The sequence below is a fragment of the Brevundimonas sp. ALps5 genome (assembly GCF_058681645.1).
In genome coordinates this window covers 57,672-173,014 of the sequence record NZ_CM178744.1, presented here as the reverse complement: position 1 = coordinate 173,014, position 115,343 = coordinate 57,672, and the positions used below count along the sequence as shown (strand labels likewise).

Annotated in this window: 95 protein-coding genes and 1 tRNA gene (2 of these 96 cut by a window edge); 54 read left to right on the top strand and 42 right to left on the bottom strand. The window is 68.3% G+C overall.

The window, feature by feature from the left end:
* Together ACW172_RS00655 and ACW172_RS00650 are read left to right on the top strand one after the other, a co-directional pair.
* Positions 1-233, top strand: partial view of a TonB-dependent receptor gene (locus tag ACW172_RS00655; protein ID WP_492033276.1) — the final stretch only. 2,089 nt of this gene lie to the left of the window's left edge; the window shows 233 of its 2,322 coding nt (coding positions 2,090-2,322); the start codon falls outside the window, past its left edge; the stop codon is at positions 231-233.
* Positions 234-476: 243 nt separating this feature from the next.
* Positions 477-920, top strand: a complete 444-nt coding sequence (locus tag ACW172_RS00650) for a hypothetical protein (protein ID WP_492033275.1) — start codon at positions 477-479, stop codon at positions 918-920.
* A gap of 15 nt (positions 921-935) precedes the next feature.
* On the opposite strand, the gene ACW172_RS00645 is transcribed toward ACW172_RS00650, so the two are convergent.
* Positions 936-1,011, bottom strand: a tRNA-Thr gene (locus ACW172_RS00645).
* Positions 1,012-1,058: 47 nt separating this feature from the next.
* Between ACW172_RS00645 and ACW172_RS00640 the strand changes: the two genes are divergently transcribed.
* On the top strand, positions 1,059-1,451 hold the full coding sequence (locus ACW172_RS00640) for a DMT family protein (protein ID WP_492033274.1): 393 nt from the start codon (positions 1,059-1,061) through the stop codon (positions 1,449-1,451).
* Here ACW172_RS00640 and ACW172_RS00635 read toward each other — a convergent pair whose 3' ends face one another.
* Positions 1,452-2,216 (bottom strand): hypothetical protein, encoded by a 765-nt coding sequence (locus ACW172_RS00635; protein WP_492033273.1) that lies wholly within the window; start codon positions 2,214-2,216, stop codon positions 1,452-1,454.
* 208 nt (positions 2,217-2,424) lie between these two features.
* Here ACW172_RS00635 and ACW172_RS00630 point away from each other — a divergent pair, with 208 nt between their 5' ends.
* The 4 genes from ACW172_RS00630 to ACW172_RS00615 all read left to right on the top strand — a co-directional run bounded on the left by ACW172_RS00630 (position 2,425) and on the right by ACW172_RS00615 (position 5,101).
* The gene (locus tag ACW172_RS00630; protein ID WP_492033272.1) at positions 2,425-2,724 is read left to right on the top strand and encodes a hypothetical protein; all 300 of its coding nucleotides are present in this window, start codon (positions 2,425-2,427) and stop codon (positions 2,722-2,724) included.
* Between the two features lie 23 nt (positions 2,725-2,747).
* Positions 2,748-3,074 (top strand): hypothetical protein, encoded by a 327-nt coding sequence (locus ACW172_RS00625; protein WP_492033271.1) that lies wholly within the window; start codon positions 2,748-2,750, stop codon positions 3,072-3,074.
* 141 nt (positions 3,075-3,215) lie between these two features.
* Complete coding sequence (locus ACW172_RS00620; protein WP_492033270.1) at positions 3,216-4,277, top strand: helix-turn-helix transcriptional regulator; 1,062 nt, start codon at positions 3,216-3,218, stop codon at positions 4,275-4,277.
* 107 nt (positions 4,278-4,384) lie between these two features.
* Entirely contained in the window at positions 4,385-5,101 is a 717-nt protein-coding gene (locus tag ACW172_RS00615) for a CPBP family intramembrane glutamic endopeptidase, BDIM_20840 family (RefSeq protein ID WP_492033269.1), read from the top strand.
* A 9-nt stretch (positions 5,102-5,110) separates the two neighbouring features.
* Here ACW172_RS00615 and ACW172_RS00610 read toward each other — a convergent pair whose 3' ends face one another.
* The gene (locus ACW172_RS00610) at positions 5,111-5,548 is read right to left on the bottom strand and encodes an HIT family protein (RefSeq protein WP_492033268.1); all 438 of its coding nucleotides are present in this window, start codon (positions 5,546-5,548) and stop codon (positions 5,111-5,113) included.
* A 144-nt stretch (positions 5,549-5,692) separates the two neighbouring features.
* Between ACW172_RS00610 and ACW172_RS00605 the strand changes: the two genes are divergently transcribed.
* From ACW172_RS00605 to ACW172_RS00585, 5 genes are all read left to right on the top strand, one after another.
* Entirely contained in the window at positions 5,693-6,595 is a 903-nt protein-coding gene (locus tag ACW172_RS00605; RefSeq protein ID WP_492033267.1) for an enoyl-CoA hydratase-related protein, read from the top strand.
* Between the two features lie 21 nt (positions 6,596-6,616).
* Entirely contained in the window at positions 6,617-7,858 is a 1,242-nt protein-coding gene (locus ACW172_RS00600) for a DUF3667 domain-containing protein (protein ID WP_492033266.1), read from the top strand.
* Positions 7,859-7,860: 2 nt separating this feature from the next.
* On the top strand, positions 7,861-8,274 hold the full coding sequence (locus ACW172_RS00595) for a hypothetical protein (protein ID WP_492033265.1): 414 nt from the start codon (positions 7,861-7,863) through the stop codon (positions 8,272-8,274).
* A gap of 63 nt (positions 8,275-8,337) precedes the next feature.
* Positions 8,338-10,149, top strand: a complete 1,812-nt coding sequence (locus tag ACW172_RS00590) for an aminopeptidase P family protein (RefSeq protein ID WP_492033264.1) — start codon at positions 8,338-8,340, stop codon at positions 10,147-10,149.
* Between the two features lie 62 nt (positions 10,150-10,211).
* On the top strand, positions 10,212-11,201 hold the full coding sequence (locus tag ACW172_RS00585) for an aldo/keto reductase (RefSeq protein ID WP_492033263.1): 990 nt from the start codon (positions 10,212-10,214) through the stop codon (positions 11,199-11,201).
* A gap of 142 nt (positions 11,202-11,343) precedes the next feature.
* Here the strand turns inward: ACW172_RS00585 and ACW172_RS00580 are convergent, their stop codons facing one another.
* Both ACW172_RS00580 and ligA read right to left on the bottom strand, forming a co-directional pair.
* On the bottom strand, positions 11,344-11,778 hold the full coding sequence (locus tag ACW172_RS00580; protein WP_492033262.1) for a DUF2147 domain-containing protein: 435 nt from the start codon (positions 11,776-11,778) through the stop codon (positions 11,344-11,346).
* Positions 11,779-11,911: 133 nt separating this feature from the next.
* Positions 11,912-14,227 carry an NAD-dependent DNA ligase LigA gene (ligA, locus tag ACW172_RS00575; protein WP_492035030.1) on the bottom strand — a complete coding sequence of 772 codons (2,316 nt, stop codon included), beginning with the start codon at positions 14,225-14,227 and terminating at the stop codon, positions 11,912-11,914.
* A 340-nt stretch (positions 14,228-14,567) separates the two neighbouring features.
* Here ligA and ACW172_RS00570 point away from each other — a divergent pair, with 340 nt between their 5' ends.
* From ACW172_RS00570 to ACW172_RS00560, 3 genes are all read left to right on the top strand, one after another.
* On the top strand, positions 14,568-15,521 hold the full coding sequence (locus ACW172_RS00570; protein ID WP_492033261.1) for a M28 family peptidase: 954 nt from the start codon (positions 14,568-14,570) through the stop codon (positions 15,519-15,521).
* Between the two features lie 81 nt (positions 15,522-15,602).
* Positions 15,603-16,226 carry a methyltransferase family protein gene (locus tag ACW172_RS00565; RefSeq protein WP_492033260.1) on the top strand — a complete coding sequence of 208 codons (624 nt, stop codon included), beginning with the start codon at positions 15,603-15,605 and terminating at the stop codon, positions 16,224-16,226.
* An 8-nt stretch (positions 16,227-16,234) separates the two neighbouring features.
* Positions 16,235-16,759: a hypothetical protein gene (locus tag ACW172_RS00560; protein WP_492033259.1), complete on the top strand. Its 525-nt coding sequence runs from the start codon at positions 16,235-16,237 to the stop codon at positions 16,757-16,759.
* Positions 16,760-16,796: 37 nt separating this feature from the next.
* On the opposite strand, the gene ACW172_RS00555 is transcribed toward ACW172_RS00560, so the two are convergent.
* Complete coding sequence (locus tag ACW172_RS00555; RefSeq protein WP_492033258.1) at positions 16,797-17,246, bottom strand: peptidylprolyl isomerase; 450 nt, start codon at positions 17,244-17,246, stop codon at positions 16,797-16,799.
* Positions 17,247-17,331: 85 nt separating this feature from the next.
* Between ACW172_RS00555 and ACW172_RS00550 the strand changes: the two genes are divergently transcribed.
* Positions 17,332-18,063 (top strand): RlmE family RNA methyltransferase, encoded by a 732-nt coding sequence (locus ACW172_RS00550; RefSeq protein WP_492033257.1) that lies wholly within the window; start codon positions 17,332-17,334, stop codon positions 18,061-18,063.
* A 4-nt stretch (positions 18,064-18,067) separates the two neighbouring features.
* Complete coding sequence (locus tag ACW172_RS00545) at positions 18,068-19,129, top strand: DUF2332 domain-containing protein (protein WP_492033256.1); 1,062 nt, start codon at positions 18,068-18,070, stop codon at positions 19,127-19,129.
* Positions 19,130-19,141: 12 nt separating this feature from the next.
* Here the strand turns inward: ACW172_RS00545 and ACW172_RS00540 are convergent, their stop codons facing one another.
* Both ACW172_RS00540 and ACW172_RS00535 read right to left on the bottom strand, forming a co-directional pair.
* Positions 19,142-20,689, bottom strand: a complete 1,548-nt coding sequence (locus ACW172_RS00540) for a cation:proton antiporter (protein ID WP_492033255.1) — start codon at positions 20,687-20,689, stop codon at positions 19,142-19,144.
* A gap of 58 nt (positions 20,690-20,747) precedes the next feature.
* A complete protein-coding gene (locus ACW172_RS00535; RefSeq protein WP_492033254.1) occupies positions 20,748-21,293 on the bottom strand; it encodes a DUF2061 domain-containing protein in 546 nt (181 codons plus the stop codon).
* Between the two features lie 148 nt (positions 21,294-21,441).
* Here ACW172_RS00535 and guaB point away from each other — a divergent pair, with 148 nt between their 5' ends.
* The 5 genes from guaB to guaA are packed head-to-tail and all read left to right on the top strand — an operon-like array spanning position 21,442 to position 26,994.
* Positions 21,442-22,902 carry an IMP dehydrogenase gene (guaB, locus tag ACW172_RS00530; RefSeq protein WP_492033253.1) on the top strand — a complete coding sequence of 487 codons (1,461 nt, stop codon included), beginning with the start codon at positions 21,442-21,444 and terminating at the stop codon, positions 22,900-22,902.
* A gap of 17 nt (positions 22,903-22,919) precedes the next feature.
* A complete protein-coding gene (locus ACW172_RS00525) occupies positions 22,920-23,321 on the top strand; it encodes an MAPEG family protein (protein WP_492033252.1) in 402 nt (133 codons plus the stop codon).
* Positions 23,322-23,330: 9 nt separating this feature from the next.
* Complete coding sequence (locus ACW172_RS00520) at positions 23,331-24,734, top strand: RsmB/NOP family class I SAM-dependent RNA methyltransferase (RefSeq protein WP_492033251.1); 1,404 nt, start codon at positions 23,331-23,333, stop codon at positions 24,732-24,734.
* On the top strand, positions 24,731-25,435 hold the full coding sequence (locus tag ACW172_RS00515) for a 5'-methylthioadenosine/S-adenosylhomocysteine nucleosidase (RefSeq protein ID WP_492033250.1): 705 nt from the start codon (positions 24,731-24,733) through the stop codon (positions 25,433-25,435). The genes ACW172_RS00520 and ACW172_RS00515 overlap by 4 nt, the downstream gene beginning before the upstream one ends.
* Positions 25,432-26,994 (top strand): glutamine-hydrolyzing GMP synthase, encoded by a 1,563-nt coding sequence (gene guaA, locus ACW172_RS00510; RefSeq protein ID WP_492033249.1) that lies wholly within the window; start codon positions 25,432-25,434, stop codon positions 26,992-26,994. The genes ACW172_RS00515 and guaA overlap by 4 nt, the downstream gene beginning before the upstream one ends.
* Before the next feature lie 34 nt (positions 26,995-27,028).
* Here guaA and ACW172_RS00505 read toward each other — a convergent pair whose 3' ends face one another.
* Genes ACW172_RS00505 through ACW172_RS00490 form a run of 4 tightly spaced genes read right to left on the bottom strand, consistent with a single transcriptional unit; the run spans position 27,029 to position 31,912 of the window.
* Positions 27,029-28,846, bottom strand: a complete 1,818-nt coding sequence (locus tag ACW172_RS00505) for an acyl-CoA synthetase (RefSeq protein ID WP_492033248.1) — start codon at positions 28,844-28,846, stop codon at positions 27,029-27,031.
* A 17-nt stretch (positions 28,847-28,863) separates the two neighbouring features.
* Positions 28,864-30,180, bottom strand: a complete 1,317-nt coding sequence (locus ACW172_RS00500; RefSeq protein WP_492033247.1) for a CitMHS family transporter — start codon at positions 30,178-30,180, stop codon at positions 28,864-28,866.
* Complete coding sequence (locus ACW172_RS00495) at positions 30,177-30,512, bottom strand: DUF4387 domain-containing protein (protein ID WP_492033246.1); 336 nt, start codon at positions 30,510-30,512, stop codon at positions 30,177-30,179. The genes ACW172_RS00500 and ACW172_RS00495 overlap by 4 nt, the downstream gene beginning before the upstream one ends.
* Positions 30,512-31,912, bottom strand: coding sequence for an acyclic terpene utilization AtuA family protein (locus ACW172_RS00490; protein WP_492033245.1), 1,401 nt, complete (start codon positions 31,910-31,912; stop codon positions 30,512-30,514). Before ACW172_RS00490 ends, ACW172_RS00495 begins: the two co-directional genes overlap by 1 nt.
* A gap of 197 nt (positions 31,913-32,109) precedes the next feature.
* Between ACW172_RS00490 and ACW172_RS00485 the strand changes: the two genes are divergently transcribed.
* Both ACW172_RS00485 and ACW172_RS00480 read left to right on the top strand, forming a co-directional pair.
* Positions 32,110-34,275, top strand: coding sequence for a TonB-dependent receptor (locus ACW172_RS00485; protein WP_492033244.1), 2,166 nt, complete (start codon positions 32,110-32,112; stop codon positions 34,273-34,275).
* Positions 34,276-34,376: 101 nt separating this feature from the next.
* Positions 34,377-35,084 carry a GntR family transcriptional regulator gene (locus ACW172_RS00480; RefSeq protein ID WP_492033243.1) on the top strand — a complete coding sequence of 236 codons (708 nt, stop codon included), beginning with the start codon at positions 34,377-34,379 and terminating at the stop codon, positions 35,082-35,084.
* Here the strand turns inward: ACW172_RS00480 and ACW172_RS00475 are convergent.
* The 4 genes from ACW172_RS00475 to ACW172_RS00460 form a co-directional block, all read right to left on the bottom strand.
* Positions 35,081-37,276 (bottom strand): TonB-dependent receptor domain-containing protein, encoded by a 2,196-nt coding sequence (locus ACW172_RS00475; protein WP_492033242.1) that lies wholly within the window; start codon positions 37,274-37,276, stop codon positions 35,081-35,083. The genes ACW172_RS00480 and ACW172_RS00475 overlap by 4 nt on opposite strands.
* Positions 37,277-37,389: 113 nt before the next feature.
* Positions 37,390-38,613: a CehA/McbA family metallohydrolase domain-containing protein gene (locus ACW172_RS00470; protein ID WP_492033241.1), complete on the bottom strand. Its 1,224-nt coding sequence runs from the start codon at positions 38,611-38,613 to the stop codon at positions 37,390-37,392.
* A 391-nt stretch (positions 38,614-39,004) separates the two neighbouring features.
* Entirely contained in the window at positions 39,005-39,727 is a 723-nt protein-coding gene (locus ACW172_RS00465) for a tetratricopeptide repeat protein (RefSeq protein WP_492033240.1), read from the bottom strand.
* 69 nt (positions 39,728-39,796) lie between these two features.
* Positions 39,797-42,085, bottom strand: a complete 2,289-nt coding sequence (locus ACW172_RS00460; RefSeq protein WP_492033239.1) for a TonB-dependent receptor — start codon at positions 42,083-42,085, stop codon at positions 39,797-39,799.
* A 148-nt stretch (positions 42,086-42,233) separates the two neighbouring features.
* Between ACW172_RS00460 and ACW172_RS00455 the strand changes: the two genes are divergently transcribed.
* Together ACW172_RS00455 and ACW172_RS00450 are read left to right on the top strand one after the other, a co-directional pair.
* Complete coding sequence (locus ACW172_RS00455; RefSeq protein ID WP_492033238.1) at positions 42,234-42,917, top strand: Fe2+-dependent dioxygenase; 684 nt, start codon at positions 42,234-42,236, stop codon at positions 42,915-42,917.
* A 171-nt stretch (positions 42,918-43,088) separates the two neighbouring features.
* Entirely contained in the window at positions 43,089-43,427 is a 339-nt protein-coding gene (locus ACW172_RS00450; RefSeq protein WP_492033237.1) for a hypothetical protein, read from the top strand.
* 15 nt (positions 43,428-43,442) lie between these two features.
* Here ACW172_RS00450 and ACW172_RS00445 read toward each other — a convergent pair whose 3' ends face one another.
* Positions 43,443-44,066 (bottom strand): methyltransferase family protein, encoded by a 624-nt coding sequence (locus ACW172_RS00445; RefSeq protein ID WP_492033236.1) that lies wholly within the window; start codon positions 44,064-44,066, stop codon positions 43,443-43,445.
* A gap of 189 nt (positions 44,067-44,255) precedes the next feature.
* Here ACW172_RS00445 and ACW172_RS00440 point away from each other — a divergent pair, with 189 nt between their 5' ends.
* Complete coding sequence (locus ACW172_RS00440) at positions 44,256-44,606, top strand: PepSY domain-containing protein (RefSeq protein WP_492033235.1); 351 nt, start codon at positions 44,256-44,258, stop codon at positions 44,604-44,606.
* A 75-nt stretch (positions 44,607-44,681) separates the two neighbouring features.
* Here the strand turns inward: ACW172_RS00440 and ACW172_RS00435 are convergent, their stop codons facing one another.
* Genes ACW172_RS00435 through ACW172_RS00420 form a run of 4 tightly spaced genes read right to left on the bottom strand, consistent with a single transcriptional unit; the run spans position 44,682 to position 50,691 of the window.
* A complete protein-coding gene (locus ACW172_RS00435) occupies positions 44,682-45,302 on the bottom strand; it encodes a DedA family protein (RefSeq protein ID WP_492033234.1) in 621 nt (206 codons plus the stop codon).
* Positions 45,302-48,412, bottom strand: a complete 3,111-nt coding sequence (locus ACW172_RS00430) for an efflux RND transporter permease subunit (RefSeq protein WP_492033233.1) — start codon at positions 48,410-48,412, stop codon at positions 45,302-45,304. The genes ACW172_RS00435 and ACW172_RS00430 overlap by 1 nt, the downstream gene beginning before the upstream one ends.
* Positions 48,413-48,415: 3 nt before the next feature.
* The gene (locus tag ACW172_RS00425) at positions 48,416-49,318 is read right to left on the bottom strand and encodes an efflux RND transporter periplasmic adaptor subunit (protein ID WP_492033232.1); all 903 of its coding nucleotides are present in this window, start codon (positions 49,316-49,318) and stop codon (positions 48,416-48,418) included.
* On the bottom strand, positions 49,315-50,691 hold the full coding sequence (locus tag ACW172_RS00420) for a TolC family protein (protein ID WP_492033231.1): 1,377 nt from the start codon (positions 50,689-50,691) through the stop codon (positions 49,315-49,317). Before ACW172_RS00420 ends, ACW172_RS00425 begins: the two co-directional genes overlap by 4 nt.
* Before the next feature lie 168 nt (positions 50,692-50,859).
* Here ACW172_RS00420 and ACW172_RS00415 point away from each other — a divergent pair, with 168 nt between their 5' ends.
* The 3 genes from ACW172_RS00415 to ACW172_RS00405 are packed head-to-tail and all read left to right on the top strand — an operon-like array spanning position 50,860 to position 53,952.
* The gene (locus tag ACW172_RS00415; protein WP_492033230.1) at positions 50,860-51,537 is read left to right on the top strand and encodes a winged helix-turn-helix domain-containing protein; all 678 of its coding nucleotides are present in this window, start codon (positions 50,860-50,862) and stop codon (positions 51,535-51,537) included.
* Complete coding sequence (locus ACW172_RS00410; protein ID WP_492033229.1) at positions 51,524-52,924, top strand: sensor histidine kinase; 1,401 nt, start codon at positions 51,524-51,526, stop codon at positions 52,922-52,924. The genes ACW172_RS00415 and ACW172_RS00410 overlap by 14 nt, the downstream gene beginning before the upstream one ends.
* A gap of 14 nt (positions 52,925-52,938) precedes the next feature.
* Positions 52,939-53,952 (top strand): YncE family protein, encoded by a 1,014-nt coding sequence (locus ACW172_RS00405; RefSeq protein WP_492033228.1) that lies wholly within the window; start codon positions 52,939-52,941, stop codon positions 53,950-53,952.
* Between the two features lie 21 nt (positions 53,953-53,973).
* On the opposite strand, the gene ACW172_RS00400 is transcribed toward ACW172_RS00405, so the two are convergent.
* Positions 53,974-55,212 carry a hypothetical protein gene (locus ACW172_RS00400; protein WP_492033227.1) on the bottom strand — a complete coding sequence of 413 codons (1,239 nt, stop codon included), beginning with the start codon at positions 55,210-55,212 and terminating at the stop codon, positions 53,974-53,976.
* Between the two features lie 395 nt (positions 55,213-55,607).
* On the opposite strand from ACW172_RS00400, the gene ACW172_RS00395 reads away from it, so the two are divergent.
* The 7 genes from ACW172_RS00395 (at position 55,608) to ACW172_RS00365 (ending at position 63,768) form a co-directional block, all read left to right on the top strand.
* A complete protein-coding gene (locus ACW172_RS00395) occupies positions 55,608-55,856 on the top strand; it encodes a potassium-transporting ATPase subunit F (protein ID WP_492033226.1) in 249 nt (82 codons plus the stop codon).
* Positions 55,857-55,872: 16 nt separating this feature from the next.
* A complete protein-coding gene (gene kdpA / locus ACW172_RS00390) occupies positions 55,873-57,576 on the top strand; it encodes a potassium-transporting ATPase subunit KdpA (RefSeq protein ID WP_492035029.1) in 1,704 nt (567 codons plus the stop codon).
* Between the two features lie 13 nt (positions 57,577-57,589).
* On the top strand, positions 57,590-59,650 hold the full coding sequence (gene kdpB, locus ACW172_RS00385; RefSeq protein ID WP_492033225.1) for a potassium-transporting ATPase subunit KdpB: 2,061 nt from the start codon (positions 57,590-57,592) through the stop codon (positions 59,648-59,650).
* Between the two features lie 11 nt (positions 59,651-59,661).
* Positions 59,662-59,820: a hypothetical protein gene (locus tag ACW172_RS00380; protein WP_492033224.1), complete on the top strand. Its 159-nt coding sequence runs from the start codon at positions 59,662-59,664 to the stop codon at positions 59,818-59,820.
* Positions 59,821-59,824: 4 nt separating this feature from the next.
* The gene (kdpC, locus tag ACW172_RS00375) at positions 59,825-60,400 is read left to right on the top strand and encodes a potassium-transporting ATPase subunit KdpC (RefSeq protein ID WP_492033223.1); all 576 of its coding nucleotides are present in this window, start codon (positions 59,825-59,827) and stop codon (positions 60,398-60,400) included.
* Positions 60,401-60,476: 76 nt separating this feature from the next.
* Positions 60,477-63,071 carry a DUF4118 domain-containing protein gene (locus ACW172_RS00370; protein ID WP_492033222.1) on the top strand — a complete coding sequence of 865 codons (2,595 nt, stop codon included), beginning with the start codon at positions 60,477-60,479 and terminating at the stop codon, positions 63,069-63,071.
* Between the two features lie 7 nt (positions 63,072-63,078).
* Positions 63,079-63,768: a response regulator gene (locus ACW172_RS00365; protein ID WP_492033221.1), complete on the top strand. Its 690-nt coding sequence runs from the start codon at positions 63,079-63,081 to the stop codon at positions 63,766-63,768.
* A 286-nt stretch (positions 63,769-64,054) separates the two neighbouring features.
* Here the strand turns inward: ACW172_RS00365 and ACW172_RS00360 are convergent, their stop codons facing one another.
* Positions 64,055-64,426: a DUF1622 domain-containing protein gene (locus tag ACW172_RS00360; RefSeq protein ID WP_492033220.1), complete on the bottom strand. Its 372-nt coding sequence runs from the start codon at positions 64,424-64,426 to the stop codon at positions 64,055-64,057.
* A 172-nt stretch (positions 64,427-64,598) separates the two neighbouring features.
* Between ACW172_RS00360 and ACW172_RS00355 the strand changes: the two genes are divergently transcribed.
* Positions 64,599-65,075: a YidH family protein gene (locus ACW172_RS00355; protein ID WP_492033219.1), complete on the top strand. Its 477-nt coding sequence runs from the start codon at positions 64,599-64,601 to the stop codon at positions 65,073-65,075.
* A 122-nt stretch (positions 65,076-65,197) separates the two neighbouring features.
* On the opposite strand, the gene ACW172_RS00350 is transcribed toward ACW172_RS00355, so the two are convergent.
* Positions 65,198-65,410 carry an SHOCT domain-containing protein gene (locus ACW172_RS00350; RefSeq protein ID WP_492033218.1) on the bottom strand — a complete coding sequence of 71 codons (213 nt, stop codon included), beginning with the start codon at positions 65,408-65,410 and terminating at the stop codon, positions 65,198-65,200.
* Positions 65,411-65,598: 188 nt separating this feature from the next.
* Between ACW172_RS00350 and ACW172_RS00345 the strand changes: the two genes are divergently transcribed.
* Complete coding sequence (locus ACW172_RS00345; RefSeq protein ID WP_492033217.1) at positions 65,599-66,456, top strand: bestrophin-like domain; 858 nt, start codon at positions 65,599-65,601, stop codon at positions 66,454-66,456.
* A 3-nt stretch (positions 66,457-66,459) separates the two neighbouring features.
* Here the strand turns inward: ACW172_RS00345 and ACW172_RS00340 are convergent, their stop codons facing one another.
* Both ACW172_RS00340 and ACW172_RS00335 read right to left on the bottom strand, forming a co-directional pair.
* Positions 66,460-67,377: an HAD family hydrolase gene (locus tag ACW172_RS00340; protein ID WP_492033216.1), complete on the bottom strand. Its 918-nt coding sequence runs from the start codon at positions 67,375-67,377 to the stop codon at positions 66,460-66,462.
* Positions 67,378-67,475: 98 nt separating this feature from the next.
* The gene (locus ACW172_RS00335; protein ID WP_492033215.1) at positions 67,476-68,576 is read right to left on the bottom strand and encodes a sensor histidine kinase; all 1,101 of its coding nucleotides are present in this window, start codon (positions 68,574-68,576) and stop codon (positions 67,476-67,478) included.
* 171 nt (positions 68,577-68,747) lie between these two features.
* Here ACW172_RS00335 and ACW172_RS00330 point away from each other — a divergent pair, with 171 nt between their 5' ends.
* Positions 68,748-69,335, top strand: coding sequence for a response regulator (locus ACW172_RS00330; protein ID WP_492033214.1), 588 nt, complete (start codon positions 68,748-68,750; stop codon positions 69,333-69,335).
* 193 nt (positions 69,336-69,528) lie between these two features.
* Positions 69,529-70,476 (top strand): formylglycine-generating enzyme family protein, encoded by a 948-nt coding sequence (locus ACW172_RS00325; protein WP_492033213.1) that lies wholly within the window; start codon positions 69,529-69,531, stop codon positions 70,474-70,476.
* Between the two features lie 306 nt (positions 70,477-70,782).
* On the opposite strand, the gene ACW172_RS00320 is transcribed toward ACW172_RS00325, so the two are convergent.
* The 3 genes from ACW172_RS00320 to ACW172_RS00310 are packed head-to-tail and all read right to left on the bottom strand — an operon-like array spanning position 70,783 to position 71,729.
* Positions 70,783-70,989 carry a hypothetical protein gene (locus ACW172_RS00320; RefSeq protein WP_492033212.1) on the bottom strand — a complete coding sequence of 69 codons (207 nt, stop codon included), beginning with the start codon at positions 70,987-70,989 and terminating at the stop codon, positions 70,783-70,785.
* A gap of 3 nt (positions 70,990-70,992) precedes the next feature.
* Positions 70,993-71,406, bottom strand: coding sequence for an SRPBCC family protein (locus ACW172_RS00315; protein ID WP_492033211.1), 414 nt, complete (start codon positions 71,404-71,406; stop codon positions 70,993-70,995).
* The gene (locus tag ACW172_RS00310; RefSeq protein WP_492033210.1) at positions 71,403-71,729 is read right to left on the bottom strand and encodes an ArsR/SmtB family transcription factor; all 327 of its coding nucleotides are present in this window, start codon (positions 71,727-71,729) and stop codon (positions 71,403-71,405) included. Before ACW172_RS00310 ends, ACW172_RS00315 begins: the two co-directional genes overlap by 4 nt.
* A 137-nt stretch (positions 71,730-71,866) precedes the next feature.
* Here ACW172_RS00310 and ACW172_RS00305 point away from each other — a divergent pair, with 137 nt between their 5' ends.
* Positions 71,867-75,145, top strand: coding sequence for a S41 family peptidase (locus ACW172_RS00305; protein WP_492033209.1), 3,279 nt, complete (start codon positions 71,867-71,869; stop codon positions 75,143-75,145).
* 21 nt (positions 75,146-75,166) lie between these two features.
* Here ACW172_RS00305 and ACW172_RS00300 read toward each other — a convergent pair whose 3' ends face one another.
* The 6 genes from ACW172_RS00300 to ACW172_RS00275 form a co-directional block, all read right to left on the bottom strand.
* A complete protein-coding gene (locus tag ACW172_RS00300) occupies positions 75,167-75,532 on the bottom strand; it encodes a YdbL family probable chaperone protein (protein ID WP_492033208.1) in 366 nt (121 codons plus the stop codon).
* A gap of 17 nt (positions 75,533-75,549) precedes the next feature.
* Positions 75,550-75,741: a YnbE family lipoprotein gene (locus ACW172_RS00295; protein ID WP_492033207.1), complete on the bottom strand. Its 192-nt coding sequence runs from the start codon at positions 75,739-75,741 to the stop codon at positions 75,550-75,552.
* Between the two features lie 70 nt (positions 75,742-75,811).
* Entirely contained in the window at positions 75,812-78,892 is a 3,081-nt protein-coding gene (locus ACW172_RS00290) for an intermembrane phospholipid transport protein YdbH family protein (RefSeq protein ID WP_492033206.1), read from the bottom strand.
* Positions 78,893-78,944: 52 nt separating this feature from the next.
* On the bottom strand, positions 78,945-81,344 hold the full coding sequence (locus tag ACW172_RS00285; RefSeq protein WP_492033205.1) for a TonB-dependent receptor: 2,400 nt from the start codon (positions 81,342-81,344) through the stop codon (positions 78,945-78,947).
* A 46-nt stretch (positions 81,345-81,390) separates the two neighbouring features.
* The gene (locus ACW172_RS00280) at positions 81,391-82,380 is read right to left on the bottom strand and encodes a FecR family protein (RefSeq protein WP_492033204.1); all 990 of its coding nucleotides are present in this window, start codon (positions 82,378-82,380) and stop codon (positions 81,391-81,393) included.
* Positions 82,381-82,480: 100 nt separating this feature from the next.
* A complete protein-coding gene (locus ACW172_RS00275; protein ID WP_492033203.1) occupies positions 82,481-83,005 on the bottom strand; it encodes an RNA polymerase sigma factor in 525 nt (174 codons plus the stop codon).
* A 307-nt stretch (positions 83,006-83,312) separates the two neighbouring features.
* Between ACW172_RS00275 and ACW172_RS00270 the strand changes: the two genes are divergently transcribed.
* The 3 genes from ACW172_RS00270 to ACW172_RS00260 all read left to right on the top strand — a co-directional run bounded on the left by ACW172_RS00270 (position 83,313) and on the right by ACW172_RS00260 (position 86,103).
* The gene (locus ACW172_RS00270; protein WP_492033202.1) at positions 83,313-84,233 is read left to right on the top strand and encodes a glucosamine inositolphosphorylceramide transferase family protein; all 921 of its coding nucleotides are present in this window, start codon (positions 83,313-83,315) and stop codon (positions 84,231-84,233) included.
* A 2-nt stretch (positions 84,234-84,235) separates the two neighbouring features.
* Positions 84,236-85,408 (top strand): glycosyltransferase family 4 protein, encoded by a 1,173-nt coding sequence (locus ACW172_RS00265; protein ID WP_492033201.1) that lies wholly within the window; start codon positions 84,236-84,238, stop codon positions 85,406-85,408.
* 107 nt (positions 85,409-85,515) lie between these two features.
* Positions 85,516-86,103, top strand: a complete 588-nt coding sequence (locus ACW172_RS00260) for a class I SAM-dependent methyltransferase (RefSeq protein ID WP_492033200.1) — start codon at positions 85,516-85,518, stop codon at positions 86,101-86,103.
* Positions 86,104-86,107: 4 nt separating this feature from the next.
* Here the strand turns inward: ACW172_RS00260 and ACW172_RS00255 are convergent, their stop codons facing one another.
* The 5 genes from ACW172_RS00255 to ACW172_RS00235 form a co-directional block, all read right to left on the bottom strand.
* Positions 86,108-87,814 carry an MFS transporter gene (locus ACW172_RS00255; protein WP_492033199.1) on the bottom strand — a complete coding sequence of 569 codons (1,707 nt, stop codon included), beginning with the start codon at positions 87,812-87,814 and terminating at the stop codon, positions 86,108-86,110.
* Between the two features lie 112 nt (positions 87,815-87,926).
* Complete coding sequence (locus tag ACW172_RS00250) at positions 87,927-90,272, bottom strand: glucan 1,4-alpha-glucosidase (RefSeq protein WP_492035028.1); 2,346 nt, start codon at positions 90,270-90,272, stop codon at positions 87,927-87,929.
* An 83-nt stretch (positions 90,273-90,355) separates the two neighbouring features.
* A complete protein-coding gene (locus ACW172_RS00245) occupies positions 90,356-91,312 on the bottom strand; it encodes an alpha/beta hydrolase (RefSeq protein ID WP_492033198.1) in 957 nt (318 codons plus the stop codon).
* On the bottom strand, positions 91,312-92,832 hold the full coding sequence (locus tag ACW172_RS00240) for an MFS transporter (protein ID WP_492033197.1): 1,521 nt from the start codon (positions 92,830-92,832) through the stop codon (positions 91,312-91,314). Before ACW172_RS00240 ends, ACW172_RS00245 begins: the two co-directional genes overlap by 1 nt.
* Positions 92,829-94,904, bottom strand: coding sequence for a glycoside hydrolase family 97 protein (locus tag ACW172_RS00235; protein ID WP_492033196.1), 2,076 nt, complete (start codon positions 94,902-94,904; stop codon positions 92,829-92,831). The genes ACW172_RS00240 and ACW172_RS00235 overlap by 4 nt, the downstream gene beginning before the upstream one ends.
* 146 nt (positions 94,905-95,050) lie before the next feature.
* Between ACW172_RS00235 and ACW172_RS00230 the strand changes: the two genes are divergently transcribed.
* Positions 95,051-96,025, top strand: a complete 975-nt coding sequence (locus ACW172_RS00230; protein ID WP_492035027.1) for a LacI family DNA-binding transcriptional regulator — start codon at positions 95,051-95,053, stop codon at positions 96,023-96,025.
* 5 nt (positions 96,026-96,030) lie between these two features.
* Here ACW172_RS00230 and ACW172_RS00225 read toward each other — a convergent pair whose 3' ends face one another.
* Together ACW172_RS00225 and ACW172_RS00220 are read right to left on the bottom strand one after the other, a co-directional pair.
* Positions 96,031-97,641: an alpha-glucosidase gene (locus ACW172_RS00225; RefSeq protein ID WP_492035026.1), complete on the bottom strand. Its 1,611-nt coding sequence runs from the start codon at positions 97,639-97,641 to the stop codon at positions 96,031-96,033.
* A 32-nt stretch (positions 97,642-97,673) separates the two neighbouring features.
* A complete protein-coding gene (locus ACW172_RS00220) occupies positions 97,674-99,461 on the bottom strand; it encodes an alpha-amylase family glycosyl hydrolase (protein WP_492033195.1) in 1,788 nt (595 codons plus the stop codon).
* A gap of 351 nt (positions 99,462-99,812) precedes the next feature.
* Between ACW172_RS00220 and ACW172_RS00215 the strand changes: the two genes are divergently transcribed.
* From ACW172_RS00215 to ACW172_RS00180, 8 genes are all read left to right on the top strand, one after another.
* Positions 99,813-102,599 (top strand): TonB-dependent receptor, encoded by a 2,787-nt coding sequence (locus ACW172_RS00215; protein ID WP_492033194.1) that lies wholly within the window; start codon positions 99,813-99,815, stop codon positions 102,597-102,599.
* 130 nt (positions 102,600-102,729) lie between these two features.
* Positions 102,730-104,244 (top strand): tryptophan halogenase family protein, encoded by a 1,515-nt coding sequence (locus ACW172_RS00210; protein ID WP_492033193.1) that lies wholly within the window; start codon positions 102,730-102,732, stop codon positions 104,242-104,244.
* Positions 104,241-105,245, top strand: a complete 1,005-nt coding sequence (locus ACW172_RS00205; protein ID WP_492033192.1) for a cupin-like domain-containing protein — start codon at positions 104,241-104,243, stop codon at positions 105,243-105,245. The genes ACW172_RS00210 and ACW172_RS00205 overlap by 4 nt, the downstream gene beginning before the upstream one ends.
* 126 nt (positions 105,246-105,371) lie before the next feature.
* Entirely contained in the window at positions 105,372-107,918 is a 2,547-nt protein-coding gene (locus tag ACW172_RS00200) for a glycoside hydrolase family 3 protein (RefSeq protein WP_492033191.1), read from the top strand.
* A gap of 70 nt (positions 107,919-107,988) precedes the next feature.
* Positions 107,989-109,266 carry a cation:proton antiporter gene (locus ACW172_RS00195; RefSeq protein WP_492033190.1) on the top strand — a complete coding sequence of 426 codons (1,278 nt, stop codon included), beginning with the start codon at positions 107,989-107,991 and terminating at the stop codon, positions 109,264-109,266.
* A 102-nt stretch (positions 109,267-109,368) separates the two neighbouring features.
* Positions 109,369-110,610, top strand: a complete 1,242-nt coding sequence (locus ACW172_RS00190) for an MFS transporter (RefSeq protein WP_492033189.1) — start codon at positions 109,369-109,371, stop codon at positions 110,608-110,610.
* A 416-nt stretch (positions 110,611-111,026) separates the two neighbouring features.
* Entirely contained in the window at positions 111,027-113,327 is a 2,301-nt protein-coding gene (locus ACW172_RS00185; RefSeq protein ID WP_492033188.1) for a beta-glucosidase family protein, read from the top strand.
* A 62-nt stretch (positions 113,328-113,389) separates the two neighbouring features.
* A protein-coding gene (locus ACW172_RS00180; RefSeq protein WP_492033187.1) for a TonB-dependent receptor crosses the window boundary here: on the top strand, positions 113,390-115,343 show its 5' portion. Its footprint extends 1,130 nt past the window's final position; 1,954 of the gene's 3,084 nt are visible here — the first part of the coding sequence; its start codon is at positions 113,390-113,392; the stop codon falls past the right edge of the window.

Genomic DNA, 115,343 nt, shown 5'->3' with positions numbered 1-115,343 from the left:
ACCAGTTCGCGATCAAGAACGACCAGTCCCTGATCGTGAACGGCCGCGTCGCCATCACCGACATCCAGACGGCGCCCGGCGCGCCCTCGCTGGAAATCTCGGTCTGGTCGCGCAACCTGCTGGACGAGCAGTATGTCTACCGTCGTGACCCGTCCAACCGGAACACCCTCGGCGACTACGGCAACTTCAACACGCCGCGCACCTTCGGCATCCAGCTGACGGCCAAGTACTAAAGCCGGTTCGGCGTCCCTGACGCCGACATCGTCAAGTCTCTGTGAGCCTCCCCGTCGCACCGCGGCGGGGAGGTTTGCGTTTGTGGCAAGGCCCGCGTGTCAGGGTTGAGACGTTTGTTCCGTGCGCGGCCCTTGCGGTCCGGGCGCGACGGAGCGACTGTCCGCCCCTTCGTTTCGCGGCGCCGGGGGCAGGGTCGCGAACTTCTCGACCCGCTGGCTTCGACGCCGATGATCGTGCTTCTGATGGCTGTGGCCGTTCAGACCGCCGCGCCCGCCGAGGGCTGGGCCGGGGCGCCGACGTCTGACCAGTGCTATGTCGAACTGGCCGCCGGATTGAACGATCCGGGCATCGTCTCCGACCCCCAGGTCCGGCTGCGGCTGCAGGCGGCCGGCGAACGCTTCGCGACCCTGGCCGCCGGCGAGTTCCGCGCCATTCAGGCCCTGCCGCATGACCGCGAGGCGGATCTTCTCGAGCTGAAGGCGATGGCCGCGCGCGGAGCCGTCAAGCCGTCCGAGGTCGAGCGGGCCGCCGCCGACTGGGACCGGGCGATGCAGGGACACCGCTATCTGATCAACCAGATGCTGAGCCGCTATCCGTCGTGCGACTTCCTCGGCCCCCTGCGCGCCTCGCCCGATTATCAGACCATCGTCACCGCCGCCGCGCGGGTGACGGAACGGCCGGGGTGAGCGGAGGAGGGCGGCTGGTGCCGGCTGCAGGAATCGAACCCGCGACATCCAGTTTACAAAACTGGCGCTCTACCAACTGAGCTAAGCCGGCCCTTCAGCGGGCGCGAGGATGCGGTCGGCCCGCGTCCGGCGCGGGTTATGCTGGCGGAAAGCGTCGCGGGCAAGCATCTTGCGCCGATGCGGCTGTCGTTTCCCTACATCGCCCCGATTCTGATGCTGGTGCTGTCGAATGTCTTCATGACCTTCGCCTGGTACGGGCACCTGAAGTTCGGCTCGAAGCCGCTGTGGATCGTGGTCGGGGTCAGCTGGGCCATCGCCTTCTTCGAATACTGCCTGGCCGTGCCCGCCAACCGCATCGGCCATACGGTCTATTCGGCGGCCGAGCTGAAGACGATGCAGGAGGTGATCACCCTTCTGGTCTTCGCCGTCTTCTCGGTGACGGTGCTGGGCGAGAGGCTGACGATGAACCATGCGGTCGGCTTCGCCATGATCTTCGGCGGCGCATGGTTCATCTTCCGCGGGCCGTTCTGATCAGCCCGCGTGTCGGGCGAAGAAGGTCTCCAGCTCATCGACCTGGTCCAGTTCGGCGCGGTTGAATTGCGCCGCGAGGCCGGCGTCCTCGGCGTCGGCGGCCGCCTTCATCCCGGCCAGTGTCACCGCGAACCTGCTCTTCAGCGCGGCGTCAGTGACCCGGCTCTGGATCGCGGCCCACCGGGTTTCGGCGAAGGCTGACGCCGCCCGGGCGTCGTCCCAGCGCGTGGGCGTGGCGGCCAGATCGGCGCCGTAACGGAAGCCGGAATAGTCGAGCAGAGCGACCTCGACCGGCGCCGATCCGACATTGATCCCCGCCGAGACGAAGAGGCGATAGCCCTCGATCGAGGCGATGGCGAGGTCGGCGCGATTGTCGGCAGCCCGGGCCTGCCGGATCTGCTCGAGTCGGTGGACCAGTTCGGCCTGCGCCGGCGCCGGGAGGCGTTTGCCGTCCCGCGACGACGCGGCGCGGGCGCTGGCGATGGCCGCATCCAGCTGGGCGGGCGTGTCGGTGAAGGCGGCCTCGGTCAGGGTCTCGAAATATTCGGACGCGACCATCGGCGCGATCCGCTGGATTTCCGCGTCGGCGACGAGGGGCAGGGCAGGCGTCCCCGCAGGGGCCGTCGAGGCGGGCGCCGCTGGGGCGGGCGGGGCGGAAGGCGTTTCGGCCGCCTTCTGACAGCCGGCGGCGGTGAGGACGATGGCGACGAGGGCGGTGATCGCCGAAGGCGCCGCGATGGCGTTCAGGCGAGGGTTCGGGTGCATGACGTCAGGTCTCCGAAGGGCGGAATGGGCCCCGTCGGGATCATAGGGCCCGCCATGATGCGCTGGGTCTGACGGCGAGATTAAAAACGGTCCGATCGCCTGCCGGGACCGGGGGCGGCGGGCCCACGGAAAATCCTTGGAACCTCCACATGCCTTGTCGGCGGCGAAGCAGCATAGGGGGAAGGACAGACGAACAGGGACGGACGCCATGACCCACATCTCCTCGCACGACGCCCCCAAGCCCTTTCTCAATCCGGTCCGGGTGATCGGTTGGGGTCTGATCGCGGCGCTGCTCAGCGTTCCGGCGGTCGCCATGCGCTTCACCCATGAGGTCGCCTGGACCCCCTCCGATTTCGTCTTCGCCGCCGTCCTGCTCGGCGGCGCGGGACTGGCCTTCGAACTGGTCTTCTGGCGCGCGCGCGGGCTTCAGGTCCGGCTGGCGCTGGGCCTGGCCATCCTCGCCCTCGTCCTGTTCGTCTGGGCCCAGGGAGCGGTGGGGATTTTCTAGGGCGGAATCTGAGGACGCCGACCATGACGCTGAGTTCGGCGCGCCGATACCTGCCGTTGATCGCTGCTGTGGCCTCCTTCGCGACGATGTGGGTCTTTGCGGAGCACCCGCTGGTATGGAAGTGGATGGGGCGTCCAAATGAGGTCTATCCGGAATTTATCTTCCTGATTTTTGGACTACCCGCCGGTATCGTGGCGGTCGCTTCCGGCTTGTGGATTGCTTGCGCGCCTCACCGATCCGGCGGACGACCCCGGTCCACCAAGATCGCACAAGTCATCAACGCCCTAGCGGTGGCGATCTGCGCAGGGCTGATGGCGTTTGCTCTTTGGGCCTTCCTGAACCGAGCATAACCTCAATCTAACTCGCGATCCGGTCCGCTTGCCGGTCGGCGCTACCGCATCGGTCATCGAGGCATGGCCATCATCCTGCTCGTCAGAAGCCTTGGTGCGGTGGGGATTTTCTGATCCCGCTGTGAACGATAGGGTCCAGCCATGCCGCTGGACCAGCTCGACGTCATCGTCCGTGTCGCCGGGGCGACCCTTCTGGTGGTCGCCGCGATCGGCAAATGGCGCCGGGCGGATCGGGCGGACGACCGCTGGTTCGCGCCGCTGGCCCTGTGCCTGTGCGGCTTTCTGGCGGGCAATACCCCGGTGTCGGCGCTGCAGTTGGGCGGCCCGGTCGGTCATCTGGCGGTTCTGCTCAGCGGCCTGACGGTCGCCTTCCTCTGGTGGTTCTGCCTGTCGGTTTTCGACTGGACCTTCCGGCCGCGCGGCGCGGTGCTGGTCGTCGGCCTGATCTGGATGGTCGTGGCCTGTGCCGACCGGGGCGTCTTCGGCGAGGTCCTCGCCCAGCGCGGCCTGTCCTTCGTCCTGATCGCCATGGGGCTGGGGATGATGGCCTGGCTGGCCTGGCGGCTGATCCGCGACCGGGAGGGCGATCTGATCGACGGCCGCCGCCGCTCGAGACTGTGGGTCGCCGTCCTGCCCGCCGCCCAGCTTGTGGCCGACATGGGCGCCGATCTGGCTTTCGGTCTGGACTGGCAGCCGCAGCTCTTCTCCATCGCCCAGAACGCGGCGGTGCTGGGCTTCACCGGCTGGCTGCTGGCGCTGGGCGGAGAGCGGGTCCTCGCGTCGCCCGCCGCCGTCCGGACACCGACTTCCGATCCCGAAGAGACCGCGCTGGAGGCCCGGCTGCGGCGTCTGATGGAGGTCGAGCAGGTCTGGCTGGATCCCGATCTCGACCTCGCCGCCTTCGTGGGCCGGATGGGGGCCTCGGAGCGGGCGGTGCGGCGGCTGATCCTCGACCGGCTGGGCTATGACCACTTCCGCACCTTCGTGAACGCCGCCCGCATGGCCGAGGCGCGGCGGCTGCTGGCCGATCCGGTGCGGCGTGAGGAGAAGCTGATCGTCATCGCCATGGACAGCGGCTTCGCCTCCCTGCCGTCGTTCAACCGGGTGTTCCAGCAGGCCGAGGGCGTCAGTCCCGGCGCCTGGCGACAGGCGCGGCTCGCGCGGACCGGCGCCGAGGCCCGCCAGACGGCGCCCGCCGCGTAAATCGCACCGTCGCAAGGTTTTGAGATGCGGTTGGCCGGGTTCTGAGAAGCCCGGACGCCGTCGACCGTCCTATCCGTCGTGCTCTCGCAGCCAGTGGAGTGAACGGCGTGGACGGCATTATCGGTATTCTGGGCGTGGTCGCCCTTTTGCTCGGGATCGGCGGGGGCCTCGGCCTGCTGTTTCCGGGCAGGACCTCATGGATGTGGCTGCTGGCGGCGGCGGGGCTGGTGTTCGTCAATGACGCCATGCTGACCCGGGTTTGGGGGCTGATCCCCGACGTGATTCCGCACAGCGACTGGAACTGGCAGGGGAAGATCATGGCCCTGGCCGTCACGCTGGCCGTCGCATCGCTGCCGATGTTCGGGTGGAAGCGGTCCGGCCTGACCCTGACGCAGGCGCCCGGAAGCTGGAAGACGGCCCTGCCGGTCACGGCGGCCTATGCGGGGCTGTTCCTGGTCATGGCCCTGATCTTCCCCAATGAGAGCGCCTCGAAGGAGACCGTCGCCTTCCAGCTGACCATGCCGGGCTTCGAGGAGGAGCCCTTCTATCGCGGCGTCCTGCTGCTGGCGCTGGAGCGCGCCTTCTCGGGGCGGCTGCGGTTCCTCGGCGTGGACTGGAGCCTTGGGGCCGTCCTGTCCTGCGCCCTGTTCGGCCTCGCCCACGCCTTCGGCTTTTCGGACGGTCAGTTCTCGTTCGATCCGATGACCATGGCCCTGACGGGCCTGCCGTCCCTGATCGGGGTCTGGCTGGTGTTGAGGACCCGCAGCCTGCTGCTGCCGGTGCTGATGCACAATTTCGGCAATGCGATCATGCTGCTGGTCTGAGGGCCGTCCTCAGTCCAGCGCGGCCGCGATCCGGTCGGCCAGTCCTCGCAGCACCGCCGCGTCGGCCATCGGCGCGTGACCGTGGCCCTTCATCTGACGGTCGGACCAGCGGGGGATGATGTGGAAATGCAGGTGATAGACGGTCTGGCCGCCGGCCTCGCCGTTGAACTGCATGATGGAGAAGCCTTCGGGCTCCAGAGCCTTTGTGACCGCCTTGGCGGTGCGCTGCACGGCGGCGGTCAGCTTCGACAGGACCTCGGGCTCCACCTCCAGCAGGTTGCGCGCCTGGGAGGTCTTCGAGATCACCAGCACATGGCCCTCGGACTGGGGGAAGACGTCCATGAAGGCGAGGACGTCCTCGTCCTCCCAGACCTTCACCGAGGGAATGCCGCCCGACAGGATCTTCGCGAAGATGTTCTCGGGGTCATAGGCGCCCGTCAGGCTCATGGTCGTCTCCGTCGGCGGATTGCGTGTGCCGCCCGTGATAGCAGACGGGTGCGGCGCCTGAGGAGCTTTGCCGTCAGCTTCTTTCGGCCTAAGGCGGACCAAAGCCGCGCCCGGGCGTTCAGACCGGGAGAACGAGGACCTGCAATGACCGACGCCAACTCCCCCCAGACCGACCTCAACGCCAGCGACGCGGCCAATGCCGTCGCGGATTCCAACCCCATCGCCCAGCCCCTGGTCATCGATCCGGCGCCCGATGCGGACAATGATCTGGTGCTGATCGAGTCGACGACCGACGGGGTGGTCTTCCTGACCATCAACCGGCCGGCGAAGAAGAACGCCTTCAACGCCGAGACCATCGCCGCCCTGCACGAGGCCTTCCTGACCCTGCACGGCGCGGACACCGTGCGGGTGGTCTTCATCCGCGGCGCGGGCGGGACGTTCAGCGCGGGCGCTGACCTGTCGTGGATGCGTTCGGCCGCCGACTGGTCCGAGAGCGATAACCGCGACGATGCCATGGGTCTGGCGAAGATGCTGAAGGCCCTGCATGACGTTCCGGCCCTGACGGTCGCCGTCGTCGAGGGCGCGGCCATGGGCGGCGGGGCGGGCATCGTCGCCGCCTGTGACATGGCCGTGGGCGTGGACGGCGCCAAGTTCGCCTTCTCCGAGGTCAAGCTGGGCCTGATCCCCGCGACCATCGCCCCCTATGTGGTCGAGGCGGTCGGCGCGCGCCGGGCCCGGGCCTTGTTCCTGACCGGAAACACCTTCGACGCCGACTATGCCGCCCATCTGGGGTTGATCGACATGGTCCTGCCCGACGCCGAATCCATCGACGCCTTCGTCTCGATGCTGACCGACAGTCTGTCGGGCAGCGCGCCCGGAGCCATGGGCGACGCCAAGGCCCTGGTGCACCATGTGACCACCCACAAGCTTGACAACAGTCTCATGGAAGACACGGCGAAGCGCATCGCACGCGCTCGTGTTTCCGAAGAGGGGCAGGAGGGGGTGCGCGCCTTCCTCGAAAAACGTAAACCCGTCTGGAGTGTGTAGATTCTAGACGCGGGGGCGTTGATGTCAGGGGAACTCGAAGTCGCGGCGCTGGCGTCGACAGGCGGTTGGCTGCGCTGGAAGCGCAAGCACGCCGATATTCCGGTCGGCACGCCGTGCGCCAACTGCGAGACCCCGCTGCAGGGCACCTACTGCCATAACTGCGGCCAGCTGGCCGAGGATTTCCACCGCAACTCCTGGCACCTGCTGGTCGAGGCGGTGGAAAGCCTGCTTCACCTCGACGGCCGGCTGTTCAAGACCCTGCCCAACCTTCTGCGCCGCCCGGGGCAGCTGACCCGCGACTTCCTCGAGGGCAAACGCGCCTCGCAGGTGCAGCCGTTCCGGATGTTCCTGGTCATCCTGCTGGTCGTGCTGTTCGTCAGCCACCTGGCGGCGAAGTCGGCCGAGCATCGCGAGGCGGCGGAGGACGGCGGCCACAACAACGTCCACACCAACATCACCGTGCCCGGAGAACCCGGTCAGCCGCGCACCGTCATCCCTTTGACGGGTACTCCCGAGACCGGGGACCAGTCCGGCCCTGCCGCCCATGGAACCTCTGAAGGCGAGCACGCGGGGGTGGCGGACAAGCCCACCGGTCTGGTTCCCCTGCCGAACACGCCTCACACCCGCGCCGCGCTCGATCAGGCCCGGGCCGAGATCGAGATGGACCCGACCATGACGGCCGCCGAGAAGCGGACGGCGCTTCTGGCGGTGAACGGTGACTGGGCCAGGTTCGGCAAGGCGATCGCGGACCAGAAGACCGCCGAGGCCGAGGCCGACGGGCATGCGATCGACACCAACCCGAACGACAGCGCCCGGATGAAATCGTTCAAGCATTGGGCCGACGTTCGGGTGAAGGCCATCCGCGAGGACCCGGAACGCTTCTCCCTGATCATGGAGATCTGGCTGCACCGGGTGGCCATCCTGGCCCTGCCGGTCTCGGCCCTGATGCTGACCCTGCTGTTCATCTTCAACCGGCGCTTCTACGTCTTCGACCACCTGGTCTTCTCGATGCACTCCCTGTCGTTCCAGATGCTGCTGGTGACGGTGATCCTGCTGCTGTCGATGGTCATCGGCGGCTGGGCCTGGTGGCTGATCCTGCTCATGCCCGTGCACCTCTACAAGCATATGAAGGGGGCCTATCAGCGCAGTCGTTTCGGCACGATTTGCCGGATGACCGCCCTGTTCATGATGACCACCTTCACCTTCAGCATGCTGGCCCTGCTGTGGCTCTATCTCGCCTTCAACGAGATGGCGGGGCATTGAGGATGAAGCGTCTGTGGCGTTCGCTGCCTTTGCTTTCCGGCGTCTTCCTGCTGGCCTCGGCCGGCGCCGTCTGCGCGCAATCCGCCGATCCGGTCCGGGATTCGGTCAATCGGGCGGACCTGACCTGTATGGCCGTCACCGCCGTGCTGGGCGATCAGATGGAAGAGGGCAGTGACGAGCAAGTCGGCCTGATCGCCGTCATGACCTGGTATCTCGGCCGCCTTGAAGCCCGGGCGCCGGGGGTCGACTGGCTCGAGCAGGTGCTGCCCTATCTGGACGGCGACCCGGCGGAAATGCTCAAGACACACGGCGAGCGCTGTGCGGCGGAAATCATGACCTTCGGCGACAAGCTTGCGGACTGGAGTGCGCGGGCCGAGGCTCTGGCCGCCAAGCATGACAGCGCGGGCAAACGCTGATCCCTGTCCAAAGAGACCAGAGCGAGCCTTGAGCCGAGAGCGGTCTGGTCTTAGGTCTGCGCCATGCGCCAGTCCTTCGATGAAACCACCGATCCGTCCTTCGGGGCCAAACACCTTCCGCTCGTTCGCGCCCGTCTGGCCGAACAGGGCCTCGACGGCCTGCTGGTCCCGCACGAGGACGAGCACCAGAACGAATATCTGCCCGAGGCCAATGACCGCCTCGCCTGGCTGACCGGCTTCACCGGTTCGGCGGGCGCCGCCGTGGTGCTCAAGGACCGGGCCGCCGTCTTTGCCGACGGCCGCTATACGGTGCAGGTCCGCGCCCAGGTCGATCCGGGCCAGTTCGAGATCCTGGACCTCGTCGAGGGCGGGGTGCCCGCCTATCTGGCCGGCGCGCCCAAGGGCGCCGTCATCGGCTATGACGCCCGGCTGCACAGCCCCGACGCCCTGGCGAGCCTTAGCCGCGCGGCCGCCCGCGCGGGCGCCGAACTCAAGCCGGTCGACGTCAATCCGCTGGATCAGGCCTGGGGCGACGCCCGTCCGGGCCAGCCGCAGGCCCCGGTGGTTCCGCATGAGGACCGCTATTCCGGCGAGAGCAGCGCCTCCAAGCGCGCCCGCATCGGCCGGGCCGTCGCCGACGCCGGCGCCGACGTCGCCGTCCTCACCGCCCCGTCCTCCATCGCCTGGCTGTTCAATGTGCGCGGCGGCGACGTGATCCGCTCGCCCCTGCCTCTGGGGCAGGCCATCGTCGCCGCGGACGGCACGGCCCAGCTGTTCCTCGACCCGGCCAAGGTCACCAACGAACTGCCCGGTTGGCTGGGCGACGACGTGGCCCTGAAGCCGACTGCCCACCTCGACGAAGCCCTGGGCGATCTGTCGGGCAGCAAGGTGCTGATCGATCCGGCCCAGTCCTCGGCCTGGTATTTCGACCGGCTGGAAGGGGCGGGGGCGACGATCGTGCGCGCCATGGACCCCTGCGCCCTGCCGCGCGCCGCCAAGAATCCGGTCGAGATCGAGGGCACGCGTCAGGCCCATATCCGCGACGGCGCGGCCCTGACCCGCTTCCTGCACTGGGTCGGCACCACGGCCCAGGAAACCCTGCCGGACGAGCGCGAGATCGCGGGCGTGCTGGAGGGCTTCCGCGAGGCCACGGGCGCGCTCAAGGACCTGTCGTTCGACACCATCGCCGGCGCCGGCCCCAACGGCGCCCTGCCGCACTACAAGCCGGTCGGCGACAAGATCCGCCGCATCGAGAAGGGCTCCCTGCTGCTGGTCGACGGCGGCGGCCAGTATCTGGACGGCACCACCGACGTGACCCGGACCATGGCCATCGGCGAGCCGACGGCGGACCAGATCCGCATGTTCACCCTGGTGCTCAAGGCCCATATCGCCATGGCCGTGATCCGCTTCCCGGTGGGCACCACGGGACACCAGCTGGACGCCGTCGCCCGCGCCCCGATGTGGATGGCCGGCCTCGACTACGACCACGGCACCGGCCACGGCGTCGGCAGCTATCTCGGCGTCCATGAAGGCCCGCAGCGCATCGCCAAGGCGGTGAACACCCAACCGCTGCTGACCGGCATGATCCTGTCCAACGAGCCCGGCTATTACCGCGAGGGTCACTGGGGCATCCGCATCGAGACCCTGCAGGTCGTCACCGCGCCCGAGCCCATCCCCGGCGGCGAGCGGCCGATGCACGGCTTCGAACAGCTGACCTTCGCCCCGCTGGACCGCCGTCTGATCGACGTGACGATGCTGACGGACGCCGAACGCGCCTATGTCGACGCCTATCACGCCGAGACCCTGGCCAAGGTCGGGCCGCTGCTGGATGGCGAAGCTCTCGACTGGCTGAAAATTCAGGCGGCGCCGCTCTGATCCAGCCTTGCGGTTCGGCGGCGGCATGACGACCTGAGCCTCTCACCGAAAAGGAGCGCCCCATGAAGACCCGTACGCTTGGACAATCCGGCCCGGAGGTCGGCGCCGTCGGCCTCGGCTGCATGGGGATGGCCGCCTTCTACGGTCAGGGCCTGGACGAGGATCAGGCCACGACCGTGATCCATCGCGCGCTCGATCTCGGCGTCACCCTGTTCGACACGGCCGAGATGTACGGCCCGCACACCAACGAGATCCAGGTCGGCAAGGCGCTGGCGGATAAACGCGACAAGGCCTTCGTCGCCACCAAGTTCGGCATCAACTGGAACGAGGACCGCACGGCGCTGAAGATCGACGGCTCGCCCGCCAATGTCCGCCGCGCCATCGAGGGCAGCCTGAAGCGGCTGAACATGGACCACGTCGACCTCTACTACCTGCACCGGGTCGATCCGGACACGCCGATCGAGGAGACGGTCGGGGCCATGGCCGAGCTGGTCAAGGAGGGGAAGGTCCGCTTCCTCGGCCTGTCGGAAGCCGCGCCGGCGACCATCCGCAAGGCCCACGCCACCCATCCGATCACCGCGCTGCAAACCGAATACTCCCTGTGGAGCCGCGAGCCTGAGGCGGAGATTCTGCCGACGGTCCGGGAGCTGGGCATCGGCTTCGTGCCCTACAGCCCGCTCGGCCGGGGCTTCCTGTCGGGAGAGATCAAGTCGATCGACGACCTGGCGCCCGACGACTTTCGCCGCTCGAACCCGCGCTTCCTCGGCGACAATTTCCAGAAGAACCTCGATCTGGTCGAGGCGGTGAAGACGCTGGCGACGACCAAGGGTCTGACGGCCGCGCAACTGGCCCTGGCCTGGGTGCTGGCGCAAGGCGAGGATCTGGTTCCGATCCCGGGCACGCGTCGCATCGGCGCGCTGGAGGACAATACGGCGGCGGCCGATGTGGTTCTGACGCAGGAAGATCTCGCCGCCATCGAGGCGGTCTTCCCGAAGGATGCGGCGTCGGGCGACCGCTATGCCCCGGCGGGGCAGGCGGCGTTGAATCGATAGAAATGTCTCCTCCCCCTCTTGGGGGAGGGGGACCCCGAAGGGGTGGAGGGGGCGAACCAGACGCCGTCTGGATTTCCCCCTCCGTCACGGCGCGAAGGGCGCCGCGCCACCTCCCCCGGAAGGGGGAGGAGACTCACGCTGACTACTGAATCCGCGTCCAGGTCTGCGTCTTGCACAGGGGCGCAACGATGCAGCCGCGCAGGCGCAGGGTGTTGGGGTTCACCATGGTGATGGTGCCGTGATAGGTGCCGCCGTCGTCGGGGTTGTAGACCGAGCCGTTGCGCCATTCGGTCGGCCCGCCGGTGAAACCGTTCAGCATCGGCAGGTTGCGCAGCGTCCGGCCGCGCTGGGCGCGGTCGCGGTTGTGGTCGTCGGTCATGCCCGGATTGGCGCGGATGTGGTCCGAGGTCACCAGCACGCCGCACAGGGCCTGGCCGCAATGGCTGATGCGCACCTGACCGCCGTTGGTCGGGGTCTGCCACAGGCCGGTCGGATCGCCCGGAGGCGGTGCGGCGACGGCGGAGGCGGCGATGGCTGCGACCGAGAGGGCGGCGGCGGCGAACAGAGAGGCTTTCATGGTCGTTTCCTTGGTTCGGGACGCTTCGTCCCGTTGAGAGCCAGACTGGCGCGCGTTTCCGTTCGAAACAAGGCCGATCCGCCGATCACGGTTCCTTGATTGTCGATAAAAAACCGGACCTTAGGTCAAGTTTTCAGCCGATCATTTCCAGCCAGTCGTCCTCGCTGAGGACCGTAACCCCGTGCTTTTCCGCGTCTTTCAGCTTTGACCCGGCGCCGGGACCGGCGACGACATAGTCGGTCTTCTTCGACACCGATCCTGAGACCTTGGCGCCCAGGCTCTCCGCGCGGGCCTTGGCCTCGTCGCGTGTGAACTTCTCCAGCGAGCCGGTGAAGACGACGGTCTTGCCGGCGACCGGGCTGTCGGTCTTCGGCTTTTCGGCATCCACGACCTCGGTCAGTTCCGCGATCAGGGCGTCCACGACCGTGCGGTTGTGGACCTCGTGGAAGAACTCGGCGACGGCGCGGGCGGCGACGGGACCGACCCCGGCGATCCCGGCGATCTGGCCGAGAGTCTCCGACGGTCCGTCCTCGCGCGCGATCCGGGCCAGTTCCAGCACAGCCGGCCAGTCGGGCGCGAGTACGGCAAGGGCGCGGCGGGCGGGTGTAGCGACGCCGGGGAAGGCGAGGGCCAGCTTCTGGTCGATGGGGGCCTCGGGCCAGGGATCGGCGGGTGAGAGTTCCGCTGCGGCCATCACCGACAGGGTCCGCTGGGAGACGCCGTGGCCCTCGGCCAGTCGGGTCCATTCGGGCGACGGAATGCCGGAGGCGGCTTCCAGACCAGCCGCGTAAAAGTCTGCCCAGCTGCCGAAATGCCTGGCGAGCAACAGTGAGGTCTGGTCGCCGATATCGCGGATGCCCAGACCGAAGATCAGCCGTTCGAGCGCTATGGTCCGCCGAGCGTCGATGCCCGCGACCAGGTTCTTCACGCTGGTGTCGCCATAGCCGTCCTCGGCGCGCAGCAGGTCCAGCTTTTCGGTGTCGCGGGCGAGGCGGAAGATGTCGGCCGGCTCATGGATCCAGCCGCGCTCATGGAAGGCGATCAACTGCTTCTCGCCCAGACCCTCGATGTCGAAGGCGCGGCGCGAGACAAAATGCTTCAGCCGTTCGACCAGCTGGGCGTTGCAGATCAGGCCGCCGGTGCAGCGCCGCCGCACCTCGCCCTCGGGCCGCACCGCCTCCGATCCGCAGACCGGGCAGTGGGTCGGGAAGACGTAAGGGACCGCCTCGGCCGGGCGGCGCTCGATGACCACCTCGACGATCTGGGGGATGACGTCGCCGGCGCGCTGCAGGACGACGGTGTCGCCGATGCGGACGTCCTTGCGGGCGATCTCGTCCTCATTGTGCAGGGTGGCGTTGCTGACGACCACGCCGCCGACGGTGACGGGCTCCAGCCGCGCCACGGGGGTCAGGGAGCCGGTGCGGCCCACCTGGATGTCGATGCCCTTGAGCACCGTCGTCGCCTGCTGGGCCGGGAATTTGTGGGCGATGGCCCAGCGCGGGCTGCGCGAGACGAAACCCAGCCGCTCCTGCCAGTCCAGCCGGTCGACCTTGTAGACCACCCCGTCGATGTCATAGCCGAGGCCCGCGCGGTCGGTCTCCAGCCCGCGATAGACGTCCATCAGTCCGTCGACGCCCTCGACCCGGACCGAGCGCGGATTGACCTTGAAGCCCCAGGATTTGAGCGCCGCCAGCGCGCCTTCCTGGGTCTCCGCGAAGGGCGCGGAAGTCTCGCCCCAGGCATAGGCGAAGAAGGCGAGGGGGCGGCCCGCCGTGACCTTGGGATCGATCTGGCGCAGGGAGCCGGCGGCGAAGTTGCGCGGGTTGGCGTAGGTGCGGCGCCCTTCCGCTTCCGCCGCCGCGTTGAAGGCCGCGAAGCCTTCGTTGGGGGCATAGACTTCGCCCCGGATCTCGATCAGGTCGGGCCAGCCCGAGCCCGAGAGCTTCACCGGAATGTCGGAAATGGTCTTCAGATTGGCGGTGATGTCCTCGCCCGTGCGGCCATCGCCGCGCGTGGCGCCCTGGACCAGGATGCCCTTCTCATAGCGGATATTGGCCGACAGCCCGTCGATCTTGGGCTCTGCCACGAAGGCGACCGGATCGGCATGCGGCAGCTTCAGGAAGCGCTGGATCCGGGCCACGAAGTCGGCGACGTCGCCCTCGTCGAAGGCGTTGTCGAGCGACAGCATGGGCACGCCGTGGCGCACCTCGGAGAACTGGCTGGAGGCGGGCGAGCCCACCTTCAGCGACGGCGAATCCGCGCGGATCAGGGCCGGGAAGCGCGTCTCGATGGCCAGGTTGCGGGCCTTCAGCGCGTCGTATTCGGCGTCGCTCAGTTCGGGCGCCGCCTCGTTGTAGAGGAAGTCGGCGCGGCGCATCTCCGCCGCCAGCCGGCTCAGCTCGGCTGCGGCCTGATCTTCGCTCAGGGTCTCGACCGCGATGTCGGACAGGCTGTCTGAGGAAGGTTTGGCCATGGGAATCGCACGCTCCGGATCGTGGCGGACACCCTTAGCATCCTCCGACGGTCCGGTGAGCCGGGGCAAATCGAAATCGAGGCTCGACCTCGCATTCCAGCGCTGACCTTCGCCTTGAGGATCAAGGAGTTGGCGAAAACTGGCGGCAATCGGGCGCCCATCCCTCGCCAAGGCCCTAGAATGGTCTCCGGATCGCGGCGATCATGCCCGGGATCTGGCGCGATTTGGCACGGTTTGGCACGGTTTGGCGCCCCATTTTCGTGTCTGCGCGCCGGACGGTCCTTGTTTTATAAGCGATTTTCAAATGAAGCCTGCCTTGCGACTGCCAATCGTCTCCGCCCTCGCCGGAATCGCCGCGACGCTTGCCGCCTGCGGCACGACGGCCGAGAAGCCGACGCCGACCGCGCCGACGATTCCCGCCGCCTCGCAGCAACTGCTGGACGATGTCCGCATCCTGTCGGCCGACGACATGGAGGGGCGCGACACGGGCTCGCCCGGCGGCGAGCGGGCTCGGGCCTATATCGTCTCGCGGCTGGAGGCGATGGGCATCGAGGCCCCGCCGGTCGGCCGGCTGCAGCCGTTCGAGGCCGAGGTTCCCAGTCGTTCGGGTCTGGTCCGTTACAAGGGGACCAACATCATCGGCCTGATCCCCGGGACGCGGGCGACCGACCGCTACATCGTCGTCACCGCCCATTATGACCACGTCGGCGTCTCGAGCGGACTGATCTACAACGGCGCCGACGACAACGCCTCGGGCGTGGCGACCATGCTGGAGCTGGCGCGTCGGCTGAAGGCCCAGGCCCCCGAGCACTCCGTCCTGATCGTGGCCTTCGACGGAGAGGAGCGGGGGCTGATCGGGGCCAAACACTTCGTCCAGGCGCCGCCCGTGCCCCTGTCGTCCATCGCCCTGAATCTCAACTTCGACATGACCTCGCGGGCGGAGACCGACGGCCATCTGTGGGTCTCGGGGACGTACCAGAACCCCGCCTTCCGCCCGATCCTGGAGACGCTCGCCCCCAACGGCGCCATCTCGCTCGCCTTCGGCCATGACACGCCCCAGGACACGGGTTCGGACAACTGGGTCGACGCCTCGGACCATGGGCCCTTCTTCAAGGCGGGCCTGCCGTTCATCTACATGGGCGTCGTCGACCACCCCGACTATCACCGCCCGTCCGACGATTTCGACAAGATCACCCCCTCGGCCTTCATCTCATCCACGGAGCTCGCCATCGCGGCGTTCCGGGCCCTGGACCAGTCGCTGGACCGCTAACTTTCGACCGTGAACGAACATTCCTGCTTGCGCCCGGGCGGCCACAGGCGTTCACGTCGCAAAAAACCGGGAGGAGTGGGCATGACGGTTACGACGGGATTCGATCTTCAGCATATCCAGCGGTTGCGGAAATGGGCGATCGGGGTCTGCCTGCTGGGTGCTGTCGGCCTGTCCATGGTCACCGTCACCCAGTGGGGCGACGGCGTCTTCCACAAGGGTATGGAGAGCGTGGGCCTGGGCGCCATCGTGGTGGCCATCGTCGGCCGCGCCTGGTGTTCGCTCTACATCGGCGGCCGCAAGAAGGCCGAGATCGTCGACACCGGTCCCTATTCGATCAGCCGCAATCCGCTTTATCTGTTCAGCCATCTGGCCGCCTTCGGCATCGGCGCCCAGACGGGCAGCCTGATCCTGGCCCTGGTCTTTACGGCGATCTCGGTGCTGGTGTTCCACTTCACCGTCCGAAGGGAAGAGGCCTGGCTGCTGAACGAATTCGGCGCGCCTTATGCCGATTATATGCGCCGGGTGCCCCGCAACGGCCCGGACTTCTCTCGCTGGCGGGACAATCCCTCGCTTGAGATCCGACCCCAGTTCTTCCTGACCACCCTGCGGGACGGTCTGGTCTTCCTGCTGGCGATTCCGATCTTCGAGGGCATCGAGCACCTGCAGGAGATCGGCTGGCTCGCTCCCCTTCTGCATCTGCCGTGAGAGACATGATGAAGCGATCCGGCGCGATCCTGCTGGCGGTGCTCGCGCTCGCCGCCTGCGACGACTTCAAGCCCGCCCCGGCGGCGAAGGGACCGGCCTCGGCCCCGGCCGCGACGACCTTCAAGCATGAGATCAGCGGAGATCTGTCGGGCTACTACATCCCGGCGGCGCCGATCTCGGTCGACGGATATCGGGTCAAGGCCCTGTTCCTCGGCCAGTCCGCCGACTTCGCGGCCTGGGAAAGCGGGTCGAAGTCCGGGACCTTCGCTCCGGTCATGATCGAGTTCGAGAAGGACGGCGCCGAGACCATCCGCGTCCTGCCCAAGACCTATGAGGTCACCGACGGCCGCGTCCGCTTCGAGGGGACCGATCCGCGTCTCGGCAATGTCGCCTTCAACGGGACGCTGGATCAGGGCGCTCTGGCCACGGCCCGCCGCAACCTGGGCGAGGAGGCCCCGGTCCTGACCGGAACCGTCCGCGCCGGCGGCTCCGCCTTCGGCGGCCAGAAGTTCCGCTGGTACGGCGGAGACTGAAGCAAAAAGGGCGGACCTTTCGGCCCGCCCTTCGAAATCAGGCCACGGTGGCCTTGAGAATCTTGCCCGGCTCGCGGGGCGGCTCGCCCTTGGGCAGGGCGTCGACGTTTTCCATGCCTTCGATCACCTGGCCCCAGACGGTGTACTGGCGATCCAGGAAGGTGGCGTCGTCGAAGCAGATGAAGAACTGCGAGTTGGCGCTGTTCGGGTCCGAGGTGCGGGCCATGGAGCAGACACCGCGAACGTGGGGCTCGGAGGAGAATTCCTGCTTCAGGTTCGGCTTCTTGGAGCCCGAGGTGCCGGTGCCGGTCGGATCACCGCCCTGGGCCATGAAGCCCGGGATCACGCGGTGGAAGACGACGCCGTCGTAGAAGCCTTCGTTGGCCAGTTCGGTGATGCGGGCCACGTGGCCGGGCGCCAGATCAGGCCGCAGCTTGATGACGACATCGCCGGTGTCGAGGGAAAGGGTCAGGGTTTCGTCGGCCATGGGCGCGCTCCTTTATTCTGGTCCGGTTCTTCTAATCCGGTCGGGGGTCATAGCCCGGGAAGTCCGTCGGGGCTATGTGGGAAGCATGAGTAAGGACGAAAAGACCCCCGACAAGGCCGAAGCCGCGCCCGCACGCCGCAAGATGGTGCGCCCGCCGACCGGCGGCACGGCCCAGGGCCGCGGCATGGGGACCCAGATCAAGACGGCGGACAAGAAGTCGATGTCCTCCATCCAGTGGATCAAGCGCCAGCTGGCCGATCCCTGGTCCGAGAAGGCGCGCGCCGAGGGCTGGCGCAGCCGCGCCGCCTTCAAGTTCGCCGAGATCGACGACCGCTTCCGGCTGGTCAAGAAGGGCTCGCGGGTCATCGACCTGGGCGCCGCGCCGGGCGGCTGGGTGCAGGTCTGCGTCAATCGCGGGGCCGGGGCTGTGGTCGGCGTCGACCTCCTGCCCATCGAGCCGATCCCGGGCTCGACCCTGATCCAGGCCGATTTCACCGAGCCCGGTGTAGACCAGCAGCTGATCGACGCGCTGGGCGGCCCGCCGGACCTCGTGCTTTCGGACATGGCTCACAACACCGTCGGCCACCGCCAGACCGACCATCTGAAGATCATCGCCCTGATCGAGATCGCCGCCGACTTCGCCATCCGGACCCTGCGTCCGGGCGGGGCCTTCGTGACCAAGAATTTCCAGGGCGGCGACGCGGGCCATGTGCTGGCGGACCTGCGCGCCAACTTCCAGGACGTGAAATACGTCAAGCCCGAGGCCAGCCGGAAGGGCTCCTCGGAGGTCTATCTGGTCGCGCTGAACAAGCGGTAGGGCGATGGGCGAGGGCGCTGTCAGAGAGGCCTTCGCCAAACAGGCGGCGATCTGCACCGCCGCCGGGGCGCCGTTCACGGGGCGGGTCTGCGGACTGGTCGGGGCGCGGCTGGATCGGTCGGGATCCATCGGTCGCCGCGTGCTGGACTGGCCCGGCAATCCTTCGCACGAGGGCGACGCCCTGCCGCTCAGGTTCTGCGGCGGCCTGCATGATCTGGCGAGGTCGGGCATCGATCAGGCCCTGACGGCGATCTATCCGCCGAATATCGCGCCCGAAGACGATGACGCGGTCTGGGCCGTGCTGGGCGAGGCCATCGCGGCCCATGCGGCGGCGCTCGATCCGTGGCTGGATGGGCCACCCCAGACCAATGAGGTGGGCCGCTCGGCGGGGCTGATGGCCGGGCTGCTGGTGCTGGCCGACCGGTTTGGCCTGCCGTTCGACCTCTATGAGCTGGGGGCCAGCGCCGGGCTGAACAGCCTGCTGGATCGCTACGGCTACGACCTCGGCGGGGTGAAGGCAGGCGACCCGGCCTCGCCGGTGCAGTTGAAGCCGGTCTGGACGGGTGCGCCGCCGCCGTCGGCCGAGGTGAGGGTCGTCTCGCGACAGGCCGTGGACCGCCATCCGCTGGACGTCACCGGCCCCGCGACCCGGCGGACCCTGTCGGCCTATGTCTGGACCGACCAGCGCGACCGGCTGGCCCGGCTGAACGCGGCGCTGGACCTCGCCGTCCGGAACCCGCCGGAGATCACGACCGCCGACGCCGCCGACTGGCTGGAGGCCCGGCTGCCGGTCGAGCCTCAAGCGGGCGTCTGCCGCGTGGTGCTGCACACCATCGCCTTCCAGTATTTCCCGCCCGAGGGGCAGGCCCGCATCCGCACCCACATGGCCGCCGTCGGGGCGCGGGCGACGGCGCAGGCGCCGCTGGCCTGGTTGACCTTCGAGGCCGAGGAGGACGGGTTCGAGCGCCGACCCATGCTGCGCCTCAGGACCTGGCCCGGCCCGGAGGCGGCGGTCGCCCTCGCGCGCGGTCAGCCGCATGGGGCCAGCTATGAGTGGCTGCTCTAGCGCACCGAAGTCCTAGCGAACCACCGGCGTCCAGCTGAGCTCGTAACGGTCCAGCTCTTCCTCGATCTGGTAGTAGGCGGCCTCGCCGATCTCGCCCGAGGTGCGCATCTTCATCAGGGCGTCGCGCTTGGTGGTCAGGAGGTCGGTCTTGATCTGGTCGGACTCCAGCTCGACCCGGCCGTCATCGGCCTCGGGGCTCATGACGGCGTCGAGGCGTTCGCTGTACTCGTCCTTCAGGCGGTCGGCGACGCGACCCTCGCAGCCCTTCAGATGATCGACGGCGGCCTGGGTGACGACCTGACGGGCGTGTTTGATCTCGCGCTCCAGCTGGCCGTCGTCATGGGCGCCGAGCAGTCGGATCAGCGGCCCCAGCGTCAGGCCCTGAAGGACCAGCGTCCCCATCACCACGGCGAAGGTGGCCAGAAGCAGCAGGTCGCGGTGCGGGAAGTTCAGCGGCAGGGCGTAGGCGGCGGCGAGGCTGACCACGCCGCGCATCCCGGCCCAGCTGATGATCAGGCCGCTGGTCGGGGTGGGCGCCGAAACCCCATCGGGCAGGTTCGCGCCGAACCACCGGTTCTTGAGGCGCAGGAAGGTATTGTAGCCCATCACCCATGTCAGGCGGGCGAGGACGGCGACGATCAGGACGGCGACGGCGAACAGGGCGTATTCGCCACGCTGGCCCGGGTCCAGACCGCGCCAGATCGGACCGATCTGCAGGCCGACGAGGGCGAAGGCCATGGCGTTCAGGGCGAACACGACCGTGTCCCAGACCGTATAGGCCGGGGCGCGGATGGTGGCGGGGTTGCGCGCCGCCAGCCGGGCGATGGTCAGGCCGTAGACCACTACGGTGACGATGGCCGACAGGCCCAGCTTCTCCGCCGCGATCCACAGGCCGAAGGTGCCGATGAACTGGATCAGGATGGCGGCCGGGGCGTCGGTGATGTTGCGCGTCAGTCGGGTGGTGATCCAGGCCACGATCATGGCGAAGACCACGCTGCCGACCAGGGCCCAGACGATGGTCGCGGCCAGAATCCAGCCGGTCGCCATCCCGCCTACGGCCGCCGTCACCGCCAGCCGGTAGATCATCAGCGAACTGGCGTCGTTGAACAGGCTCTCGCCCTCGAGGATGGTGCGGATGCGATAGGGCACGGGCATGGCGCGCAGGACGGCGGTGGCGGCGGCCGCGTCCGGCGGGGCGACAATGGCGCCGAGCGCGATGGCCACGGCCCAGCCCATCTCGGGCTCCAGATGGCGGGCGGTCAGGGCCACGGCGACGACGGTGATCCCGACGGCCGCCAGCGTCATCAGGGTGATGGGGACGACGTTGCGCTTCAGGTCGCGGGGCGAACTGTCGAAGGAGGAGTCGAGCAGGATCGGGGCCACGAACAGGGCCAGCACCAGCTCGGGATCCAGGGTCAGATCGGGGGCGAAGGGCAGGAAGGCGACGGCGGCGCCGCCCAGCGCCAGGAAGGGCGGGAAGGGCGCCTTCAGCCGGCGCGCGACCAGCGACAGCAGGACCGCGCCCAGCAGGACCGCCAGAATCGTCTCGAAGGCGTGCATGCGCCACCATAGCGCCGGATGCGGCGTTTGGCAGCGCGGCGTTCCCTCAGACGGGCCTTCAGGCGACCAGCAGCGCCTGTTTGCGGGCGCGGCGGGCCTCGATACGGCTCCAGATGCGGTCGTGGATGGCGAAGAAGCCGGTTTGGACGAAGGGCTCCAGCGTGCCGATGGTCAGGGCGACGCGGATGTCCCGCGTCAGGGCGAAGGCGACGCTGACCGCCACGGTGAAGTGCATGACGCCATAGGTGACGGTCTTGAGCGCGACCCGACCCAGCGAGCGGGGCAGGGCATGGCTGTGGCCATGATGACCGTGCGATCGGGCCTGCTCCTGCGGGTCCATGACGTCGAGGCGGGCGCCGACGGCCTCGACCGTCTCCTCGGGCAGGGACAGGGTCCCGCGCCGTTCGATCCGGTGCCAGACCCGGTCATGGATCGAATAGGCGAGGGTCTGGAACAGGGGCTCGACGACCCCGACCGCGAGGGCCAGCCGCCAGTCGCGGGTGATGGCGAAGGCCACCAGGATCGCGACGATCAGGTGCATGACGCCGTAGCTGGCGATCTTGAGCGCGAGGCGGCGGACGGACGAGACGATGACCTGAACCATGTGTTGAACATGATAATCGTTCGCAGAAATCGCAAGGGGTGGGACGGCCTCGGAGATAAACCTTTGTGACGATCCTCGTCAGGCGTCGCGAGACGGTTGACTTCGCAACCGCGAAAGAGGATAGGCGGCCCGCAAAACGGAGACTCCCATGGAGATTCGCGAAGGCCTTACCTTCGACGATGTTTTGCTCGAACCCGGCCCGTCCGAGACCATGCCCGCAGACGCGGATGTCTCGACGCGACTGACCCGCGACATCAGACTGAACATCCCGCTGCTCTCGTCGGCGATGGATACGGTGACCGAAAGCCGGCTGGCGATCGCCATGGCCCAGGCCGGCGGTCTGGGCGTGCTTCACCGCAACATGACCATCGCCGAACAGGCCGATCAGGTCCGGCAGGTGAAGCGCTATGAAAGCGGCATGGTCATCAATCCGGTGACCATCCATCCTGAGACGACGCTGGGCGAGATCCGCGCCATCGTCGCCGAGCGGAAGATCTCGGGCTTCCCGGTGGTCGATCCGGCCTCGGGCAAGCTGGTCGGCATCCTGACCAACCGCGACATGCGCTTCGACACCGATCCGTCGAGGAAGGCCGCCGAGCTGATGACCCGGGGCGATCTGGTCACGGTGCGCGAAGGCGCCGGCCGCGAGGAGGCCCGGGCCTTGCTGCGGGACCGCAAGATCGAACGCGTCATCGTCGTGGACGAGGACTATCGCGCGACCGGCCTGATCACGATGAAGGACATCGAGAAGGCCCAGGCCCACCCCAACGCCGCCAAGGACGATCAGGGCCGGCTGCTGGTCGGCGCCGCCTCGACCGTCGGCGACGCCGGCTATGAGCGGGCCATGGCCCTGGCCGACGCCGGTTGTGACGTGGTGGTCATCGACACCGCCCACGGCCACTCGGCCCAGGTCTCGCGCGTGGTCGAGCGCATCAAGCGCGAGAACAACCGGCTGCAGATCATCGCAGGCAACATCGCCACCTATGACGCCGCTCGCGCCCTGATCGACGCCGGCGCCGACGCCGTGAAGGTCGGGATCGGCCCGGGCAGCATCTGCACCACCCGCATCGTCGCGGGCGTGGGCGTGCCCCAGCTGACGGCCATCATCGACGCGGTCCGCGCGGCGAAGGAAAGCGGCGCCCCGGTCATCGCCGACGGCGGGATCAAATACTCGGGCGACCTGGCCAAGGCCATCGCCGCGGGCGCCTCGGTCGCCATGATGGGCTCGATGTTCGCCGGCACGGACGAAAGCCCGGGCGAGGTCTTCCTGTACCAGGGGCGCAGCTACAAGTCGTACCGCGGCATGGGCTCGGTCGGGGCCATGGGCGCCGGCTCGGCCGACCGCTACTTCCAGAAGGACGTCCAGGACACCCAGAAGCTGGTGCCCGAGGGCATCGAGGGCCAGACCCCCTACAAGGGGCCGATCTCGCCGGTGCTGCACCAGCTGGTCGGCGGCCTGCGGGCCTCGATGGGCTATGTCGGCGCGCCGAGCATCGCCGAGTTCCAGGAACGCGCCCGCTTCGTTCGCATCACCGGCGCGGGATTGCGTGAGAGCCACGTCCATGACGTGATGATCACGCGGGAAGCGCCGAACTACCGGCAGGGCTGATCCCGGGGGAGACGACCATGGATATGACGCCCGAGTTCATCGCACTGGCCTTCGTTCTGATCCTGGCCATTCTCCAGATCGCCGCCGCCGCCATCGCGCGGACGGCGGAACTGGGGGCAAAATGGAACGCGGGGCCGCGCGACGAAGCGGTTCCGGCGCCCGGCAAGCTGGCCGGACGTCTGATGCGGGCCCAGTCCAATCTGTTCGAAACCCTGCCGCTGTTCGCCGCCGCCGTAATCATGGCCCATGTGGCCGGTAAGGACGGCGGCGCGCTCACCCTGTGGGGCACGCACCTCTATCTCCTCGCCCGCGTCGTGTATGTGCCGCTCTACGCCTTCGGCGTGACCGGCCTGCGCTCGCTGGCCTTCATCGTCTCGCTGGCCGGTTTGATCATGGTCATCTGGGCCCTGTTCCTCTGAAAGTCTGAGTTGACCCCAGCCGCCCGTCTCGCCGCCGCCGCCTCCGTCCTGGACTCCATCGCCCAGGGCCGCCAACCGGCCGAGGCCGTGCTCAAGACCTGGGGAACCGAGAACCGCTACGCCGGGTCCAAGGATCGCCGCGCCGTCGCCGATCGCGTCTATCGCGTGCTGCGCGCCCGGGGTCGTCTGGTCTGGGCCATGGGCGGGCGCGAGGACGGCCGGGCCCTGGTGATCGGCAGCCTGAGCCTGATCGATGGCCTGTCGCTGGAAGAGATCGAGGCGCTGCACTCGGGCGACGCCTATGGGCCCAAGCCCCTGTCGAAGCAGGAGCGCAGCCGCCTCACCGCCACCGACGGCGAACTGCCGGGCTGGGTCGCGGCGGGTCTGCCCGAGTTCGTGATGGAGGACTTCAAGTCCACCTATGGAGACGGCTGGGCGGAAGAGGCGAGGGCCCTGATGATCCCGCGCGCGCCGATCGATCTGCGCGTCAATGCGGCCAAGGCGACGGTCGCCGATGTCGAGGCCGAGCTGCGCGAGGCCGGTCTGGAGCCACAGCGTACGCCCTGGTCCGCCTGGGGCCTGCGCCTGTCGGCCGAGCCGCCGCCGAACGTTCAGGCGCTGGAAGCCTTCAAGGACGGCCGGATCGAGATCCAGGACGAGGGCAGCCAGGTCGTCTGCTGGCTGGCCGGCGTGAAGCCCGGCATGACCGTGGTCGACTATTGCGCCGGGGGCGGGGGCAAGACCCTGGGTCTGGCCATGCAGATGCGCGCGACGACGCGCCGACAGGCCGCCGCGCCGGAAGAGGCCAGGGTCTGGACCCCGACCGGCTGGGTCGAGGCGCCCAAGGGCAAGGCGGCCACGGTCCAGACCGAGGGCAAACTGGTCGCCTGTGACGTGGTCCAGAAGCGTCTCGACAACATCAAGCCCCGCCTGCAACGCGCGGGCGTCGCAGCGGAATTGCTCCATCTCGGTCCGAACGGCGGCGGGGTCGAGGCCATGGTCGGTCAGGCCGATGTGGTCCTGGTCGATGCGCCCTGCACCGGGTCGGGCACCTGGCGCCGTCGCCCGGAGGACGCCTGGCGGCTGACGCCCGAGGACGTCGACCGGATGCACAGCCTGCAGACGGCCATCGTCGCCCGGGCGGCCAAGCTGGTGAAGCCGGGCGGGCGTCTGGTCTATGTCACCTGCTCGATGCTGACGGCCGAGAACGAGATGAGCGTCGCCGCCTTCGAGGAGGATCATCCGAACTTCAGCCCGGTGGCCGTCGCCGACGTCCTGGACACCGCCGACCTGACCCAGGCCGGCCGCGAGAAGCTGGCTGAACTGGCCGCCGGCGGTCACCGCCTGCGCCTGTCGCCCGCTGCGGCCGGCACCGACGGCTTTTTCGCCGCCATCTATGAGAAGGCCGAATGAGCCAGCCTTGGCGCCTGGAGCGATACGGCGACGTCTCGGTCCTCTGCGTCATGGCGGCGCCGGCGGAGTACGGCGTCCATCTGCAGGCGCGGATCCAGCCGCTGATGACCGGCATCGGTCCTGTCGAGGGGGCGGTGGTCCTGACCGCCGCGCTCGCCCGGCTGGAGGCGGCGGACGGCTTGCCGGATCTGATCGTGTCCCTAGGCTCGTGCGGGTCGCGCGAGCTGGAGCATGCGGCGGTCTATCAGGCCTCGTCGGTCAGCTATCGCGACATGGACGCCAGTCCGCTGGGCTTCCCCAAGGGGATCACGCCCCTGCTGGATCTGCCGGCCATCCTGCCCCTGCCGTGCCCGATCCCGGGCGTGCCGACCGCGACCCTGTCGACCGGGGGAGGGGTGATCTCCGGCGCGGCCTATGACGGGATCGAGGCGCAGATGGTCGATATGGAGACCTTCGCCCTGCTGCGCTCGGCCCAGACCTTCGGCGTGCCTCTCGTGGCCCTCCGCGGCGTCTCGGACGGCAAGGCCGAACTGAAGGCGCTCGAGGACTGGACTTCGACCCTGCACCACGTCGACGAGAACCTGGCGGCGGCGCTCGACGCCCTGATCGCGGTTCTGACCGAACGCGGCCTCTCCGCGCTTGATATTGCCGCCTCAGGCGGCCAAGTCCCCACCCATTCGCTCTCCCCGGATTCGCCATGACCCAGACTACCGACCACCAGAAGGTCCTCATCGTCGACTTCGGCAGTCAGGTGACCCAGCTGATCGCCCGGCGCCTGCGCGAGGCCAGCGTCTATTGCGAGATCCATCCGTTCCAGAAGGCCGAGGCCGCGCTGGAAGCGATGAAGCCGGCGGCGATCATCCTGTCGGGCGGGCCTGAGAGCGTGCACGAGGAAGGCAGCCCCCGGGCGCCGCAGGGCGTGTTCGAGGCGGGCGTGCCGGTGCTGGGCATCTGCTACGGCGAGATGACCATGTGTGAACAGCTGGGCGGCAAGGTCGAGGGCGGCCACACCCGCGAGTTCGGCCGCGCCGAGATCACCGTCGAGAAGGTCTCGCCCCTGCTGGCCGACCTGGCCCCCGTGGGTGAGGAAGAGACCGTCTGGATGAGCCACGGCGACAAGATTGTCGCCATCCCGCAGGGCTTCGACGTGGTCGCCTCCTCGGCCGGTTCGCCCTATGCGGTGATCGCCGACGAGACTCGTCGATTTTACGGCGTCCAGTTCCACCCGGAGGTGATGCACACCCCGCGCGGCCATCAGATGCTGAAGAACTTCACCCACGGCATCGCCGGGCTGAAGGGCGACTGGACCATGGCCGCCTATCGCGATGAGAAGATCGCCCAGATCCGCGAACAGGTCGGCTCGGCCAAGGTCATCTGCGGCCTGTCGGGCGGCGTCGACTCCTCGGTTGCGGCGGTGCTGATCCACGAGGCCATCGGCGATCAGCTGACCTGCGTCTTCGTCGACACCGGCCTGCTGCGCAAGGACGAGGCCAAACAGGTCACGACCCTGTTCAGGGAGCACTACAACATCCCCCTGATCCACGTTGATGCGTCGAAGGAATTCCTCGGCGAGCTGGCCGGTCAGTCGGACCCCGAGACCAAGCGCAAGACCATCGGCCGGGTCTTCATCGAGATCTTCGACCGCGAGGCCTCGAAGATCGAGGGCGCCGAGTTCCTCGCCCAGGGCACCCTCTATCCCGACGTGATCGAGAGCGTGTCCTCGTCGTCCGGCAAGGCCCACGTCATCAAGAGCCACCATAACGTCGGCGGTCTGCCCGACTATATGAAGCTCAAGCTGGTCGAGCCCCTGCGCGAACTGTTCAAGGACGAGGTCCGGGCCCTGGGCCGCGAGCTGGGCCTGACTGACGCCTTCGTGGGCCGCCACCCGTTCCCTGGACCGGGTCTGGCCATCCGCATCCCCGGCGAGATTACGCCCGAGGCCGTGGCGACCCTGCAGGAAGCTGACGCCATCTACCTTGAGGAAATCCGCAAGGCGGGCCTCTACGACAAGATCTGGCAGGCCTTCGCCGTCCTGCTGCCGGTCAAGACGGTCGGCGTCATGGGCGACGCCCGCACCTATGAGAAGGTGCTGGCCCTGCGCGCGGTCTCTTCCACCGACGGCATGACCGCCGACTTCTTCGAATTCCCGTGGGACGTCCTCGGCAAATGCGCGACCCGCATCGTCAACGAGGTCCGCGGCGTCAACCGCGTCGTCTATGACGTGACCTCCAAGCCCCCCGGCACCATCGAGTGGGAGTAGGGGGAGGCCGTCTGGTCTCCCCGGGGATGTGAAACTAGGGCTTGCTCTGCGGAGCTTGCGTCGCGAGCAGCGCCCGAAGGGTCGGCTTGTGGACCTTGCCCACGGCCGTCACCGGCATGGCGGCGATGATCTCGACCGATTTCGGCCGCGCGGCCCGCTCTGTGATGCGGGGCTCCGCGAAGGCCATCAGTGACGCCGGGTCGGCCTGTACGCCGGGCCTGAGTTCCACGAACACCACGGGCACCTCTCCGGCATGATCGTCGGCGCGGCCCACGGCGGCGGCGAGGGCGACGGCGGGGTGGGCGTAGAAGACGTCCTCGATCATGGCCGGATCGATGTTGTGGCCGCCCCGGATGATGATGTCCTTGGATCGCCCCTTCAGCCAGAGATAGCCGGCCTCGTCGAAGGTCCCGAGGTCGCCGGTGTTCAGCCACCTTCCGCCGTCGGCGTCGGTAAGCCAGAGGCCATGGTTGTGGTGTTCGGAGACATAGCCTTCGAAGACGTTCGGGCCCGCGAGAACCACCGCGCCGGTCTCGCCGGGGTCAGCGTCGCGGATCCAGTTTCCGTCGTCATCAACCAGAGCGACGCGGGCTTGCTGGAACGGCAGGGGAAGTCCAACGGAGCCGGGCTTGCGCTCCCCCGCGACCGGATTCAGCGCAACCACACAGGTCGCCTCGGTCAGGCCGTAGCCCTCCAGAATGAGGACGCCGGTCGCGGCCTCGAACTGGTCGATCAGTTGGGCGGACATGGGCGCCGAACCGCAAAAGGCGTATTTCAGCGAGGCGATGCTCGCGCCGTCGACCGGGACCTGAAGCAGGGTCGAGAAGACCGTCGGCACGCCGCTGAAGACATTGACCCGATAGCGCTCGATCAGTCGCCAGAAGCCGCTGATCACGCCCTTGCCCCGATATCCTTGCGGGGTCGTCAGCAAGACCTCGCCGCCGTTCAGGAAGGGCGACAGGCCGGTCGCCATGGCGCCGTTGCAGTGAAACAGCGGGAGCCCTGCGAGGATGACTGTTCCAGGCGCGAAGGCCTCGCCCAGCATGCGGTTGCTCATCCAGGCGTTGGCGATCTCATTGCCATGGGTGCGTCTGGCCAGCTTGGGCGCGCCGGTCGATCCGCCGGTCGCGAAGAGGGAGGCGGTGTCGGTCGCGACCGGGGGCGTCGCGAACTCCAGAGCGTCCGTCCGGCCCCGACGGACCAGCCTGCGATAGTCCGTCTCGGCGACACCCGACCGGAGCGCGGGCGCGGCGCGGCGAATCTGGCTGCCTGCGATCCGCGCGAACAGCGCCTTCAGCCCACCGACGTAGCGGGCGAGGTCAACCGTCACGAGATGCTCCACCGACGGGGCTCCGGCGATGGCGGCCGTCACCTTCTGATAGAGGTCCGACTTCGGGATTGGCCCGACGGTGACCACCACCCGGGCCTGCGAGGCCCGGAGCAGGTCCGCGATGCCGCCGGCCTCCAGAAGAGGATTGATCGGGAAGGCGATCCCCACCGTCTGGGCGCCCCAGAGACAGAAGAAGGTCTCCGGCAGGTTTGGCAGGACCAGGGCGACCACATCCCGACGCCCTATGCCGAGCCGATGCAAGGCGTTGGCGGCCGCTGTGACCTCTTCGAGGTAGGCGTCGAAGGACCAGGTGTGGGGAGCCCGCTTCTGATCCGCCTCCATCAGGAAGGTCAGGGCCCGTGAGGGACCAAACTGCGCCGCCGCCTGCGCCAGACCGTCGTAGACCGAGGCCGGGAGGTCGAGCGGCCATCCGGACGCGGCTACGGACTGGACCTGAGCGGCATCAGCCATGGGGCGGGTCGCCGGCCGGGCGCCGGTCGGGGCGTCATTCTCGAGGCGCATCTGAAAGGTCCCGGCCGTCACAAGCCTGAGGCGACCAGCGGGAAGGCGCCGAAGATCAGTCCGCCCAGGATCATGATCAGGCACAGGCCGATCGCCTTGGGCAGGATGAATTTCTGCATGTCGGCCATCTCGACCTCGAGCAGGGCCGCCAGAAGATAGAGGCCGGCGACCAGGGGGCTCATATAGTGGACGGCGCCGCCCATCAGTGAGGCCCGGCCGATCGCGGCCGGATCGATGCCGAACCCCGCGGCGGTCTGGGCGATGACCGGGACGATGCCGAAATAGTAGGCGTCGTTCGACATGAAGAAGGTCAGCGGCATGCTGGCCAGGGCGGTGATCGGCGCCATGTACGGCCCTACGGACGGGGGAATGACGCTGATCAGGGCGTGGGCCATGGCGTCCACCATGCCTGTGCCGTTGAGGATGCCGGTGAAGGCGCCGGCCGACAGGATAAGGGCGACGATGTTGGCGATATTGTCCGCATGGCTGCTGACGCGTTCGCGCTGTTCGCTGAGCCGGGGGTAGTTGATCGTCACGGCCAGGGCGAAGGCGACCATCATGACGACCGGCAGCGGGGCTATCCCCGTCGCCAGACCCGCGACCAGGGCGAGCGTCAGGGCCAGGTTGACGAGGATCAGGCGCGGGCGCCGCTCGGGCCGGTCGGCCCCTTCCACGAAGGCCGAGGCCACCGGGCCGCCGGACACTAGGGGCTCGCGGCCTGCCAGCCGTTTCCGTTCGGCTCGACCCAGCATCACGGCGAAGCCGAGGGTGGCGACGACGCCGACCAGCATGACCGGAATGAGCGGCAGGAAGACCTGGCCGATGTCGAGGTGAAGCGCGCTGGTGACCCGCGCTGCGGGCCCGCCCCAGGGCAGGAGGTTCATCACGCTGTTGGACATCAGCAAGAGGGCGCCGAGCGTCAGGGTCCGCATGCCGACGCGGCGGTAGACGGGCAGCAGGGCGGAGGTCGTGACCAGAGCCGTCGTCACTGCGTCGCCGTCCAGGGAGACGACGGTGGCCAGGATCACGGTTCCGACGGCGATGCGGATCGGATCCGTCCCGACCAGTTTGAGCACCAGATTGACGAGGGGATCGAACAGGCCGGCGTCGATCATGATGCCGAAGTAGAGGATGGCGAAGACCAGCATCAGGGCGGTCGGCGCGACCTGGATCACCCCCTTGATGATCATGCCGCCCAGGTCGGGAGCGAAGCCGGCGATCACGCCGAAGATCAGGGGCACCAGGATCAGGGCCGCGATGGCGGACAGACGTTTCGTCAGGATCAGCGCCATGAAGACGCCGACCATCGCGAAGCCGAACAGGGCGAGGGTCATGCGGCGACTCCTTCGGCCGGGCTGTCCGCGCCGAGCTCCAGATTGAGCAGCCGGACATATTGCTGGCCGGCGTGCATGTCGCGTTCGACCGCGCCGCCCTGGGCCGTCGGCCGGGGGTAGGTGAATTTGATCACATGCAGGTCGTCGACCGGAATGCGTTTGATGAGGTCCGGCTCTGCGCCGTAGAGTCGGCCGAAGGCCTCGGCCGAGATCGCCGGATCGTCGCGGTAGCGATCATAGGTCTCCGGCGTGAAGAACAGGTCGACCGTGATCCAGAAGGGGCCGGCGTTCTTGGACCGCACATAGCGGCAGACGTCATTAAGGCGCGGCATCAGGCGACCGCCTTTCCAGAAGAGGCGTCGGCGGACAGGTCGATCCAGGCGGTTCGGACCAGTTCCATGGGATCATCGACCTCGACGACGTGGTTGAGCCGGAACTCATAGACCTGTCCCCGCTCGATCTCGGCCGGCGAGAAGGGGAAGCCGTAGCTGGGCAGTTCCTTGCCCTCGCTGGCGGGGAAGTGGAAGAAGTAGGGATTGCAGGTCTTGGCGATCCGCGTGGCCAGGTCCTGGGTTTCGGCGGTCACGACCAGCACAAGGCCGATCTCGGGCGGCGGACCCTGTGTCTCGGCAGGAGGCAGCCCGCTCAGGGCGTTCCAGCCGTAGGCGCGCAGGGACAGGTCGAAGACGCCGGCCGCGTCGCCGATGGTCTGGGCTACACGATGCAGGAGCGCCGCGTGCAGCCGCCCTGTGAAGCCGTCAATGTCCGCGAGCACGTCCGGGGCGGCGATGCCGACCATCATGAAGGTCTGGAACGGCCCGCGGCCCGACCCCTCGAGCTTCATCGTATAGGGCCGATCCTCCCAGATCGACCCGGTGACCCGGACCGTGCGGTCGTCGAGGGCGACGTAGCGCGCATCACGGACGTTCAGGACACCGCCGGGCTCGACCAGATGGAAGGGGTCGCTGTTCTCGTACAGCATGTGGGACGAGACACTGTAGGGCGTGCAGCGATTGTCGGGCCTGATGGGCGCGATGTCGAAACTGTCCTGGCGCAGCCGCATGGTCACCCCGGGCTGGGTCGGATTGACGGTGCACAGGCCACCGCATTCCGTCAGTTTCGCTGCATGCCAGGCCAGCCCTTGCGGAATGCCCTGTCTCAGGGCGAAGGCGGACAGGACGCCGGTGTCCGTGGTGCGGCCGCCCAGGATGATGTCGGCGCCGCCGTCGAGGGCCTGGATGTAGGGTTCGGGCCCCATGAGGGCGACGATCCGGTCGCAGGATTCGATCCGGTCGTCCGTCAACGCGGGCAGGGGGGCGAGTGGCCGGGTGCGGCCGGCGGCCAGTTTGGTCTTGATGACCGCCGGATCCTGTTCGGAATAGAGCAGGGCGATGCGGGGTTTCAGATCCAGTTCGGCCGCGATCTCGACGACGATGTCGCGGGTCCAGTCCACCGCATCGTCGCAGCCGGACGTCCCGCAGGAGCCCACCAGCACCGGCACCCGGTATTTGGCTCCGGCCGCCATCAGGATCTTCAGGTCATGTTTGACGGATTCGCGGCTGACCTTGGAGACGCCTCGCCCCAGATAGAAGGGACCGCTATCGGTCGAGCCGGCGTCCACCGCGATGGCCTGGGCGCCTTCGGACAGGGCGCGTTCCATCTCGTCGGCGCGAACGCCCGCGCCGAGCGCCCCGTGCGGGACCGCGATGAGAATTTCGTCTGGCTCGAGCACTTCAACCCCGTCGTTTCTGTCTTTCGGGCTGGATTATAGGAAAATCTGATTTGAGCAAGGCGGAAACTGGCCGGTAATCGGCGCCTGTATGTGTGAATTTGGAAGATCGTAGGAAACAATTTGCTCAAATGTGAATCGTGTGCCACTTCCTTGGCCAACGACGGCGTCGCAAAGGCGCTGCGAGGGAGAGCCATCACATGAACCGCACGTCTCACCGCGCCCTGTGCGCGACTGTTTCCGCCCTTGGCCTGATGGCCGCGGCCGGCGCCGCCATGGCCCAGACCGCGCCGGCGCCCCAGGACGAGAGCCAGGCGTCCTCGCTGGACGACGTCATCGTCACGGCCCAACGCCGTAGCCAGAACCTGCAGGAGGTGCCGATCACCGTGACGGTGTTCGGGGCGCAGCAGCTTCAGGAGGCCAAGATCGAGCAGGTCTCGGAGATCGTGACCCGTACGCCGGGTCTGAGCTTCGACGCCTTCCCCAGCAGCCAGCCCCGGCTCGCCGTTCGCGGCATCGGATCGTCAGACAAGGGCGCGGCCGGCGACGCCAGTTCGGCGGTCTTCCTCGATGAAATCTATCTGGGCCGCCCGGCCGCCGTGGCCTTCGACGCCTTCGACATCGCCCGGATCGAGGTCCTGAAGGGGCCGCAGGGCACCCTCTTCGGCCGCAACGTCGTCGGCGGGGCGGTGAACGTCATCACCCAGCGCCCGCAGATCGGCGTGTTCGACGCCGCGGCGGAAGTCTCGGCCGGAAACTACAGCCAGCTCGATGGGGCGGGCTTCGTCAATGCGCCGCTCGGCGACACGACCGCCCTGCGCGTCAGCGGCGCCTGGCGCACCCACGACGGCTATGTCCGTAGCCAGACGACGGGCGGCCGGCTTGAGGATCAGGACACCCAAAGCGCCCGTATCCAGCTGCTGTCGCAACCGAACGACAGGCTGGAATTGCATCTGACGGTCGACGGAACGCGCGACCGGGGCAACGGCACGGCCCAGCATGTCGTGGACGTCGACCCGACCTCCTCGAACGCCAGCCGGTGGACCATCAATCGCGACCGCGACTACAACGCCTCCTCGATCAACGGGGTGCAGAACCGCGACACCTGGGGCGTCCGCGCCGCCGCCGACTATGACCTGCCGTTCGCGACCCTGAGCGTCCTCGCCTCCTATCGGGACGTCGACTACGAACAGTTCTACGACTTCGACGGGGGAACCTTCCCGTCGAACCTGATCAACCTCGCCGGCGGCGACAGCGAACAGACCGGCTTCTCCAGCCAGGAAGTCCGTCTGTCCTCCCTGCCGGGGAGCAAGGCGACCTGGGTCGCGGGCCTGTACCGCTACTACGCCGACACGGACCGTTCGACCTCGCTGGATCTGACCATCGGGACGGCCCTGCGGCACGAGGTGTTCGATCAGAACGCCCGGACCGAGAGCCTGGCCGCCTTCGGCGACATCAGCTGGCCGCTGACCGAGCGACTGTCGGTGTTCGGGGGGCTGCGCTACTCGACCGACGACAAGACCTACCACATCACCAATACACGCTCGACCGTGCCGATCCGGTCCAGCGGCTTCTTCGACGTCAACGCCCAGCAGGACTGGGATGCGACGACCTGGCGGATCGGGGCCAACTACAAGATCACACCGAACCATATGATCTACGGCGACATTTCGCGCGGCTACAAGAGCGGCGGCTTCCAGGACACGCCGTCGAGCGCGGCCGATGCGGCGACGCCCTTCAACCCCGAATACGCCACCCAGTATGAGATCGGCCAGAAGAGCCGCTTCCTCGACGGTCGCGCGACGTGGAACAACACCCTGTACTGGATGGACTACACCGATCTGCAGACCTCCCAGCTGATCGGCCTCGTCAGCCGCGTGACCAATGCCGGCCAGGCGACGATCAAGGGCTATGAGACCGCGCTCAGCCTCTCGCCCGGCGGCGGCTTCGAACTCGACGCCGCCTACGCCTTCACCGATGCCAAGTTCGACGTCTTCTTCGAGGGCGCGGACGATCTCTCCGGCAACCGGATCTCCCGGACGCCGCGTCACAAGGTGGTCCTGTCGCCGTCATACCGCCACGACCTGGCGAGCGGCGCGTATGTGAAGTTCGCGGTCGACTATCGCTACGAGAGCTTCATCTACGACGACAACTCCAACAACAATCTGGAGGTCCGCGAGCCGACGGAGTTCGTGGACGCCCGGGTCATCTTCAACTCGCCGGACGATCGCTGGGCCCTGACGCTGTGGGGCAAGAACTTGACGGACGAGCTGACCCGCACCCACCAGACGACGTTCCTGGGCGGGACCTTCGCCGGCTATAACGCGCCGACCACCTATGGGGTCACCCTGCGCTGGAACCACTGACCGTTCCTTCCTGAAACTGGGCCGGTCTCCCGGGCCGGCCCGCTTCTTTACTCAGGAAGCCTTCGTGTTCAGGTTCCGCAGGAACCTGAGTCGAACCCGTCATGAAGCCGAACGCCGAATCCGTCGTCGACACCGCCACCAACGCCTTGCGCGAGGCGATCCGCTACGGGCGGTTCGCGCCCGGCCAACGTCTGGTCGTGGCGGACCTCAAGGAAATCTACGGCACGAGCGCCGGCCCCATCCGTGAGGCCATCACCCGCCTGGCCGGGGAGGGGCTGATCGATCTCATTCCCAACCGCGGCGCCGTCGTGCGGACCTTCGCCGAACGCGACATGCGCGAGCTGTTCCAGGTTCGCGAAGCCCTGGAAGGCATGGTGGCGCGGCTCGCGGCCCTGAACGCCCACCGGGCCGACTACGCCGATCAACTTCGGGCGCTGATGGCGAAGCTCGAAGCCCATACGCGCGACGGCGACATCAGTCTGAGCGTCACGCGCGAGGAGTTCCACGATCTGCTCTACGAGATGAGCGGCAACGCCAAGCTCAAGGAGACGGCCGTCCGGCTAAGCTATCCCGGCTATGGTGTGCGCTACAGCCGGTTGATCGGGGCGGCGCGGACCCAGGCCTCCCTGGCCGAGCACCAGGCGGTCGCGGACGCGATCCTTGCGGGGGATCCGCCCGCCGCCGAGCGACTGATGCGCCAGCACCTGAGAAATACCGCGATCGCCATCCAGGACGCCATCGACGCGGCGCCGGACTTCAAGTCGGCCTTCTTCGGCTCCGACGAGCGCCAGGGCTCCCCCGCGAACTAGTCCGTCAGTTCCGCCGGCGCGATCCGGGCCGGGCGGGCGCCGCCGAAGGGGATGGTGACGGCGAAGTTGAACAGCCGGCGTGAACCGCGACGTTCGGTGATCTGCTGCAGGGTCGCGGTATCGATGTGCGACCGCTCGATCTGGCTGTCGAAGACGTCGGACACCGTCGCCACCGCGCTGACCCCGTTCGCGAAGGTGTGCAGATAGCCGAGGTTGGCGCTGGCCACGCCCTCGCGATAGCCCTGCGCCGTCTGGCGGCGTCCGCGATAGTCGACGCTGACCTGCAGCAGATCGGACGGGGTCAGCTGATAGTCGAGGCCGCCCTTGACCGATGAATTCCATCCCGACCGCACGTCAAAGCCCAGATTGCCGGGATCGAGCCGGGTGTAGTTGACGTCGCCGCTGATCCGGTAGGCGAGGCGGTCGGTCAGCTTGCCGCGTCCGGCGAAGACCAGGCCCGCCGCGTCGCTTTTCCCGAGGTTCTCCTCCGTCGTCAGGATGACCGTGGGGCTGATCAGCCGGGTCACCTCGGTGAAGGTGTTGGTCGTCTTGCGCAGATAGCCCGTGACCTCCCACGACATGCCGTTGGCCGCATACTGGTAGCTGGCCTCGAAGGAGTCCGTCTCACGCGGCTTCAGGTCGGCGTTGCCGGCGCGCAGGTTCAGCGGATCGGTATAGACGGGGTAGGGGTTCAGGTCCTCGACCTCTGGCCGCGCCACGCGCTTGCTGTAGGACAGCCGCAGGGTCTGGGTGTCCGACAGTTCGTATTGCAAATGCAGGGTCGGATAGACGTCGAAGGCGTCGCGACGCTTCGTCAGGCCCAGATCGACCTGGTTCGCATGATCGATCATTTCCTCCAGCCGCAGGCCGAAGATGGCCGACAGCTTGCCGGTCAGCGGCCGCTCCCAGGTGGCGTAGAGGGCGTGGATCGTCCGGTCGTAGAGGAAGCGGTTGGTCCGGTTGGCGTCAGGCAGATAGACGCCGCCCGCATCGACCGAGCCGCCGCGATGGCGATAGTTGGCGTCCTCGCGCAGGACGTCATAACCGATCTCCAGATCGCCGCCGGCCAGGGGCGTGGCGTAGGTGGCGGTCAGCTGGCGCTGGAGCTCGCTCTCGCTCGGGGTTTCGAGATCGGTCTGATCCGGTCCGACGGGCAGGCGGTAGGTGTTGGTCAGGCGGCGGGTCTGCTGCTCCACCGTGCGGCCTCGCCTCAGATCCAGCGAGAAGGTGCGCCCCTCGCCCGAGAAGGTGTGCCGCCAGCCGGCCAGAAGCTCGTCGGAGGTCTGGGTTTCGTCGCCGCCGCCGAACCGGTCGTAGTCGCGGGTCACCGCGCCCCCCGGCGTCAGGACGTGATTGGTCTGGAAGGCGCTGAGGCCGCCGCTGCGTTCGGTGTAGCTGGCGCCGGCGCTCAGTCGGTCGCGAGGTGTGGCGTCGTATTCCAGACCCGCGCCGATCGTCTTCGACAGGCGGCTGGTGTCGAAGGCCGTGACCTGGCGCGTCTCGGTCGCCACGCCCGTGATCGGATCGGTCAGGATGCGGTCGTCGGTAGAGCGGCGGATGCGCTCGTCCTGACGCAGGCCCAGATTGCCGTTCAGGGTCAGGGCGCCGATGCGCTGCGTCGCGGTGACCCCGAGACTGTAGCGCCCGTCCGTCCCGACACTGGCGCGGACCGAGCCGGACCGGCCGGGCGTCCGGGTCTTCTTCGTGACGATGTTGATGATCCCGGCCGTGCCGTCAGGGCGGAAGGCCGCGGACGGGTTGGTGATCACCTCGATGGTCTCGATCGTGCTGGCGGACAGGCCCTGCAGGGTGTCGGCCCGGTTGAGCGCCGACATCGTCGTGGAGGGGCGGCCGTCGATCAGGATCTGGACGCTGGGGTCGCCGCGCAGGCTGACCACGCCCTGGGCGTCGACCTCGACGGAGGGGATGTTCTTCAGCATGTCGCTGACCGATCCGGAGGCGGCCTGCAGATCGCTGTCGACGCGATAGGTGCGCCGGTCGATGGAGGTGGTCGCGGCGGGGCGCTGGCCGGTGACCACGACCTCGCCGACGGCGGTGGCGTCGGACGAAGGGGTTTGGGGCGGGGTTCGGGTCTGGGCCGGGGCTGTCTGGGCCGAGGCGACGGCGGGCAGGACCACAAGGGCGGCGGCCACGGCCTGAGCGACGGGCCTGGCGGTTCGGGAGAAAATCATGGACAGCCCTGAGGAGACACCTGATCGGCCGTGACGGCGAATCCGGGTTCCCCGAGCCCTAGAGGGCCGGCCATGACGGCGGCCTGACGGCCGCATTACGTTTCTGGCGACGGTCAGTCTGCGCGGGCGTAGATCGGGTTGGAATAGATCCAGATCATCTCGCGTGGGGCGCCGGCCAGGGTCGGAACGCGGGTGGTGACCTCGACCCGATAGACGCCGTCGTCGTCGCTCGCCCAGGTTAGGCCGGCGTCGCCCGGCGCGCTGCGAGCCACCTCTGATCCGTTGCGCAGGAGGTGGATGACCGGCTTTAGGGGCGCCGCCGACGCGGGCAGCCGGACCCGGTAGGTCGTGGGCGGACCGGCGGCGATCTGGTCGCCCATCCAGGCGGTCTGGCCTGGGCGCTCGCCGGTGAACATGAAGCCGGTTCCGTCGCCCAGGACATCGAGGGAGACGAAGACGTGGCCTGCGCGCAGGGCGTCATAGACCAGTGGCGCATCCTCTTCGTGTCGCCCGGTGAAGGGCGTCGGCGTCACGATATGATCCCGGGCGATGCGCATGATGTCGCGCGCGGGCGGGAAGGGGATCTTCCAGTCGTCGGACAGCTCGATGGCCTGATGGATGTCGGGGGCGTAGAGGCCGACGAACCGGCGCGTCCGGGTGATATGATCCCATTTCGCCAGGGCCGAGGCCGGGCGCCCGCCGAGTTCGAGATAGGCCGCCATCGGGCGGAAGGGCAGGGCAGCGAACGCCGCCGTCTTGGCCTGTGCGGGGGCGTCGTAGAATTGGTCGGCGAGATCGAGGATCTCCATGCCCATGACGCGGTCGTCGATCGGGCCCTTCCACGCCCATTTGCGATGGGTCGGATGGGCGATGACGGCCAGCCCGCCCTCGGCCTGAACCCTGGACAGGAAGGGCGCCGTCGGCGTTTTGCCGTCGGCGGGGGCCGAGGCGATGTTCAGGCCCAGCATATGACCTTCCGGCCGGGAGCTCTCGACGCCGGTCAGCATCAGGACGCCGCCCTTCCAGCCCTGCCGGCCGTCGGAGATTGGCTTCAGGGTGTTGTGGTCGGTGACGATCAGGAAGCGAATGCCCTGCCGCCCGGCATCCGAGGCCAGACTGTCGTAGGAGCCCGACGCGTCATCTGAATAGGAGGTGTGAAGGTGGATCAGTCCGGCGTAGTCGTAATGAGGCGTCAGGTGGCGGCTTCCCTGCGAAACGCTCTCCGCCTCGCTGAGGGGCGCGCGCAGGCCGCCGATAACGATCAGGCTTAGGACGCCGATGGCCAGCTTTTTCAGCGTCGTTGAACGAAAGAAGGGATTCGCTGATGCGAGCGTCATGAAATGGCGTCCGGTTCCGGATCTGCATAGGGCCGCGGCGTGGCGCGCTCGCCAAAAGGCGACGACAGGGCGGTGAAGTTTTGGAGAAAGGTTTGCGGCGCTGCAGCGAGGGGCCGTCCCGATAGGCATGACGAGGCGTCAGATTTCATGGCCAGCGCCTTCAGAGGATTTGGTCCTGCTGAAATCGACGGAAGCGTCTGGCTCCGACCCCAAAAATTGACGCGGACTATCTGGCCGAACGTCGCCGGGCGAGGTCGGTCAAGCCTTTGCCGGCCAGAACCGCGGCAGCGCCCTGGCGATTTCGGCTTCACTATAGGGACGGGTTCCGACGGCGAACTGTCCCGAGGGGTGATCCGAAGGGGTCTGGCCGCGGACGCTCTGTCCGTGCGACTTATCGACCGGCCTGCAGCGCTCGCCTCAGGCCCTGCAGGGTCGGTTCAGCGCGGCTCTCCAACCACGACAGCAGATTGTCCCGGAAGGCCGGGGTTCCCGTCCGCCAGGCCGTCTGAAAAAATGAAGACGCCTCGGCCGCGCGTCCGTCTTCCACGAGCAACCGGCCGACATTGAAGGCGCCGCGAAAGTCACCACCCGCCGCGCCGCGTTCATAGAGGCTCCGGGCCTGCGCCGTATCGACGGGGCCGGCCCAGCCGTCCTCGTGGAAGCCGCCCAGCACGGTCATGGACTTGGCGTGGCCGAGGGCGACCGCCTTCTCCAGCCAGGCGCGGGCGGCGACCTTGTTCTCCGCCACGCCCCGGCCAAGGGCGAGGGAGGTCGCGAAATTATACATGCCCCAGTCCAGTCCGGCGTGCGCGGCCTGGGCGAACCAGCTGGTCGCGGCTTCATCCGACGGCGTGACGCCCCAGCCGTTCTCGTAGCAGCGCCCGACCATGTTGGCGGCCATGGGGCGACCTGCCCGGGCCGCCTTCAGGAACCAGCCGAAGCCTGCGACGGGGTCGGCGGGGCCGCCGCGTCCGTCCATCAGCATCTGGCCAAGGATGGTCTGGGCCTCGGGCGATCCGGCCGTCGCCCATTCGCTCATCTTGCGGAGCGCCTCCTCGTCCGGCCCGGCAAGGACGGCGTCGATCTCGGCGGCGGCGGGGGCGGCGTCGGTCATGGGGTTCGCAGTGGAACGCCCCCTCGACCGGGTCGAGGGGGCGTTCCGATCCTCTGGACGTTTCGAGGTCTAGTAGCGGAAGTTCAGCGTCAGGGTCGCCGACCGTCCCGGCGCCACGGTGGCGTAGTGGGTCGGATAGGCCTGGTTGAAGTAGAACTCGTCCGTCAGGTTCTGCACATTCAGGCGCAGGTTCAGCTGTTCGTTGATGACGTAGGTCGCGTTGGCGTCAACCCGCGTGTAGTCCGGGATGTACTTGGTGCTGTTGATGGTCGCGGTCGAGGCGTTGCCGTAGACCTTGCCCATGTAATAGACGCCGACCCCGACGTTGAACTGCGGCGTCACCTGGTAGTTGGTGGTGATCGAGGCGCTGTTTTCCGGGGTGTTGGGGAAGCGGATGCCGTCGTTAAGCCCGAAGGCCGCGCCCGATCCGCCCGCCTTGACCAGTTCGGAGTCGAGGTAGGTGTAGCCGGCGAACACCGACCAGGCGTCCGTGATCTCACCGTTGACGCCGATTTCCAGACCCTGGATCAGTTTTTCACCGACCTGGGCCACGGTGCCGTCGGCGACCGTGATGCGGGCATTGTCGGTCTCGACGCGGAAGATCGCGGCCGACAGGGACAGGGCGTCGCCCAGCACGTCCCACTTGGCGCCGATCTCATAGGCCTTGTTCTCTTCGGGGACGAAGGCGGCGTTGATGGTGCTGGACAGGGCGTTGGAGTCCACGCCCTGGGCCAGGGCGTTGCCGACCGGCGTCGATGAGGTCGAGTAGGTCGCATAGACGGTCGCCGCTTCAATCGGCTTGTAAACCAGGCCGACCTGATAGTTCACCAGATCGTCCTGACGCTTGAACGTCGTGCGGGCGCCGGCGGTCAGGGCGGAGATGAACTCGGCCTCGTAGCGGTCGAAGCGGAGGCCGAGGTTCAGCTGCCACTGCGGGTTCAGGGTGATGGTGTCGAAGGCGTAGAGACCCTTGGTCGTGGTGCTCGAGTTCGTCGGCGTTCCGGTCTTGGTGATCACCCCGACCCACGGGTCATTGGGGTTCGGATTGTTGACCGTGGTGCAGTTGAAGTTGGCGACGGCGGCCGGGAGGCAGCGGTTGTAGGACGCCAGCGGCAGGCCGCCGCTGGTGATGGTGTAGGTGTCGTTTTCGCCTTCTTCCTTCGACAACTCCAGGCCGGCCGAGAAGCTGTGGCGGATCGAACCGGTGTTGAAGGTGCCGTACAGGTCGGTCTGGTTGAACAGGGTGTTCACGTCGCTGATGCGCGTGTTGGCGCGGCGCCAGACCAGGCCGTAGTAGATGTTGCCCTGGGTGTCGTCGGGCTGGGTGTAGATATAGTCCTGCGAGCTTTCGCTGTAGCGGGTGGTGTTCCGGAAATGCAGGTTCGGGCTGAAGTCGTGCTCGAGGCGGACGGTGCCGATGTCGACCTGTTCCTTGCGGAAGTCGCGGTCGGTCAGACCGTAGAAGGTGCTGCGATCGACGTTGATCGGCGAGCCGTCGCCCTCGACCGCCACGCGCGGCAGGCTGTCGGACCGCACGCGGAACAGCGGGTTGTTGTAGGGCAGGCCCGAGTCCGGCAGGTCGTCGGATTGCAGGTGGTAATACGACAGGGTGGCGCGGGTGTCCGTGCCGATGCCGAAGGCGATCGAGGGCGCGACGCCCCAACGCGAGTTGTAGACCTCGTCGCGGCCGGCGACGTGGGCGTCGTGATACAGGGCGTTCAGGCGCACGGCGGCCGTGTCGCTGAGCTGGTAGTTGCCGTCGATCGTGGCGCGGCCGTATTCGGCGGTGCCGATGCCGAGCGAACCGGCGATGAAATTGTCGAGCTTCGGCGACTTGCTGTTGATGTAGATGCCGCCGCCGGCGCCGCCGCGGCCGGTGTAGACGCCCGAGGCGCCCTTGATGACCTCGATGCCCTCGACGTTAAAGACTTCACGCGACTGGGCGCCGGTGTCGCGCACGCCGTCAACGAAGGTCGAGGACTGGGTGTCCGCGCCACGCAGGAAAGGACGGTCGCCCAGGGGGTTGCCGCCTTCGCCGGCGCCGAAGGTGATGCCGGGCACGGTGCGCAGGGCGTCGACCAGGCTGACCGAGCCGGTCGTCGCGATGATTTCTTCCGGGATGACCGTGACCTGGCGCGGGGTGTCGCGCAGCGGGGCGGTGATCTTGGGCGTCGAGGTCACGCGCTGGCCGTTGACGATGACCTCGCCGAGGCTGGTCGCGGCGCCGGTCTCCTGAACATCGTCCGAAACGATCGACTGGGCCGCGGCCGACTGGATGCCGGCGCCGCCGAGCATGGCGAAGGCGAGGGTCGAGGCGCCGACGGCGACGCGGCTGTTTCGGGACGAGGTGTTCGACATGGGGGGAGGGGTCCGTCTGTTGTTGCGACTAACTCGCGAAAGCGGTGGTCCGATTGCGACCTGCTGCGGCATCTGTCAATGAGAACCATTCACAAAAGATAGGCTGCGGCGCAAAAGCGTCACTATTCCGCCGTCAGGTCACCGCTTCATGCTCATCCGGATCCCCAACCTTCTGTCTTCTGACGATGTCGCGCGCATTCGCGAGGCCATCGACGCGGCCGACTGGACCGACGGCAACGCAACGTCTGGACACCAGTCGGCGCTCGCCAAACGCAACCGCCAGCTTCCGGAAAGCGCTCCGGCGGCGCGGGCGGCCGGGGAGCTGATTCTGGACCGGTTGAGCGCGAGCCCGCTGTTCGTGTCGGCGGCTCTGCCGTTCAAGGTCTTCCCGCCGCTGTTCAACCGCTATGAGGGCGGCGAGACCTTCGGGGTTCATGTCGACAATGCCGTCCGCGCCCAGGCCGGGTCGGATTTCCGCATCCGTAGCGACCTGTCGGCGACGGTCTTCCTGAGCGATCCCGACAGCTACGACGGCGGCGAACTGGTGATCGAGGACACCTATGGCGACCAGCGGGTCAAGCTCGCGGCCGGGGACATGGTTCTCTACCCGGCGTCGAGCCTGCATGAGGTCACGCCGGTAACGCGGGGCGTGCGCGTCGCCTCCTTCTTCTGGATCCAGAGCATGGTCCGCGACGCCGGCGAACGCCGCCTGCTGTTCGAACTGGACGGCTCGGTCCAGGCCCTGACCGCCCGGCATGGCGGCCGCGATCCCCAGGTGATCAGCCTGACCGGCCTCTATCACAATTTGCTCAGAAAATGGGGCGATCTCTAGGGAGGCGACGGTTGTCGCAGATGGATTTCCCGCGGCGGATGTAATGCCGCCGTCACGTTAGGCGAAGGTCGGCCCCGCCATCGGTAAGCGGCGCCATCCCTCGGAGCCCGCTTGGACACTTTCGATCTTTCCCGCCGGTCCGGCGTTCGCCTCAGTGCGACGTCGAAGCGGGTGCTTGCCATTTTCGAAGGCACGACCGAGGTCATGGATGTCGAGCGGGCGTGGATGGTCGCGAACCATCCCGACAATCCGCTGGCGCGCTCCAGCGTCTATCGCGCCATCCGCGACCTGCAGGACAAGGGCTATCTGGCGGTAAACGCCGTGCTGGGGCCTCGCATCTTCTTCCAGTTGACGCGCGAGATGCCGCTGATCAACCTCGTTGACGTCGAGCGGGAAACGGTCACGACCTTCGTCGACGAGGCCCTGGCCGAGCGGATCAAGGCGGTCATCGCCGCCGCCGGCTTCGACCTGGCCGGCGGCATCGACCTCAGGGTTACGCGCAGGCGTTGATCGCTCGTTTCGGCCTCAGGGCAGGGTGAAGACGGTGTGGATCCAGCCCGTCTCCTGGGCGCGTTCGATCAGTTCGAAGATCGGGATGGCCAGCAGGAAGGTCAGGCCGTCGGCGATGGTGGTCAGGAAGAAGCCGGGACGCACTTCCAGCGTCTCCTCGGCGCGCCACAGCGAGAAGTTCGGCCAGAAGCGCGGCGTGCGTTTCAGATAGGCGGCATAGGGCTCGCCGAACGCGTCCAGCAGCCAGGCCTCTTCGCCCTTCACTGTGGCCCAGAAGACCACATAGGCGATCAGGACGAACAGCAGGGCCAGGGTGATGCTGCCCGTCTGGGCGCCGATGCCGAAAGCCCCGATGAAGCTGAAGACATAGAGGGGGTTGCGGGTGATCGAATAGGGGCCCTGATCGATGATCTCGGCCTTCTTGCGTCCGCCGATATAGAGCGAACACCAGCCGCGGCCGACGATGGCGACCCCGATCAGGATCAGGCCGACCGTCTCCAGGATTTCATGGAAGGGCGTCTCGCCGTTCAGGGTCTTTGTGAAGGCGGCGAGCGCGATCACGCCGAGGATGAGGATGAACAGGACGATCTTGCGAACGATCTGCATGCGCCGGATTGCGGCGTTCTTTTCTTCGGACACGGTCAGTTCCTGTCTTGGCCGCGCGCGAGCGCGAGGCGGGGGGTAGCATGGGAGAAGCGGGGTGTACGCATCATCTTGCGTATCCGGGAGTGCGGCAGATCGGTCGCATCGTAATGTTCGGGCAATGATAGCGACAGGTCCGACCGCGTACGACGATCCCGCAGACTCTTCGTCTGCAGGGAGATCGAAATGAAAAAACTGTCTCTGATCGCTCTGGCCGCGCTCGGCGTCGCCGGAGCCGCCGCGGCCGGCGTCGCGACCGCCCGTCCGGCCGAGAGCGAGGATGCGGCCCTGCTGGCCCGCGCCACCGTGCCGATCGCGACCGCCATTTCGACGGCGGAGACCGAAAGCCACGGCCGCGCCGTGGAGGTCTCGCTGGAGGAAGAGCACGGCGGACCGGCCTGGATCGTCACCACCATCGCCTCTACCGGCGACATCAGCGTCGAGATCGACGCCCGCACCGGCGCCGTCAAGGAAATCGGCCCGGACGACGAGGACGAGGGTAAAGAGCACGAAGGCCACGAAGGCGCCGACGACTGATCCTCGAACGGCTTCACCGGAATCCCCGGGCGGCGCGCTTCGGGGTTCCGGTGATCCGGGCGGAAGACGAGAGTCTCAGACATCGTCGTCTCCTTTGCGGAGGCGGCGGCGGAAGGCGACAAGCCGGTAAAGATAGGCCGCGACCGCCGCAACCAGCACGAACGCAGTGACCGGGTTGAGCCAGGCCTCGACCCGGTCGTAGTGCGCTTCAAGACGATACCCTGCATAGGCCAGCGCGAAGGTGAAGGCCGCCGTTCCCGCGGTGGTCCAGGCCAGAAAACGCCCCATGCCCATTCCCGTCACGCCGGCCGGAATGGAGATGAAGGTCCGCACAGTCGGGATAAGGCGTCCGATCATGACAGCCGGCCCGCCAAGGCGGTCGAAGACTTTTGCAGCGCCATCGATGTCCTCGGGCGCGAGCGTGAACCAGCGCCCGTGCACGGCGGACCAGCGCCGCAGGCGATCCAGTCCCACCCTGCGGCCGACTTCGTACCAGACCCAGGCGCCCGCCACAGCACCGAGCGTGCCCGCCGCCACCAGCAGGGTCAGGCTGAAATCCCCCCGGGCCGCCGCGAACCCCGCCAGCGGCATGATCACCTCGGAGGGCAGGGGCGGGAAGACGTTTTCAGCGAACATCAGAAACGCGACGCCGAGCACGCCGGTAACCGCGATGATCTGAACGATCAGATCGAACATCAGGCCGGTTGCTCCGCAGCCGCGTTCGCCTCATGCGCCGACTCCGCCGGTGCGCGCAGGTAGCGCCAGATCAGGGCGGGCAGGACCAGCAGGCTGATCAGGGTCGAGGTGACCAGGCCGCCGAGAATGACGATGGCCATCGGGCCCTGGATCTCGCGCCCCGCCTGACCGGTCTGCAGGGCCAGCGGCAGGATGCCGAGACCGGTGACCAGGGCCGTCATCAGAATGGGCGTCAGCCGTTCGCGGGCCGCCAGCACCACCGTCTCCAGCGACCAGTCATGGCCCTCATAGGCGACCAGGTGCTCGGTGTGGGAGATCAGCAGGATGGCGTTGCGCGAGGCGATGCCGAACAGGGCCACGAAGCCGACCAGCGAGCCCAGCGACAGGCTGCCGCCGGTCAGGGCCACGGCGACCACCCCGCCGACGAGGGCGCCCGGCGCCGTGCCGAGGATCAGGCCGACCGCCCGACCGCTGCGGAAGGCGAGCAGCAACAGAATGATCACCCCGACCAGGGCCACGCCGACATTGAGCAGCAGGTCGTTGCGGGCGCTCGCGGCGCCGGCGGCCGAGCCAGAATATTCGGCATAGACCCCGGCCGGCAGCTGGGCCTTGGCGATCGCCGCCTGCGCGGCCTTCGTCACCTTCGCCACATCGCGAGGAGCGGGATTGGCGGTGACGACCGAGACGGCGCGGCCGCCGTCGTGGGCGATGACGGTGCGGCCGTCGACCAGCCCGACCCTGGCGATCTGCCGCAGCGGCACGACGGCGCCCGAGCTCGACCGGATCAGCAGGTTGCCGACCGCTTCCGGCTGGGACCGCAGGTTCGGCGGGGTGGTCACGGCGATGTCGAGGGCGCGGTCCTGGCGATAGATCTGGGCCGCGACCGTGCCCTGATAGGCGGTCTGGACCGCATCCAGCACCTCGGCCGGTGACAGGCCGTAGCGGCCGACCGCGACGGGATCGAGGGTGATGCGAACCGCGGGCGTCGAGGGCGGCGTACCCAGCTGAACATCGGTCGCGCCGGGCACGGTCTTGAGGATGGCGTCGACCTGACCGGCGGCCTTGTCGAGGGTGTCGGAATCCGCGCCGTAGAGGCTGACCACCAGACTGGCGGTCTGGCCGGATAGGGACTCGCCGATCCGGTCGCCGAGGAAGGTCAGGACCTCGGTTTCCAGCCCCGGATAGGCGGCGAGAATGTCCTGGATCTTCTGCTGGATCCGGTCCTGTTCGGCGCCGGAGAGCTTGGGTTTGAGCTCGACGTGGAACTCGCTGCGCTCCGTGCCCCAGGTGTCCTCGCCGCCCGAGGCGCGGCCGATCTGCTGCTCCACGGACTGGATGCCCGGCACGGCCAGAAGATCCCGGGTGATCGCCTTGCCGTAGGTGCGCATGACGGTCAGGGACGCGCCCGGCCGGGCCGCCACGCCGAGCACGAAATGGCTCTCGCGGAAGGCGGGCAGCAGCTCGGTGTTGAACAGGGCGAAGCCGGCGCCGGTGATCACGAAGGCGACGATCGAGACGATCAGGGCGGCGCGCGGGCGGACCGAAATCCGCTGCAACAGTCCCGCGTGCTTCTCCTTCAGCGCCAGCAAGGGCTTGGGCTCTTCCGGCAGATGCGCCTTTTTGAGCAGCAGCAGGCTCAGCGCCGGAGTGACCACCACGGCCACCGCCAATGAGGCGAGGGTGGCGATGATGAAGGCGGCGGCGAGGGGGCTGAAGAAGGAGCCCTGCAGCCCATGAAGGAACAGCACCGGCGTCAGGATCAGGGCGACGACGAGGGTGGCGTAGATGACCGGCGCCCGGACCTCGAGCGAGGCGTGTAGAATGGTCAGGGCGGCGGGCTCGCCCGCGTCGCGGGTGCGCAGGCGCCGCACGATGTTCTCCACGTCGATGACCGCGTCGTCCACGACCACGCCGAGGGCCACGGCCAGACCGCCCAGCGTCATGGTGTTGATGGTCCAGCCCATCCGGTCCATCGCGATCACGGCAATCAGCAGCGACAGGGGGATGCTGAGGAAGGAGATCACCACCGCGCGCCAGTTCCGCAGGAAGACGAACAGGACCAGGGCGATCAGGGCCGCGCCGATCAGAAGGTCCTCGACGATGCCGCCCAATGCCGCCTCGATGAAGTTGGCCGGGCGGTGCAGGCCGGTGTTCACCGTCACCCCTGCGGCGTCGAGCGTCGGCTTCAGTTCCTGCAGGGCGGCTTCCAGCGCCTTGGTCGCGGTCAGGGTGTTGGCGCCGTACTGGCTGGACAGGCTGATCAGGACGCCGGGCCGGCCCATGATCAGGGCATCGCCGTTCAGCGGGGCGGAGCCTTCGGCGACCTCGGCCACATCGGCCAAACGGATCGGCAGACCGTCGACAGTGGCGATCTGGGCCGCGCCGATCTCGGCCGGGGTCGAGGCCTGGCCTTGCGTCTCGATCAGGATGCGCTGTTCGGAGGTGTCGATGAAGCCGCCGCCGGTGACCCCGGTCGCGGTGCGCGCGGCGGTGACCACATCGCTGAAGCTCAGGTCGTGGGCGGCAAGGGCGTCGGGCCGGACGCGGATCTCGATCCGGCGGGTTTCGCCGCCATAGACGGTGGCGCGGGCCACGCCGGGGGCCGACAGCAGACGCGGCCGCACGGTCCATTCGACCAGATCACGCAGCTCCATCGGGCTGAGCCGGTCGCTGGTGAAGCCGACCTTGAGCAGGTCCATGGTCGAGGAGGTCAGGGGGGCGACCTTCGGGGCGGTGGCGCCCGCCGGCAGGTTGGATGCGGCCTCGCCCAGGGCCTCGGCGACGATCTGGCGCGACCGGTAGGGATCGGCGCCGCTCTTGAAGGTCACCGAGACCAGCGACAGGCCCTGAATGGATTCCGAGCGTACCGTCTCGACTCCGGCGGCGCCCGCCACGGCCTGTTCGATCGGCCGGGTGACCAGCTGTTCGACCTGTTCGGCGGTCAGGCCCGCCGCCTCGGTCTGGACCTCGGCCTGGGCCGGGACGAACTCGGGGAAGACGTCATAGGAGGCTGACTTCAGCGTCATGCCGCCATAGGCGAGCAGCAGCGCCGCCAGGACCACGATGATGCGGGCGCGCTCCAGCGACCAGTGGACGACGGCGTTCAACATGGATCAGCCGCCCGCCTGTTCGGCGGCGTAGAGGGCCGAGGCGCCGCGTGTGGCGACGACGTCTCCGGCCTTGAGGCCTGACGTCACGAACAGGCCCTCGGGCGTAGCGACCGGCTGGTCGAGCAGGCGGCGCTCGAAGGCTTCGGCGCCGGTCTTCACATAGACCCAGCTCTGACCCTCGGCGCGCAGGACGGCGCTGTCGGGCACGAGGACGCCGGTCACGCCGCCACCCGCCGGGATCTGCACCGGAAGGGCGAGACCGACGCCCAGCAGCCGGGCTTGCGGACCTGTGACGATGGCCAGCTGGCCTGCCGACTGCAGACGGGGATCGGCGGTGCGCGAGGGGCCGAGGATACGCGCCCGGGCCGTGCCGTTCGGCCCGAGGTCCAAGGTGACGCCGCCGCTGTTCGCGGCCGGCGTCGCGGCGTCGATGCGCAGCAGGACGGCGTTCCCGGCGGCGAGGTCGCGGATCAGCCGGGTGCGGCCGCCGTCGCCCATGGCCGTCAGCGCCGGTCCCCATTCGAGGCCCAGCCGGGTTCTCAGCAGTCGGACCTTCGCCTGATCGGCGCGTGCCGTGGCGACGGCCGCTTCCGAGACCTTGGCGGCGACCATCTGGTCGGTGGCGTTCAGGGCGGTGGCGCGGGCGGCTTCCGCCTGTGACGCGGCGGCGGCGGCGAGGGCGGCGGACAGGTCGCTGTCGAGCAGGGCCAGCGGTCCGGCGTCGATGACCCGGGCGTATCCGGCGACGCTGGGTGCATGGCTGGCGGCCGTAAGGGGGGCGGTCTGGACCGAGAGCCGGTGCTGGGTCGCGGCGGGCATCTGCGCCGGCGGCGGGGCTTCGGCGGCGGCGCCGCACAGGCCGAGAGCGATAGCGGCCAGCAAGGGCGCGTGACGGCGGGCGTTCATCGGGTCGTCTCCGGGCCAGAGGCAGGGGAGGGGATGGCGGCGGCGAGGCGATCGCGTTCGGCCGGGTCGGCAAGAACGCGCGTCGCGGCTTCGAAATCGGCGAGGTCGGTCGCCTGTAGGCGGCGCACATCGACGGCCGACAGATCGACGTCCAGTGCCGAGGCCTCGGCGGCCAAGGCGTCGGTGCGGTCGTTCTCGCCGAGTGCGACGGCGCGGTCGGTCAGGGCCTTGGCGCGGGCGGCGAGGGGGCGGTCCTCGGCCTCGATCCGGGCCGCCTGACGGTCAGCGCCGGCCAGCGCCGAGGCGGCGGCGTCCACCTCGGCGAAGACCTTGGCCTGGGCGGCTTCCAGCGCGGTTCCGGCCTCGGCCCGTTTGACCTCGGCCTCGTTGATCGCGGCGCGGTTCAGGTCGACCGGGGGCAGGGCGAGGCCGAGGTTGAACGGCAGCTTGGTGATCCCACGCTCCCAGGTATAGCCGGGGCTGAGCGTCACCTGCGGATACTGACCGGCCACGGCGGTGCGCAGACCCTGTTCGGCGATGTCGTAGTCGACGACGGCCTTGAGCACATCGGCGCGGCCGATGGCGGCGTCGCGGCGGAGGGTGGGTACAGCGTCGGCGGCGGGCGGCGTGGCGGTCGGGGTCTCGATCCGGAGGCCGCCCAGGGCCTCGACCGTCACGCCGAGCTGGGCCGCGATCGCCGCCCGGGCCTGTGTCAGGGCCGCCGCCGCCGAGGTCCGGCGCTGGCGCGACATCGACAGTTCCGTCGCCGCGGTCAGGGCGACGGGCCGGGCGTCCTCGCCGAGGGCGACCCGGCGTTCGAATACGGCGAGCCGCTGCTCGCGGATGGCGATCTGCCGGTCGGCGATGGCCAGTTCCTGTTCCGCCACCGCCTGATCGAACAGGGCGCGGCGCAGGGCGGTGCGGGTCGCCCAGACCGCCTCGATCAGGTCGTAGCGTGCTTTCAGAATGGCCAGATCGGCGCTGTCTATGCGCGCGCCGCGCCCCCGGTCCAGCGGTACATCCAGCGCCCCGCCATAGAGCCACGGCTTGTTCGGATCGGCCTGTCGCGAATATTCCGCCGTCAGGGTCAGGGTCATCGCCGGGCGGACCCGCGCGGTCCGCGCCGCCGCGACGGCGCTATCGTAGGCGGCGCGGGCCTGAAGAACCGCCGGAGCCCGCTGCAGGGCCAGATCGAGGGCGCTGAGATACGACAGGGTTCCGCTGGGCGGCGTCGGCACGGTCCGGGCCTCGATCACCCCCGCCGAGGCGGCCAGATCCACAGGTTGGGCCTGGTAGGAGACGCAGCCGGTCAGGGCCGCGCTGATGGCGATTGCAAGGGCGCTGACGCCGATAATCCTCTGGCTGTGACTCACAGGGAACTCGCCCAACAAAGCAATGTCTTCCGCCTAGGCCTCACCGTTTACGCGTAGTCTGACGGTCGCATTAATTCGGCGTCGAAGCCACGACTTCGGCTGGCCTCCAGGCCCGGCTTCGTGATCATCTCCGGCCATGAAGCGAGAGTTCCAGTCTCAGGTGCGGGCATGAAGGTGCTGGTCGTCGAGGATGACGAGCGCACCGCGTCCTTCATTGCGCGGGGCCTGGTCGAGACCGGTCACACCGTCGATGTGGCGAAGACGGGCGACGAAGGCGTGCAGATCGGCATGGCCGGCGCCCATGACGTCATCGTCATGGACCGGATGCTGCCGGGCGTCTCGGGGCTTGAGGCCATCGGCCTGTTGCGCGCCGAGGGGATCAATGCCCCGGTTCTGGTGCTGACGGCTCTGGGCTCGATCGAGGACCGGGTCTCGGGACTGGAAGGCGGCGCCGACGACTATCTGGTCAAACCCTTCGCCTTCAGCGAACTTCTGGCCCGGCTGAACGCCCTGGTGCGCCGTCCGCCCCTGACCAGCCAGAACGACGTCATCCGCATCGCCGACCTGTCGATCGACACCCGCCGCCGCAAGGTGACCCGGGCCGACAAGCGCATCGAGCTGACGCCGCAGGAGTACAAGCTGCTGGAGTTCCTGGCGCGCCGTGTGGGCGAGACGGTGACCCGGACCATGCTGCTGGAAAGCCTGTGGGGCTTCCACTTCGACCCCCGCACCAACATTGTCGACGCCCATGTCAGCCGGCTGAGGTCCAAGGTCGACCGCGGCTTCGACATCGAACTTATCCGCACCCTGCGGGGTGTGGGATATGTGCTCGATGAACCGGAATAGAGCCCCCGCCAAACTCTGGCAGACCACCACCTTCCGGATGGCCATGGTCTTCGCGGCGGTGTTCGGCATCGGGGCGGCCCTGCTGCTGGTGGTGCTCGACGTCGCCGTCGGCCGCTTCGCCGAGGAGACTGCGCGCGACGCCCTGCGCGATCAGGTCGCGGTCCTGGTCGCCGACGCCAACGCCGAGGGCGGACCCGCCCTGATCGCCTCCCTGAAGGAGCATGTCGCGGGCGGCCAGCCCGAGCGCTTCAGCTATCTGGTCGTCACCCCGTCCGGCCAACGACTGGCGGCGGGCCTTCCGGCCTCCGTCGAACAGATCCGGGGCGAGGCCAGCATCCATGTCCCCATGGCCGCGGAAGAGGACGAGTCCGTCGACAGCAACGATATCGAGGTCATCGTCCTGACGGACCGGGCCCGGGACGGCACCTTCATCGCCGTCGGCCGCGACACCTATGCCCTGGAGGAGCTGCGCCAGTGGCTGCACCGGCTGGCCATCATCGGCGGCCTGGTCATCGTCCTGCTGGCCCTGATCGGCGGGGCGGCGGCGGGGGCGGTCCTGCTGCGTCGCCTGCAGGGCGTGACCGATGCGGCCGGGCGGGTGATGAGTGGCGACCTCAGCGAGCGGCTGCCGTCGCTGGGCATCGGGCGCGAGTTCGACGATCTGGCCGACACCCTGAACGCCATGCTGGAGCGGCTGGAGAGCGCCATGGAGGCGATCCGCCAGGTGTCGGCGGACGTCGCCCACGACCTGCGCACGCCCCTGACCCGCCTGCGCAACCGGCTGGAGGACGCCCAGGCCGCGCCCGCAGGGGCGCGCGACGACCTGCTGACCGACGCCGTCGGCGAGACGGATCGCCTGCTGGAGATCTTCGCCGCCCTGCTGCGTCTGGCCCAGATCGAGGGCGGGACCAGCCGCCGCTTCGCCGTCTTCGACCTCGTCCCGACGGTGGCCGAGGTGGTCGAGGCCTATCAGCCCGCCGCCGACGAGGCCGGCTGGACCCTCAGCTTCGTCGCCGATCCGGAGGCGGTGGTCGAAGGCGACAGCGCTCTTCTGGCCCAGGCGGTCGCCAGCCTGATCGACAACGCCCTGACCCATGGCGCGCCGGGAAAGGCCATCTCGGTCGCCGTCAACAGATATGCCGATGAGGCTACGATCACCGTCGCCGACGATGGTCCCGGCGCCCCCGAGACAGAGCTGGTCAATCTGACGCGCCGCTTCTACCGGCTGGATCGCAGCCGCCACACGGTCGGCTCGGGTCTTGGACTTTCCATGGTCTCGGCCATCGCCACCCTGCACGGCGTTCCACTGCGGATCACCAATCGTCATCCCGGCCTGGCGGTCTCCCTGACCGTGCCGACACCTTCAAACACGCTTCCCCCCGCCTGAGAGAGAGAGTTCCAATGCCCCGGATCGTTCTTGCCGCCCTGACTGCCGTCGGCCTGCTCGCGAGCAGCGCCGCCTTCGCTGAAAGCCCCGCGCCCGGCTATCACATCACCGCCCATCTGCCCGGACCGGATGGGGGCTGGGACTACGCCAGCTTCGACGCCGCGCGGAACCGGGTGCTGGTCGCACGCTCGACCGCCGTGGACGCCTTCGATCTCGGCGCGGGCGGCGCAGGGGTGGTCATCGAACCGGCGGCGAGGGGGCACGCGGCCCTGACCGTCAACGCCGGCTCGGAGATCCTGATCACCAACGGCGACACCGCCAGCGCCGTCTTTGTCGACGCCAGCAACGGTTCGCCCGTCGCCACGGTCCAGACGGGGCAGGGGCCCGACGCCGTCGCCGTCGATACCGCGTCCGGGACAGTGCTGGTCATGGATCATCGCGGCGGCCAGATCGACCTCATCGACAGCCGCACCCACCAGTCGCTCGGCCGCATCGAGGTCGGCGGCGCGCTGGAGGCCGCCGCTCTCGACGGCAAGGGCCACGCCTTCGTCAATGTCGAGGACAGAAACGAGATCGCCGTGGTCGACATCGCCGCGCGGACGGTCACCGGCCGCTACGCCTTGCCGGGCTGCGAAGGCCCGACCGGCATCGCCTATGCGACCGGCGAGGACCTGCTGATCGTCGCCTGCGACGGTGTCGCTGATCTGGTCCGCGCCTCGACTGGCCAGACGGTGCGCACGATCGAAATCGGCGACGGCGCCGACGGCGTCGCCTACGACCCGAACCGCAAGCGCGCCCTGATCCCGGCGGGCGAGAGCGCCACCCTGTCGGTGCTCCAGATCGCCAACGGCGACGCGACCCTGGTCCAGACCCTGCCGACCCGTAGCGGCGGGCGCACCATCGCCCTGGATCCCGCCAGCGGAGACGCCTTCATCCCGACCGCCCTGTTCGCGCCCGCAGTCGAGGGGCATCGGGCGGCGATGGTCCCGGGCAGCTTCGAACTGCTGGTGGTGACGCCGGGGTCCTGACGGGGCGGTCAGTCCCCGCGATCAGTCCATGCCGAACGACCAGGCGTGGCCGAACTGCAGGTACCATATGAAGCCGCCGGGGCCCCAGGCGAAGTCGGCTCCGGCGTCCATGCCCAGCCTGCGAGCGAGGCGATAGCGGAAGCCGACGCCGCCTGACCAGATGTCGCCTGTATCCTGGAAGGTGCGGCGGTCGCCGCTCTCGGCGGACCCGTATCCGGCGAAGGCCAGCAGGGACCAGCGCGGCGAGACCTGCCAGGTCGTCTCCACCTCGGTGCTGACGGCGGTCATCCCCTGATACTCCGCCTTCTGAACCCCGCGCAGGTTGACGGCGGGGGCGTAGAAGAAGGGGAAGTCGTCGCGGATGGCGTCGACCTCGACCTTGGCGCCGTAGCGCACCGGACCGCGGATCTGGCCGAAGACGTAGAGGTGGGCGCCGAAGATCTCATAGTCCCGATCGCTGCCGAAGGCCTCGCGGTTGAACCTGCCCTCGACGGAGGCGTTCGCGCCGCGCGTGGGGGTGACGGCGTTGTCGCGGCTGTCGAAGTGAAACCCCAGGCCCAGGGCGCCGGTTTGCAGGGTCCTCCCGAAATCGTCCGCGACATCCTCCGGCATGAAGCTGGTGTTGATCGAGGACGTCAGCTTGCGGAAGTCGAACACCGGCCCGATCGAGAAGCGGTCGTCGCTGAAATGCCAGAGCGCTGAGCCGACGATGCCGTAGTCGTACTGGCTTGTGTATTCGACGCCGCCGGGGGCGAAGGCGGGATAGGCAGCAAGGGTGATCTCGCCGGTGGCGACACCGAAGCGGTAGTTCAGCCGTCCGTCGAAGGCATAGCCGCTCTGGAAATAGCCGAGGCCCTCGGAGCCGTTGCCGGTCCGGAAGGCGCCGATGACGTGCCGCGTCACCTGACGCGGGTTCTGCGGACTAGCCTTGACAAAGGCCAGGGCCACGCCGCCGCCGCCGTCCACCGCCGGCTCGGTGATGATGATCGGCACGGGGACGAAGCCGCCCCTGGCCAGGAAGGCCGAGAAGTCGAGGTCGTGGTCCTCGGGGTCGATGAACTGGCTGAAGAAGCCGGGTTTGACGGGCGAGGGCGCTACCGGGGCGTCGGCCTGCGGGGCCGGGGTCGGGGCGATCTCCACGACAGGGGTAAGGGCCGGTTCGGGATCGGAAGCCCGAGCGTGACTCGCCTGAGCCGCAAGGCTGGCGCAGGCCGCGGCGCCGAGAGCGATCCGTCGGGTCCGGGTCTGTCTGCGGCGCACGATCGCGGTCCCTTCCTGTCCGTCGCCACTCTGGGGCGGCGACCCTCAGGGCGGCATCCGGGAAAACCCCCGGCCCGAAGCAGGGGATTGCCGGTGGGGAAGGGAGAAGCGGGCTAGAAGGGGTCCGCCAGCGCCTTGTTTGCCGCCAGAAGCGCGACGACCAGCAGCAGGCGCACCAGAACCATGGGGACCAGTCCGGGGATCGAGGCGCGCATCCTGTCTGCTCCTGGAATCGGGCGGTCATGCCCGTCGGCGTCTGGCCGTACACGGAGTGGATCACCGTCTGGCCAGCGTGAGGCCTGGACCTTATCCCCGGCGGGTCGAACCGCCATCGGGATAAACCCTGACCGGGGTCTGACCGACCCGACCGGGGAGCCGAACCTTATGCTCCCCTTATGCGCGGGGCGGCTTTCCGCATCGCCCCGTTACGCTGGAATATGGTCCACCCGCCTCCTGATTTTCCGGAGGCGCCGAATGGCCGATCTTTTGTTTCTCGCGCTGGGCGGCGGGGCGTTCGTCGCCTTCGCCGTCCTCGTTCATGCCCTGAAGAGGATCGGCTGATGATCGCCATTCTCTGGGGCACCGGCGCCGTGGTGGTCGCCGTCTATATGGTCGCGGCCCTGCTGCGGCCCGAGCGGTTCTGAAGGAGCCGCCGTCATGATGACCATCCAAGGCTGGGCGGAGATCGCCCTGACCCTCTTCCTGTCGGTAGCCCTGGCCTGGCCGCTCGGGATCTATCTGTCGCGCGTCTGGAACGGCGAGCGCACCTGGCTCGACCCCGTGCTGCGGCCGGTCGAGGGCCTGTTCTACAGGGCGGCGGGCGTCGACCCGCAGCGCAGCCAGGGCTGGGTCGGCTACGCCTCGGCCCTGATCGTGTTCAACGCGGTCGGCTTCTTCCTGCTCTATGCGATCCTGAGGCTGCAGAACCTCCTGCCGCTGAACCCGCAGGGTTTCGACGGCATGTCGGCGCATCTGGCCTTCAACGCCGCCGTCAGCTTCGTGACCAACACCAACTGGCAGTCTTATTCGGGCGAGGCCGCGGCCTCGACCTTCAGCCAGATGGCCGGCTTCACGACCCAGAACTTCCTCTCCGCCGCCACAGGCGCGACCATCGCCGCCGCCTTGGCCCGCGCCTTCGTCGCCAATCGCGGGGAGGGGGTCGGCAACTTCTGGGCCGACCTGACGCGGACCACCCTCTATCTGCTGCTGCCGCTGTCGATCGGTCTGGCCATGGTGCTGGTCGGTCTGGGCGTGGTGCAGAGCCTGGCGGCTTCGGCCTCCGCGACCGGCCTCGAAGGCGGATCGCAGACGCTCGCCCTGTTCCCGGCCGCCAGTCAGGAGGCCATCAAACAGCTGGGCATCAACGGGGGTGGCATCTTCAACGCCAACTCCGCCCATCCGTTCGAGAACCCGTCGCCCCTGACCAATCTGATCGAGAGCGTCTCGATCAACGTCCTGGGCTGGGCCGCCTTCTTCGCCTTCGGCCGCAGCGTCCTGGCCAGAAAGGACATCCGCGCTCTCGTCGCCGCCGCCTTCGTCCTGCTGGCGACCTGCACCGCGGGGATGTACGTCGCCGAAACCCAGCCTGCCCCGGCCCTCGTCGCCGCCGGGATCGCGCAGCCGCTCAATATGGAGGGCAAGGAGGTCCGTCTCGGCGTGGCTTCGTCTGTCGCCTGGGCCGGCCCCACGACCGGCGCCTCCAACGGCTCGGTCAACGCCATGCACGGCAGCTTCATGCCGCTGTCGGGCGGTCTGCAGATGTTCCTGATGCAGCTGGGCGAGATCCTGCCCGGCGGGATCGGTTCGGGCATCGCGATCATGGTCGTCATGGCCATGCTGGCGGTCTTCGTCGCCGGCCTGATGGTCGGCCGCACCCCCGAGTATCTCGGCAAGAAGATCGAGGCGCGCGAGATCCAGTTCGCCATGATCGCGGTGCTGGTCCTGCCGCTGGCCATTCTCGGCTTCACGGCGATCGGCGCGGTCCTGCCCGAGGCGCTGAAGGGGCTCCTCAACAGCGGGCCGCACGGGCTGTCGGAGATCCTCTACGCCTACACCTCGGCGGCGGCGAACAACGGCTCGGCCTTCGCGGGTCTGACCGCCAACGCCCCCTGGTGGAACACGACGCTGGGGATCGGGATGCTGGCGGGGCGGTTCGTTCCGGCCGTCGCGGTCCTCGCCATCGCCGGCGCCCTGGTGGTCAAGCCCAAGCTCGCGCCCAGCGCCGGCACCCTGCCGACCGACGGCCTGCAGTTCATCGGCCTGCTGATCGGCGTCATCCTCATCCTGGGCGGGCTGCAGTTCTTCCCGGCCCTCGCCCTTGGACCCATCGTCGAGCATTTCCAGATGCTTGGCGGGCTCCACTGATCGGATATCTGAAATGACCTTCGCCAATCCTGATACCGTCGGCGAGACGCACAAACCCCTCGCGGGCGGTCTGTCCGGCGCCATGCTGGGCCGCGCCCTCAAGGACGCCGTCATCAAGCTGAACCCGAAGCACCTGCTCCGGAATCCGGTCATCTTCGTCACCTGGATCGTCGCCCTGCTGGCGACGGTCTCGGCGGCCGGGGCGGTCGCCTCGGGGCACTCCGCGAGCTTCGCCGTCCAGCTGGCCCTGTGGCTCTGGGCCACGGTCCTGTTCGCCAACGTCGCCGAAAGCGTCGCCGAGGGCCGGGGCAAGGCCGCTGCTGACTCCCTGCGCGCCACCCGCGTCACCACCCCGGCCAAACTGATCGATCCGGCCACCGGCAAGGTCTCGGAGACCCCCGCCGGCGACCTGACCATCGGGTCGATCGTTCTGGTCGAGGCCGGCGATGTGATCCCGTCCGACGGCGAGATCGTCGAGGGCGTGGCCTCGGTCAACGAGGCCGCGATTACCGGCGAGAGTGCGCCCGTCATTCGAGAATCTGGCGGCGACCGCTCCGCCGTCACCGGCGGCACCACGGTCGTCTCCGACTGGATCAAGGTGCGGATCACCTCGGCCCCTGGCTCGACCTTCCTTGATCGGATGATCGCCATGGTCGAGGGCGCGGACCGTCGCAAGACGCCGAACGAACTGGCCCTGTCGGTCCTGCTGGCCGGCCTGACCCTGGTCTTCCTGATCGCGGTCGTGACCCTGCTGGGCCTCGGCGCCTATTCGGGCGTGAAGCTGGATCCCATCGTGCTCGGCGCCCTGTTCATCACCCTGATCCCGACCACGATCGGGGGGTTGCTGTCCGCCGTCGGCATCGCCGGCATGGACCGGTTGCTGAAGGTGAACGTTCTGGCCACCTCGGGCCGCGCGGTGGAGGCGGCAGGCGACGTCGACACCCTGCTGCTCGACAAGACCGGCACCATCACCTTCGGCAACCGCATGGCGACCGAGGTCATCCCGGTCCCGGGCGTCCGCCCCGAGGCCGCCCTGCGCGCCGCCGTCACCGCCTCCCTCGCCGATGAGACGCCGGAAGGCCGCTCCATCGTCGAACTGGGCCGCAACAGCGGGATCACGGCCGAGGCGCCCGCCGGCGCCAAGGTCATCCCCTTCACCGCCGTGACCCGCCAGTCGGGTCTGGAGAGCGGCGGATCGTCGTGGCGAAAGGGCGCGGTCGATGCGGTGCTCAAGTCGCTGAATCTGACCGAGGCCGCGGCCCCGGCCGAGTTCCGCGCCGCCGTGGACCGCATCGCCCGCTCGGGCGGCACGCCTCTGGCCGTGACCGAGAACGGCGCCCTGGTCGGGGTCATCCACCTGAAGGACGTGGTCAAGCCGGGGGTGAAGGCCCGCTTCGCCGAGCTCCGCGCCATGGGCCTGCGCACCGTCATGATCACCGGCGACAACCCGGTGACGGCGGCGGCGATCGCCTCGGAAGCGGGTGTCGACGACTACCTCGCCGAGGCCACGCCCGAGGACAAGATGCGGCTGATCAAGGCCGAACAGGCGAAGGGCCGGCTGGTCGCCATGTGCGGCGACGGCGCCAACGACGCCCCGGCTCTGGCCCAGGCCGACGTCGGCGTCGCCATGCAGACCGGCGCCCAGGCCGCGCGTGAGGCCGGCAACATGGTCGATCTCGACAGCGACCCGACCAAGGTCATCGAGATCGTCGAGGTCGGCAAACAGCTGTTGATCACCCGTGGCGCCCTGACGACCTTCTCGATCGCCAACGACGTGGCCAAGTATTTCGCCATCATCCCGGCGATGTTCGTGGTCGGCCTGCCGGCGCTGGGCGCGCTGAACATCATGCGTCTGGGATCGCCCGAAAGCGCCATCCTGTCGGCGGTGATCTTCAACGCCCTGGTTATCGTCGCCCTGATCCCTCTGGCCCTGCGTGGTGTGAAGTATCGCGCGGTCGGCGCCGGCAAGCTGCTGGGCCGGAACCTGCTGATCTACGGCCTCGGCGGACTGGTCGCGCCCTTCGCGGGGATAAAGGCCATCGACCTGATCATCACCGGTCTGGGTCTGGCGTGAGAGCGAGCCCCATGCCCCGAAACACGTTCAAGGCCGCCGGAAAGAACGACGTCTGGTTCGCCCTGTTCGTCATCGCCGCCGTCGTGGTCGTCAGCCTGCTGGCCCACGCCGATCGCACCCACGCTCCCGACCGCCCGGGTCCCGTCCCGGCGGCGGTTCTCAAGGACTGAGACAATGGTCAACCAACTGCGTCCCGCCATTGTGATGATGGCGCTTTTCACCCTGGTTCTGGGGCTGGCCTATCCGCTGGCGATCACCGGCTTCGCGCAAGGGCTCTTCCCGGCCCAGGCCAACGGCAGCCTCGTCCGCGACGCCTCGGGCGCGGTGCAGGGTTCGGCCCTGATCGGCCAGCCGTTCGCCGAGGCTCGCTACCTGCATTCGCGGCCGTCGGCGGCGGGCAAGGGCTATGACGGCGTCTCGTCCTCGGGCTCCAACTACGGCCCGCTGAACGCCGATCTGGCCGAGCGGGTGAAGACGACAGCCGACACGATCCGCGTCGACGACGGCGTGCGCGCCGTGCCCGCCGACGCCGTCACCGCCTCGGCCTCGGGGCTCGACCCGGACATCTCACCGGCCTACGCTCACGCCCAGGCGGCGCGCATCGCGACCGCCCGGGGCGTGCCAGCAGCCGAGGTCCAGAGCGTGATCGATCAGCATACGCAAGGCGCCTTGCTCGGCTTCATCGGCCAGCCGCGCGTCAATGTCCTGATGGCCAACCGCGCCCTCGACGCCCGCTTCCCGGCCTCCTGATTTGACGGACGCCGCGCCTGAGCCTTCGCTGAAAGCCGCTTCCCGGAAACGGGGGCGGCTGAAGGTCTTCCTCGGCATGTCGCCGGGGGTAGGCAAGACCTATGAGATGCTTCGCGCGGCCCGACGTCGGAAGGCGGAGGGCCTCGACGTCGTCGTGGGCCTGGTCGAGACCCATGGGCGCAAGGAAACGGCCAGCCTGCTGCGCGGGCTGGAGGTTCTCGCGAGGAACCCGATCGACTATCGCGGCCGGACCCTGCTGGAGTTCGACATCGACGGCGCCTTGGCCCGGCGGCCCGGCCTGCTGCTGGTCGATGAATACGCCCATTCCAACGCCCCGGGCTCGCGCCATCCCAAGCGCTGGCAGGACGTCGAGGAGATCCTCAAGGCGGGGATCGACGTCTGGACGACGCTGAACGTCCAGCATCTGGAGAGCCTGTCCGACGTGGTCCTGCGGATCACCGGGGTGCGTCAGCGCGAGGCCGTGCCCGACGTCGCCCTGAGCCGGGCCGACGACATCGAGGTGGTGGACATCACCCCCGACGAGCTGCGCACCCGGCTGGCCGACGGCAAGGTCTATGTGCCCGAGACGGCGCGCCTCGCGTCAGAGAAGTTCTTCAAGGTCGAGACCCTGACGGCCCTGCGCGAACTGGCGCTGAGGCGGGCGGCCCAGACGGTCGACGACCAGCTTCTGGTCCATCTGCGCGAGCAGGGGACGGCCGGGCCGTGGGCGGTCAATGAGCGGATCCTCGTCCTGGTCGGCGGCGACGCCATGGCCCAGTCGCTGGTGCGGACCGGGCGGCGCATGTCGGACATGATGATGGACGCGCCCTGGACCGTGGCCACGGTCGACCGCGCGACCCGCTCGGCCGAGGGCGACGCCCGGCTCAGCGCCGCCCTGAAGCTGGCCGAACAGCTTGGCGCCCGCACCGTGACCCTGAGCGGCGAGGACGTGGTTCGCGCGGTCATGGACCACGTCCAGCGCAACCATGTGACCCAGATCGTGCTGGGCAAGGGCCGCGACAGCCGGCTGCGCGACCTGTTCGGCAAGTCCCTGGCCGCCGAACTGCTGCGGTCCGCGAAAGGCGCGGCGATCCACATCGTCACCGAAGGCGTGGAGGCCAGGGGCGTCGACCCCGTCACGCCGGTGAAGGTCAGTCTGGCGAGCCGGCTGGGCGGCTGGCGCGGCTATCTGGACGGTGCGGTCTTCGTCGGGGCCGCGACGGCGGCAGCCGTGCCTCTGGACCGGGGCTTCGAGCGCGTCGATCTGGGTGTCATCTATATGGCGGCGGTGGTCACCACCGGCGCGCTGAGAGGCTCGAGGCCCGCGCTGGCGGCGGCGACCCTGGCCTTCCTGACCTACAACTTTCTGTTCCTGCATCCGCGCTACAGCCTCGCCATCGGCTCGCCGACGGATGTGCTGACGCTGGTGGTCTTCTGGGGCGTAGCCCTGCTGACCGGGGCGCTGGCGGGGCGGATGCGCGAGCAGGCGCAGGCGACGAAGCGCCGCGCCTCGGCCGTCTCGGCCCTGCTGGGCGCCAGTCAGGCCCTGGCCGCCGCCGACGACCGGGTCCAGACCGCCCGCATCCTGGCCGAACAGACCGCCGAGGCCGCCGGCGCCCGCGCCGTAGTCCTGCTGCCGGAGGGCGAGGACATCGCCATCGCCGCCGGGGCTCCCGATGCGCCGACGCTCGGCGCCGCCCCCATGGCCGCCGCCCGCTGGGCCTGGGAGCATGGGGAGGCGGCGGGCTTCGGGACCGGCACCCTGCCGCAGTCCAGCTGGACCTTCCGCCCCCTGCAGGGGGTGCGCGGCCGCTCCGGCGTGGCGGGCATCGAGGCCGAGGCGCTCGCGCCCGGCTCGGACGAGGAGCGGCTGGCGCTGGCGTTGCTGGATCAAGGCGCCGTCGCCATCGAGCGCGCCGAGCTGGCCGGGCAGGCGCTGGAGGCCGAGACCCTGCGCCGCGCCGACCGCTTCCGCGGCGCCCTGATGAACTCGGTCAGCCATGATCTGCGGACGCCGCTCTCGACCGTGCTGGGCTCGGCGACGACCCTGATCGACTTCGGCAAGACCCTGACCCCCGCCGTCCGCGCCGACCTGCTGCTGTCGATCCGTGAGGAGGCAGAGCGGCTGAACCGCTATGTCGGGGACCTGCTGGACATGACCCGGCTGGAGGGCGGCGGGCTGAACATCAAGGCCGACTGGACCGACGTCCGCGACGTCCTGAACGCGGCGGCCGAACGCGTCGGGCGGCGGCTGTCGACCCGCGTCCTGACCCGCGACTTCCCGGCCCAGCTCAGCCTCGTCATGGTCGATCAGGGGCTGCTGGAGCAGGCGGTGGTCAACATCCTGGAGAACGCCATCGCCTACAGCCCCGACGGCTCGACGGTCGAACTGGCCGCCTATGAGGACCGGGGCGCGGTGGTCATCTCCATCGAGGACGAGGGCAGGGGCATCCCGACCGAGGAACTGGAGCGGGTCTTCGACAAGTTCCGCCGCATGGAGGAGCCTTCGGATCGCTCGAAAGGGGCCGGACTGGGTCTGGCCATCTCGAAGGGCTTCGTCGAGGCCATGGGCGGGCGGATCGCGGCGGCCAGCCCGATCGCCGACGGCCACGGGACCCGCGTGCTGATCAGTCTGCCCAAGGCCATCGCGACCCACCGCGAGCTGCTATAGAGGCCCCATGTCGGCTGTCCGTCCCCGCGTCCTCGTCATCGACGACGAGGCCCAGATCCACCGCTTCCTGTCCCCGGCGCTCGACGCCGCCGGCTACGAGCCGCGCCGCGCCGACAGCGGACAGGAGGGCTTACGCGCCATCGCCCTGTGGAGCCCCGACGCCGTGGTGCTGGATCTCGGCCTGCCCGACATGGATGGCAAGGACGTGCTGACGCGGGCGCGCGAGTTCTATGCCGGGCCGATCATCATCCTGTCGGCGCGCGACAAGGAGGCGGAGAAGATCGAGGCCCTCGACCGGGGCGCCAACGACTATGTCGAAAAGCCCTTCGGGGTGGGGGAGCTGCTGGCCCGCATCCGGGTCAGCCTGCGTCAGGCGCCGGCCGCCGCCGAGGCGGGGCAGCCGCTGAGCGTCGGCGTCCTCAGTATCGATCTGGAGCACCGCCGGGTGCTCAGGGACGGGGCGGCGGTCAAGCTGACGCCCAAGGAGTTCGACGTCCTGGCCTGGCTGACGCGCCACGCCGGCAAGGTCATCGGCCACCGCGAACTGCTGACCGCCGTCTGGGGCGCGGCCCACGTCGAGGACACCCAGTATCTGCGCGTCGTCATCGGCCAGTTGCGTCAGAAGCTGGAACAGGACCCGGCCCATCCCGCGGTCATCCTGACCGAGCCGGGCGTCGGATATCGTCTCGAGGCCTGAGAATCTCGGGGTTCGTGAGGCCGCGTATCAGGGTTCGACCGGATGGGTTTCGGGGCGGGTTCAGTGTCTTATGAGTTTGCCCGATAGCCCGGTAGCCCCCCAACCGCCGGATGTCGTCGGGTCCCGGAACGCCCCAACTCCCGGGCGCACTGCGGCCCCGCGTTCTCCGACGCGGGGTCGTTTTTCCGTTTGACCATAGCCCGTAGCCGTAGCCCATGGCGCGGAACGCAAAGCGGCCCCGCGCTGGAAGACGCGGGGCCGTTGGCCGTGGCCGGGATGTCCGGCGTCACGCCTCGGTCGCAGGCGCTCCAATCCCCGCGATCGCGGTCGTCTCGCTCATGGAGTCCAGGTCCCGCTCCAGGAAGAAGTTGAGCAGGGTCCGGATGGCGGCGATAGCGGCCAGCTGGCCGATATCGGTCCAGTTGGGGGCGACGGCGGTGTCGGCGATGTCGGCCGCCAGGGCGAACTCCAGCGCCAGCATCAGCCACACGGCCAGGGCGATCCAGGGCGGCTTGAAGGCGATGCCCGGACTGCCCTTGATCAGGGGACCGACGCACAGGGCCGCGGCCTTGATCGCGCCGATCGCCACGCAGAGGACGGCGAGAAACTCGCATCCCAGCGAGACGGCGCCCGCGACGTCCTTGAAGATCTCTTCCATGGCTCACCTCCTGACGGTGGCGAGGAGACCCGGATTTCCGACGGACCGGGATCGGGTCAAACCCTGCCGCGAGGCTCCCGGGCCTCATGGAGGCAAGGCTGGGGGAAAGACCTGATCGTCAGGCCGGGAAGGGCGGCGTTGGATGGAGGCCCGTCATCCAGGAGCCGTCCGCATGTCCGACAAATCGGTTGAAGACAGCCAGTTCATCGCCGGCTCTCCCTCGGTCGAGCTCTCGTCCAATCGCACCAGCCTGTCGTTCGAGCGGACGCGGATGAGTGCGGACCGGACCCTGATGTCGATCGTCAGGACGTCCCTGTCCCTGATCAGCTTCGGCTTCACCATCTTCGAGGCCTTCCGCCAGTTGCAGAAGAGCGGCGCGATGCCGTCGATCAGCTCGGGGCCGCGTAATCTCGGCATGGCCCTGGTCAGTCTGGGCGTCCTGCTGCTGATCATGGGCATCGTGTCCCACATGCATTTCGGGCGCGGCCTGAACAGCCGGCGCGAGCGGCTCTACGGCGCCCATCTGCTGCACAGCGACATCCACTATTCGGCGACGCCGACCTTCGTCATCGCCTTCCTGCTGCTGGCGGTCGGGGTGGTGGCGATCGCCTTCATGGCGGCCCGCCCGCTGATCGCGGGCGGGGCCTGATCCGCGAAAGCCTGAGAAGCAAACGCCCTATACGCGAAGGCAGGGGCGCCGCAGCAGGCGACGGCCAGGCCGAGCAGGATGGACAGGGCCGAAAGGCCTCGGCGCACGGCGGGATCCCGGGTCTAGTTGTGGCGCAGGATCTGGGCGCGCTTGGCGTCGTATTCCCGCTGGGTGATGACCCCGGCGTCGAGGGCGGCCTTCAGGTCGATGAGCTGCTGGCCGGTGGTCTGGGTCTCTATGGCGGTGGTGGACGAGCCGCCGCCGCATGCGGCGAGGCCGAGGGAAGTGGCGATCGCCAGGGTGGCGGCGATGCGGGCGGGTGTCGGTCGTTGCATGGCGTGTCTCCAGGTGGAGCTTCACACTGCGATCATCGCCCCCGGGCGCCACTCGGGTCGAACCCTCACCGCCCGAGGGGCCTCAAACCCTTGGAACGCGGGGCGGATCACAGGCCCGACTAGGGAATCCGACCGATAGGCGCCGCCCGCCCGGAAGCGCCACCCTGGCGGTCACGGAGGGCTGAAGCATGAGCAGTGGACTCACGGGCGCGCTGGACGCGACCCCGCTATGGATCGTCGGCATCGGCCTGATCGCCGCCATGGGCGCGACGGCGACGATCGGCTGGCTGGCCCGGCGCTGGATGGAGAGCCGCGCCGGCAGCGGCGACGAGAAGGCCTCGGGGCAGGAGGGCTATATCGTCTCGGGCGTGCTGGGCCTGCTGGCCCTGCTGCTGGGCTTCACCTTCTCCCTGGCGATCGAGCGCTACGAGGGCCGGCGCGCCCTGGTGCTGGAGGAGGCCAATGATATCGGCACGGCCTATCTGCGCGCCCAGCTCCTGCCGTCGCCGAATCGGGACCGGGTCAGCGGCATTCTGGTGGCCTATACCGACAACCGGATCGCGCTGGGAACGACCGAAGCGCCCGGGGAGCGGCGCGACACCCTTGTGCGCCAGAACGACCGGCTGCTGACCGACCTCTGGGCCGAGACGGTGGCGGTCATGCCCGCCATCCGCGACGCCGAGTTCTCGGGAGCCTATGTGGAGTCCGTCAATGCGGTCATCGACATGGACACCGCCCGCAAGGTCGCGCGCGGCCTGCATGTGCCGTCGGAGGTCTTCGTCCTGCTGCTGATCTATCAGATCGTCAGCGCGGGCGTGCTCGGCTTCGTCCTGTACGGGCGGCACGGGGTGGCGCTGACCGGCCTGTTGGGCCTGCTCTTCACCCTGTCCCTGCTCCTGATCATGGATATCGACCGTCCCGTCTCGGGCGGGGTGCGGGAATCCCAACGGCCGATGCTGATCCTGAAGGACTCCCTCGCGGTCCAACCGCCCCGGATCTTCGACCGCACGGTCGAGGGGGCGTCGGCGGATCCCGGAGCCTTCTAGGGTTCAGGCGAAGATGGTGCGCCAGTCCCGGGCCATGGACACCAGGGTCAGTCCCAGCCGCCCGGCCTGATCCAATCCCTCGACCAGGGGGCTGAGCTGGTTCTCGCGGTCGTAGATCGCCTCGCGCAGGGCGTCGTCGTGGTGCAGCATCAGCGCCAACCCCGGCGAGGGGCCTCCGAGAGCGTAGCGCAGCATCGGCAGGTCGCTGTCCGAACTGCCGAAGGCGAGCACCGGCCGGCGTCCGATATGGTCGGCGATGGCCTCGACCTTGGCCTCGCCGTCGTTGAACAGGCGCACGATCGGTAGTTTGAACAGGGCCGAGCCGCCTTGGGCGTCGAACCTCTGCTCCATGCAGCCGGAGCTGCCGATGACCCTTTCGGGCGGGATGCCGTACAGGCGTTCGCAGAAGACCCGAATGAAGTCCGCGCCGCCCGCTGAGACGATCCAGCAGTGGAAGCCGCTTTCGCCCAGGAACTGAAGCAGTTCACGCTGGGGCTGGTAGGCGAGGTCCGCACAGTGGCGGATCAGCTGGGGGTTGGGCGTCTCCGCCAGCCAGTCCTCGACGCGGCGCTCGAACTCGGCCAGCGAAAGGCCGGCGTCGATCAGAGTCGTCGCCTCGAACACCGCTCGGCGGCCCAGGCGATGCGCCGCCGCCGCATCGCGTTCCAGCAGGGTGAGGAAGGGCTCGCGGTCCCGCAGCGACGGCGCGCTGTCGGCGAGCCGTTCGAGGCTTTCCCGGGCGAACAGGGTCTGCACCGTCGTGGGGGTTTCGCACCACAGGGTCCCGTCATGGCCGAAGACGGCGATGCGGTCCTCGGGCGCGATGAAACGGGCGCTCGACGGGTCGGTCGTCATGGCGACGAGGTTCAGGACGGCGTTCCGGGCGGGGCCGTCCCTCCATGAGGGCAGGATCGCGGACATGGCGGCTTCCAGACAAACTCGGAAGACCACATCACATATGGTGACAGCCAGGCATCAGGTCAGACCCTTGTGCCGGCGCCGGAAACGCCCGGCGGGGCTCAGGCCCGGCGCGACCGCCTGGGGGCCGTGACCGAGACGCAGACGCCGCGGCCATTGGAGTCCAGCCTCAGGGCGCCGCCCAGGGAGGTGATCCGGGACCGCATGCTGGCGATGCCCACCCCGCCGCCCTTCATCGCCAAAGCCAGCTGGGCGCTGTTCATGCCGCGCCCGTCGTCGGTGATCGTCAGGCTGACCTCGGTAGGCAGGGTGGTCAGTTCGACGTTGACCGTCTGGGCGTGGGCGTGCCGATGCACGTTCATCAGCGCCTCCTGGGCGATGCGGAACAGGGCGACCTCGGTGTCGAAGGGCAGGAAGGCGCCGTTCAGGCGAACGTCCAGTTCGATAGCCAGCCCCGTGCGGCGCGAGAAGCCCTGGGCAAAGCGTCGCAGGGTCTGCTCCAGCCCCTGTTCCTCGATCGAGGGCGGATGCAGCAGATAGGCGAAGGTGCGCATCTCGTTCTGCACCGAGCTCAGGGTCTCGCGCATCTCCTTGACGATCGCGCGGTCGCCGCCTTCGGGCCTGGCCTCGAGCGAGCCCAGCAGCATGTCCAGGGCGACCAGGTGCTGGATGGTGGAGTCGTGGAGCTCGCGGCCGATCCGGCGGCGCTCGGCCTCCTCGGCGTGGATGATCCGCCGCTCCAGATCCTTGATCAGGGCCGGGGCGTAGTCGGCGGTCACCTCGACGGCGGCGCCGATGATCTGGCGGGCCCGCGTCTCTCCCGGCCGGGCCAGCAGGCGCGACCGCAGGTGCAGCCAGCAGATGCGATCGTCGGCCTGGGGCACGGAGATCACCGCATCGGCCATCTCTCCGGGCGGCAGGTTGTGCAGCGTCTTCAGATGGCCGTTGAGGATGGCGACGTCCGACGGCGACAGCCGACGTCGCAGTCCGGCGAACCGGAACGAGCCGTCGCCCGGGACCAGCAGACGCTCGAGGAAGGCGTCCATATACTTCGGCCGACCGGTCTCGAGATCGAGGATATAGGCCATGCCCGGCGACAGGCCGGAGCCATGGTGATGATCCGCCACGGTGGGCGGGCGCGCACCGTCAGCGTCGAACGACGCCGTGACGGTCGCGCGGGTTCGAGCATCGGCCCCTGACAAAGCCGCCTCCTGAATAGCCCTTGTGCGAGACGTATAACACAACTCCTAGGGGTTTTTTCGGATATACTGAAGTTATTCGACCCCTAATGGTTTTTCCTGACACGGGTCGACGGGGAGGGTGCTGTGCTCAGGATACTATTGGCGGACGACCATGAAGTCGTTCGCCGCGGGGTGAGTGAGATCATCTCCGCCAATCCAGCGTGGGAGGTGGTCGGAGAGGCCGCCGACGGCGATACGGCGTTCGAGATGGCGCTGAAGCTGCGGCCGGACATCGCGGTTCTCGATGTCTCTCTGCCGCACATGAACGGGGTCACGCTGACGCGCCGGCTCAAACAGGAGGCGCCGGAGATCTCGGTGCTGCTGTTCACGATGCGGGACGACGACGAGACGGTGAACGAGGGGCTGGCGGCGGGGGCCAAGGGCTATATCCTCAAGACCGACACCCAACAGCATCTGAGCGCGGCCATCTCGGCGATCGGGGCGCGGCGGCCGTACTTCTCGCCCTGGGTCTCGGAGCTGTTGCTGGACGGCCTGGTCCAGGACCGCAAGCGGTCACGGCTGAAGACCTTCACCGTGCGGGAGCTGGAGGTCGCCCAGCTGATCGCCGAGGGCCAGTCCAACAAGGCCATCGCCCGCGACCTGAACATCAGCGTCAAGACGGTGGAGACCCACCGGGCCTCGGCCATGCGCAAGGCCGGGGTCAGGACCGCCGGCGAGTTCGTCCGGTTCGCCATCAAACAGCATCTGATCACGCCCTGACGGGCGAGTGGTCCGGCGGCCACAGAAGCCCACGAGCCTGCTGTTTTCGGGCGATCTTCGGGGTTTGACCCGATCTTTCGAGGCGCGGCGGCGGGTCACTGTGGCGGTCAGTCGAGGGAGACACCACCATGCCGATCACAGGCCCGTCCGAGGCGCGACCTACCATGGCCCGCGCCCATCAGGAGCGACCGCATTGAGCGCCCGGGCGCGCAAGGCGGATCCGCGCCGCCCGGCCCGCGTGGAACTGCCCGCCGGGCTGTTCATGATGGGGTCGGACGACCACTATGCCGAGGAGGCGCCGGTCCATGCGGTCATGGTCGATTCCTTCGCCATCGACCTCCATCCGGTAACCAACCGTGACTTCGCCGAGTTCGTCGAGGACACGGGCTGGACCACCTTCGCCGAGATCCCGCCGGACCCGAAGGACTATCCGGGCGCGCCGCCCGAGATGCTGCAGCCGGCGTCGCTGGTGTTCACCCCGCCGCCCGGCCCTGTGCCCCTGCACGACATCCGCGCCTGGTGGCATTACCTGAACGGAGCGAACTGGCGGAACCCGCGCGGTCCGGGCACGACCCTGGACGGGCTGTGGGATCACCCGGTGGTCCATGTCGCCTGGGCCGACGTGGCAGCCTATGCCCGCTGGGCCGGGGCCGAGATCCCGACCGAGGCCGAGTGGGAGTACGCGGCGCGGGGCGGCAGCGACAGCGCCTATGCCTGGGGTGAGGAGTTCGAGCCCGGCGGCCGGGTCATGGCCAACACCTGGCAGGGGGACTTCCCCTGGAACAACCGCAAGCCGGAGGGCCGACGCTACACCAGCCCGGTCGGGTCGTTCGATCCCAACGGCTTCGGCCTGTACGACATGATCGGCAACACCTGGGAATGGACCCAGGACTGGTGGTCGACCGACGCCCCGGTCAGCCGGGCCTGCTGTGCGCCGAAGAACCCGCGCGGAGGGGAGCTGGAGGCCAGCTTCGACCCGGCCCAGCCCAGCATCCGCATCCCGCGCAAGGTGCTGAAGGGCGGGTCGCACCTGTGCGCCCCGTCCTACTGCCGGCGCTACCGGCCGGCGGCGCGGCACGCCCAGCCGGTCGACACCTCGACCTCCCACGTCGGCTTCCGCTGCGTGGTCCGGCACGGCTGAGGGCGTCGGTTTGCACTCGAAAAAAGTGAGTGCAAAAAGTGCAATTTTGAATGTCAGTCCTGAGGTTGTCTGGATAAGGCTATGATTTTAAAGGGCCGGTATCGCGATAAGGGATTGCACTCGGGCGTGGCCCCGGAGTGCAGTCGGCGCCACGTTCGCGGACGCCCTGCGCCATGTTGTCAAAGACCGAACGGACATCCTGACACAGCCGCGAACCATGCTGAACCGATTGGCCCGTGTGGACACCAAGGCCGTATGATTTCAGCCGTTTAAGGTCGCGGGCGGCGCCAGGTTGAGCTCGACCGTTCAGCCGGGCGTCCGCCTCCAGCGCGCGACATAGGGCAGGGCGAACAGATACAGGCCCGACACCAGCAGCAGGATCAGGGGGAAGAGGGCCAGAAGGCCGATCCAGACCGCCTGGGCCTTCTGGATCAGGGCGACGATGTTGACGATCACCGCCAGGGTGAAGGCGATCGACAGCCAGCGGTGCGTCTGACGGATCAGGGCGTTCATGGCTCAGCCCTCTCGCGTCAGCAACTGGTCGAGGTTGTCGAGGAACTTCGCCCAGCCGAACTTCGCCCCGCCCGAGGCCTGCTTCTGCTCCGGACGGAAGCCGGCCTGCTCCATGCGCAGATGCACGCCGCCGTCGGTGGGCGTGAGGGTGAAGGTGACCACGCTCTTCAGGGCGAAGGCCGGGTCCTCGCTGTCGAAGTCCCAGCTGTAGGCCAGGGTGCGGTTCGGCTCGAGCGTCAGGACCTGGCAGTCCAGCACCCCGCCCCAGTCGCCGCGCAGCTTGAACCCGTGGCCGACCTCGGGGACGAAGTCGTTCTTCATCAGCCATTCCTCGATCAGGTGCGGCTGGGTCAGGGCGCGCCAGAGCTTCTCGGGCGAATGCGGGTATTCCCGCTCGACGATAACGGATTCAGTCATTGGTCCATCCTGTTCAGCAGGTCTCCGAGGCCGTCGAGACGGGCCTCCCAGAAGTCGGTCATGTCGCGAGTCCAGTCGGTCAGGGCCGACAGGGCGCCGGGGCGGGCGCTGCAATACGTCTGGCGGCCCTCGTGCCGGTCGCTGACCAGCCCGGCCTGACGCAGCACGCCCAGATGCTTGGACACCGCCGGCTGGGACACGCCGGCCCGGGCGGTCAGGGCGCCGACCGTCTGTTCGCCCTCGCGGCACAGGCGCTCGAACAGCGCCCGGCGCGTCGGGTCGCCGAGGGTGCGGAACAGGAGGTCGGGGTCGGCGGGGGTCATGAAAATCGATAACTTTGTGGTTATGGATTATCCCATAACTGACGGGTTATGGGTTGGTCAAGCGGCTTGACAAGCGCGGCCATTCGCCGCGCGATGCGCGCCTGATCCAAGACGACTTCCCCCGGGGCGAAAACCACATGAAAACCAACCAGGCGGCGACCCTGATCGCGGTCGCCCTGATGCAGCTTTTCGTCCAGGGCCAGGCGTTGGCGCAGACCTCCAACGCCCAGACCGTGGGGGAGGCGAGGCCGTCGCTGGCCGAGCCCAGCCTGTCGGCGGACGGCAGTCAGATCGCCTTCGTCTCGGGCGGCGACATCTGGGAGGTTTCGGCCTCGGGCGGGGTGGCGCACCTGCTGGTGACCGACGCGGCGACGGAAGGGCGGCCTCTGTATTCGCCGGACGGGACCAAGCTGGCTTTCACCTCGACGCGCGGCGGCAACGCCAACATCTACATCCTCGACCTGGCCAGCGGCGCGACCACGCGGGTGACCTATGCCGAGGCCAATGAGGAGCTGGACGCCTGGTCGGCGGACGGCAAGTGGCTCTACTTCGCCTCGGGCATCAACGACGTGGGTCGCCAGCCCGACATCTTCCGCGTCGCCGCGACCGGCGGCACGCCGCTGGAGGTCAGCCGCGAGCAGTATCTGTCGGAATTCCAGGCCGCGCCCTCGCCGGACGGATCGTCCATCGCCCTGATGGCGCGGGGACTGAGCAACGGCCAGTGGTGGCGCAACGGCCATTCCCACATCGACGAGACCGAGATCTGGGTGAAGCCGATCGCGGCGGACGGCGCCTATCGCAGGCTGCTGGCCGACGAGGCCAAGCACGCCTGGCCGATGTGGAGCCCGGACGGCCGCACCCTGTTCTTCATGAGCGACGCCTCGGGGTCTGAGAACCTGTGGCGCATTCCGTCGGGGGGCGGGGAGGCCGCGCAGGTGACCCGGTTCACGAGCGGGCGCTTCCTGTATCCGAACATGGCGGCGAACGGCTCGGCGGTGGTGTTCGAACGCGACTTCGGCGTCTGGAAGGTGGATCCGGCGACGGGGCAGGCGGCGGCGGTGCCGATCACCCTGCGCGGCGCCTCGGCGGCCGAGAGCCAGCGCCACGTCACCCTGACGAACTTCGAGCGGATGGCCCTGTCGCCAGACGGGAAGAAGGTCGCGGTCCTGGCCCATGGCGAGCTGTTCGCGGTGGGGTCCAAGGACGGCGGCCCGGCCCAGCGCGTGACCACCAGCCTGGCCGCCGAGCGGGAGATGGTCTGGTCGCCGGACTCGCGGAAGCTGCTCTATGTCACCGAGCGCGGTCTGGACCATGTGATCGCCCAGTACGATTTCGAGACCTCGACCGAGACCCTGCTGACGACCTCGGGCATGGCTTCGGCGATCGCCTATGCGCCGGACGGCAAGTCGATCACCTATGTGACCGACGCGAAGGAACTGCACGTCATGACCCTGCCGACGGCGGGTCAGGCGGCCGTGGATCGGGTGCTGTTCACCGGCGCCCTGGCGACGGACGAGCGCGGGCCGACGCCGGTCTGGTCGCCGGACAGCAGATGGATCGCCTTCCCGGTGGTTGACCGCCGGTCCTTCACCAACGTTCATGTGGTCGCGGCGGCGGGCGGTGAGGCTCGTCCGATCAGCTTCCTGGCCAATGGCCAGATGGGCAAGATCGTCTGGTCGCCGGACGGGAAGTTCATCCTGTTCGACACCTCCCAGCGCACCGAGGACTCGCGGATCGTGCGCATCGACCTGCTGCCGCATGTGCCGAAGTACCGGGAGGACGCCTTCCGCGACCTGTTCAATCCGGAGGCGCCCAAGACCGAGACGCCGGATGCGCCGTCGACCACGCCTCCGGCGGCGACACCGCCCGCAGCGGGCTCCGCTCCCGCCGCCAGCCGGCGCGCGGCCCCGCCGGCCACGCCGCCGCGCACGCCGCCGGTCAGCGTCTCCATCGTCTTCGACGGCATCCGCGAGCGGGCGACCCTGCTGCCGCTGGGCCTCAACGCCGACGGGCCGGTGATCAGCAATGACGGCAAGACCCTGGTCTTCCGCGCCAGCGAGCGGGGGCAGGAGAGCCTCTATTCGTGGTCGCTGGACGAGCTGGCGACCGAGCCGCCGGTGGCCCAGCAGATCAGCTCCACCCCCAAGCCCAAGCCGGACTTCTATCTGACCGGCGACGGCAAGACCCTGTTCTATCTGGACGGCGGTTCGGTGGTGACGACCCCGCTGGAGAGCCCGCGCGCCAAGACCATCGGCATCCAGGCCCAGATGGACGTCGACTTCGCCCGCGAGAAGCAGGTGGTGTTCGACCAGACCTGGAGCACCCTGAACCGCAACTTCTTCGACCCCAACTTCAACGGCCAGAACTGGACCGCCCTGCGCGCCCGGTTCCAGCCCTATGTCGCGGGCGCGCGGACCAGTGACGAGCTGCGCCGGACGCTCAATCTGATGATCGGGGAGCTGAACGCGTCCCACTCGGGCATGGGGGCGCCGCGCGGCTCGGTTCCGACCGACCGGATCGGCGACCTGGGCCTGCGCTTCGACCGGGAGGCCTATGAGGCCGGGCGCGGCCTGATCGTGCGCGAGGTGGTCAATCTGGGCCCGGCCTTCATCGCCGGCGCGATCAAGGTCGGCGACCGGATCGTCAGCGTGAACGGCCAGCCGATCGAGGCGAACACCAATCTCGACGCCCTGATGCAGAACCAGGTCGGCGACCGGGTGGTGCTGGGCTTCACCAACGCCACGGGACGGCATGAGGCCATCGTGCGGCCGGTGGGGGCGGGAACGGCCTCGGGTCTGGCCTATCGTCAGTGGGTGGCGAGCCGCCGGGCCTATGTCGAGCGGGCCTCAGGCGGGCGGCTGGGCTATGTCCATATGGCCGACATGTCGGCGGACAGCCTGAACCAGCTCTATCTGGACCTCGACAGCCAGAACCAGGGCAAGGAGGGCATCGTCATCGACATCCGCAACAACAACGGCGGGTTTGTAAACGGCTATGCGCTGGACGTCTTCTCGCGCCGCAACTTCCTGCACATGACGCCGCGCGACCTGTTCACCCTGCCGAGCCGTCAGGCGCTGGGGCAGAGGGCGCTGGACAAGCCGACGGTGCTGGTGACCAACGAGTCCTCACTGTCGGACGCCGAGGACTTCACCGAGGGCTATCGCACCCTGGGTCTGGGCAAGGTGGTGGGTCAGCCGACGGCGGGCTGGATCATCTTCACCGGCAGCGAGCGGCTGATCGACGGTTCGACCGTGCGTCTGCCGGGATCGCGGATTCAGGGCTCGGCGGGCGACGATATGGAGATGCACCCGCGCGCGGTCGATCAGAACGTCGAACGGCCTCTGGGCGAGACCCTGGCGGGCCGGGACGCCCAGCTGGACGCGGCGATCGCCCAGTTGCTGAAACCGGCGGGGTGATCCCCGCCGGTCAGGCTTTTCCTAGCGCTGGACCCACTGGCCGGCGGCGTTCCTGTACCACTGGCCGGAGCTGACGCGGCCCAGAAGCTGGGTCTCGAACATCCGGGCGCCTGCGATTTCCGTCGTGGTGCCGGCCTCGGCGGCGCTGCGGGCGTAGACGCCGCGGCGGCCCGAGTTGGTGGCCTCGATGGCGGCGCGGAGCTCGGGGCTGGCGGAGGTGCGCACCCCGACATAGCCGTCGGCCTGTTCGCCCACGGTCCCCTGCGCCTTGGCGGCGTCGATCATCGCCTTTTGCTCGGAGGTCTGGGCCATGGCCGTGGTGGCGACGGCGCCGACGGCCAGAAGGGCGACGGCGGCGGCGGCGACGAGAATCTTGCGGAAGGTCATCTGCTGAATCTTTCCCATCAGAACAGGTTGGGGTTCTCTTGAAGGAGCGTCTGCAGCTCCTTGTCGAGACGGATGCGGACGTCGGCGCTGAGCGTGGCGTTGATGGTGATCGGGGCCACTTCCAGACGCACGGTCGGGGTGCAGGCCGAGGCGCCGGCCGCGGCGAGACTGCCGAGGGCCAGTGCGGCGAGGGTCCGCTTTGTGATCATGGTCGCAACTCCGGAATCGATGACGTCCCCCACCTTAACGCGGTGCGGGGTGAATGGCCCCTGAACATTTTCAGGGGGTCGGCGGCGTGGTGGCGGTCGTCTGGCCCTGACGAACGCGGTTGAGCTCGAGCAGATCGCCGATCAGCTGGTTGGCGTTCAGGGTCGTGTCGAGGTTCAGATTGACGCCCGTGCCCGAGGGCAGGGGCAGGGGCTTGTCGAGGAAGCGCCGTTGCAGGACCTGCAGCCAGGTCAGGCGGATATCCTGCTTCTGCGGCGGGTCGTGGCGGCCGTGGATGGCGAAGCGCAGGTTCAGACGGCCGGCGTCGAGGCTGTTGACCACCACGGTCATGTCGTCGAACGCCAGGTTCTCCAGCGCCTGATAGGCCAGATCGGTCATCATGTTCGGCGGCACTTCAGTGTCGGCGTTGGAGGCCTCCATGCCGGTCAGGGCCTCGCGCTGCAGCGACAGCCGGCCGGGCTGGACCGCGTTCAGGACCCCGCCCTGGACGCGGACGCCCTCGGGGCCGGAGGTGAAGGGCAGGCGGCCCGAGACGATGGCGTCCAGCTTGACCTTGTCGTCCAGACCCGCGCCCGAGAAGATGTTGCCGATCTGGACCTTGTCGAGGACCAGGGCGCCGGTGATGGTCTTCGTCCGGTCGAAGGGCACCGACAGGGGCTCGATCCGCACGACGCCGCCGCCGACCTTCAGATCGGCGCCGCCGAGGGTGAAGCGCGTCAGGTCGAGGCCGAACTCCAGCTTCAGGTCGGTCAGGGGGGTGACCGAGGCCAGGCTGTCCAGCGTCAGGGTCTGGTTCGGGGCGGTCGTCAGCGGGACGAGGCTGGTCAGGACGACCTCGCCCTTGAGGCCTTTCGCCGCGCCGACCGGGCTGGTGAAGTCGAGGCCGGGGACGGTGATGACGCCGGAGCTGGTCTGGGTCTCGGGCGTCCAGTCGAAGCGGCCGGTGAAGCGGGCCTGACCGGTGACCGGCGGCTCGACGAAGCCGGCGACGAGGGGGCTGAGGTCCAGCGGCTGCAAGCCCCCTTGCGCGAAGGTCAGCATGCCGGTGTCGATCGTCAGGCCGCCGCTTTCGGTGATCCCATTGTTGTGCAGTTCGATCCGCCCGAGCGGGTTCTTGCCGGAGGCGAGGTCGAAGGTCCCGGTCCATTGCTCTTTCGCGAGGCCGGCGGTCCCGGTCAGGGCGAGCGGATTGAAGCGGCGCGTGGCGGCGGCGTCGCGGACCGTGGCCTGTTCGATCCGGGCCGACAGGGTCAGGTCGCCGCCCTTCGAGCCATCGACGGTCAGGCCGCCCTCGGCGTCGGCGACGCGAGCCTCGAGGAAGGGGGCGGCGGCCGAGACGCCAGCGAAACGACCGCGCACATGCCAGCCGCCGTTGTCGACGGTGACCAGAGGTCCGGCGGGCGGGCAGAGCTGGCCGGCGACGTCGGAGACGTCGTTCTCGCCCAGCTCCAGCAGATGGGCCGTGAAGGCGCTACAGGCCCGGGTGGCGTAGGTCAGGCGGGCGTTGGCCGAGGTCAGGCGGCCGGCCGTGCGCACCGTCAGGCCCTGGGCCAGGCCGAAGTCGAGGGCGGCGCGGGCGTCGAGATCGGCGAAGAAGCCCGCAGGCGTCAGGCTCCAGCGCGGAACGGCGACCGTGGCCTCGGGCAGGCCCTTTCCGCGCGTCGCCGTGACCGACAGGGCCCCGCCGCCCAACTGACCGGGCGCGGCGGCGAAGACGGGTGTGGTGGCCGCCGTCAGGGTCAGGACGCCGCCGTTGGCCGGGGTCAGGCGGACGGGACGGCTGAGACGGGCCTCGGTTCCCGTGGGGCCGACCGTCAGATGCACGGCGGGGGCGGAGACGGCGAAGTCGCCGAGCGCCCGCTTCATCTCCGCCAGCTCGGGAATGTCGTCGGACGCCACCGGGCCGAACAGCGGCCAGGCGCCTTGGGCGGCGGTGGCGGCGATGTCGGCGTTGATCCGCAGGGCGTCGTCGGCGACCAGTTGAAGCGCGGTCGTGGTGCGAACGGTCCGAAGGTCCAGCTCGCCGAAGCGGAAGCGGTCGGCGTTGGCCGCGACCGGTCCGGAGAGAGTGGTGCGGAAGCCTGTGGCGCCGCGCGCGACCTCGGTGCGGGCGCCGTTCGCCGTGGCGTTGAGGCCGTTGACCGTCAGGGTTTCGGTGGACGCCTCGCGCGCGGTCAGGGCGAGGTCGGTCGCGCCGGTAATGCGGAAGGCCTCGATCCACCCTTGGGTCTGGCCGTCGAAGGTCAGGTTCAGGGCGGCGTCGGTCAGGCTGTTCTGGCCGGTCGTGGCCGAGCCGGCGGTCAGGGCGGCCTGAACCCGCGCATGGCCATCGCCGCGCCGGGTCTTGAGGTCGGGGTAGGGCAGGGCCCCGGTCAGGGTCAGACGCAGGTCGCGGCCTCGGCCTGCCGGGCCCGAGACGGCCTCGGCGGCGGAATGGACGGTCACCGCGATCCGGTCGCCCGTGGTGGTCAGATCGACGTCGGCCTGAAGGCCTGTGACCGAGGTCTCGCCGCTTTTCAGCGAGGCCGCCGGCATGCGGGCGACCAGTCGCATCAGCTTGCCATCATTGACCCGGGCGTCGGCGAGGACGGTGACGGCGCCGTAGTCGCTCTGGAGCCGGAGTTGTCCGTGCTCCACCAGGATCAGCGGACCGTGGCTGTCGGGCTTCGGCGGCTGGCCGGTGAACTTTTTGACGAGCGGGTCCAGGGCGCCCATCGAGAATTTGCCGTCACGCCAGCGCGCCGAGAGGACGGGGCGGACGAGGCGGATGCGGCCGGGCGTGACGCCGAAGCCGGTCCGCGACCAAGGGGCGCCGATGGCGTAGTCGACCTCGGCCCGGTCGACCACGAAGTCGGGGTGGGCGGGATCGCCGATGACGATGCGGCCGGTGAATCCGTTCAGTTCAAGGCGCTGGACCTGAACCTGGGCCGGGACGCCCTGCTGTTCCAGCCAGCCGGTCAGGATCTGCTGCGCCGCCGCCCGTCGGTTCAGATAGAGGCCGCCCGCCAGGACGATGACGACGACCACGGCCGCGCCGCCGGACACGAGGGCGATACGGCCCGCCCGGCGTCGCTTCCCGGCTTTCGGCGGGGGCGTGGACGTCGGCGTCTCTGAGGCGATGGGGGAACGCATCACTGCGACTTAGAGCAAATCAAGCCCCGGATCGCCATGCAGAATTTTCAGACTACCAGGGCGCCCAGGTCAGGGTCAGGCCGATGGTCCGGGGACGGAGCGGCGTAGTGGCCAGGGCCTCGGGCAGGCGGAAGGGATCGCCGAAGGAGAAGGTGTTGGCCTCGGTGTCGGCGGGATTGTCCACGAAGGCCGTCGCCGTCCAGTGATCGCCCTCGATCCCGGCGGACAGGCGGCCGGTCACATAGTCGCCCATCCGGTAGCGGCGCGAGGCGTCAAAGGTCAGGCGCGAGGCCCCGACATAGGTCACCACGGCCTCGGAGGCGAATTCCAGGCCCCATCGCAGAGGGCGACGATAGCTGGCGTTCAGATTGGCCGAGATCGCGGGGACACCGGGCAGACCCGCATCGCCCTTGGAGTTGAAGGCCGGGCTGGGCCGGGTGATCGCCGGATCGGCCAGAAGGGCATTGAAGCGCAGGACCAGATCGTCGTTCGGCCGCCAGTTGGTCTCGATCTCCAGTCCCTTGTTCGCCCCGTCACCGACATTGACCGCATAGGCCAGGCCGCTGGGCAGGAACTGGTCGCTCTGAATGTCATTCCAGCGCGAGACGAAGGCGGCGACCCGCGCCTGGACCTGGCCGTCCCACAGCCGGGCCTTGGCCCCGATCTCATAGTTCCACAGGGTGTCGGGTTTGTACTCGCGCGCGGGCTGGCCGACCCGGCCGGTGAACTGCTGCCAGATGGGGCCCGCGGTGTTGAAGCCGCCCGCGCGGTGACCCTGGCTGATCAGGGCGTAGAGGTTCAGGTCGGGGCTGAACCGGTAGTCCAGCCCGAATTTCGGCGACAGGCCCGCGGCGTCACCGTCGCCGATGAAGGGGCGGTGGAAGCCGTAATGATTGACGTCGGAGATCGCGCTGTAGCTGACGCGATAGTAGCGGGCGCCGACGGTGGCGGTCAGGTCGGGTCGGAAGTCCAGCGACAGCTCGCCGTAGACGGCCATTTCATCCAGTTTGTCGACGCGGTCCTCAGTGTAGATCAACTCGACGGGCAGGGGACGCAGCGCCGACAGCGTCGTGGTCGCGGGGGTCTTGCTGGTCGAGAAGAAGCCGCCCGCCAGCCATTTGAACGGGCCGGAATCCGGCGAATGCAGGGTCGCCTCGCCGACCAGAAGATGGATGTTCTTGGCCTCGTCCAGCGCGCCGATCCGGCCGAAGGACCCGAAGGTGATCAGGGCGCTGGAGGCGTCGTAACGGCTGGTGAAATCATGGTCGATCGAGGCCAGGGAGGCGTCAAGCCGGCCCCAGTCGCCCTGGCCGTTGAGGGTGACATAGGATTCCTCGAACTCGTTGCGGTGCGGCTCGCGCACCAGATTGGCCCGCGTCAGGCCGCCCAGGACCCGATAGACATATTGGGTGTCCTCGGTCTTGATCGCCTGACGGACATAGCCGGCGGTCAGGCTCCAGTCCGGATTGAGCCAGGCCCCCACGGCGATCCGCCCGCCGTGCCGCGAGCCGTCGTTCACCCGGTGCAGGTTCAGGTTCACATCGTTGATATAGCCGCCGAAGGACTCCTCGTAGATCGAACCCCGGACCGCCAGCCGGTCCCTGATGAGCGGCAGGTTGGCGGTCGCCGAATAGTCGGTGTTCTGGCCGCCGGAGTGGGTCCAGGAGTTGGTCGCCGACAGCTCCAGCTTCACATCGTCCGGGTCCGGACGATGTGTGACGATCCGGACCACCCCGCCGATCGGTCCGGTGCCGTAGAGGGTGCCCTGGGGGCCGCGCAGCACCTCGACGCGGTCGATGTCGAGCAGCTTCAGATCGGGATCGGGCGCGCTGTAGGTGATGGGGGCGAGGTCGAGATAGATGGCGACCGTCGACTGGGTCAGGCCGGTGAAGGCGCCGTCCGACATGCCGCGCAGCAGGATCTTGTTCCGGCCCGAGCCCAGATTGGTCACCGTCATCCCCGCGACGAGGGAGCTGACGTCGGTCAGGTCGGTGACGTCTGCCAGGCCGATGCGGTCGCCGGACAGGGCGGTCAGGGCCGCCGGCGCCTGCTGGGCCGTGTCGGGGCGGCGCTCGGCGGTCACGACGATGTCGCTGAGCTCGGACGCCTCGTCGGGATACTCGACGGCCGGGGGAGAGGGGCGGCGTGGGGCGGGAGCGGGCGTGGGGGCGACGGCGCGGCGAATGATGACCGCGCCGCCCGCGCCGATCGCCCAGGTGCAGCCGCTGCCGGCCAGGATCCGCCCGAGCGCCGTCTCCAGGCTCATGGCGCCGTGGACGGCCGGGCTCACGCCCCGGCAGGCGCCGACCTCTCCGCCGAGGGAGCGATGGCCTTGCAGGGCGAGGTCGAGAAGGGCGTCGCGCACGCCCTGACGAGGAATGTTGAAGGCGCGCGACTGCTGCGCCTCGACGGGGGTCGCCAGAAGCGTGGTCAGACTGCTGATGGCCAGCATCGACCCGAAGGCCCGGCGAAACCCCGCCCCGAGGCGACGCCGGTGGCTAGCGGGCGTCACCGGTCAGGCGCACATCGGTCGAGGACCGGGTCGCATGGACGGGAACGAAATCCTGGAGTTGCTTCAACATCGTGGCCTCATCGCCCACGCGCAGAGCACCGGTAAAGTGCATAGACCGCGCGGACGCGTCCACTGTAACCGGCTTGCCGAAATAACGCGACAGGTCGTCGGCGACGTCGGAAAGAACGGCGTCGCGATACACCAGCATGCCCTGGCGCCACATCGAGGTCTGATCGGCCGCAACCTGGGAGAGAGTCGGCGACTGCGTCCCGGTCTGGTCGATCTTCTGTCCCGCCACCAGCCTGACGGCGGCGGCCTTGGCCGCGCCGGCCGGGGTCACGGCGACGACGCCGCGCTCGACGCCGACCGAGAAGCGGTCGCCGTGGTTCAGGACGTTGAAGGCCGTGCCCAGCACGCGGACGTTGTGGTCGCCCGCCGTGATGGTGAAGGGGCGGGCGGGATTGTGGGTCACGTCGAAGGCCGCCTCGCCCTCGGACAGGGTCACGGTGCGGGCCTTGCGGTCCATCCGGACGCTGAGGTCCGAATGGCGGTTCATCACGATGCGCGACCCGTCGTCGAGCGTCACGGTCCGGGGCGCGGCGTCCGTATGCCAGGTCTGGACATCGCCGACCCCGTCGATCTGGGGCCACACCCCGACGACCAGGGCGGCGGCCGCCGCCGCGGCGACCGAGGGGAAGAGCCAGACGGGACGGCGGCGGGCCGCGCGGCGGGCAGCGGGACGGACGTCCTCGTCATTGGCGGCGACGGGCAGGACGGTCACCTCGGCGGCGCCGACCGGAACGGCGTCGAGTTCGACCCAGGTGCGCTCGACCGCGTCATAGGCGAAGCGGTGGGAATCGTCCGCCTCGAGCCAGTCCTGGAACGACAGCCAGTCAGACGCGGGCGCATCGACGTCGCTGAGGCGGACGAACCACTCCAGCGCCTGTTCCTCGATTTGCGGTTGCGTCGTGATCATGAAGTCGGAAGCTGTTCGGGCGGGGTTTGAAAGGGCGTCTGATCCCTAGACGTCGCCGAAAGCCTATCACCTTCGTTATAATTTAGCTTGGCCGTAAAATTCATGATTTCACCTTTGCCGAGAGCGTGCGCAGGGCGTCCATCATGTGTTTCTCGACCGAGCTGCGGGACACGCCGAGCCGGACGGCCACCTCGGCGTAGCTGAGCCCCTCGAACTTGTGGAGGGTGAAGACGGTGCGGGTCTTGTCGGGCAGGCGCTCGACGGCGGCGGTCAGCTTCGCGAGGCGCTGGCGGCCGGCGACGACGGCCTCGGCCGAGGGGGCGTCGTCCATGTCCTCGGACACGCCGACGGCGTGGTTGGCCAGACGCCAGGCCGCGTCGCGCGCCACCGACCTCTGACCCGAACGCCAACGGTCCATCATCATGTTGGAGGTCAGGCGATAGAGGAAGGCGCGGGCGTCGCGCACTTCGGTGGCGGGATCCAGCCCCACGACCTTCACATAGAGGTCCTGCAGCAGGTCCTCCACGTCGGCGGACGCGCCGAGGCGCGCCTGGAGGAACCGCCCCAGGGCTTCGCGCTGCTCGAAATAGGCGGCGACCAGAGGGTGCGCGGGCGGCGCGGTCAAAAAGTTGATTTCCTTCCCGTTTCGCCTCGTTTCGACGCAGCGGCGTCGATGGGGTTTAACCTTGCAGGCTTCATGCCGCGCCTGATTTTTTGAGGCAAGGCGTCTCTCGCGTCGTCCGCGACGAACAGGCGGGAGCGCGCGCTCGCGAATTTACGATCTTTTCACTGTATTTCTTGAGGTCGTTCCGACCCGGCGCCGTCCTATCCCTGAGACCGACACAGAGCGGTCGGTTGGGGCCGTGATGTACGATATCTGGCGTTCCGGATTTGTCAGGCGTTCGCTGTCCAGTGTGACGGCGACCGGCGGCGTGCGTTCGGACGAAGTCAGATGGCTGCCGGACTCCGGCCCGTTCCAGTATGTCGCCGACCCGTTCGGGATCGAGCGCGACGGCGTTCTGACCGTCTTCGTCGAGGCCTTCGACTATCGCGTCCGCCGCGGCGAGATCCATTTCTACCAGTACGGCGCCGACAATGGCCTGATCGGGCAGGGCACAGCCCTGATCGAGCCGGTGCACCTGTCCTACCCCTCGCTGATCGAGGACGGCGGCGAGCTCTATATGCTGCCCGAGGGCTACAAGTCCGGCGGCCTGACACTGTACCGCTGCGTGCGCTTCCCCGACCAGTGGGAGCCGGTGAAGCAGATCATGGACGTGCCGGCCATCGACGCGACCGTGGTCAAGCACGGCGACCGCTGGTGGGCCTTCTACAGCCTGCCGGGTCCGGCGGACCGGGCCATGCGCGAGCTGCACGTCGCCTTCGCGGACAGCCTGATGGGCCCCTGGACGCCGCATGCGGCCAATCCGGTACGGGCCGGCTTCGAGGCCTCGCGCCCGGGCGGCACGGCCTTCGTCCACGACGACGCCCTGCACCTGCCGGTGCAGGACTGCTCGACCACCTATGGCGCGGCGATCAACCTGCTGCGTATCGAGACCCTGACGCCCGAGGCCTTCGAGGCGCGGCCGGTCAAGCGGTTCGAGCCGACCGGCCTGCTGGCCGATCACGAGGACGGTTTCCACACCCTGTCGGGGATGGGCGACGTCACGTTCGTGGACGTGAAGCGCATCCTTCAGTCGTCGTCCGAGGGCTGGATCAAGGCCCAGTTCAAGCTGCGTCGCCTGCTGGGGCTGAACAAGCCGCGCGCCGGTCGTCGCACGGGACGCGCCCAAAAAGCCGGGAACATCAATCGGCTACAGGCCGTTTCTATCCCTGAAGCCCGAGTGAGGGGTTGAGTATGCGTATCGCCGTGGTCATGCCGCGAGGCAGTGTGATGGGCCGGGACAAGGCCAACTCCATGGAGACGGTCGCCCGGACCCTGCTGGAGAACAGCCGTCTGAAGGGCTCCGTCCGCGTGATCTGCGACGCCGGCGCCGACGCACCCGCCCTGCCGGACCTGCTGACCGTGCCCGCGGGCCTGAGCAAGACCAAGCGCGCCGACGCCGTCGCCGAACTACTGGCCGGCTTCGACCCCGACTATATCGAGTACCACCAGCAGCTGGAATCCTCGGCCAGCCTGGCGCGCCGCTTCCCGAACAAGATCAACGTCCTGTACCGCCACACCCGGATCAAGGAGCCGAAGAACGCGCTCGACCGCATCCGCTATGGCGCGCGGCTGAAGGCCTTCGACAAGCTGATCTTCGTGTCCGAGGCGGCGGGCCGCGAGTTCGTCGGCGACTATCCGGCCCTGGCGAACCGGGTCGCCTCGGTCTGCAATCCGATCGAGATGGACGCCTGGAAGGCCTGCCCGGACAGCCGCGAGAAGCTGATCCTGTTTTCCGGCCGGGCCATGGAAGAGAAGGGGCTGGAGCCATTCTGCGACGCCCTGGCCGCCGTCCTCGACAAGAACGCCGACTGGCGCGGCGCCCTGATGCTGGGCGACTGGGACAGGCACGCCGAATGGGCGACGCCGCGCATCGAGGCCCTGGCCCGGTTCGGTGACCGCGTCGAGATCCACAAGTCGGCGTCCCTGCCGCAGGTCCAGGCCGTGACCCGTCGCGCCGCCATCGCCGTGACCCCGTCCTTCGTCGCCGAGGCCCTGGGCCTTTCGGCGCTGGAAGCCCACGCCGCCGGCGCCGCCCTGATCTCCTCGGGGCGTGGCGGCCTGCGTGAGGCCAGCGGCGACCACGCCGTCTATGTCGATCCGCCGCAAGCGCCCGGCCTGACCCGCGCCCTGGCCGCCCTGGTCGCCAACGATGACGAGCGCGTCGCCATGGCCCGCGCCGGTCAGGCCTTCGTCGCCGCCGTCCACGCGCCGGCCGTCCGCTCGGCCCAGCTGGACGATCTGCGCGAACGGCTGCTGGTCGAACAGGCCCTGTCGCGCCGTCCGGTCTGGGCGCCGTCGTCGATCCGCCGCCGCGTGTCCGGCGCCCTGCGCGGGCGTCCGTGGACGGTCCAGCCGGCCAACTGAGGCCATCGGTCGCCGGGTCTGGCCTCGCCTGAGGCTTGACCTCGCCCGGCCCGACCCTCACCCCTTGATCGAGGCGACTCGCGTGCGCCTGACGCATGGAGGCCGCCTTGGGCGCTGGAACCTTCTTCACCCGCCTGTTCCTCGGCGAGGCCGGCGTGACGCGGCGCAAGACCGCGCGGGCCAAGCGCATCCTCCAGTTGCCGGACCGCAAGCTGCTGGCCGAGGCCTATCTGCCCGCCATGGCGGCGGAAGGCGGCCGCATCCTCTGGGTCGGCTGCCGGGCCTATACCGCCGACGACTATGCGGTGCTGGAGGGCGGCGGGGCCGAGGTCTGGACGACCGACATCGATCCCGAGGCCGCGCGCTGGGGCGTGCTGGGCCGCCACCGGACGGGCGACGTCTGCATCATCGACAAGATTTTCCCGGACATGACCTTCGACGCCATCAGCTGTAACGGCGTGCTGGGCTATGGCGTCGACACGCCCGAGCAGCAGCGTCAGGCCCTGGTCGCCATGGCCGCCATCCTGCGCCAGGGCGGGCGGCTGCTGCTGGGCTGGAACACCGACAAGATCGACGATCCGGTCGCGGCGGGCCTGACCTCACCCGAGTTCGCCCTGACCCCTTACGCCGGGCAGGAGAGCCGGGTGCGCTTCGATGAGGTCACCCACGTCTACGACGCCCTGATCCGGACCTGACGCCTCAGGCGTGAATATCCACGTCCTTGCCTTCCTTGACGAAGAGGAAGCCGACGACCGCCGTGATCACCGCGATGACGATCGGATACCAGAGGCCGTGATAGATATTGCCTGAGGCCGCCACCATGGCGAAAGCCGTGGTCGGCAGGAAGCCGCCGAACCAGCCGTTGCCGATGTGATAGGGCAGGGACATCGACGTGTAGCGGATATTGGTCGGGAACATCTCCACCAGCGCCGCCGCGATCGGCCCGTAGACCATGGTCACATAGAAAACGAGGGCGAACAGGATGGCCACGGTCAGCGGCCTGTTGACCAGGGCGCTGTCGGCCTTGGCGGGATAGCCGGCGGTCTTGAGAGCGGCGCCGAGTTCGGTTTCGAAGGCCTTCTTCCGGGTGGCGAACTCGGTCCGGGTGATCGATCCGGCAACGGGGGTCGTCAACTGGTCTTCCATGATGAAGGCGCGGAAACTGGAAATCGTCGCCGATCCGATGCGGACCTGAGCCACGGTACCGGCGGGGGCGACTGCGTTCTCATAGGTCACGCCAGCCTTGGCCAGATAGTTCTTCGCCATGTCGCAGGCGCTGTTGAACTTCTTCTTGCCGATGGGGTCGAACTGGAAGGAGCAGTCGGCGGGGTCGGCGTAGACGGTCACCGGCGCCGAGGCCGTCGCCGCCGCCAGACGCGGGTTGGCCGCTCCGGTCAGGGCGTGGAACAGCGGGAAATAGGTCAGGGCCGCGATCAGGCAGCCGGCGAGGATGACGGGCTTGCGGCCCACCTTGTCCGAGACCCAGCCCCAGAAGACGAAGAAGGGCGTGGCCAGCAGCAGGGCGACGGCCATCAGGGTGTTGGCCAGGGCGCCGTCGACCTTGAGGATCTTCTCGAGGAAGAACAGGGCGTAGAACTGGCCCGTGTACCAGACCACGGCCTGACCGGCGGCGAGGCCGAACAGGGCCAGGATGACCAGCTTGAGGTTGGGCCATTTGCCGAAGGAGTCCTTCAGCGGAGTGGTCGAGCCCTTGCCCTCGGCCTTCATGCGTTTGAAGGCGGGGCTCTCGGCCAGCTTCAGCCGGATCCACAGGGACACGCCCAGCATCAGGATCGAGACGAGGAAGGGGATGCGCCAGCCCCAGGCGGCGAAGGCCTCCTCGCCGATCGACAGACGCACGCCGAGGATGACGACGAGGCTGATCATCAGGCCGGCGGTCGCGGTGATCTGGATGAAGGAGGTGTAGAAGCCGCGCTTTCCGTTCGGCGCATGCTCGGCGACATAGGTAGCCGCACCGCCGTACTCCCCGCCCAGCGCCAGCCCCTGCACCAGCCGCATCAGCACCAGAATGACCGGCGCCGCGACCCCGATGGCCGCATAGGAGGGCAACAGCCCGACCACGAAAGTCGACAGACCCATCAGCAGCATGGTGACGAGGAAGGTGTTCTTGCGCCCCCACAGATCCCCCAGCCGCCCGAAGACGATGGCCCCGAACGGCCTGACCGCGAACCCGGCCGCGAAGGCCAGAAGGGCGAAGATATAGCCGGTGGTCTCGTTCACGCCCGAGAAGAACTGGGTCGTGATGATCGCGGCGAGGGAACCGTAGAGGTAGAAGTCGTACCACTCGATCACCGTCCCGACGGACGAGGCGAGGATGACCAGCCTGTCGTTGCGGTCGACCGTGTGTTCGGCGCCGCTCGCAGTTCCATCGGTGTCAGTCGTCATCGTTCCTGCCCCTCATGCCGTCTGCGCGGCGTCGTTGAGGGCAGGATGGCATGCGAACGGCGGTCCGTCAGTCCGATTCTGAAGAGTCGATTCTGGCGGACCGCCTTCGGGCCTATTTGCCGTAGCGGTCGGCGACGGGGGCGTAGCGATCCCAGACGGCGCGGTCGGCGAGCGAGCGCAGCAGCTTGATGTATTCGGCGTGCGACCAGGCGAGCGGGGTCGCCGAGTCGGTGCCGACGCCGGTCTCGTAGTTGGCGGGCTTCACGCCGACGCCGTCCCAGACCTGTTCGGACAGCAGCAGGCCGTCGTTGGCGAAGCGCTCCATGCCCCGGACATAGGTCTGGCGGATGGCGGTCAGGTCGGGGTTGGCGCCCGCCTGAAGGGCGCGGGCCAGTTCATAGTGGCCGCGTTCGCCGGTGAAGATCGGCCAGACCCGGCCGCGCTGGCCGGGCGCCATGACGCCGCCGATGCCGTAGTTGGCGCCGTTGGTCGTGTCCTCGCCATAGCCGTCGATGCCGTAGCGCCGCCAGCCGGGGGTGGTGTCGCCGGCGGGACCGAAGTCGTAGCGGACGCGGGTCAGGTCCGGCCGCGTCTGGTCGTCGTATTCGGGCAGGGTGGCGAGGATGTGCGGGTCGTTGGCCGAACGGACGCCGTAGCGGACCAGCTCGAGGAAGCCGCCGTCGACGACGTGGTCCTGGGCCTGACCGGGTTGGCCGTTGTTGTCGCCCATTTTCGCGTGGCTGTTCGGATCCTCGGTCTTGGACAGGCGCAGGAAGTAGTCGCCGTCGCCCAGGGCGCCGTTGGTGGTGAACATCCGCGCATCGGCCTTCTTCGAATAGTCGTCGGCGGCGGCGAGGTAGCGGGTCGCCGAGGCGGTGTCGTTCGAGGCTTTGGCGATGTCGGCAGCGACGGTCAGGCCCGCGATGACGGCGGCGGTGGTCGAGGGCGAGAAGCCGTCCTGCTCCTCCCAGCGCTCCTGCTGGGTATAGGGCGGGGTCACCGTGCGGTCGTTCCACAGGATGCCGATCTTGCCGCCGGTGACCAGGAAGTCGGCGGCGGGCTTGATCATCCGGCCGTACATGGTCCGGAGCTCGGCGTCGGAGACGAGGCCGGCCTTCCACAGACGCCAGCCCAGCATGATCGGCATGGCGGTCTGGTCCAGCTGGACGCCGACCCATTCGACCTCGCCGTCGACGTGGGTCTTCTGCAGGAACCAGCCGGTGGCGCCCGTATTGCCGGGGGTGTCGGCGCGGACCTGGACCTGGGGCAGGTAGCGGAAGGCGGCGACGGGGGTCTGCGTATCGCCGAGTGCGAGGAGCGCCATGGCCACCTGATAGAAGTCGCGCGGCCAGACGGCCTTGTAGCCGGTCGAGGACTGGGTCGCATCGACCGTGTCGCCCCAGGGGTTGGACAGCGACGCGATCAGGGCGCCGGCGTGGGTGCGGTCCTCCTGCACCTTCAGCATCAGGGCCGAGGCATAGGCCAGCTTTCCGCCGTCCTCGGACTGGGCCGCGATCCGCGGCAGGTCGGTCAGGGAGCCGATCCAGTCCTCCCAGCCCGTGCGGTCGCCCGTGCCGTTGAAGCGGGCGAGGACCTCGTCGAGGCCGGTGGAGAAGCTGCCGTCGGCGGCGGCCTCGGCGGCGGCCTTCGAGGCGCCGAAGCCGATGACGAAGTCACGGGTCAGGCTCTGGCCCGCCGCGATGGTCGGCAGGGCGCCGGTCAGGACGACCGCCCCGGCGGTGTCGCCGGTGGAGGCGTAGGCGTGCGTCAGGCGGCCGTTGGCCTTGATGTCTGTCAGGCCGTCGGATGAACCGAGGAAGCCCGCGCTGGCCGTCTCGAACGGGGCGCTGGGGCGCAGGGCCAGATGGACGTCGCCTTCATGGGCGTAGAGGCCGTTGGCCGAAGCTTCCGCGAAGTCGCCGCCGCCCGTGTTGGCCATATGGGGTTCGAGAATGGCGTAGGGGGTGACGGCGGCGCCGGTCGCCTTGATCGTCACGCGCAGGACCAGGGCGTTGCGGTCCGGGTCGGTGAAGATGCGCTTCTCGATCTCGTAGCGTCCGGCCTTGTCGGTGGTGACCACGCGATAGGCGGGCGACAGGGGGCGGCCGTGGGCGTCCGTGTCGAGGTATTCGGTGTGTTCGGTGGTGTCGGTCCCTTCCAACGAAAGGCCGGCGTCGGAGGCCACGGCGAAGCGCAGGGACTTGATCTGGGCCTCGTGGATCAGGCCGTACATGGTCTCGGTCAGGACGCCGTCGGCGATCGAGAACCAGACGCGCGACACGGCGCCGGTCGGACCGCCGTCCCTGTACTGGCCGTCGACATAGGCCTCGTAGGACGCGCCGACGCCGGTTTTGGCCGCGCTGGACCAGGTCGTCGCCGCGCCGGGCGCGCCGGGGGCGACGCCTTCGGTCTGGATGGTCGGGGCGGCAGGCGAGGCTTCGACGGCGGCGCTCGGCATCGAGGCGCAGGCGCCCGTGGCGAGCAGGGCGGCGATACCGGCGGAGGCGGCGAGTTTCTGGATCAGGGTCATGGTCGGGGCACTCACGATGCAGTCGAGGGGGCGGTCGCCGCGGGGGTCGGCGACAGAAGGAATTTCAGGGGGACGTCCAGACGGGCGTTCCAGGATGTCTCATTGTGCTGGGCGCCGGGGAAGACGAGGGTCTCGAACTGGTTCGGGCCATAGCCGCGTGCGCGGAAGGTCTCGTCGACCTTGACCTGGAAGGCGGCGTAGAAGGCGTCGAGGGTCTCGTCGCCGTGGTCGAAGTAGAAGCGGCGGCCCATGGCCGGGTCGGGCAGGCCGGCGGAGATGACCCCGGTCCAGGCCGCGACCAGCCGCTCGCGCCAGGTGGCCAGGGGCGCGCCTTCCTCGAGCCCGACCACCTTCAGCGGCCAGTGGGTCGACAGGCAGGCGCAGGCGCCGAAGACGTCGGGGCGCTTCATCACGCTGTAGAGCGACATCAGCCCGCCCATGCTGGAGCCGGACATGCTGGTGTCGGCCGGGCCGGTCAGGGTGCGGTAGGTCCGGTCGATGAAGGGCTTCAGCTCATCGGTCAGGAAGGTCAGGTAGCCGTCCGATAGGGAGGGGCCGCCATAGATGTTCTGGATGTCGCCACGCATGTCGTCGGGCAGGGCCGCGATCAGATCGGCGGGCACGTATTCGCGCAGCCGCAGCGGCGTGTTCCAGACCCCGACCACGATCGGCGCCCGGACCTGACCGGCCGCGATCAGCCGGCCCAGATGCTCGTCCACGCCCCATTCGCCAGAATAGGCCTTGGACGCATCGAACAGGTTCTGGCCGTCGTGCATGTAGAGGACGGGGTAGCGGGTGTCGGACGCATCGTAGCCGGGCGGGAGCCAGACGGTGACGTTGCGCGTCGCGGCATGGGCGGAGGCCATGTCCGGATGCTCGACCAGACGGCCGATGGTGGGGACGTCGGCCATGGCGCGGCCTGCGAAGGGCAGGGCTGCGAACAGGGTCAGGAGGGTGCGGCGGTCCATCAGGCTTTCGTCTCCTTGACCCGCATGGCCGCGGCCGCGGCGATGAAGAAGGACACTCCGCCGATGACCAGGGCCCAGATGGCCTGGGCGTCGAAGAAGGTCTTCAGGATCAGGCCCAGAAGGGTCGCGGCGATCAGCTGGGGCACGACGATGAAGATGTTGAAGATCCCCATGTAGACGCCCATTTTCCGGCCCGGCACCGCCCCCGAGAGGATGGCGTAGGGCATGGAGACGATCGAGGCCCAGGCGAAGCCGACGCCGATCATCGGCAGCCACAGCAGATGCGGGTCGCGGATCAGGAAGATGCCGATCAGACCCAGACCGCCGAGCGCGAGGTTCAGGGCGTGGGCGCCGCGCCGGCCGATCCGCCTGGCGATCACCGGGATCAGGAAGGCCGCGAGCGCCGCGACGCCGTTATAGATTCCCATCAGGACACCGACCCAGTCCGCACCCTCGCCATAGGCGTGAGAGGTGGGGGAGGTCGCGCCGAAGTGGACCGCGGTGACCGCCGGGGTGGTGTAGATCCACATGGCGAACAGGGCGAACCAGCTGAAGAACTGGACCACGGCCAGATCGCGCATGGTGGCGGGCATGCGGAAGATGTCGTCGACGATCTCCGACAGGCTGTTGGACGCCTTCATGCGGTGCATGAGGCCGACGATGATCTGGAGCAGGCCGAAGACGGCGAAGCCGCCGAAGAGGATGTAGACCTCCTTCTCGATGTCCCAGGCCGCCACGGCCGCGACGCCGACGAAGCCGACGGCGAGCCAGATCAGGCCGCCCAGCACCCAGGCGCGGACCGAGCGGGCCGGGGCTTGCTGCGTTTCCGTCTCCTCGATCTTGCCCGCCAGCTCGAAGGCGGCGATCTGTTCGGGGCTGTATTCGCGGGTGCTGATCACGGTCCAGAGGACGGCGGCGAGAAGCGAGGCCGCGCCGACGTAGAAGGCGATGCGGACGCTGTCCGGCACCACGCCCTCGGGCGCGACCGAGGCGACTTGGAAGACGTGCGACAGAACCCACGGCAGGACCGAGGCGAAGACCGCGCCGGCGCCGATGAAGACGCTCTGCATCGCATAGCCGGCGGTGCGCTGGTCCTCGTTCAGATTGTCGCCGACGAAGGCCCGGAAGGGCTCCATGGTGATGTTGATCGAGGCGTCCATGACCCACAGCATCAGGGCCGCGAACCACAGGCTGGGCGAGTTGGGCATGGCGACGAGCGCCAGCGTCGTCAGCAGGGCGCCGGCGAGGAAGTAGGGCCGACGCCGTCCGAAGCGGTTCCAGGTCCGGTCGCTGAGGTGACCGATCAGGGGCTGGATCAACAGGCCCGTCATGGGCGCGGCGATCCAGAGGATGGCCAGGCTGTCGACCTCGGCGCCCAGGGTCTGGAATATCCGGCTGGTGTTGACGTTCTGCAGCCCGAAACCGATCTGGATGCCGAAGAAGCCGACGCACATGTTGACGATGGCCAGCGGCGTCAGCCGCGGGCGCATCGAGAGCAGGCCTGTTGTGGTTGTGGTCATGCGCGGCGTCCCGGGCGGCCCAGCGGCACGAAGCGGATCGCCTGACCGCCGCCGGGCGCGAGGGCCAGGGTCAGGGTGTCGGCCGAGGTGACTTCGCGCTGCTCGATGATGATGTCCTCGCGCTTGCCCTTGTAGTCCGCGTTCGGGCCGTCGCGATAGATTTCGGCGCGGTAGCGGCGGCCGTCGTCGAGGAAGTCGAGCGACGCGGTCAGGACGCGCGGGTTCTCGTCGGTGATGGCGCCCAGGGCCCAGACGTCGGAGTTGCGATCCTTGCGGGCGATGGTGATGAAGTCGCCGACCTCGCCGTTCAGGACCCGGGTCTCATGCCAGTCGCAGGGCACGTCCTTGATGAACTGGAACGGGCCGGGGTTGGCCTCGTAGTTGACCAGCAGGTCGGCGGCCATCTGGATCGGGCTGTAGATGACGACATAGAGGGCCAGCTGCTTGGCCCAGGTCGTCTGGACGCCGCCGGGGCTGCGCGTCTCCATGCCGAAGATGCCGGGGGTGTAGTCCATCGGTCCGGCCAGCAGGCGGGTGAAGACCAGATTGGGCTCGTGCTCGGGCGGGTTTCCGGGGTTGCCCCAGGCCGCATATTCCATGCCCCGCGCGCCTTCGCGGGAGATCATGTTCGGATAGGTGCGGCGCAGGCCGGTGTCCTTGAACGGCTCGTGGGCGTTGACCGCGACCTTGTGCCGGGCGCCGGTCTCGACGACACGCAGATGGTGCTGGGCCATCGCCTGGCTCTCGTGCCAGGCCATGACCATCGAGCCGTCCGGCGCGGCGACGCGGGCGCCTTGCGCGTCCGCCACATAGCCGGTCTTGACCGAATGGACGCCCAGCCGCTCGTACAGGGCCATGGCCGGCTCGAGCTGCTGTTCATAGTGGAAGGCGTTGCCGCCGGTCTCGTGGTGACCGATCAGCTGGACGCCCTTCGAACGGGCGTGGGCGCAGACGGCCTCGATGCCGAAATCGGGATAGGCCTCGGTGAAGCTGAAGTCCGAGCCGTTGGCGAACCACTGGCCGTCCCAGCCCTTGTTCCAGCCCTCGACCAGCACGCCGCCGAGGCCGTGCTTGGCGGCGAAGTCGATGTGTTTGATGGTGTTCTCGGTGGTCGCGCCGTGCTTGGGACCGGCGTTCCAGGTCTTGAGCTCGAGGTGCATTTCCCACCAGACGCCGACGTATTTCATCGGCTTGAACCAGCTGACGTCGCCCAGCTTGTTGGGCTCGTTGAGGTTCAGGATCAGGCTGGAGTCGACCAGACCCGCGGCGGTGTCCGAGATCTGCAGCGTGCGCCACGGCGTGTTGAACGGCGCCTCGCGCACCACGGCGGCGTTGGTCAGGCCGGGGGTCAGCTGGGCGCGGAACTTCGTGGCCTCCGAGCGGCGCAGGTTCATCCCGGCATAGTCGACGCAGGCGGCCTCGTGGATCGAGACGTGCAGGCCGGACTGGCCCTTGACCGTGATCGGGGTCTGGCAGGAGCCGACCTCGTCGATGGCGGTGCGGTCGTAGAGATATTCCTCGCGGTTCCACTCCCAGGCCGGGATCCACCAGGCCGTGCCGTTTTCGGCGAGGTTGAACTCGGTCAGCTCGGAACCGATGCGGACCGTCTTCAGGCCCGACTGTTCGGGGACCTCATAGCGGAAGCCCAGACCGTCGTCGTACAGGCGGAAGACCACGTCGACACGGCGGGCGAGGGCGCCCGTCTCGGTGAAGCTGGTGCGGAACTCGTTGTAGTGATTGCGGATGAAGCGGCGCTCGCCCCAGGGCTGCTCCCAGGTCTCATCGAAGGTCACCGGCTCGGCCGCCGTCAGCTTCAGGCCGCGCTCGATGGCGGGGGCGTCGGTCAGGAGGAAGCCGAGCTTGGACGCCGTCACGACCGGACGGCCCTGACGGATCACCGAATACATCGGACGGCCGTCGTTGTCGGTGGTGACCTCGACCGTCAGCATGCCGCCGGGCGAGGAGGCGCGCGCGACATTGGCCGAGGTCTGGGCGCGGGCGGGGCGCGACGTCAGGGCCGTGACGCCCGCGGCGGCTGCCGAAAGGGCCAGAAACGAACGGCGTTGCATCATGACGAAGCTTCCTTGTTACGAGGACTTGCCAGACGGCGTTGTGGCGCCGCATGAATAAGCAAGTTTTGCAGAAAATTTTGCAGACGACCCGCCTGGAGCCCGCGACCTTGAGCCGCAAGACCACCCGACTGGAAGACCTGGCGCGTATGGCCGGGGTGTCGATCGCGACGGCGTCGCGCGCGCTGAACGACAGTCCCGCCGTCAACGACCGCACCAAACAGGCCATCTGGAAGCTGGCGCGCGAGCACGACTATCCGTTCCGCCGCTACATGCCGGCCGGTCCGATCGGGGCCCAGGGTACGATCGCCCTGGTGACGCCGCGTCCGCAGGGGCGGGAAGGGCGCCTCAGCGATCCCTTCTTCCTGGAGCTTCTGGCGGGGGTCGGGGAGGCGGCGCGCGAGCGCGGTTGCGATCTGGTGATGAGCCATGTCTCGCCGGCCAATCTGGACGATCTGTCGGTGGCCATGACCACCAGCCGCGCCGACGGCGTCATCTTCCTCGGCCAGAGCACCCTGCACGCGGCCTTCAACCGCATGGCCGAGACCGAGAGCCGGTTCGTGGTCTGGGGCGCCGAACTGCCGGACCAGAACTACTGCTCGGTCGGCTCCGACAACATCAGCGGCGGACGTCGCGCGACCGCGCACCTGGCGCGTCTGGGCCGCAAGCGTATCGTCTTCCTCGGCGACCTCGATCCGCCCGAGGCCATGCAGCGTCAGCGCGGCTATGCCGAGGCCATGGAGGCCGCCGGTCTGGGCGTCGATCCGGATCTGGTCGTGCCCGCCCATTTCGAGGTCGAGAGCGCCGAGGCCTCGGTCGATTCCCTGCTGGCGCGCGGGCTGGAGTTCGACGGCATCGTCGCGGCGTCCGACCTGATCGCGCTGGGCGCCGTGCGCTCGCTGCTGCACCACGGCAAGACGGTGCCCGGCGACGTCTCCGTCATCGGCTTCGATAATGTGCCGTTCAGCCGCTACAGCCGTCCGGCCCTGTCGACCATCGCCCAGGACACCATGAAGGCGGGCCGGCTGATGGTCTCCAAACTGCTCGATTCCACGGGCGACCGCGCCGGCCGGTCCGAACGCATTCCGACCGATCTGATCGTGCGCGAGACCTGCGGCGGCTGATCGCATCAGGCCCGCGCCAGCAGCAGACCGGCCAGCGAGGGCAGGGTTCCGGAGGCCGGATCGGGCGTATTGACCGCCTCGACCACCCGCCAGCCGTCGGGCAGCGTCCACGCCTCGGCCGAATGGCCCAGGTTGAAGACGCAGAGCAGGGCCTCGTCGCCCTCGCCGCGTTCGAACGACAGCACGGGGCCGGCGACCGGATACATATGCATGCCGCCGGTGCGCAGGGCCGGGTAGCGGTGGCGCAGGCCGATCAGCTCGCGCGACAGGTTCAGGATCGAGGCCGGATCGGCGTCCTGAACATCGACGGCCAGCGGATAGTGGCGCGGATCGATCGGCAGCCAGGGCTCGACGGTGGAGAAGCCGGCCTGAACGGTGTCGGCCTTCCACGGGATCGGGGTGCGGGCGCCGTCGCGGCCGAGAGTCTCGGGCCAGTTGGCGATGGCCTCGGGATCGACCAGACGTTCGAACGGCACCTCGGCCTGGGGCAGGCCCAGCTCCTCGCCCTGATAGACGAAGACATTGCCGCGCAGGGACATGAGTAGCAGCATCGTCATCTCGGCGAACTGTTTCTCGTCGCGGCCCTCGGCCCAGCGGGAGATGGCGCGCGGCGCGTCGTGGTTGGAGAAGGTCCAGGACGGCCAGCCCTCGCCGTCGACGCCGGGCCACATGGCCGGGCCCTGTTCGACCAGTTCGGCGCTGAGGTGGTCGGAATAGAGGTACAGGAAACCGTAGGCCGAATGCAGCCGGTCGGTCCCCTGGGTGTACTGTTTCATCTCCTCATTGGCGCGGTCGCCGCCGACCTCCGCAACGAGGAAGCGGTCTCCCGGATAGGTCTCGGCCAGGGCGCGCAGACGGCTGAGGAAGACCGGGATCTCCGGCTGGGACTGGTTGTGGATCTTGTCCTGGAAGTCGAAGGGCCGGGTCCGCTTGCCGTTCGAGGTGAAGGCCGGATTGTCGGTCAGCTTGGGATCGTGGATGGCGAAGTTGATGGCGTCCAGACGGAAGCCGTCCACGCCCCGGTCCAGCCAGAAGCGCATGGCGTCGATCAGGGCGTCCTGCACCTCCGGATTGGCCACATTCAGCTGCGGCTGCTCCTTGAGGAAGTTGTGCATGTAGTACTGGCGGCGGCGCGCGTCCCAGGTCCAGGCGGGGCCGCCAAACACTGACTGCCAGTTCGATGGCGGCGAGCCCTCGGGCTTGGCGTCGGCCCAGACGTACCAGTCGGCCTTGGGGTTCGTCCGGTTCTGGCGGCTTTCCGTGAACCACGGATGCTCGTCCGAGGTGTGGGAATAGACCTGGTCGATGATGACCTTCAGCCCCAGTTCGTGGGCGCGGGCGACCATGGCGTCGAAGTCGGCCAGGGTCCCGAAGATCGGGTCGACGTCGGTATAGTCCGAGACGTCATAGCCGAAGTCCTTCATCGGCGAGGTGAAGAAGGGCGACAACCAGACGCCGTCGACGCCCAGGGAGGCGATGTGATCCAGATGGGCGGTGATGCCGGGCAGGTCGCCGACGCCGTCGTTGTTCGTATCGGCGAAGCTGCGCGGATAGACCTGATACAGGACCGCGCCGCGCCACCATTCGGTGGCGGCGTCGGCGGACGCGCCCATCATTTCAGATTGGGGATGGCTCAGGGTCTGGACGTTCACTCTTGGCCTTCCGAAACGCAGATCATGTAGTCGAGGGGCGGGACGCTAACCCGGATCGTCCCGGGCGCCGATGCCGCGGCGGGGCAGGTCCCGCGCAGGCTGTTCCACTTTTGCGACGCGGCCGCGACTTCCACATTGGCGGTCAGGGCCTCGGTCGAGGTGTTGTAGAGGATCAGGGTCTCGCCCGGCTGGCCGTCGATCACGCGGCTGACGGCGAACAGGCCGGGCTTGTCGCCGGCGAAGCGCACGATCTGGCGGCCACGGCGCAGGGCCGGGTCGGCGGCGCGGATGCGGGCCATCCCGGCGATGCGCTGATAGAGGGGCGCGGTGGTGTCGAAGGGGGCGTGATCTCCGCCGATGCGGCGGTGGCGGGCGTAGTCGGCGACCTGGCTCTGGAACATGTCGGCGCGCGCGGCGCCGTAGCCGCCTTCACCCGCGAAGCCCTGTTCGTCGCCGTAGTAGATGACCGGGGCGCCGCGCGAGAACATCATCAGGGCGTGGGCGAGCGTGTCGCGCGCCAGAAGCTCCTCGTCAGAGGCGTCCGGATGGGCCTTGGCGATGAAGCCGCCGATGCGGCCCATGTCGTGGTTGCCGAGGAAGGTCGGCAACTGCATCGCGCCCTGTTCGCCGCCGGCATAGAGGGCGTCGGCCATGAACAGCCGGGCGAGGGCGTCCGTGCCCTTCACCCCGTTGGCGACGTCGGTCGCCGTGGTCTGGAAGGCGAAGTCGAGCACCGCCGGATAGCGGTCCACCTGGGTGAAGCGGGCCAGCATCGCCGGGTCGTGGTCATAGACCTCGCCGAAGATGTGGAAGTTGGGGATGCCCTTCGCCTTCGCGCGTTCCAGCATGGCCGGGACGAAGGCCTGCCAGAACTCCGGGTTCACATGGCGGGCGGTGTCGATGCGGAAGCCGTCGACGCCGTAGCGGTCGATCCAGTCTCCGTAGATGTCGATCATGCCCTGAACCACGCGCGGGTTCTCGGTGAACAGGTCGTCGAGGCCGGCGAAGTCGCCCTCGGTCGAGCTCTCGCCCGCGAAGGTCGAGTCGCCGCGGTTGTGATAGTAGATCGGGTCGTTCAGCCAGGCCGGGACCTTCACCGTCTCCTCGCCCGCCGGAAGGTAGGGGGTGTAGGCGTAGTTCGGGCTGGTCAGCCGGTCGAAGTTCGAGCCGTCGAAGCCCGCGTTGATCGGGGCGCCGCCCACGCCGCCCTGACGCGAGTAGGGATAGTCGGCGCGGCTGCGGTAGGCGCAGTCGTTCTTCGGGCACTCGCGATAGCGGATCACATCGGCCGTGTGGTTGGCGATGATGTCCATATAGACCTTCATCCCGCGCGCATGGGCGGCCTCGACCAGGGCGGCGAACTCGGCGTTGGTCCCGAAATGCGGATCGACCGAGGTGAAGTCGGTGATCCAGTAGCCGTGGGCGCCCGAGAACTCGTGGCCCGGCTCGCCCTGGACCGGCTTGTTCCTGAACACCGGCGCGACCCAGACCGCGGTGGCGCCGAGGCCCTGGATGTAGTCGAGGCGGCGGGTCAGGCCGGCGAGGTCGCCGCCGTGGTAGAAGCCTTCATCGGTCGGATCGAAGCCGTTCTGCAGCTTGCCGCCGGGAATGCCGCCAGTGTCGTTGGCGCGATTCCCGTTCTCGAACCGGTCGGGCAGCAGGAAATAGATGACTTCATCCTGGGGCAGGCGGGCGCGGAAGTCTGCGGGCGCGGTCTGAGCAGCCGGGGAGGGGCGCGCGCCGGCCGCCTGGGCCATGGCCGCGCCGCACACGATCATGCCCATGACACCGGTTGCAACGGCTACAGACGCACGGATCATTCGGTTTTGGGTGCTTCGCCGTCCCATACGTTCCTGTCCAGTTTGCAGTCGAATGCATCGTTCGTCTGACGTGTTTGCAAGATTTTGCAAAACCGCCCCGGCCTGTCAATCGCCTGATTTTGCCGTGCTGTCCTGCGTCAAAATCGCATGCTGCGCTGCAACATCTCGATTCTAGCTGTGTTTTGGCGACGCCATACCGGCGGTTTTTGTTGTTCCAATCATTACGGACTTGCAAGGCTGCCGATCTTTTGCATATTTTTGCGACAGGCCAGATCGCAGCGTCAGAAACGCGGGCGGCCACCAGGGAGGTAGATGATGATCAATCGTTTCAACATTCGCGCACGTCTGATGACCGGCGGAGCGATCGGCGCCGTGGCCATGATGGCCTTCGCCGGCGCGGCCAGCGCCCAGACGACGCCTGCTCCGGCCGATCCCGACGCGACCCAGGTCGATGAAGTCGTGGTCACCGGCATCCGCGCCTCGATCGCCAACTCGATCGCCGCCAAGGCGCGCAACACCTCCATCGTCGAAGTCATTTCGGCCGAGGACATCGGCAAGCTGCCGGACGTCTCCATCGCCGAATCGCTGGGCCGTCTGCCTGGCCTGAGCACGCAGCGCCTGGACGGCCGCTCGCAGGCCCTGTCGATCCGCGGCCTCGGCCCGGACTTCACCACCGCCCTTCTGAACGGCCGCGAACAGGTCACCACCGGCGACAACCGTGGCGTCGAGTTCGACCAGTATCCGTCGGAACTGCTGAGCGGCGTGACCGTCTACAAGACCCCGGACGCTGGCCTGATCGGCCAGGGCCTCGCTGGCACCGTCGACATGCAGACCATCCGTCCGCTGTCCTACGGCCATCGCACCATCGCGGTGAACGCCCGCTATGAGCTGAACGACATCGGCGCGCTGAACTCGGGCACCACCGACCACGGCAACCGCTATTCGATCTCCTACATCGACCAGTTCCTGGACGGGACCCTGGGCGTGGCCATCGGCTATGCCCACATGGAGAGCCCCTATCAGTCCGAGCGCTTCAACAGCTGGGGCTACGCCAACCTGAACGCCACGACCCTCGTCGAGGGCGGCCTCAAGCCCTACGTCATGTCGAGCGAGCTGAAGCGCGACGGCGTTATGGGCACCCTGGAGTGGAAGCCGAACGACCGCTTCTCCTCGACCATCGACGCCTTCTATTCGAAGTTCGAGAACTCCCAGGTCCTGCGCGGCATCGAGTTCCCGCTGCAGTGGGGCGGTTCGGCCGGCAACTGTACGGTCAACGTCCAGAGCGCCATCTGCCGTCCGGGCCCCGCGCTGCGCGCCGGCTATACGGTGCAGGACGGCCTGGTCACCTCCGGCGTCTATGACAACGTCAAGGGCGTGATCCGCAACGACTTCAACGGTCGCGACAGCGAGATCACCTCGATCGGCTGGAACACCAAGTTCCAGGCCACGGACGACTGGGGCTTCGCCCTGGATCTGAACTATTCGAAGGTCGACCGCACCGACCAGATCCTGGAGACCTACTCCGGCACCGGCCGCAATATCGCCGGCCAGCTGGACAGCCTGGGCTTCACCCTGGATTCGGACGGCGTGACCCGTCTGACCAGCACCATCAACTACGCTGATCCGAACCTGATCCGTCTGACCAGCCCGCAGGGCTGGGGCGGCGACATCATCCCGGGCGGCCAGGACGGCTATCTGAACACGCCGACCATCACCGACGAGATCAAGGCCGTTCGCCTGACCGCGCGTCGTGAACTGCACCAGAGCCCGTTCAGCTCGATCGACTTCGGCTTCAACTACACCGAACGCCAGAAGGACTTCATCAACGACCAGTACTTCCTGGGCGTCCCCGGCGGCGCCTCGGCCGTCGTGCCTTCGGCCTTCCTGCTGGCCCCGACCGAACTGGGCTACCTCGGCATTCCGGCCGTCCTGAGCTACGACGCCATCGGCCTGGTCAACAGCGGCTTCTACAACAAGGTCCGCAACCCGAACGCCGACGTCCTGTCGGGCAACTGGGCGGTGACCGAGAAGGTCTCGACCACCTACATCAAGGCCAATATCGACCATAACCTGTTCGGTATGCCCCTGACCGGCAACGTCGGCATCCAGGCGGTCTATACCGACCAGAGCTCCAGCGGCTTCTCGGCCAGCGGCAGCGGCGCCTCGACCCTGTCGACGGCCGTCAACGGCGGCGCGGAATATCTGGAAATCCTGCCCAGCTCGAACTTCATCCTGGAAACGGGTGAGGACATGTTCGTCCGCTTCGCCGTCGCCCGCACCCTGGCGCGGCCGCGGATGGACGATATGCGCGCCTCGCGGAACTACGGCTTCGACGTCTCCAAGAACAATGCCGCGGCCCGTCCCGACACCAACTCGCCGTGGAGCGGCGGTGGCGGCAATCCGGAGCTGAAGCCCTACATCGCCGACGTGGTCGACCTGTCGATCGAGAAGTACTTCGCCAACCGTCGCGGCTACGTCTCGCTGGCCGCCTTCTACAAGAACCTGGAGACCTTCGTTTACACGAAGAACCAGATTTTCGACTTCACCGGCTATCCGACCGGCGGCGTCACCCCGGTGATCAACCAGGGCGTCGTCTCGGCTCCGGCCAACGGCGAGGGCGGTTATATCCAGGGCTTCGAGTTCGCCCTGTCGGTCCCGTTCGAGGTCGTCCATCCGATGCTGGAGGGCTTCGGCGCCCAGTTCAGCTACTCGGAGACCTCCAGCGAGATCCAGCCCGATCCGACCCAGGCTCCGACCGCGGTGCCCGGCCTGTCGGAACGCGTCGCCAACCTGACCGTCTACTATGAGCGCGACGGCTTCCAGGCCCGCGTGTCGGACCGCTACCGTTCGGACTACCTGGGCGAGGTCGCCGGCTTCGGCAACGGCCGCACCCTGCGTTCGGTCGCCGCCGAGAACGTCGTCGACGCCCAGATCGGCTACACCTTCCAGTCGGGCCCGCTCGAGAACCTCGGCATCCTGGCCCAGGTCAACAACCTGACCGACGAGCCGTTCAAGACCTTCCAGAACGGCGACGAGCGCCAGACCATCGACTTCCAGCGCTATGGCCGCACCTTCCTGTTCGGTGTGAGCTACAAGTACTGACGAACACAGCGTCGGGCGTTTCCTCCCTGACCCGACACTGAAACTTGCGCCGCCCGTCCCCCTGACGGGCGGCGTTTTGTTTGCCGCGCGCGTCCTCTAGGGTCGGCGCAGAAAACGGGAATCCAAGGCCATGGCCGAACCCATCAAGTCCGTTCTCATCGTCGGCGGCGGCACCGCCGGCTGGATGGCCGCGGCGGCGCTGAACCGCTCGCTCGGCCCCAACTGCCAGGTCTCGCTGGTCGAAAGCGACGACATCGGCATCGTCGGGGTGGGGGAGGCGACCGTGCCGCCCATCCGCGACTTCAACGCCCTGATCGACCTCGACGAGGCCGAGTTCATGCGCGAGACCCAGGCGACGCTGAAGCTGGGCATCGAGTTCGTCGACTGGGGGACGAAGGGCAACACCTACCTCCACCCCTTCGGCACCTACGGTCCGGGGCCGACGCTGGGGGAGTTCCAGCAGTCGTTTCTGGCGCTGAGGGCGCAGGACCGCGTGCCGGACGACGTCGAGGCGTATTCGCTGTGCAGTCAGGCGATCAAGGCGGGCAAAGCGGCCTTCCGCGACCCCGATCCGCGCTCGCCGCTGAACGCCCTGTTCACCGCCTACCACTTCGACGCCGGCCTCTATGCCCGCTACCTCAGGAAGGTCTGCGAGGGGCGAGGCGTGACCCGGATCGAGGGCGAGATCGTCGACGTCGCGCTGCGCCCCGACAACGGCTTCGTCGACCGGGTGAAGCTGAAGGACGGCCGCGAACTGAGCGCCGACCTGTTCATCGACTGCACCGGCTTTCGGGGCCTGCTGATCGAGGGAGCGCTCAAGGCCGGGTTTGAGGACTGGTCGCACTGGCTGCCGATGAACCGCGCCTGGGCCGTGCCGTGCGACCGGGTCGCCCCGACCACGCCCTTCACCCGCTCCACCGCCCGCGACGCCGGCTGGCAGTGGCGCATCGCCCTGCAGCACCGGACCGGCAACGGTCACGTCTACTGCAATGACTTCATGGGCGACGACGAGGCGCGGCAGGTGCTGCTGGACAACCTCGACGGTCCGGCCCAGGCCGAGCCACGTCCGCTGCGTTTCACCACGGGGCGTCGCAAGCGGTTCTGGGAGAAGAACGTCGTGGCGCTGGGCCTGTCGAGCGGCTTCATCGAGCCGCTGGAATCGACCAGCATTCACATGGTCCAGTCGGGCATCTACCGCCTGCTGCAGCACTTCCCGGACAGCCGCTTCAGCCCGGTGAACATCGAGACCTACAACCGCCGCATCGGGGCCGAGGTCGAACTGATCCGAGACTTCGTGATCCTGCACTATCATGCGACCCAGAGGGACGACACGCCGTTCTGGCGGCACGTCGCGGCCATGCCGGTGCCGGATACGCTGAGCCAGCGTGTCGAGGCTTTCCGCGACCGGGGCCTGCTCTATCAGTCCGGCGCGGACGAATACTTCAGCCAAGGGTCCTGGATGGCGGTGATGTACGGCCAGGGCATCAAGCCGACGGGGTTCAATCCGCTGTACGGCTTCCAGAACCTCGATCAGGTCCAGGCCGGCTTCGGCCAGATCGCCGAACGCTGGCGCGAGGTCGCGGCGCGGATGCCGATGCATGACGACTTCCTGAAGGCGCGCGGCATGTGGGCGGGCGCTGAATGAAGGCGGTTCCCGTCTTCCACGGCGTCGACCGCGCCCGGTTCGAGGCGGAGATCGTCCCGGCGGGCCGTCCGGCGGTTCTCAGGGGGCTGGTCGCCGACTGGCCGATCGTGAGGGCAGCGTCGTCGGACGAGGCCCTGGCGGACTATCTGGGCGGCTTCGACAACGGCCGGCCGGTGCGGACCTTCGTCGGGGCGCCGGAGATGGGCGGGCGGTTCGGCTATTCGCCGGACCTGAAGGGCTTCAACCACGAGCAGATGATGGCGCCGCTGGCCGAGCTGCTGCGGCGGCTGCTGGCCGGGCGCGGCGATCCGCGCATGCCGCACGTCTATGCCGGGGGTGTGCCCGCGCCCGACGTCCTGCCGGGTTTGCCTGAGGCCAATCCCATGCCGTTGCTGGATGCCGGCATGGAGCGGCTGACCTCGTTGTGGATCGGCAACCGGTCGCGGACGGCGGCGCACTGGGACCTGCCCCAGAACCTGGCCTGTGTGGTGCGGGGCAGGCGGCGCTTCACCCTGTTTCCGCCCGAGCAGATCGGCAACCTCTATGTCGGGCCGCTGGACTTCACCCTCGCCGGCCAGCCGATCAGCCTGGTCGACATCGTCGATCCCGACTTCGAGGCGCACCCGAAATTCCGCGCGGCGCTGGACCAGGCCGAGGTCGCCGAGCTGGAGCCCGGCGACGCCCTCTACCTGCCCAGCCTCTGGTGGCACCACGTTGAAACGCCCGAGGATTTCGGGGCCATGGTCAATCTGTGGTGGCGCGACGGCCCGGCCTATATGACCACGCCGCTGCTGACCCTGTTCCACGGCCTGACCACGATCCGCGACCTGCCGGCGGACGAGCGGATGCGCTGGCGGGCCTTCTTCGACCACTATGTCTTCCAGACCGGCGACGACCCCGTGGCCCATATCCCGGTGGCGGCGAGGGGGGTTCTGGCCCCGATGACCCACGATCTGCTGGGCCGGATCAGGGCGCTGATCGGTCGCAGCCTGCAACGTTGAGAGCGTTCTCAATTTTTGATGACAAGCGCCCGGGAAGGCGCCATCACTGGACCCAAGGCTCCCTCGCCGGGACGGTCGCCGCGCAATGAGCGGCCGGGGCAGGGGCCATTGGTCGAGGAAGATTCCATGACGTCCGCCGTCTCCAGACTGGCCCTCGCGGCCGCGATTCCGTTCCTGGGCCTCGCGCCGCTGAGCGCTGCCTTTGCGCAGACCGGACCGACCCCGGCGCAGATCTCCAGCGCGCGGCCCGACTCGACGGCGCACCCGGCCCTGTGGCCCCATGCCCAGTCGCCGGCCGCCATGAGCGACGCCGAGACCGAGGCCTTCGTCACCGCGCTGATGAGCCGGATGACGCTGGAGGAGAAGGTCGGCCAGACCATCCAGGCCGACATCAGCACCATCACCCCGGAAGATCTGGCGACCTATCCGCTGGGGTCGATCCTCGCGGGCGGCAGCTCCGGCCCGTGGGGCGACGACAAGGCGCCGGCGCAGAAATGGGTCGACCTGTCCCGCGCCTTCCGTGCGGCGGCCGCGGCCCGGCCGGGCGCGAAGGTCCCGCTGATCTACGGCATCGACGCCGTGCACGGGCACAACAACGTGCCGGGCGCGACCATCTTCCCGCACAACATCGGCCTGGGCGCCGCGCGCGATCCCGACCTGATCCGCCGCATCGGCGAGGCGACGGCGATGGAGGTGGCGGTCACCGGCGCCGACTGGACCTTCGGCCCGACCCTGGCCGTGCCCCGCGACGACCGCTGGGGCCGCTCCTACGAAGGCTATTCCGAGGATCCGGAGGTTCAACGCGCCTATGCCGGGCCGATGACGCTCGGTTTGCAGGGCGAGCTGTCGGCCGACCATCCGCTGGCGCCCGGCCATATCGCCGGTTCGGCGAAGCATTTCCTCGCGGACGGCGGCACCTTCGAGGGCGAGGACCAGGGCGACTTCAGGGGAACCGAACAGGAGCTGATCGACATCCATCTTGGCGGCTATCCGGCGGCGATCGACGCGGGCGTCCTGTCGGTCATGGCCAGCTTCTCGGGCTGGAACGGGGTCAAGCATTCCGGCAATCACAGCCTGCTGACCGACGTCCTGCGCGGCCCCCTGGGCTTCGACGGCTTCGTGGTCTCCGACTGGAACGCCCACGGCCAGCTGCCCGGCTGCACCAATGACAGCTGCCCCCTGGCCATCAACGCCGGCATCGACATGCTGATGGCGCCCGACACCTGGAAGCCGCTCTACGCCAGCACGCTTGAGGCCGCGCGGACGGGAGCGATCCCGACGGCGCGTCTGGACGAGGCCGTGCGCCGCATTCTGCGGGCCAAGGTCAAGGCGGGCGTCTTCCGTCCGGACCGGCCGGTCGAGGGCGACCTGTCGCAACTGGCGTCTCCGGCGCACCGGGCCGTGGCCCGCGAGGCGGTGCGCGAATCGCTGGTCCTGCTCAAGAACGAAGGCTCGGTCTTGCCCATCCGGGCCGGGGCGCGAGTGCTGGTGGCGGGCGCCGCCGCCGACGACATCGGTCAGGCGGCGGGCGGCTGGACCCTGGCCTGGCAGGGCACGGGAAACACCAACGCCGACTTCCCGCAGGGCCAGTCGATCTGGGGCGGTATCGAGGAGGCCGTGAAGGCCTCGGGTGGAACCGCGACGCTCAGCGCCGACGGGGTCTTCAGCCAGAGTCCGGCCGAGAAGCCTGATGTCGCCATCGTCGTCTTCGGCGAGACCCCCTATGCCGAGTTCCAGGGCGACGTCGACACCCTCGACTTCATCCCGACCGGCCCACTGGAGACGCTGAAGAAGCTGAAGGCGGCGGGCATTCCGACCGTGTCTGTCTTCCTGTCCGGGCGGCCGATGTGGACCAATCCGGAGATCAATGCGTCCGACGCCTTCGTCGCGGCCTGGCTGCCGGGCACCGAGGGCGGCGGCGTCGCCGATGTCCTGATCGGCGATGTGGCGGGCAAGCCGCGCCACGACTTCCACGGAACCCTGTCGTTCAGCTGGCCCAAGAACGCCAGGGGTGAGCCCCTGAACCACGGCCAGCCCGGCTATGACCCGCAGTTCGCCTATGGCTATGGCCTGACCTATGCCCACGGCGCCCCGGTCGGGACCCTGTCGGAGGAGAGCGGCGTCGAGGCCGCGACCTCCAACGTCGACCACTATTTCGTCGACGGCCGCTATGTCGCGCCCTGGGGGCTGATGCTCCGCGACGCGGGCGGTCAGAACAAGCCGGGCACGGTCAAGGACGCCTCCAGCCCGCGAGGCGGCGTCTCGGTGCGCCCCATCGACGATCTGGCCCAGGAAAGCGGCCAGCAGTTCGCCTTCTCCGGCTCGGGCGCGGCCCAGGCCTTCATCGAGGGCACGCCCGTCGACCTGACCCGTCAGGCCAATGGCGAGCTGGCGCTGAGCTTCCGCTATCGCATCGACGCGGCGCCGCAAGGGTCGGTCGGCCTGTCGGTCGGGCAGGGGAGGGTGGACGTCACCGAACTGTTCCGCGCGGCCCCGGTTCGCGAGTGGCGGACGTTGAAGGTGCGGCTGTCCTGCCTGCGCGAGGCGGGGGCCGACATCGCCCATGTCGATGTGCCGTTCCGGCTGGACACCGACGCCGCCTTCACCGTCTCGGTGTCGGAAATCGAACTGGCGCCGAACGCCAACGACACCGTCTGTCCCGCGAGACAATAGAGGCGCGAAACTGTAGGCTGAATGACGGCGAGACCCGCGAAGACAGGCCGCCGAAGGGGGAGGAAAAACGATGACCGCATCCGTCCACGCGACCGAGCAGCTGCTGTTCTCGATTCTGGTCCAGCTGATCATCATGATCGGCGCGGCCCGGCTGCTGAACATCGTTTTCCGCAAGCTGGGACAGCCGGGGGTGATCGGTGAGATCGTCGCCGGCCTGCTGCTGGGCCCGTCGCTGTTCGGGCATTTCTTCCCCGAGCTGTCGGTCAGTCTGTTCGGGGCCAAGGCGGCCCAGCCGATCGTGATCCTGAGCCAGATCGGCCTGATCCTGCTGATGTTCCAGATCGGGTCGGAGTTCGAGTTCGGCCATCTGAAGACGCCGAAGAACCGGCGCGCCATGGTCTGGGTCTCCCTCCTGTCGATCACCGTGCCCTTCGGCCTGGGCTTCGCTATCGGTCAGGTGACCCAGCCGGTGCTGGCGCCGGGGATCAACACCCTGGTCTACAGCCTGTTCTGCGGGGTGGCCCTGGCGATCACCGCCGTGCCGATCCTGGGCCGCATCCTGCGCGAGTTCGGCCTGACCAAGGACGAGATGGGCGTCGTCGCCATCTCCTCGGCCGCCGTCAATGACGTGGTCGGCTGGATCCTGCTGGCGGTGATCTCGGCCTATGCGGCGTCGCAGCTTTCGACCGCCCATCTGGGCATCCAGCTGGGTGGGCTGGCGGGTCTGGGTCTGGTGCTGTGGTTCCTGTTGCGGCCCGCCGTCGACTGGCTGATGACGCGCTTCCCGATCGTGGACGGCCAGATCCCGCCGACCCTGATGGCCATCGTCGTCGCCCTGACCTTCGCGCTCGGGATCACGACCTACAAGCTGAACATATTCGCCATCTTCGGCGGCTTCGCGGCGGGTCTGCTGTTCCACCGGCACGAGGACTTCGTCGCCGCCTGGCGTCAGCAGGTGGGCCAGTTCGTGCTGGTCTTCTTCCTGCCGATCTTCTTCACCTTCACGGGCTTGAGGACCAATCTGCTGGGCCTGGGCCTCGAGGACCTGGGCTGGCTGGCCCTGATCCTGGCGGCGGCGGTGCTGGGCAAGATCGTGCCCGTCTATTTCGGCGCCCGGATCGCCGGCTTCGACCATCCGCGCGCGATGGTGCTGGGCACGCTGATGAACACCCGGGCCCTGATGGAGCTGATCGTGCTCAACATCGGCTACGACATGGGCTTCCTGCCGCAGAAGGTCTTCACCATGCTGGTCATCATGGCCGTGGTGACCACGGTCATGACCGGGCCGCTGCTCAAGTGGCTGCTGCCCATGACCGGCCATGTCGCCCCGAGGCAGGTCGAGGCCTGATCGTTCCGCTTCCGATCTCGAAAGACCGTCGAACCGCTTGCGAAAGCCGCGTCTCTGGCTGACACATTGGCCGATGCAGCGGACCGCCGAGGCCAGATTCTGATGTCCGACAGCGCCCCGATCGGGACGCCGACCGGGACGCCGGTCGCACCGCGTGGACTCGGCTTCCTGCTGCTCTACGCCCTGGCCTGGGGCGGCGGGGTCATCGCCTATGTGCCGCTGCTGACCCTGATCCTGCCGGTCAAGATCGAGACCATCGCCCCGGACGACAAGGTCGCGCTGCTGAGCCTGACCACCCTGCTGGGCGCGGTCGTGGCCAGCGCCATGAACGTCCTGATCGGCATGGTCAGCGACCGGACGGTGATGCGCGAGCGGGGACGGCGGCCCTGGGTGGCCATGGGACTGGTCCTGACCCTGATCTCCTATGCCGTGCTCCACGCCGCGACCACGCCCGTGGCCCTGGTGATCGGGGTGATGCTGTTCCAGGCCGCGCTCAATCTGATGCTGGCTCCGCTCAGCGCCGTGCCCGCCGATGAGATCCCCGACGCCCAGAAGGGTCTGGTCGGCGGGCTGATGGGGGCGGTCTATACCTTCGGCGCCCTGGCCGGGATGGTGGTCACCGCCTCGCCCTGGTTCTCGGAGCGGATGCAACTGACCATAGCCGGGGTGCTGGTCTCGGCGGGTGTGCTGCCCTTCCTGCTGCTGAGCCGCAAGCGCGGCCCCATCGTCCCGGCCTCGGCGCCGATGATCCGGGCCGGGAGCCGCCGCAAGCGCAACCTGATCCGCATCTGGATCGCCCGGCTGCTGGTCCAGATCGCGGGCAGCATTTTCTTCGCCTACCTCCTCTTCTATTTCGAGACGGTCGACCGGACGGGGCTGTCGTTCGCGGGCGGAGACATCACCAGTCAGGTCGCCTGGCTGGCCGGGTCGGTGACCCTGGTCCTGGCCCCCCTGTCGATCGCCACGGGGCGGCTGTCCGACGCGGTCAGGTCGAGGAAGCCTTTCCTCGTGGTCACCGCGGCCATGGTCACCGTCGGCCTGTTGACCCTGGCGCTCCTGCCCCAGTGGGCGCCGGCGGCCCTGGGCTATGTGCTGTTCGCCTGTGGCTGCGGCCTGTTTCTGGCGCTGCAGAGCGCCTACGCCATGCAACTCCTGATCACGCCCGAGCATCGCGGGCGGGATATGGGGGTGCTCAATCTGACCAATACCATCCCGGCCCTGATCGCCCCGTCGATGGCCTATCTGATGGCCGGGGAGGGGGATTTCACCCTGCTGCTTCTGGTGTTGGCGGGACTCACCGGCGTCGCCCTGATCCTCTGTTTGCAGGTTCGTGATGAGGCCTGAGCGGACCCCGGCGAGACGAAAACTCGACGGTCCGTCGATTGTTTCTCGCCTGAAATCAACAGAGTACCGCCGGTCGGCGAGACTGTAACCATTTGTGGCTTCTTTGGGGTTGTGAACGCTCTCAACCCGTGTTCTACCTTGAGCATGAGGGGGCGAAGACCCTCCAGGGACGGAAACAGAGGAGCAGCAGACACACGAAATCGGAAGACGTCTTTCCAGATATGCGGATGGCCGAAAGGTTTCGGGTCCGTGGAATGCCGGATTTCGAGGATCGTCAGCCGCCAGATCGACCTTGAGAAGGGTCAAATCGGTTCGGATGGGGTGAGCGGATGCTCACGGGCTGCTCCGCGGCCTTCGATCAACTGTGTCTGATCTGAACTCCCTGCCAATCCAGTCTCGAGGATTCTGGAGGGCGAATGCAGGGTATCGGTCAGCGTTGTTTGCGTCACAGTGTGTCGATCGGCGTTCTCGCGCTGGTCGCCGCGCAGACGTTCGGCGTGCCTGCGTGGGCGGCCGAGGGCGCTCCTGCGCGTGCCGAAGCCGCGCCGACGGCGGTCGCGCAAACCCCCGCACAGGTCCGCGCCGCCGGTCTGGTCGCGCAGATGACCCGCGAGGAGAAGCTGTCGCTGGTGCACGGCTATTTCCCGCCCTGGGCGGATCGCACGCCGGGCGCCCCGGTCGCCGAAATGATCCCTTCCGCCGGCTATGTGCCCGGCGTTCCGCGTCTGGGTATTCCCGCCCTGCGTGAAAGCGACGCCAGCCTGGGCGTCGCCAACCAGGTCGAACAGCGCAAGGGCGACGTCGCCACGGCCCTGCCGTCCAGCCTGGCCACCGCCGCCACCTTCGACCCCGAGATCGCCCACGCGGGCGGGGTGATGATCGGCTCCGAGGCCCGCTCCAAGACCTTCAACGTCCTGCTGGCCGGCGGGGTCAACCTGACCCGCGACCCGTGGAACGGCCGCAATTTCGAATATCTGGGCGAGGACCCTCTGCTGGCCGGAACAATGGCGGGCGAGCACATCCGCGGCGTCCAGTCGAACAACATCGTCTCGACGATCAAACACTACGCCTTCAACAGCCAGGAAACCGGCCGGATGATCATGGACGCCCGTCTCGACGAGGCGTCCCTGCGCGAAAGCGACCTGCTGGCCTTCCAGATCGCCATCGAGCGCGGTCATCCGGGGTCGGTGATGTGCGCCTACAACCGCATCAACGGCGACTACGCCTGCGAGAACGACTTCCTGCTCAATCAGGTGCTGAAGCGCGACTGGGGCTATCCCGGCTGGGTCATGTCCGACTGGGGCGCGGTTCACTCCACCGAGAAGGCCGCGATCAACGGGCTGGATCAGGAATCGGGTCAGGAGCTGGACCGCCAGATCTACTTCGGCGCGCCCCTGACCGAGGCGGTCGCCGCCGGGCGGGTGTCCGAGGCGCGGCTGGATGACATGGTCACGCGCATCCTGGTCGGGATGATCGAGACCGGCGCCATGGATCATCCGGTGTCGACGACGGCGGCGACGCCCGACTATGCCGCCCACGCCGAGGTCGCCCAGCGCGCGGCCGAGGCCGGGATCGTCCTGCTCAAGAATGACGCCGGCGCCCTGCCTCTGATGGCGACGGCGAAGAAGATCGTGCTGATCGGCGGCCATGCCGACGTCGGCGTCCTGTCAGGCGGCGGCTCGTCCCAGGTGCGGTCGGTCGGCGGAGCTCCGGTAGAGATCCCCCTGACCTCGGGCGCGGCGTCCTCGTTCGCCCGGGTGACCTGGCACGCCTCCTCGCCGCTGAACGCCATCAGGGCGACGGCGCCGGATGCCGAGGTGGTCTTCGTCTCCGGAACAGACCGCGCCGCCGCCGCCCGGGCCGCGCGCGGCGCCGATGCGGTCGTGGTCTTCGCCACCCAGTGGACGACCGAGGCCCAGGACGTCGAGACCCTGTCTCTCCCCGATGATCAGGACGCCCTGATCGCCGCCGTCGCCGCCGCCAACCCGCACACCACCGTGGTGCTGGAAACGGGTGGCCCGGTGCTGATGCCCTGGATCGATGCGGTTCCAGCCGTGGTCCAGGCCTGGTATCCGGGCCAGCGCGGCGGCGAGGCCATCGCCCGCATCCTGTTCGGCCAGGTCAATCCGTCCGGCCGCCTGCCCATCACCTTCCCGCGCAGCGCCGACCAGCCGCCGCGTCCGGCCGTGCCGGGTCTGGAGGCCATGAAGGCCCATGACGAGGCGTCGAACGCCGGGTCGGGGTCGTCGGTCGTCTTCGCGCCCTTCCCGGTGGAATACCCCGAGGGCTCCGACGTCGGCTATCGATGGTACGAGCGTGAGGGCAGGGCGCCCCTGTTCCCGTTCGGCCATGGCCTCAGCTACACCAGCTTCCGCTACGGCGCGCTGCGCGTCGAGGGCGGGGCCGGGCTGACGGTCAGCTTCGACGTGACCAACACCGGCGAGCGTGAAGGCACAGACGTGCCCCAGCTCTATGTCGCCGCGGATGCGCCCGGACATGCGCGCCGTCTGGCCGGCTGGTCGCGGGTGACGCTGAAGCCGGGCGAGACCCACCGCGTCACCATCACCGCCGAACCCCGCATCCTGGCCGAGTACGACACCTCGGCGCCCGGCTGGCGGATCGCGGCGGGACCCTATCGCGTCCACGTCGGACACGACGCTCTGGATAACGAACTCGGCGGAGAGGCGACCTTGTCGTCACAGACACTGAAGCCCTGACGCCGGAAAAACCAAGGACCAAGCCGCACAGAGAGGCGGCGCACACGGAGGAGGAGACGACCATGAGACTGCAAAAACGATCCATTGTGACGGCCCTTTTGGCCAGCACGGCCTTGGCCTCGCCGGCCTTCGCCCAGACCGCGACCCAGGCCGATCCGGAGGCGACGACCGTCGAAGAGGTCGTGGTGACCGGCATCCGCGGCTCGCAGGAGCAGGCGATCAACATCAAGCGCAACACCACCGCCGTGGTCGATGCGATCTCGGCGGAAGACATCGGCAAGCTGCCGGACGTCACCGTCGCCGACGCCCTGCAGCGCATCGGCGGCATCCAGATCCAGCGCAGCGCCGGTGAAGGCGCCACGGTCAACATTCGCGGCCTGCCCCAGGTCGTGACCCTGATGAACGGCGAGCAGTTCCTGGCCCCCGGCAACCTGGGCAGCGCCCAGCCGAACCTGAACGACGTGCCCGCCCAGCTGATGAACTCCATCGTCGTCTTCAAGTCGATGGATGTGCACAACGCCCTGTCGGGCATCTCGGGCACCATCGACCTGCGCACCCAGCGGCCCTTCAACTTCAAGGAGGGGATGACCACCGCCCTGGCGACCGAATACGCCACCGGCGAGGACACGCGTCAGGACGACTATCTGTTCAACGCCCTGCTGAACTGGCGCAACGACCGCTTCGGCGTGATGGTCGCCGCGGTCCAGAGCGAAGCCAACCTGGGCAACAACTACTCCGGCATCTCGCAAGGGGTGTTCGGCAACAACGACTGGGGCGGCTCGGCCAACAACTGGATCTCGCCGCACGGCTACGACACCTTCCACCGCGAGGTCGAGCGCAAGCGCACGGGCGTCAACGCCGCCTTCACCTGGCAGATCGACGACGGCTTCGAACTGACCGGCGAGTTCTTCTACACCAAGCTGGAGGAGCATGACCGCGCCGCCGGCCTGAACATCTCCAACCGCTGGAACGGCCTGACCTGGACGACCCCGACGGCCTTCACGACCACGGGCGTCAACGGCTCCAACGGCAATCCCTGGCTGGACGTGACCGAGTATGATCTCGACGTCTGGTGGATGAACTCTTTCTCGGTCAACCGGACCAAGAATGATGAGTCCAAGAACTACAATCTGGAGCTCAAATACGACAAGGGCGGACCCTTCAAGTTCGAGGCGCGCGCCCTTCACGCCGAGGCGTCGCTGCTCAGCATGAACGGTCAGGTCCAGGGCGACCTGTCCAACTGGCAGTATGCGCCGGACCGGTCCTTCACCCTGTTCCGTGACGCGGCCGACCGGACCCGCGGGCCCTTCTACTCGGCGGCGATCGCGGCCCAGTATCCGGCCTCGCAATACTCCAACGCCGTCGTCGGCTCGGCGGGCGGACGCTACATCAACCCGAACCCGCTCGGCATCGGCAACGACCCGCAGATCCATCTGAACATCGGCGGCGGCCAGACGGTCTGGAGCAACTTCAACAACCCGATCGTCGGCGGCCTGGGCAATGTGCCCCTGGCCCAGTACATGGCCAATCAGGACAGCTACGCGGTCGCCGCCTATTCGTCGGAAGGCAACCAGCGCAACCAGTCCGACCTCAGCGTCGTCCGCATGGACGGCAGCTATGAGTTCCAGGCCGAACCGCTGCTCGGCTTCATCAACAAGATCGACGTCGGCCTGCGCCACTCCGATCGCCAGGTGCAGATCGAGAACTTCCACCTGTTCTCGGACGTCAACGGCTGTTCGGTTCAGTGGAAGGCGATCGACGTCGTCATGAACCAGAACCAGTGCTCGGCGGGCGAACAGGTGCCGAACCCGGCCTTCAACCCGGCCCTGCCGGTCAGCGCCACCAACCCGACGACGGTGTTCCAGGGCTATACGGTCAACAAGCCGACCAAGCTCTATGCGAACAACAACACCTACTTCCTGGACAACTACGGCTCGATCACCAGCGGCCTGCCGGGCGTCTGGGTCGTGGATCCGCATGACTTCGACGACGTCGTCGGCTTCCAGAAACGCGTCT

Bases quoted from the DNA above. Each gene is read 5' to 3' on its own strand.
- ACW172_RS00650 (WP_492033275.1), top strand. From the start codon at position 477: ATGGCTGTGGCCGTTCAGACCGCCGCGCCCGCCGAGGGCTGGGCCGGG.
- ACW172_RS00640 (WP_492033274.1), top strand. From the start codon at position 1,059: ATGCTGGCGGAAAGCGTCGCGGGCAAGCATCTTGCGCCGATGCGGCTG.
- ACW172_RS00635 (WP_492033273.1), bottom strand. From the start codon at position 2,216: ATGCACCCGAACCCTCGCCTGAACGCCATCGCGGCGCCTTCGGCGATC.
- ACW172_RS00630 (WP_492033272.1), top strand. From the start codon at position 2,425: ATGACCCACATCTCCTCGCACGACGCCCCCAAGCCCTTTCTCAATCCG.
- ACW172_RS00625 (WP_492033271.1), top strand. From the start codon at position 2,748: ATGACGCTGAGTTCGGCGCGCCGATACCTGCCGTTGATCGCTGCTGTG.
- ACW172_RS00620 (WP_492033270.1), top strand. From the start codon at position 3,216: ATGCCGCTGGACCAGCTCGACGTCATCGTCCGTGTCGCCGGGGCGACC.
- ACW172_RS00610 (WP_492033268.1), bottom strand. From the start codon at position 5,548: ATGAGCCTGACGGGCGCCTATGACCCCGAGAACATCTTCGCGAAGATC.
- ACW172_RS00605 (WP_492033267.1), top strand. From the start codon at position 5,693: ATGACCGACGCCAACTCCCCCCAGACCGACCTCAACGCCAGCGACGCG.
- ACW172_RS00600 (WP_492033266.1), top strand. From the start codon at position 6,617: ATGTCAGGGGAACTCGAAGTCGCGGCGCTGGCGTCGACAGGCGGTTGG.
- ACW172_RS00595 (WP_492033265.1), top strand. From the start codon at position 7,861: ATGAAGCGTCTGTGGCGTTCGCTGCCTTTGCTTTCCGGCGTCTTCCTG.
- ACW172_RS00590 (WP_492033264.1), top strand. From the start codon at position 8,338: ATGCGCCAGTCCTTCGATGAAACCACCGATCCGTCCTTCGGGGCCAAA.
- ACW172_RS00585 (WP_492033263.1), top strand. From the start codon at position 10,212: ATGAAGACCCGTACGCTTGGACAATCCGGCCCGGAGGTCGGCGCCGTC.
- ACW172_RS00580 (WP_492033262.1), bottom strand. From the start codon at position 11,778: ATGAAAGCCTCTCTGTTCGCCGCCGCCGCCCTCTCGGTCGCAGCCATC.
- ACW172_RS00565 (WP_492033260.1), top strand. From the start codon at position 15,603: ATGACGGTTACGACGGGATTCGATCTTCAGCATATCCAGCGGTTGCGG.
- ACW172_RS00560 (WP_492033259.1), top strand. From the start codon at position 16,235: ATGAAGCGATCCGGCGCGATCCTGCTGGCGGTGCTCGCGCTCGCCGCC.
- ACW172_RS00555 (WP_492033258.1), bottom strand. From the start codon at position 17,246: ATGGCCGACGAAACCCTGACCCTTTCCCTCGACACCGGCGATGTCGTC.
- ACW172_RS00550 (WP_492033257.1), top strand. From the start codon at position 17,332: ATGAGTAAGGACGAAAAGACCCCCGACAAGGCCGAAGCCGCGCCCGCA.
- ACW172_RS00545 (WP_492033256.1), top strand. From the start codon at position 18,068: ATGGGCGAGGGCGCTGTCAGAGAGGCCTTCGCCAAACAGGCGGCGATC.
- ACW172_RS00540 (WP_492033255.1), bottom strand. From the start codon at position 20,689: ATGCACGCCTTCGAGACGATTCTGGCGGTCCTGCTGGGCGCGGTCCTG.
- ACW172_RS00535 (WP_492033254.1), bottom strand. From the start codon at position 21,293: ATGGTTCAGGTCATCGTCTCGTCCGTCCGCCGCCTCGCGCTCAAGATC.
- guaB (WP_492033253.1), top strand. From the start codon at position 21,442: ATGGAGATTCGCGAAGGCCTTACCTTCGACGATGTTTTGCTCGAACCC.
- ACW172_RS00525 (WP_492033252.1), top strand. From the start codon at position 22,920: ATGGATATGACGCCCGAGTTCATCGCACTGGCCTTCGTTCTGATCCTG.
- ACW172_RS00515 (WP_492033250.1), top strand. From the start codon at position 24,731: ATGAGCCAGCCTTGGCGCCTGGAGCGATACGGCGACGTCTCGGTCCTC.
- guaA (WP_492033249.1), top strand. From the start codon at position 25,432: ATGACCCAGACTACCGACCACCAGAAGGTCCTCATCGTCGACTTCGGC.
- ACW172_RS00505 (WP_492033248.1), bottom strand. From the start codon at position 28,846: ATGCGCCTCGAGAATGACGCCCCGACCGGCGCCCGGCCGGCGACCCGC.
- ACW172_RS00500 (WP_492033247.1), bottom strand. From the start codon at position 30,180: ATGACCCTCGCCCTGTTCGGCTTCGCGATGGTCGGCGTCTTCATGGCG.
- ACW172_RS00495 (WP_492033246.1), bottom strand. From the start codon at position 30,512: ATGCCGCGCCTTAATGACGTCTGCCGCTATGTGCGGTCCAAGAACGCC.
- ACW172_RS00485 (WP_492033244.1), top strand. From the start codon at position 32,110: ATGAACCGCACGTCTCACCGCGCCCTGTGCGCGACTGTTTCCGCCCTT.
- ACW172_RS00480 (WP_492033243.1), top strand. From the start codon at position 34,377: ATGAAGCCGAACGCCGAATCCGTCGTCGACACCGCCACCAACGCCTTG.
- ACW172_RS00475 (WP_492033242.1), bottom strand. From the start codon at position 37,276: ATGATTTTCTCCCGAACCGCCAGGCCCGTCGCTCAGGCCGTGGCCGCC.
- ACW172_RS00470 (WP_492033241.1), bottom strand. From the start codon at position 38,613: ATGACGCTCGCATCAGCGAATCCCTTCTTTCGTTCAACGACGCTGAAA.
- ACW172_RS00465 (WP_492033240.1), bottom strand. From the start codon at position 39,727: ATGACCGACGCCGCCCCCGCCGCCGCCGAGATCGACGCCGTCCTTGCC.
- ACW172_RS00460 (WP_492033239.1), bottom strand. From the start codon at position 42,085: ATGTCGAACACCTCGTCCCGAAACAGCCGCGTCGCCGTCGGCGCCTCG.
- ACW172_RS00455 (WP_492033238.1), top strand. From the start codon at position 42,234: ATGCTCATCCGGATCCCCAACCTTCTGTCTTCTGACGATGTCGCGCGC.
- ACW172_RS00440 (WP_492033235.1), top strand. From the start codon at position 44,256: ATGAAAAAACTGTCTCTGATCGCTCTGGCCGCGCTCGGCGTCGCCGGA.
- ACW172_RS00435 (WP_492033234.1), bottom strand. From the start codon at position 45,302: ATGTTCGATCTGATCGTTCAGATCATCGCGGTTACCGGCGTGCTCGGC.
- ACW172_RS00430 (WP_492033233.1), bottom strand. From the start codon at position 48,412: ATGTTGAACGCCGTCGTCCACTGGTCGCTGGAGCGCGCCCGCATCATC.
- ACW172_RS00425 (WP_492033232.1), bottom strand. From the start codon at position 49,318: ATGAACGCCCGCCGTCACGCGCCCTTGCTGGCCGCTATCGCTCTCGGC.
- ACW172_RS00415 (WP_492033230.1), top strand. From the start codon at position 50,860: ATGAAGGTGCTGGTCGTCGAGGATGACGAGCGCACCGCGTCCTTCATT.
- ACW172_RS00410 (WP_492033229.1), top strand. From the start codon at position 51,524: ATGAACCGGAATAGAGCCCCCGCCAAACTCTGGCAGACCACCACCTTC.
- ACW172_RS00405 (WP_492033228.1), top strand. From the start codon at position 52,939: ATGCCCCGGATCGTTCTTGCCGCCCTGACTGCCGTCGGCCTGCTCGCG.
- ACW172_RS00395 (WP_492033226.1), top strand. From the start codon at position 55,608: ATGCGCGGGGCGGCTTTCCGCATCGCCCCGTTACGCTGGAATATGGTC.
- kdpA (WP_492035029.1), top strand. From the start codon at position 55,873: ATGACCATCCAAGGCTGGGCGGAGATCGCCCTGACCCTCTTCCTGTCG.
- kdpB (WP_492033225.1), top strand. From the start codon at position 57,590: ATGACCTTCGCCAATCCTGATACCGTCGGCGAGACGCACAAACCCCTC.
- ACW172_RS00380 (WP_492033224.1), top strand. From the start codon at position 59,662: ATGCCCCGAAACACGTTCAAGGCCGCCGGAAAGAACGACGTCTGGTTC.
- kdpC (WP_492033223.1), top strand. From the start codon at position 59,825: ATGGTCAACCAACTGCGTCCCGCCATTGTGATGATGGCGCTTTTCACC.
- ACW172_RS00370 (WP_492033222.1), top strand. From the start codon at position 60,477: ATGTCGCCGGGGGTAGGCAAGACCTATGAGATGCTTCGCGCGGCCCGA.
- ACW172_RS00365 (WP_492033221.1), top strand. From the start codon at position 63,079: ATGTCGGCTGTCCGTCCCCGCGTCCTCGTCATCGACGACGAGGCCCAG.
- ACW172_RS00360 (WP_492033220.1), bottom strand. From the start codon at position 64,426: ATGGAAGAGATCTTCAAGGACGTCGCGGGCGCCGTCTCGCTGGGATGC.
- ACW172_RS00355 (WP_492033219.1), top strand. From the start codon at position 64,599: ATGTCCGACAAATCGGTTGAAGACAGCCAGTTCATCGCCGGCTCTCCC.
- ACW172_RS00350 (WP_492033218.1), bottom strand. From the start codon at position 65,410: ATGCAACGACCGACACCCGCCCGCATCGCCGCCACCCTGGCGATCGCC.
- ACW172_RS00345 (WP_492033217.1), top strand. From the start codon at position 65,599: ATGAGCAGTGGACTCACGGGCGCGCTGGACGCGACCCCGCTATGGATC.
- ACW172_RS00340 (WP_492033216.1), bottom strand. From the start codon at position 67,377: ATGTCCGCGATCCTGCCCTCATGGAGGGACGGCCCCGCCCGGAACGCC.
- ACW172_RS00320 (WP_492033212.1), bottom strand. From the start codon at position 70,989: ATGAACGCCCTGATCCGTCAGACGCACCGCTGGCTGTCGATCGCCTTC.
- ACW172_RS00315 (WP_492033211.1), bottom strand. From the start codon at position 71,406: ATGACTGAATCCGTTATCGTCGAGCGGGAATACCCGCATTCGCCCGAG.
- ACW172_RS00310 (WP_492033210.1), bottom strand. From the start codon at position 71,729: ATGACCCCCGCCGACCCCGACCTCCTGTTCCGCACCCTCGGCGACCCG.
- ACW172_RS00305 (WP_492033209.1), top strand. From the start codon at position 71,867: ATGAAAACCAACCAGGCGGCGACCCTGATCGCGGTCGCCCTGATGCAG.
- ACW172_RS00300 (WP_492033208.1), bottom strand. From the start codon at position 75,532: ATGACCTTCCGCAAGATTCTCGTCGCCGCCGCCGCCGTCGCCCTTCTG.
- ACW172_RS00295 (WP_492033207.1), bottom strand. From the start codon at position 75,741: ATGATCACAAAGCGGACCCTCGCCGCACTGGCCCTCGGCAGTCTCGCC.
- ACW172_RS00290 (WP_492033206.1), bottom strand. From the start codon at position 78,892: ATGCGTTCCCCCATCGCCTCAGAGACGCCGACGTCCACGCCCCCGCCG.
- ACW172_RS00285 (WP_492033205.1), bottom strand. From the start codon at position 81,344: ATGCTGGCCATCAGCAGTCTGACCACGCTTCTGGCGACCCCCGTCGAG.
- ACW172_RS00280 (WP_492033204.1), bottom strand. From the start codon at position 82,380: ATGATCACGACGCAACCGCAAATCGAGGAACAGGCGCTGGAGTGGTTC.
- ACW172_RS00265 (WP_492033201.1), top strand. From the start codon at position 84,236: ATGCGTATCGCCGTGGTCATGCCGCGAGGCAGTGTGATGGGCCGGGAC.
- ACW172_RS00255 (WP_492033199.1), bottom strand. From the start codon at position 87,814: ATGACGACTGACACCGATGGAACTGCGAGCGGCGCCGAACACACGGTC.
- ACW172_RS00250 (WP_492035028.1), bottom strand. From the start codon at position 90,272: ATGCCGAGCGCCGCCGTCGAAGCCTCGCCTGCCGCCCCGACCATCCAG.
- ACW172_RS00245 (WP_492033198.1), bottom strand. From the start codon at position 91,312: ATGGACCGCCGCACCCTCCTGACCCTGTTCGCAGCCCTGCCCTTCGCA.
- ACW172_RS00240 (WP_492033197.1), bottom strand. From the start codon at position 92,832: ATGACCACAACCACAACAGGCCTGCTCTCGATGCGCCCGCGGCTGACG.
- ACW172_RS00235 (WP_492033196.1), bottom strand. From the start codon at position 94,904: ATGATGCAACGCCGTTCGTTTCTGGCCCTTTCGGCAGCCGCCGCGGGC.
- ACW172_RS00230 (WP_492035027.1), top strand. From the start codon at position 95,051: ATGGCCGGGGTGTCGATCGCGACGGCGTCGCGCGCGCTGAACGACAGT.
- ACW172_RS00225 (WP_492035026.1), bottom strand. From the start codon at position 97,641: ATGATGGGCGCGTCCGCCGACGCCGCCACCGAATGGTGGCGCGGCGCG.
- ACW172_RS00220 (WP_492033195.1), bottom strand. From the start codon at position 99,461: ATGGGCATGATCGTGTGCGGCGCGGCCATGGCCCAGGCGGCCGGCGCG.
- ACW172_RS00215 (WP_492033194.1), top strand. From the start codon at position 99,813: ATGATCAATCGTTTCAACATTCGCGCACGTCTGATGACCGGCGGAGCG.
- ACW172_RS00210 (WP_492033193.1), top strand. From the start codon at position 102,730: ATGGCCGAACCCATCAAGTCCGTTCTCATCGTCGGCGGCGGCACCGCC.
- ACW172_RS00205 (WP_492033192.1), top strand. From the start codon at position 104,241: ATGAAGGCGGTTCCCGTCTTCCACGGCGTCGACCGCGCCCGGTTCGAG.
- ACW172_RS00200 (WP_492033191.1), top strand. From the start codon at position 105,372: ATGACGTCCGCCGTCTCCAGACTGGCCCTCGCGGCCGCGATTCCGTTC.
- ACW172_RS00195 (WP_492033190.1), top strand. From the start codon at position 107,989: ATGACCGCATCCGTCCACGCGACCGAGCAGCTGCTGTTCTCGATTCTG.
- ACW172_RS00190 (WP_492033189.1), top strand. From the start codon at position 109,369: ATGTCCGACAGCGCCCCGATCGGGACGCCGACCGGGACGCCGGTCGCA.
- ACW172_RS00185 (WP_492033188.1), top strand. From the start codon at position 111,027: ATGCAGGGTATCGGTCAGCGTTGTTTGCGTCACAGTGTGTCGATCGGC.